94 protein-coding genes and 1 tRNA gene (2 of these 95 only partly in view) are annotated in these 115,343 nt (G+C 61.1%); 41 read left to right on the top strand and 54 right to left on the bottom strand.

Features of this window, described 5'->3' with window-relative positions; genetic code table 11:
• The 6 genes from mdtD to betI form a co-directional block, all read right to left on the bottom strand.
• Positions 1–1,178: the 5' portion of a multidrug transporter subunit MdtD gene (gene mdtD, locus PMI25_RS03890; protein WP_007962657.1), read on the bottom strand. The gene continues 262 nt to the left of window position 1, outside the view; 1,178 of the gene's 1,440 nt are visible here — the first part of the coding sequence; it begins with the start codon at positions 1,176–1,178; its stop codon lies off the left edge, out of view.
• Between the two features lie 201 nt (positions 1,179–1,379).
• The gene (locus tag PMI25_RS03885; protein WP_007962656.1) at positions 1,380–2,717 is read right to left on the bottom strand and encodes a TldD/PmbA family protein; all 1,338 of its coding nucleotides are present in this window, start codon (positions 2,715–2,717) and stop codon (positions 1,380–1,382) included.
• Positions 2,717–4,159, bottom strand: coding sequence for a TldD/PmbA family protein (locus PMI25_RS03880; protein WP_007962653.1), 1,443 nt, complete (start codon positions 4,157–4,159; stop codon positions 2,717–2,719). The genes PMI25_RS03885 and PMI25_RS03880 overlap by 1 nt, the downstream gene beginning before the upstream one ends.
• Positions 4,160–4,442: 283 nt before the next feature.
• A complete protein-coding gene (gene betA / locus PMI25_RS03875) occupies positions 4,443–6,146 on the bottom strand; it encodes a choline dehydrogenase (protein WP_007962651.1) in 1,704 nt (567 codons plus the stop codon).
• 209 nt (positions 6,147–6,355) lie between these two features.
• Positions 6,356–7,828, bottom strand: coding sequence for a betaine-aldehyde dehydrogenase (gene betB, locus PMI25_RS03870; protein WP_007962649.1), 1,473 nt, complete (start codon positions 7,826–7,828; stop codon positions 6,356–6,358).
• Positions 7,829–7,890: 62 nt separating this feature from the next.
• Positions 7,891–8,511, bottom strand: coding sequence for a transcriptional regulator BetI (gene betI, locus PMI25_RS03865; RefSeq protein ID WP_007962648.1), 621 nt, complete (start codon positions 8,509–8,511; stop codon positions 7,891–7,893).
• Between the two features lie 429 nt (positions 8,512–8,940).
• Between betI and betT the strand changes: the two genes are divergently transcribed.
• Entirely contained in the window at positions 8,941–10,938 is a 1,998-nt protein-coding gene (betT, locus tag PMI25_RS03860; RefSeq protein ID WP_007962647.1) for a choline BCCT transporter BetT, read from the top strand.
• A gap of 195 nt (positions 10,939–11,133) precedes the next feature.
• Here the strand turns inward: betT and choV are convergent, their stop codons facing one another.
• The 3 genes from choV to PMI25_RS03845 form a co-directional block, all read right to left on the bottom strand.
• Positions 11,134–12,312: a choline ABC transporter ATP-binding protein gene (gene choV / locus PMI25_RS03855; protein WP_007962646.1), complete on the bottom strand. Its 1,179-nt coding sequence runs from the start codon at positions 12,310–12,312 to the stop codon at positions 11,134–11,136.
• Complete coding sequence (gene choW, locus PMI25_RS03850) at positions 12,309–13,154, bottom strand: choline ABC transporter permease subunit (RefSeq protein WP_007962645.1); 846 nt, start codon at positions 13,152–13,154, stop codon at positions 12,309–12,311. The genes choV and choW overlap by 4 nt, the downstream gene beginning before the upstream one ends.
• A gap of 66 nt (positions 13,155–13,220) precedes the next feature.
• On the bottom strand, positions 13,221–14,168 hold the full coding sequence (locus tag PMI25_RS03845; protein ID WP_007962644.1) for a choline ABC transporter substrate-binding protein: 948 nt from the start codon (positions 14,166–14,168) through the stop codon (positions 13,221–13,223).
• Between the two features lie 436 nt (positions 14,169–14,604).
• Here PMI25_RS03845 and PMI25_RS03840 point away from each other — a divergent pair, with 436 nt between their 5' ends.
• Both PMI25_RS03840 and PMI25_RS03835 read left to right on the top strand, forming a co-directional pair.
• Positions 14,605–15,981, top strand: coding sequence for an L-serine ammonia-lyase (locus PMI25_RS03840; RefSeq protein ID WP_007962642.1), 1,377 nt, complete (start codon positions 14,605–14,607; stop codon positions 15,979–15,981).
• A 523-nt stretch (positions 15,982–16,504) separates the two neighbouring features.
• Positions 16,505–17,608, top strand: coding sequence for a GlxA family transcriptional regulator (locus PMI25_RS03835; protein ID WP_007949927.1), 1,104 nt, complete (start codon positions 16,505–16,507; stop codon positions 17,606–17,608).
• 153 nt (positions 17,609–17,761) lie between these two features.
• On the opposite strand, the gene PMI25_RS03830 is transcribed toward PMI25_RS03835, so the two are convergent.
• The 6 genes from PMI25_RS03830 to PMI25_RS03805 all read right to left on the bottom strand — a co-directional run bounded on the left by PMI25_RS03830 (position 17,762) and on the right by PMI25_RS03805 (position 23,280).
• On the bottom strand, positions 17,762–18,025 hold the full coding sequence (locus PMI25_RS03830) for a hypothetical protein (RefSeq protein ID WP_007962640.1): 264 nt from the start codon (positions 18,023–18,025) through the stop codon (positions 17,762–17,764).
• 398 nt (positions 18,026–18,423) lie between these two features.
• On the bottom strand, positions 18,424–19,584 hold the full coding sequence (locus PMI25_RS03825; protein WP_007962638.1) for a gamma-butyrobetaine dioxygenase: 1,161 nt from the start codon (positions 19,582–19,584) through the stop codon (positions 18,424–18,426).
• A 23-nt stretch (positions 19,585–19,607) separates the two neighbouring features.
• A complete protein-coding gene (locus PMI25_RS03820) occupies positions 19,608–20,084 on the bottom strand; it encodes a thioesterase family protein (protein ID WP_007962636.1) in 477 nt (158 codons plus the stop codon).
• A gap of 179 nt (positions 20,085–20,263) precedes the next feature.
• On the bottom strand, positions 20,264–21,229 hold the full coding sequence (locus PMI25_RS03815; protein ID WP_007962634.1) for an L-carnitine dehydrogenase: 966 nt from the start codon (positions 21,227–21,229) through the stop codon (positions 20,264–20,266).
• A 142-nt stretch (positions 21,230–21,371) separates the two neighbouring features.
• Positions 21,372–22,259, bottom strand: a complete 888-nt coding sequence (locus tag PMI25_RS03810; protein WP_007962632.1) for a 3-keto-5-aminohexanoate cleavage protein — start codon at positions 22,257–22,259, stop codon at positions 21,372–21,374.
• A gap of 76 nt (positions 22,260–22,335) precedes the next feature.
• Complete coding sequence (locus tag PMI25_RS03805) at positions 22,336–23,280, bottom strand: choline ABC transporter substrate-binding protein (RefSeq protein ID WP_007962631.1); 945 nt, start codon at positions 23,278–23,280, stop codon at positions 22,336–22,338.
• Between the two features lie 191 nt (positions 23,281–23,471).
• Here PMI25_RS03805 and PMI25_RS03800 point away from each other — a divergent pair, with 191 nt between their 5' ends.
• Positions 23,472–24,416: a GlxA family transcriptional regulator gene (locus PMI25_RS03800; RefSeq protein ID WP_007962630.1), complete on the top strand. Its 945-nt coding sequence runs from the start codon at positions 23,472–23,474 to the stop codon at positions 24,414–24,416.
• Positions 24,417–24,499: 83 nt separating this feature from the next.
• On the opposite strand, the gene PMI25_RS03795 is transcribed toward PMI25_RS03800, so the two are convergent.
• The 3 genes from PMI25_RS03795 to PMI25_RS03785 all read right to left on the bottom strand — a co-directional run bounded on the left by PMI25_RS03795 (position 24,500) and on the right by PMI25_RS03785 (position 25,773).
• Complete coding sequence (locus PMI25_RS03795) at positions 24,500–24,916, bottom strand: DUF3010 family protein (protein ID WP_007962629.1); 417 nt, start codon at positions 24,914–24,916, stop codon at positions 24,500–24,502.
• Positions 24,917–24,944: 28 nt separating this feature from the next.
• Positions 24,945–25,268 carry a helix-turn-helix domain-containing protein gene (locus PMI25_RS03790; protein ID WP_007962628.1) on the bottom strand — a complete coding sequence of 108 codons (324 nt, stop codon included), beginning with the start codon at positions 25,266–25,268 and terminating at the stop codon, positions 24,945–24,947.
• Between the two features lie 103 nt (positions 25,269–25,371).
• Positions 25,372–25,773, bottom strand: coding sequence for a lysozyme inhibitor LprI family protein (locus PMI25_RS03785; protein ID WP_007962627.1), 402 nt, complete (start codon positions 25,771–25,773; stop codon positions 25,372–25,374).
• Between the two features lie 234 nt (positions 25,774–26,007).
• Between PMI25_RS03785 and PMI25_RS03780 the strand changes: the two genes are divergently transcribed.
• From PMI25_RS03780 to PMI25_RS03735, 10 genes are all read left to right on the top strand, one after another.
• A complete protein-coding gene (locus PMI25_RS03780) occupies positions 26,008–26,985 on the top strand; it encodes a dipeptidase (RefSeq protein WP_007962626.1) in 978 nt (325 codons plus the stop codon).
• Positions 26,986–27,194: 209 nt separating this feature from the next.
• Positions 27,195–27,725 (top strand): DUF5943 domain-containing protein, encoded by a 531-nt coding sequence (locus PMI25_RS03775; protein WP_007926354.1) that lies wholly within the window; start codon positions 27,195–27,197, stop codon positions 27,723–27,725.
• Positions 27,726–27,740: 15 nt separating this feature from the next.
• Complete coding sequence (gene dgcA / locus PMI25_RS03770; protein WP_007962624.1) at positions 27,741–29,801, top strand: dimethylglycine demethylation protein DgcA; 2,061 nt, start codon at positions 27,741–27,743, stop codon at positions 29,799–29,801.
• A 156-nt stretch (positions 29,802–29,957) separates the two neighbouring features.
• Positions 29,958–31,907: a dimethylglycine demethylation protein DgcB gene (gene dgcB, locus PMI25_RS03765; protein WP_007962622.1), complete on the top strand. Its 1,950-nt coding sequence runs from the start codon at positions 29,958–29,960 to the stop codon at positions 31,905–31,907.
• Positions 31,907–33,127 (top strand): electron transfer flavoprotein subunit alpha, encoded by a 1,221-nt coding sequence (gene etfA, locus PMI25_RS03760; protein ID WP_007962621.1) that lies wholly within the window; start codon positions 31,907–31,909, stop codon positions 33,125–33,127. Before dgcB ends, etfA begins: the two co-directional genes overlap by 1 nt.
• 10 nt (positions 33,128–33,137) lie before the next feature.
• Positions 33,138–33,908, top strand: coding sequence for an electron transfer flavoprotein subunit beta (etfB, locus tag PMI25_RS03755; protein ID WP_007962620.1), 771 nt, complete (start codon positions 33,138–33,140; stop codon positions 33,906–33,908).
• 221 nt (positions 33,909–34,129) lie between these two features.
• Positions 34,130–34,696: a GNAT family N-acetyltransferase gene (locus PMI25_RS03750; protein ID WP_007962619.1), complete on the top strand. Its 567-nt coding sequence runs from the start codon at positions 34,130–34,132 to the stop codon at positions 34,694–34,696.
• 956 nt (positions 34,697–35,652) lie between these two features.
• Positions 35,653–39,105, top strand: a complete 3,453-nt coding sequence (locus PMI25_RS03745) for a GMC family oxidoreductase N-terminal domain-containing protein (protein ID WP_007962617.1) — start codon at positions 35,653–35,655, stop codon at positions 39,103–39,105.
• 208 nt (positions 39,106–39,313) lie between these two features.
• Entirely contained in the window at positions 39,314–41,182 is a 1,869-nt protein-coding gene (locus PMI25_RS03740) for a hypothetical protein (RefSeq protein ID WP_007962615.1), read from the top strand.
• 25 nt (positions 41,183–41,207) lie between these two features.
• Positions 41,208–42,452, top strand: a complete 1,245-nt coding sequence (locus PMI25_RS03735) for a metallophosphoesterase family protein (protein ID WP_007962608.1) — start codon at positions 41,208–41,210, stop codon at positions 42,450–42,452.
• A 122-nt stretch (positions 42,453–42,574) separates the two neighbouring features.
• On the opposite strand, the gene gbcA is transcribed toward PMI25_RS03735, so the two are convergent.
• Positions 42,575–43,870, bottom strand: coding sequence for a glycine-betaine demethylase subunit GbcA (gene gbcA, locus PMI25_RS03730; protein WP_007962606.1), 1,296 nt, complete (start codon positions 43,868–43,870; stop codon positions 42,575–42,577).
• Positions 43,871–44,151: 281 nt separating this feature from the next.
• Between gbcA and gbcB the strand changes: the two genes are divergently transcribed.
• A complete protein-coding gene (gbcB, locus tag PMI25_RS03725) occupies positions 44,152–45,252 on the top strand; it encodes a glycine-betaine demethylase subunit GbcB (RefSeq protein ID WP_007962605.1) in 1,101 nt (366 codons plus the stop codon).
• Between the two features lie 120 nt (positions 45,253–45,372).
• Here the strand turns inward: gbcB and PMI25_RS03720 are convergent, their stop codons facing one another.
• Both PMI25_RS03720 and PMI25_RS03715 read right to left on the bottom strand, forming a co-directional pair.
• Complete coding sequence (locus PMI25_RS03720; protein WP_007962604.1) at positions 45,373–46,197, bottom strand: SDR family oxidoreductase; 825 nt, start codon at positions 46,195–46,197, stop codon at positions 45,373–45,375.
• A 279-nt stretch (positions 46,198–46,476) separates the two neighbouring features.
• On the bottom strand, positions 46,477–47,517 hold the full coding sequence (locus PMI25_RS03715) for a threonine aldolase family protein (RefSeq protein ID WP_007962603.1): 1,041 nt from the start codon (positions 47,515–47,517) through the stop codon (positions 46,477–46,479).
• Between the two features lie 126 nt (positions 47,518–47,643).
• On the opposite strand from PMI25_RS03715, the gene PMI25_RS03710 reads away from it, so the two are divergent.
• The 8 genes from PMI25_RS03710 to fdhA all read left to right on the top strand — a co-directional run bounded on the left by PMI25_RS03710 (position 47,644) and on the right by fdhA (position 57,839).
• Positions 47,644–48,354, top strand: coding sequence for a TraX family protein (locus PMI25_RS03710; protein ID WP_007962602.1), 711 nt, complete (start codon positions 47,644–47,646; stop codon positions 48,352–48,354).
• Positions 48,355–48,664: 310 nt separating this feature from the next.
• Complete coding sequence (glyA, locus tag PMI25_RS03705) at positions 48,665–49,918, top strand: serine hydroxymethyltransferase (protein WP_007962601.1); 1,254 nt, start codon at positions 48,665–48,667, stop codon at positions 49,916–49,918.
• 20 nt (positions 49,919–49,938) lie between these two features.
• A complete protein-coding gene (locus PMI25_RS03700; RefSeq protein WP_003206307.1) occupies positions 49,939–51,189 on the top strand; it encodes a sarcosine oxidase subunit beta in 1,251 nt (416 codons plus the stop codon).
• Positions 51,190–51,203: 14 nt separating this feature from the next.
• Positions 51,204–51,533 (top strand): sarcosine oxidase subunit delta, encoded by a 330-nt coding sequence (locus tag PMI25_RS03695; protein WP_007962600.1) that lies wholly within the window; start codon positions 51,204–51,206, stop codon positions 51,531–51,533.
• Positions 51,530–54,547, top strand: coding sequence for a sarcosine oxidase subunit alpha (locus PMI25_RS03690; RefSeq protein WP_007962599.1), 3,018 nt, complete (start codon positions 51,530–51,532; stop codon positions 54,545–54,547). The genes PMI25_RS03695 and PMI25_RS03690 overlap by 4 nt, the downstream gene beginning before the upstream one ends.
• A gap of 180 nt (positions 54,548–54,727) precedes the next feature.
• The gene (locus PMI25_RS03685) at positions 54,728–55,360 is read left to right on the top strand and encodes a sarcosine oxidase subunit gamma (RefSeq protein WP_007962598.1); all 633 of its coding nucleotides are present in this window, start codon (positions 54,728–54,730) and stop codon (positions 55,358–55,360) included.
• 221 nt (positions 55,361–55,581) lie between these two features.
• Entirely contained in the window at positions 55,582–56,439 is an 858-nt protein-coding gene (gene purU, locus PMI25_RS03680) for a formyltetrahydrofolate deformylase (RefSeq protein ID WP_007962596.1), read from the top strand.
• 200 nt (positions 56,440–56,639) lie between these two features.
• Positions 56,640–57,839: a formaldehyde dehydrogenase, glutathione-independent gene (fdhA, locus tag PMI25_RS03675; protein ID WP_007962594.1), complete on the top strand. Its 1,200-nt coding sequence runs from the start codon at positions 56,640–56,642 to the stop codon at positions 57,837–57,839.
• An 80-nt stretch (positions 57,840–57,919) separates the two neighbouring features.
• On the opposite strand, the gene PMI25_RS27685 is transcribed toward fdhA, so the two are convergent.
• The 3 genes from PMI25_RS27685 to PMI25_RS03660 all read right to left on the bottom strand — a co-directional run bounded on the left by PMI25_RS27685 (position 57,920) and on the right by PMI25_RS03660 (position 59,772).
• Positions 57,920–58,306, bottom strand: a complete 387-nt coding sequence (locus PMI25_RS27685) for a hypothetical protein (RefSeq protein WP_007962593.1) — start codon at positions 58,304–58,306, stop codon at positions 57,920–57,922.
• 159 nt (positions 58,307–58,465) lie between these two features.
• The gene (locus PMI25_RS03665) at positions 58,466–59,140 is read right to left on the bottom strand and encodes an anti-sigma factor (protein ID WP_007962591.1); all 675 of its coding nucleotides are present in this window, start codon (positions 59,138–59,140) and stop codon (positions 58,466–58,468) included.
• On the bottom strand, positions 59,137–59,772 hold the full coding sequence (locus PMI25_RS03660; RefSeq protein ID WP_007962590.1) for an RNA polymerase sigma factor: 636 nt from the start codon (positions 59,770–59,772) through the stop codon (positions 59,137–59,139). Before PMI25_RS03660 ends, PMI25_RS03665 begins: the two co-directional genes overlap by 4 nt.
• Positions 59,773–59,920: 148 nt before the next feature.
• Here PMI25_RS03660 and PMI25_RS03655 point away from each other — a divergent pair, with 148 nt between their 5' ends.
• Entirely contained in the window at positions 59,921–60,478 is a 558-nt protein-coding gene (locus PMI25_RS03655) for a DUF2780 domain-containing protein (RefSeq protein ID WP_007962589.1), read from the top strand.
• Between the two features lies 1 nt (position 60,479).
• Here the strand turns inward: PMI25_RS03655 and PMI25_RS03650 are convergent, their stop codons facing one another.
• Positions 60,480–61,367, bottom strand: coding sequence for an acyltransferase (locus PMI25_RS03650; RefSeq protein WP_007962588.1), 888 nt, complete (start codon positions 61,365–61,367; stop codon positions 60,480–60,482).
• Between the two features lie 337 nt (positions 61,368–61,704).
• On the opposite strand from PMI25_RS03650, the gene rloA2 reads away from it, so the two are divergent.
• From rloA2 to creD, 4 genes are all read left to right on the top strand, one after another.
• Complete coding sequence (rloA2, locus tag PMI25_RS03645) at positions 61,705–62,208, top strand: retropepsin-like aspartic peptidase RloA2 (RefSeq protein WP_007962587.1); 504 nt, start codon at positions 61,705–61,707, stop codon at positions 62,206–62,208.
• A 68-nt stretch (positions 62,209–62,276) separates the two neighbouring features.
• A complete protein-coding gene (gene creB, locus PMI25_RS03640) occupies positions 62,277–62,957 on the top strand; it encodes a two-component system response regulator CreB (protein WP_045121973.1) in 681 nt (226 codons plus the stop codon).
• Positions 62,957–64,375 (top strand): two-component system sensor histidine kinase CreC, encoded by a 1,419-nt coding sequence (creC, locus tag PMI25_RS03635; protein ID WP_007962585.1) that lies wholly within the window; start codon positions 62,957–62,959, stop codon positions 64,373–64,375. Before creB ends, creC begins: the two co-directional genes overlap by 1 nt.
• Before the next feature lie 168 nt (positions 64,376–64,543).
• Positions 64,544–65,914 (top strand): cell envelope integrity protein CreD, encoded by a 1,371-nt coding sequence (gene creD / locus PMI25_RS03630; protein WP_007962584.1) that lies wholly within the window; start codon positions 64,544–64,546, stop codon positions 65,912–65,914.
• Between the two features lie 172 nt (positions 65,915–66,086).
• Here the strand turns inward: creD and PMI25_RS03625 are convergent, their stop codons facing one another.
• From PMI25_RS03625 to PMI25_RS03590, 8 genes are all read right to left on the bottom strand, one after another.
• Entirely contained in the window at positions 66,087–66,716 is a 630-nt protein-coding gene (locus tag PMI25_RS03625; protein WP_007962583.1) for a glutathione S-transferase, read from the bottom strand.
• 173 nt (positions 66,717–66,889) lie between these two features.
• Positions 66,890–67,069: a hypothetical protein gene (locus PMI25_RS03620; RefSeq protein WP_007962582.1), complete on the bottom strand. Its 180-nt coding sequence runs from the start codon at positions 67,067–67,069 to the stop codon at positions 66,890–66,892.
• Complete coding sequence (locus PMI25_RS03615; protein ID WP_045121972.1) at positions 67,066–68,190, bottom strand: PepSY-associated TM helix domain-containing protein; 1,125 nt, start codon at positions 68,188–68,190, stop codon at positions 67,066–67,068. Before PMI25_RS03615 ends, PMI25_RS03620 begins: the two co-directional genes overlap by 4 nt.
• 74 nt (positions 68,191–68,264) lie before the next feature.
• Entirely contained in the window at positions 68,265–70,691 is a 2,427-nt protein-coding gene (locus PMI25_RS03610; protein ID WP_007962580.1) for a TonB-dependent siderophore receptor, read from the bottom strand.
• Between the two features lie 248 nt (positions 70,692–70,939).
• Entirely contained in the window at positions 70,940–71,911 is a 972-nt protein-coding gene (locus tag PMI25_RS03605) for a FecR domain-containing protein (protein ID WP_007962579.1), read from the bottom strand.
• Positions 71,908–72,426, bottom strand: a complete 519-nt coding sequence (locus PMI25_RS03600) for an RNA polymerase sigma factor (RefSeq protein ID WP_045121971.1) — start codon at positions 72,424–72,426, stop codon at positions 71,908–71,910. Before PMI25_RS03600 ends, PMI25_RS03605 begins: the two co-directional genes overlap by 4 nt.
• Before the next feature lie 218 nt (positions 72,427–72,644).
• A complete protein-coding gene (locus tag PMI25_RS03595; RefSeq protein WP_007966546.1) occupies positions 72,645–73,352 on the bottom strand; it encodes a 3'-5' exonuclease in 708 nt (235 codons plus the stop codon).
• Positions 73,349–75,283: a putative nucleotidyltransferase substrate binding domain-containing protein gene (locus tag PMI25_RS03590; RefSeq protein WP_007966544.1), complete on the bottom strand. Its 1,935-nt coding sequence runs from the start codon at positions 75,281–75,283 to the stop codon at positions 73,349–73,351. Before PMI25_RS03590 ends, PMI25_RS03595 begins: the two co-directional genes overlap by 4 nt.
• Before the next feature lie 259 nt (positions 75,284–75,542).
• Between PMI25_RS03590 and PMI25_RS03585 the strand changes: the two genes are divergently transcribed.
• The gene (locus tag PMI25_RS03585) at positions 75,543–75,989 is read left to right on the top strand and encodes a response regulator (RefSeq protein WP_007966541.1); all 447 of its coding nucleotides are present in this window, start codon (positions 75,543–75,545) and stop codon (positions 75,987–75,989) included.
• 243 nt (positions 75,990–76,232) lie between these two features.
• On the opposite strand, the gene PMI25_RS03580 is transcribed toward PMI25_RS03585, so the two are convergent.
• The gene (locus PMI25_RS03580; RefSeq protein ID WP_007966539.1) at positions 76,233–78,410 is read right to left on the bottom strand and encodes a malate synthase G; all 2,178 of its coding nucleotides are present in this window, start codon (positions 78,408–78,410) and stop codon (positions 76,233–76,235) included.
• A gap of 606 nt (positions 78,411–79,016) precedes the next feature.
• Between PMI25_RS03580 and PMI25_RS03575 the strand changes: the two genes are divergently transcribed.
• Positions 79,017–79,535 carry a glycine cleavage system protein R gene (locus tag PMI25_RS03575; protein WP_007966538.1) on the top strand — a complete coding sequence of 173 codons (519 nt, stop codon included), beginning with the start codon at positions 79,017–79,019 and terminating at the stop codon, positions 79,533–79,535.
• A 223-nt stretch (positions 79,536–79,758) separates the two neighbouring features.
• On the opposite strand, the gene rarD is transcribed toward PMI25_RS03575, so the two are convergent.
• The 5 genes from rarD to PMI25_RS03550 form a co-directional block, all read right to left on the bottom strand.
• Positions 79,759–80,646 (bottom strand): EamA family transporter RarD, encoded by an 888-nt coding sequence (rarD, locus tag PMI25_RS03570; protein WP_007966537.1) that lies wholly within the window; start codon positions 80,644–80,646, stop codon positions 79,759–79,761.
• A gap of 162 nt (positions 80,647–80,808) precedes the next feature.
• Positions 80,809–81,783, bottom strand: coding sequence for a serine/threonine protein kinase (locus PMI25_RS03565; RefSeq protein ID WP_007966536.1), 975 nt, complete (start codon positions 81,781–81,783; stop codon positions 80,809–80,811).
• 182 nt (positions 81,784–81,965) lie between these two features.
• The gene (locus PMI25_RS03560) at positions 81,966–83,867 is read right to left on the bottom strand and encodes a PhoX family protein (RefSeq protein ID WP_007966534.1); all 1,902 of its coding nucleotides are present in this window, start codon (positions 83,865–83,867) and stop codon (positions 81,966–81,968) included.
• Between the two features lie 70 nt (positions 83,868–83,937).
• Positions 83,938–84,702 carry a TOBE domain-containing protein gene (locus PMI25_RS03555; protein WP_007966533.1) on the bottom strand — a complete coding sequence of 255 codons (765 nt, stop codon included), beginning with the start codon at positions 84,700–84,702 and terminating at the stop codon, positions 83,938–83,940.
• Positions 84,703–84,889: 187 nt separating this feature from the next.
• A complete protein-coding gene (locus PMI25_RS03550; RefSeq protein WP_007966532.1) occupies positions 84,890–85,624 on the bottom strand; it encodes a ComF family protein in 735 nt (244 codons plus the stop codon).
• A 91-nt stretch (positions 85,625–85,715) separates the two neighbouring features.
• Between PMI25_RS03550 and bioB the strand changes: the two genes are divergently transcribed.
• From bioB to PMI25_RS03505, 9 genes are all read left to right on the top strand, one after another.
• Positions 85,716–86,771, top strand: a complete 1,056-nt coding sequence (gene bioB, locus PMI25_RS03545) for a biotin synthase BioB (RefSeq protein WP_007966530.1) — start codon at positions 85,716–85,718, stop codon at positions 86,769–86,771.
• Between the two features lie 172 nt (positions 86,772–86,943).
• On the top strand, positions 86,944–88,122 hold the full coding sequence (gene bioF, locus PMI25_RS03540) for an 8-amino-7-oxononanoate synthase (protein ID WP_007966528.1): 1,179 nt from the start codon (positions 86,944–86,946) through the stop codon (positions 88,120–88,122).
• Complete coding sequence (locus tag PMI25_RS03535) at positions 88,115–88,846, top strand: alpha/beta fold hydrolase (RefSeq protein ID WP_007966525.1); 732 nt, start codon at positions 88,115–88,117, stop codon at positions 88,844–88,846. The genes bioF and PMI25_RS03535 overlap by 8 nt, the downstream gene beginning before the upstream one ends.
• Complete coding sequence (gene bioC, locus PMI25_RS03530) at positions 88,839–89,651, top strand: malonyl-ACP O-methyltransferase BioC (RefSeq protein WP_045121968.1); 813 nt, start codon at positions 88,839–88,841, stop codon at positions 89,649–89,651. The genes PMI25_RS03535 and bioC overlap by 8 nt, the downstream gene beginning before the upstream one ends.
• Positions 89,648–90,328, top strand: a complete 681-nt coding sequence (bioD, locus tag PMI25_RS03525) for a dethiobiotin synthase (protein WP_007966523.1) — start codon at positions 89,648–89,650, stop codon at positions 90,326–90,328. Before bioC ends, bioD begins: the two co-directional genes overlap by 4 nt.
• 108 nt (positions 90,329–90,436) lie before the next feature.
• Complete coding sequence (locus tag PMI25_RS03520; protein ID WP_003228898.1) at positions 90,437–90,733, top strand: hypothetical protein; 297 nt, start codon at positions 90,437–90,439, stop codon at positions 90,731–90,733.
• Between the two features lie 276 nt (positions 90,734–91,009).
• Positions 91,010–92,815, top strand: a complete 1,806-nt coding sequence (locus tag PMI25_RS03515) for a phenylacyl-CoA dehydrogenase (protein WP_007966522.1) — start codon at positions 91,010–91,012, stop codon at positions 92,813–92,815.
• 192 nt (positions 92,816–93,007) lie between these two features.
• The gene (locus tag PMI25_RS03510) at positions 93,008–94,297 is read left to right on the top strand and encodes a GGDEF domain-containing protein (RefSeq protein ID WP_007966521.1); all 1,290 of its coding nucleotides are present in this window, start codon (positions 93,008–93,010) and stop codon (positions 94,295–94,297) included.
• A gap of 189 nt (positions 94,298–94,486) precedes the next feature.
• Positions 94,487–96,265 (top strand): acyl-CoA dehydrogenase C-terminal domain-containing protein, encoded by a 1,779-nt coding sequence (locus tag PMI25_RS03505; RefSeq protein WP_007966520.1) that lies wholly within the window; start codon positions 94,487–94,489, stop codon positions 96,263–96,265.
• Positions 96,266–96,492: 227 nt separating this feature from the next.
• On the opposite strand, the gene PMI25_RS03500 is transcribed toward PMI25_RS03505, so the two are convergent.
• Positions 96,493–97,422 carry a LysR family transcriptional regulator gene (locus tag PMI25_RS03500; protein ID WP_007966519.1) on the bottom strand — a complete coding sequence of 310 codons (930 nt, stop codon included), beginning with the start codon at positions 97,420–97,422 and terminating at the stop codon, positions 96,493–96,495.
• A 169-nt stretch (positions 97,423–97,591) separates the two neighbouring features.
• Between PMI25_RS03500 and PMI25_RS03495 the strand changes: the two genes are divergently transcribed.
• Both PMI25_RS03495 and PMI25_RS27915 read left to right on the top strand, forming a co-directional pair.
• Positions 97,592–98,875, top strand: a complete 1,284-nt coding sequence (locus PMI25_RS03495; RefSeq protein ID WP_007966518.1) for an aspartate aminotransferase family protein — start codon at positions 97,592–97,594, stop codon at positions 98,873–98,875.
• Positions 98,876–99,071: 196 nt separating this feature from the next.
• The gene (locus tag PMI25_RS27915; RefSeq protein ID WP_003228885.1) at positions 99,072–99,230 is read left to right on the top strand and encodes a YqaE/Pmp3 family membrane protein; all 159 of its coding nucleotides are present in this window, start codon (positions 99,072–99,074) and stop codon (positions 99,228–99,230) included.
• 136 nt (positions 99,231–99,366) lie between these two features.
• Here PMI25_RS27915 and PMI25_RS03485 read toward each other — a convergent pair whose 3' ends face one another.
• The 14 genes from PMI25_RS03485 to rpoD form a co-directional block, all read right to left on the bottom strand.
• Complete coding sequence (locus tag PMI25_RS03485) at positions 99,367–101,178, bottom strand: alpha/beta hydrolase family protein (RefSeq protein WP_007966517.1); 1,812 nt, start codon at positions 101,176–101,178, stop codon at positions 99,367–99,369.
• Positions 101,144–102,316, bottom strand: a complete 1,173-nt coding sequence (pqqE, locus tag PMI25_RS03480; RefSeq protein WP_045121967.1) for a pyrroloquinoline quinone biosynthesis protein PqqE — start codon at positions 102,314–102,316, stop codon at positions 101,144–101,146. The genes PMI25_RS03485 and pqqE overlap by 35 nt, the downstream gene beginning before the upstream one ends.
• Positions 102,288–102,563, bottom strand: coding sequence for a pyrroloquinoline quinone biosynthesis peptide chaperone PqqD (gene pqqD, locus PMI25_RS03475; protein WP_007966513.1), 276 nt, complete (start codon positions 102,561–102,563; stop codon positions 102,288–102,290). Before pqqD ends, pqqE begins: the two co-directional genes overlap by 29 nt.
• Positions 102,560–103,312: a pyrroloquinoline-quinone synthase PqqC gene (pqqC, locus tag PMI25_RS03470; RefSeq protein ID WP_007966511.1), complete on the bottom strand. Its 753-nt coding sequence runs from the start codon at positions 103,310–103,312 to the stop codon at positions 102,560–102,562. Before pqqC ends, pqqD begins: the two co-directional genes overlap by 4 nt.
• A 136-nt stretch (positions 103,313–103,448) precedes the next feature.
• Positions 103,449–104,360, bottom strand: a complete 912-nt coding sequence (gene pqqB / locus PMI25_RS03465; protein WP_007966509.1) for a pyrroloquinoline quinone biosynthesis protein PqqB — start codon at positions 104,358–104,360, stop codon at positions 103,449–103,451.
• Positions 104,361–104,441: 81 nt separating this feature from the next.
• Positions 104,442–104,516 (bottom strand): pyrroloquinoline quinone precursor peptide PqqA, encoded by a 75-nt coding sequence (gene pqqA, locus PMI25_RS27910; protein WP_003422658.1) that lies wholly within the window; start codon positions 104,514–104,516, stop codon positions 104,442–104,444.
• Positions 104,517–104,674: 158 nt separating this feature from the next.
• Positions 104,675–107,092: a pyrroloquinoline quinone biosynthesis protein PqqF gene (pqqF, locus tag PMI25_RS03460; RefSeq protein ID WP_007966507.1), complete on the bottom strand. Its 2,418-nt coding sequence runs from the start codon at positions 107,090–107,092 to the stop codon at positions 104,675–104,677.
• A gap of 48 nt (positions 107,093–107,140) precedes the next feature.
• Entirely contained in the window at positions 107,141–107,935 is a 795-nt protein-coding gene (locus PMI25_RS03455) for a carbon-nitrogen hydrolase family protein (protein WP_007966505.1), read from the bottom strand.
• 12 nt (positions 107,936–107,947) lie between these two features.
• Positions 107,948–109,630: a flavin monoamine oxidase family protein gene (locus tag PMI25_RS03450; RefSeq protein ID WP_007966502.1), complete on the bottom strand. Its 1,683-nt coding sequence runs from the start codon at positions 109,628–109,630 to the stop codon at positions 107,948–107,950.
• A 206-nt stretch (positions 109,631–109,836) separates the two neighbouring features.
• The gene (locus tag PMI25_RS03445) at positions 109,837–110,298 is read right to left on the bottom strand and encodes an Lrp/AsnC family transcriptional regulator (RefSeq protein ID WP_007966501.1); all 462 of its coding nucleotides are present in this window, start codon (positions 110,296–110,298) and stop codon (positions 109,837–109,839) included.
• Positions 110,299–110,522: 224 nt separating this feature from the next.
• Positions 110,523–111,047, bottom strand: a complete 525-nt coding sequence (locus PMI25_RS29585) for a PBECR2 nuclease fold domain-containing protein (RefSeq protein WP_238547064.1) — start codon at positions 111,045–111,047, stop codon at positions 110,523–110,525.
• Between the two features lie 3 nt (positions 111,048–111,050).
• Positions 111,051–111,127, bottom strand: a tRNA-Ile gene (locus tag PMI25_RS03435).
• 15 nt (positions 111,128–111,142) lie between these two features.
• Positions 111,143–114,889 carry a bifunctional diguanylate cyclase/phosphodiesterase gene (locus tag PMI25_RS03430; RefSeq protein WP_007966499.1) on the bottom strand — a complete coding sequence of 1,249 codons (3,747 nt, stop codon included), beginning with the start codon at positions 114,887–114,889 and terminating at the stop codon, positions 111,143–111,145.
• A 126-nt stretch (positions 114,890–115,015) separates the two neighbouring features.
• Positions 115,016–115,343 carry the final stretch of an RNA polymerase sigma factor RpoD gene (gene rpoD, locus PMI25_RS03425; RefSeq protein ID WP_007966497.1) on the bottom strand. 1,520 nt of this gene lie beyond the right edge of the window, so only the last 328 of its 1,848 coding nucleotides appear in the window; its start codon lies off the right edge, out of view; the stop codon is at positions 115,016–115,018.

Raw genomic sequence — 115,343 nt, 5'->3', positions numbered from 1 at the left:
CTGGCGCTGGCGTCGTCGAGGTCGATCAGGGTCACGGTGTTCATCGCGGTGAATTGCAACGAGTTGATCGCGCCGAGAACCGCCAGCAGGCACAGCAGCAGCCAATAAGGCGTCTGCTCGCTGACCAGGCCCATGCTCGCCAGCATGATCCCCAGCGCCAGGGTGTTGCCGGTGAGCACGATGCGATAGCCGAGGCGTTCGATCAGCGGTCGCGCCATCCACTTGGCAAACATCGCCGCTGCAGCCAGCGGCAACATGCTCATCCCCGCTTGCGACGGCGAATAACCCAGCGCCACCTGCAGCAACAATGGCACAAGGAACGGCAGGGCGCCGCTGCCCAGGCGGGCGAACAGGTTGCCGATGATCCCCACCGCGAAGGTTCGCGTCTTGAACAACGACGGGGCGAACAGCGGATTTTCGACACGCCCAGCGCGCAGCCAGTACGCCGCCAGACAGGCCAGACCGCCGAACAGCAGCAACATCACTCGCAGATGCGGCAAGTGCAGTTCACCCAGACCTTCCATGGCGATGGTGATCAGGATCATCGCCGCGCCAAACAGCAGGAAACCAAGGCTGTCGAAGCGCGTGCGCTCGCTGCCGCGCAGGTCGGGGATGAATTTCCACACCGCGTAGCAGCCGAGAACACCGACCGGCAGGTTGATCAGGAAGATCCAGTGCCACGTCAGGTATTGCACCATCCAGCCGCCCATGGTCGGGCCGATCAACGGGCCGAGCAGGCCGGGAATGGTGATGAAACCCATGATCCGTACCAGCTCCGAACGCGGGTAAGCGCGCAGCACCACCAGCCGTCCGACCGGCAGCATCAACGCGCCGCCCAGACCCTGAATCACCCGCGCACCCACCAGCATGGTCAAGGTGCTGGATAACGCACAAAGCAGCGAGCCGAAACTGAACAGCAGGATCGCGCCGAAGAAGATCTTCTTGGTGCCGAAGCGGTCGGCGATCCAGCCCGAGGCCGGAATCAGCAAGGCCACAGTGAGCATGTAGGCGATGACCACGCCTTGCATGCGCAACGGGTCTTCGGCCAGATCCCGGGCCATGGCCGGCAGGGCGGTGTTGAGGATGGTCCCGTCGAGGGACTGCATGAAGAACGCAATGGCGACGACCCACGGCAACCAGCGGGCGGTGATGGCGTCGAGAGGCGGGCGTGTGGGCATGGAACCTCGGGTGGGTGGTTGATCCAAATGGCTTGTCGTGAAGAAACCCTGTGGTGAGGGGATTTATCCCCGATGGACTGCGCAGCAGTCCCCTGCATTTGATTTTAAAAGCGGGGCCGCTACGCGACCCATCGGGGATAAATCCCCTCGCCACAGGGTCCACTCCAGCACTTGATCCTTGGGGGTACTGGAGGTTTTCAGTTACAGGGTCAAGGTCAGTCGGCTGACCAGCGCTCCCGGCAGCAACGCCGACGACGTATTGCGCTGGCTGTACGTGCTCGCCGACAGCAGCAACTCACGCTCGGCGGTCAATGCTTCCAGCTGCGAACCCAGCAGGCTGTAGGCGCTGTCGTCGAAGCGCATGGTGCTGACCGGCGCCTGAATCTCGCCGTTCTCGACCCAGAAAGTTGCGAAGCGAGTCATGCCGGTCAGGCGCGCCGCCGGTTGATCCGAGTAGTTCAGGTACCACAGGTTGCTGATGTACAGCCCGGTGCCCAACTGCTTGAGGATCTCTGCCTGTGACAGATCACCGGCCGCCATGTTCAGTGCACTCGGCATTTCACCGCCGCTGGCGCCATTGGCGGTCAGGCCGTATTCGGCGGCACTGCGCGAACCGACCAGTTGCTCACCGGCCTTGCCTTCGACAATCAGCCGCAGATCGCTGCGCGGATAACCCTCGCCGGAGAACGCCGGGCTCAACGAACCGCTGACTTGCTCATCCAGCGAGACCAGCGGACTGAACGTCTGATCGCCGACGTACAGCTTCTGCAGCGGGCTGCTTTTACTGGCAATCGACTGCGCCGAGAAACCGCCCCAGCTGAGCATGCCCATGATTTCTTCCAGCGCGGCCGGCGCCAGGTAGGCGCGGTATTGCCCCGGTGCCAGAGTCCGCAACGGTCGACCGAGAAACGCCAGTTGCTCGCGCGCCTGCTGGAAGCGGCGGGCGAAGCCTTCGCTGCTCCATTCGTGTCCGGCGTAGCTGGCCTTTACTGCTTCGCCATTGTCGTGGAACAGGCTGAAGTCGAAGTTGAAACTGTTGGCCTGATGCCAGCCGAACGCCCCCGAGGAACTGGCGAAACCACGGCTGATCGGGCCGGCGGCATAAAAGCCGACCAGATCCAGACCTTCAGCGGCGGCGCAGATTTCTTCCACCACCTGCTCGGTGTCCGGCAGCGGATGTTCCTGCACGTTGTTGCTCTGCCAACCATTGTGGTTGAGCAGCAGGTACGGATCCTGCGGCAGCAGCGGCAGGGTTTCGCGCAGTTGTTGCAGGCCTTCGGCGAGGCGTTGCAGGTCGGCTTCCTGATCACCGGACAGGGTGATGTGCAGGTCGGCGTGGCGACCGTCATTGATCAGCTTCAGCCCGACGTCGGCTTGCTGCACCTGCCCGGCCTGACGCACCTTGGCGTGGTTGAAACGCACGAACGCCGAGGACTCGGCGGCATAGCTGAGGGTGAATTGTTCCGGCTCGCGGACGCTGTCGCGCAGCCAATTGACCATGACCTTGAAGGCGTCGGACTGACTCTTCGAAATGCTCATCAGGCGTCTCCCCCAAACACATCAACGTTGCTGAATACGCAGGCCGGCGAAGCGTGGCCGACGCGGATCACCTGGTTCGGCTCGCCCTTGCCGCAGTTTGGCGTGCCCAGCACCATCCGGGTGCCGGCATCGCCCACCGCGCGCAGACTCTTCCAGAAGTGCGCGGAAATGCCCCGGTAATTCGGATTTTTCACCACACCCTTGAGTTCACCGTTTTCGATCAACTGACCCCACTCGCAACCGAACTGGAATTTGTTGCGTGCATCGTCAATCGACCACGAACGGTTGGTGCTCATCAGAATGCCGTGCTCGATGGCGCTGATCAGTTGCGGCAGCGACTGATCGCCCGGCTCGATGTTGAGGTTGGCCATGCGGTCGATCGGCGGCCGGTTCCAGCCGCAGGCGCGGCTGTTGGCAACCCCATCGAGGCCTGCGCGGAACTGCGACAGCGCGCCGCCCAGTGGCCGCAACAGCAAGCCTTCGCGAATCAGGAATTGTTTGCTGGCCTTGGTCCCGTCGTCATCGTGGCCGTAGCTGGCCAGCTCTTCGGGAATGTCCGGATCGAAGGTCACGTTGAGCAGCTTCGAACCGTATTGCAGGCTGCCGAAGTCGCTGGTTTTGACGAAACTGGTGCCGGCGTAGTTGCGCTCGTCACCGAGGATACGGTCCAGCTCCAGCGGGTGACCGATCGACTCGTGGATCTGCAGCATCATCTGGTCTGGCATCAGCAACAGGTCGCGCGGGCCTTGCGGGGTGTTTGGCGCGAGCAGCAGTTGCAGGGCCTGATCGGCCACTTTCGGACCGGCGCCGACCAGGCCGCAACGACTGATCACATCGGCGCCACCCTGTTGGCCGAAGTTCTCGCGACCGAGGGAGCGGGTCTGGCTGTCGTTGCCGTCGTAGGCGGTGACGTCGAGGCCCGGATAGACGAAGCGCTGGGCCTGGCGCAATTCGGCGCCGGCGCTGCTCAGGTAGATCTGCTCGACGTGGGTGATGCCGATGCTCGCTTCCCAGTTCACCAGGCGCTCATCCTTTGGCACCGAGGCGGATTCCGCGCCGAGCAGCTCGAAGCATTCGCTCAGGGACGGGAAGGGTTGCTCAAGATTGGGCGAAAAGTAATCAGCGCGATCGCTCGACACTGGCTGATCGCGCAGGTCGAGCAGCGCGTGCGGCTTGAGCCGCCGTGCCTGTTGTTCGGCGCGCTCAAGGGCGGCTTGCAGGCCTTGCTGCGACAGGTCATTGGTCGCCGCGTAAGCCTCGACGCCGTTGACACGTACAGTGAGCATCGCGCCTTCGTCGCGGCTCAGGCTTGGCGGCTCGGCGACGTTCTTGCGCACCGACAGGTACTGGCCGGACTCGCGTACATACCGCAGGGAAAAAAACTCGGCGCCCGTGCGCAAGGCAGCGAAGCGCTGCTTGAGCTGGGGGTGAAAATCGAACATTCGGGAACCTCCTTGTTATGGAGTTGCGGGGCGAAGCGATTCGGCGGGGAGGGGTGAAACGGTTGCGCGAGGTCTAGAGTAGGCCTGCGTGGGGGTAGGATCAAGTGAAGAGGGGGTGTAGGAGGATTTACTGTGCAGCAGGGAGATGGATGCTGATTTGCAGGGCCTCATCGCTGGCAAGCCAGACTCCCACAGGTTTCTCGGTGACCACAATATCTGTGAACGACGCAAAACCCTGTGGGAGCTGGCTTGCCAGCGATTAGCCGTGACGCGGTATCAAGTCTTACTGAGCAACAGGCGTGATATCACGCATCGGCTTGCCTTTCACCGGCGCACCGCCAGCGACGTAGTACGCTGCGGTGCTACGCGGCAGTGGCTTGCGGCCACGGATCTTGTCGGCGATTTTCTCGGCCATCATGATCGTCGGCGCGTTGAGGTTGCCGGTGGTGATGATCGGCATGATCGAAGCGTCGACCACACGCAGGCTCTGCATGCCGTGCACGCGACCTTCGCCATCGACTACGGCCATCTCGTCGGTGCCCATCTTGCACGAGCAGGACGGGTGGAACGCGGTTTCGGCGTGCTCGCGGATGAACTTGTCCAGTTGCTCATCGGTTTGCACTTCGATGCCCGGGCTGATTTCGCGGCCACGGAAGGCGTCCAGTGCAGGCTGTTGCATGATTTCGCGGGTCAGGCGGATGCCGTCACGGAACTCCTGCCAGTCCTGCTCGGTGGCCATGTAGTTGAACAGGATGCTCGGGTGCTGACGCGGATCCTTGGACTTCAACTGGATGCGGCCACGACTCGGCGAACGCATGGAGCCCATGTGAGCCTGGAAGCCGTGCTCTTTCACACCGTTGCTGCCGTTGTAGTTAATCGCTACCGGCAGGAAGTGGTACTGGATGTTCGGCCACTCGAATTCCGGACGCGAACGGATGAAACCGCCGGCTTCGAACTGATTGCTGGCGCCGATGCCGGTGCCGTTGAACAGCCACTCGGCACCGATGGCCGGCTGGTTGTACCAGAGCAGCGACGGGTACAGGGAAACCGGTTGGGTGCAGGCGTATTGCAGGTACAGCTCAAGGTGATCCTGCAGGTTTTCACCGACGCCCGGCAGGTCGTGGACCACCGGGATGTCGAGGCTTTCCAGCAGTTTTGCCGGGCCGACACCGGAGCGCTGCAGAATCTGCGGCGAAGCGATGGCGCCGGAGCACAGCAGGACTTCCTTGCGCGCTTTGGCTTCAACGCGCTCTTCCGCCGAACCGACCAGGTAACGCACGCCGACCGCACGCTTGCCTTCGAACAGGATCTTGTCGGTCAGGGCGTGGGTGACGATGGTCAGGGTCGAACGCTTTTTGGCGACGTCGAGGTAGCCACGGGCGGTGGAAGCACGACGGCCGTTCGGCGTCACGGTGCGGTCCATCGGGCCGAAACCTTCCTGCTGGTAGCCGTTCAAGTCTTCGGTGCGCGGGTAACCGGCCTGCACGCCGGCTTCGACCATGGCGTGGAACAGCGGGTTGTTGCCCGCTTTCGGCGTGGTCACGCTGACCGGGCCGTCGCCACCGTGGTAGTCGTTCGGGCCGATGTCGCGGGTTTCCGCTTTACGGAAGTATGGCAGGCAGTCGAGGTACGACCAGTCTTCCAGGCCCGGCAGTTTCGCCCAGCCGTCGTAGTCCATCGCGTTGCCACGGATGTAGCACATGCCGTTGATCAGCGAGGAACCGCCGAGGCCCTTGCCGCGACCGCATTCCATCCGGCGACCGTCCATGTGTGGCTCCGGATCGGTTTCGTACGCCCAGTTGTAGCGACGACCTTGCAGCGGGAATGCCAGTGCAGCCGGCATTTGCGTGCGGAAGTCGAAACGATAGTCCGGGCCGCCTGCTTCGAGCAGCAGAACGGTGACGCCTTCGTCTTCAGTCAGACGGGTCGCCAGGGTGTTACCGGCCGAGCCGGCACCGATGATGATGTAATCGAATTCTTGGGACATTGAATGCACCCTCTTTAGATGTGGTCAGGTCGCCGAGTGGCCACTTTCTGTGGCGAGGGAGCTTGCTCCCGCTCGACTGCGAAGCAGTCGCAGAACCTGCGACCGTGTTCTGTCTGGATGAACGCGGTGTCTGCAGTTGGGGCCGCTGCGCAGCCCAGCGGGAGCAAGCTCCCTCGCCACAAGGGCCCCAACTTCAGAGTTGCGTCAGATCAGAACACCGAGACGTAATCGCCCAGCTCGACCTGTACCGATTTGATGCGTGTGTAGTTGGTCAGCGAGCTGATGCCGTTTTCACGACCCACGCCCGACTGCTTGTAACCGCCAACCGGCATTTTGGCGTCGGACTCGCCCCAGGCGTTGATCCAGCAGATACCGGCTTCCAGTTGATGGATCACGCGGTGTGCGCGGTTCAGGTCTTTGGTGACGATACCGGCGGCCAGGCCGAAGTCGGTGTCGTTGGCGCGGCGGATCACTTCTTCTTCGGTCTCGTAGGAGAGGATCGCCATCACCGGGCCAAAGATTTCTTCACGGACGATGGTCATGTCGTCGGTGCAGTCGGTGAACACGGTCGGCGCAACGAAGGCGCCTTTGGCGAATTCACCGTCGGTCAGACGCTCGCCGCCGCACAGCACGCGGGCACCTTCTTCTTTACCCTTGGCGATGTAACCGAGCACGCTTTCCATGTGGGCGAAGCTGACCAGCGGGCCGAAGTTGGTGTTTTCGTCTTCCGGGTTGCCGATGCGGATGCGCGCTACGCGCTCGACGATCTTGGCTTCGAAAGCGGCTTTCAGGTGGCTCGGTACGAACACGCGAGTACCGTTGGTGCAAACCTGACCGGAGCTGTAGAAGTTGGCCATCATCGCGGTGTCGGCGGCACGATCGAGGTCGGCGTCGTCGCAGATGATCAGCGGCGACTTGCCGCCCAGTTCCATGGTCACGTCTTTCAGCGACGAGGCCGAAGCGCTGGCCATGACTTTCTTGCCGGTGTCGGTGCCGCCGGTGAACGAGACTTTCTCGATGCGCGGGTGTTCGGTCAGCCAGGTGCCGACTTCACGGCCGCTGCCGGTCAGAACGTTGAACACGCCGTTTGGCAGGCCGGCTTCGGTGTAGATCTCGGCCAGTTTCAGGGTGGTCAGCGAGGTGACTTCGCTTGGCTTGAAGATCATCGCGTTACCGGCGGCCAGGGCCGGTGCGGATTTCCACAGCGCGATCTGGATCGGGTAGTTCCACGCGCCGATACCGGCAACCACGCCCAGCGGCTCGCGACGGGTGTAGACAAAAGACGTGTCGCGCAGCGGAATCTGCTCGCCTTCGATCGCCGGCACCAGGCCTGCGTAGTATTCCAGCACGTCGGCGCCAGTGACGATGTCGACGTATTTGGTTTCGGAGAAGGCTTTACCGGTGTCCAGGGTTTCCAGAGCAGCCAGCTCATCGTTGCGCTCGCGCAGGATGTCGACGGCGCGACGCAGGATGCGCGAACGCTCCATGGCGGTCATCGCGGCCCAGATTTTCTGGCCCTTTTCAGCGCTGACCACGGCGCGCTCGACGTCTTCCTTGGTCGCACGTTGCACTTGGGCGAGGACTTCACCGTTCGCCGGGTTGATGGCTTCGAAAGTGGCATCGCTGCCAGCGTCGGAGTACGCGCCATCGATGTAGAGTTTTTGCAGTTCGAAACGGGCCATAGTGTCCTCGCAAGTGCATTAGTGGTTGGCGTCGACCACCGCGCTGAAACTGCGGTGGCGGTTCAGGTACCGAGCGTTTTCTGTGTGCTCTGGCTCACCTGCTTGGCCAATTGGAAATCCATGTATTCGTAAGCGATCTGTTGCGCCTGCGCCGTGTCGAAAGCGTCTCCCGACAGCGCGCCGCGCAACCACAAGCCGTCGATCAACGCTGCCAGTCCACGCGCGGCGCTGCGCGCCTCTTCGAGCGGCAACACACGGCGGAACTCGCAGCACAGGTTGGAATACAGACGGTGATCGTTGATCCGCTGCAACCTGTGCAAAGACGGCTGGTGCATGCTGGTGGCCCAGAAGGCCAGCCAGGTTTTCATTGCCGGGCCATTGACCTGGCTGGCGTCGAAGTTGCCTTCGATGATCACCTGCAGATGCGCCCGTGGGCTGCTGTCTGCCAGCGCCTGACGGCGCGCGGTGACGCTCTCGCTGAGGGCGGTCATCAGATACCGCATCGTGGCGGCGATCAGGCCATTCTTGTCCTGAAAGTAGTGACTGATGATGCCATTCGAGACACCGGCCAAACGGGCGATCAGCGCAATGCTGGCGTCCCCCATTCCGACCTGATCGACCGCTTGCAACGTGGCTTCGATCAGTTGTTGGCGGCGGATGGGTTGCATACCGACCTTGGGCATCTTGCACATCTCCTTAGGCCTTCCGACGGGCGATAAACGCTTATCGGATTGAGGGCCAGTCTATTTTGTTTTGATTGAACGTTCAATCAACAAAGAATAAGATCTGCGACAAATCGTCGCTGCCTACAGATTATTTCTGCTTGTAAATGGCGATAAAACGACATCCGAAAATGCTTGAAACCTGCGTGGGGCATGGCGCGGTTCGCTGTTCGATGGACGTGTTGAATGGGCAAGACGCTCGGGGCCAGGTTTCGGATGAACGTCCGCACAGCTTTGGCCACGAAAGCGATTCGCAACGCCATTTCGGCAGGTTCGGGCTTTTTTTCGGGGTGTCTTTATATCACCCGCCGGTCGGCTGCCAACTAACCGATTGGTCGGGTTCCGTGTTGCCTTGTGTTCTTCTCTCGCACTGCCTGGAGCATTTGTGCCATGAGTTCTGCCTCTCTTATAAAGACCCCGCCCGAGAAGGTGACGGTCAACGGTTGGGTGTTTTACACCTCTACCGCGTTGATTCTGTTGTTGACCGCCATTCTGATCATCGCCCCGCAAGAGGCCGGCAGATTGTTGGGTATCGCTCAGGCCTGGTTGTCGCGCAGCTTCGGCTGGTACTACATGGTGGTGATCGCCGCCTACCTGGTGTTTGTGGTGGGCCTGGCGTTTTCCTCCTACGGCAAACTCAAACTGGGCAGCAAGGACGACACCCCGGATTTCAGCTACGGCGCCTGGGCGGGGATGCTGTTCTCGTCGGGTATCGGTATTTCGCTGCTGTACTTCGGCGCCTCCGAGCCGCTGGACCACTACTTCAATCCGCCGGAAGGCGCAGCGGCCACCAACATGGCCGCGCGTCAGGCGGTGCAACTGACTTTCCTGCACTGGGGCCTGCACGGCTGGGCGATCTACGCACTGGTCGGTCTGGCCGTGGCGTACTTTGCCTACCGTCATAACCAGCCATTGGCACTGCGTTCGGCGCTGTACCCACTGGTCGGCGAGCGTTGGGTCAAAGGTGCGGCCGGTCATGCGGTGGACGGCTTCGGCATGTTCGTGACCCTGCTGGGTTTGGTGACCAACCTGGGGATCGGCTCGTTGCAGGTGTCCTCGGGCCTGGAAAACCTGTTCGGCATGGAACACAGCAACACCAATCTGCTGATCGTGATCATCGTGATGAGCACCGTGGCGACCATCGCTGCCGTGTCGGGTGTGGAAAACGGCATTCGTCGTCTGTCCAACCTGAACATCGTGCTGTTCAGCGGTCTGCTGATTTTCGTTCTGCTGTTCGGCCCGACTTTGCACTTGCTCAACGGCTTCGTGCAGAACATCGGCGACTACCTCAACGGCGTGGTGCTGAAGACCTTCGACCTGTACGTCTATGAGGGCGACAGCGCCAAGTCCGACCGCTGGCTGGGCCTGTGGACCCTGTTCTACTGGGCGTGGTGGATTTCCTGGGCGCCATTCGTAGGCATGTTCATCGCGCGTATTTCCCGTGGTCGTACCGTGCGTGAACTGGTCGCTGGCGTACTGCTGATTCCGCTGGGCTTCACCCTGGCATGGCTGTCGATCTTCGGTAACTCGGCACTGGATCTGGTGATGAACCAGGGCGCGGTGGAGCTCGGCAAGACGGCGCTGGAACAGCCGTCGATGGCGATCTACCAGTTGCTGGAACACTACCCGGCGTCGAAAGTCGTTATCGGGGTGTCGATCTTTGTTGGTTTCGTGCTGTTCCTGACCCCGGCCGACTCCGGCGCGGTGATGATGGCGAATCTGTCCTGCAAGGGCGGTAACGTTGATGAAGATGCGCCGCACTGGCTGCGGATCTTCTGGTCGGTGGTGATCACGCTGGTGACCATCGGTCTGCTGTTCGCTGGTAACTTCGAAGCCATGCAAACCATGGTGGTGCTGGCCGGTCTGCCGTTCTCGGTGGTGTTGATCTGCTTCATGTTCGGCCTGCACAAGGCGATGCGTCAGGACGTGCAGATCGAACAGGAGCAGGCGCAACTGGCTGAGCGCGGTCGTCGTGGTTTCAGCGAGCGTCTGACGCAGCTGGATCTGCAACCGAGCCAATCGGTGGTGCAGCGCTTCATGGACAAACACGTGACGCCGGCACTGGACGACGCTGCAGCGCAACTGCGGGCACAGGGCCTGGAAGTGCAGACGCTGCTGGGCAAATCCAAGCGCTGTATGGGCGTGCGCGTCGAGATGGAAGAGGGCAACCCTTTCGTCTATGAAGTGAGCCTGGACGGCTACCTGGCGACCCCGACCGAATCGGCCCAGTCCGATGAAGCGCGCCAGCGTTACTACCGCGCCGAGGTGTATCTGCACAACGGCAGCCAGGACTACGACCTGATGGGCTTCACGCAGGATCAGATCACACGCGATGTGCTCGATCAGTTTGAAAGCCATCGGCAACTCCTTGGCCGGGTGTACAGCTAAACCTTGAGTTAATGGTGAAGCTGTTGTGGCGAGGGAGCTTGCTCCCGCTGGGTTGCGAAGCGACCCCAGGAATTTGTGAGTGCTGCGCACTCAAGCGGGAGCAAGCTCCCTCGCCACAGTTGTCCATGTCTCATGTCAATTTCTGTACCAACAAAAACGCGCGATCCTCTCGCGGCGTTTTTGTGTCCGGGCTGCTTACCCCAGGTTCTTGCCCAGCAACGCGTGATACAGCTCGCTGTCGCCAAGAATCCCCACCACATGGTTGTTGTCGTGCAGCACCAGTTTGTTGCCGGTCTGGTAGCGAATCTGCAGCGCGTCGCGCATGCCGATGTTCGAGTCCACCAGGGTCGGCTTGCGCTCAAGGGCTTCCACCGCTTGCCCCGGTGCCCAGTTCTGCAGGTTCAGTACCGAACCGTTCTGCCGTGCGCCTTTGATGGTGTTGCCTTCGGCCAGGTCCAGCCACGAATCGCCACCCGGATCGAGGCACACCGAACCGTTGATGCGTTTGCAGTTGTCCAGCGTGCGCATCAGGCTGCGCCCGCACAGGACGTTGAGCGGGTTGGTGTGGGCCACGAAAGTGCGCACATAGTCGTCCGCGGGGTTGAGCACGATCTCTTCCGGCACGCTGTACTGGATGATCCGGCCGTCCTTCATGATTGCGATGCGGCTGCCCAGTTTCAGCGCTTCGTCGAGGTCGTGACTCACGAACACGATGGTCTTGCTCAGCTTGCGTTGCAGTTCCAGCAGTTCATCCTGCAGACCCTGACGGATCAGCGGGTCGAGTGCCGAGAACGGTTCGTCCATCAACAGAATGTCGGCGTCCATCGCCAGTGCCCGGGCCAGACCGACCCGCTGCTGCATGCCGCCGGAGAGTTCATCGGGCTTCTTGTTGCGCCATTGGGTCAGGCCCACCAGTTCGAGCTTGTCGTCGACCAGCTTGCGTCGTTCCTTTTCCGGTCGGCCCTGCATTTCCAGACCGAAACTGATGTTCTCGCGCACCGTCAGCCACGGCATCAGGGCGAACTTCTGGAACACCATGGCGATGCGTTTGGTGCGCATCATTTTCAGTTCGGCCGGGGTGCAGGAAGCGATATCGATCTGCTTGCCTTCGTGCTCGACGAACAGCTTGCCGCGACTCACGGTGTTGAGGCCGTTGATGCAGCGCAGCAGGCTCGACTTGCCGGAGCCGGACAGGCCCATCAGTACGCAGATCTCGCCCTTGTTGATGTCCAGACTGGCCTTTTCCACGCCGACGATCTGCCCGGTTTTTTTCAGGATCTCGCTGCGGGTCAAACCTTGATCGAGAAGTTTCAGTGCTTCGCGCGGATCCTTGGTGAAGATCACGTCAACGTTATCGAAGCGAATTATGCTCATGCGTCACCCCCTACTTTGGCGTCGGGTTGTTTGCAGATACGGTCGAGCATGATCGCCAGCAGTACGATCGCCAGGCCCGCTTCGAAGCCCAGGGCGATATCAGCAGTGTTCAGTGCGTTGACCACCGGTTTGCCGAGTCCGTCGGCGCCTACCAGTGCCGCGATCACCACCATCGACAGCGACAGCATGATGCACTGGGTGATGCCGGCAGCGATGCTCGGCATGGCGTGAGGCAGTTCGATCCGTGAGAGCAATTGGCGACGCGAGCAGCCGAAGGCTTTGCCGGCGTCCATCAGTTCTTGCGGGACATCGCGGATGCCCAGGTAGGTCAGGCGGATCGGCGCAGCGATGGCGAACACCACCGTGGAGATCAGGCCCGGCACCACACCCAGCCCGAAGAGGGTCAGGGTAGGAATGAGGTAAACGAAGGTCGGTACGGTCTGCATCAGATCGAGTACCGGCCTCATCAAAGTGTAGAACATCGGCTTGTGCGCGGCGACGATGCCCAACGGCACGCCGATGACCACGCAGACCAGGGTCGCGAACATGACCTGGGCGAGGGTTTCCATGGTTTCCTGCCAGTACCCCAGATTGAGGATCAGCAGGAACGAGGCAATCACAAAAACAGTCAGCCCCCATTTGCGCTGGATGAAATGCGCGAGCAGGGCGATGAGGCCGATCAAGACAAAGGGATTGAACCAGGTCAGCGCAAACGTCACGCCGTGGATCATCGTTTCCAGTGTCACGGCGATTGCGTCGAAGGTGCTGGCGCCGTGTTGCGTCAACCATTCGACGAAGCCCGCGATGTACTGGCCTAAAGGGATTTTCTGATCAATCAGCATGGTAGTGAACGTCCGCATGCAAGGAATAAACAGCCCGGGCGAGCGAACTCGCCCGGCGTAAGGCAATTACTGTGCGAGCTTGGCTTTCACGGCTTCCAGGCCAGGTTTACCGTCAATGGTGGTCACGCCAGCGAGCCAGGTATCGAGCACCTGTGGATTCTTTTTCAGCCAGGCCTTGGCGGCCGCTTCAGGCTTCATCTTGTCGTCGAGGATGTTGCCCATCAGCTCGCTTTCCATGTCGACGTTGAACTCCAGGTTTTTCAGCAACTGGCCGACGTTGCTGCATTCGGTGGAGTAGCCCTTGCGGGTGTTGGTCGCCACGGTTGCAGCGCCGAAATCAGGGCCGAAGAAGTCATCGCCGCCGGTCAGGTATTGGATCTTGAAGCGCTTGTTCATCGGGTGCGGCGCCCAGCCGAGGAAGACCACGGCGGTGTCGCGTTTCTGCGCGCGATCAACCTGCGAGAGCATGCCCGCTTCGGACGATTCGACGACCTTGAAACCGGCGTCCTTCAGACCGAAGGCGTTCTTGTCGATCATGCTCTGGATCAGGCGGTTGCCGTCGTTGCCAGGCTCGATGCCGTAGATCTTGCCGTCGAGTTCCTTCTTGAATTTGGCGATGTCGGCGAAGTCATGCAGACCCTTGTCATACAAGGCTTGCGGCACGGCGAGGGTGTACTTGGCGCCCTTGAGGTTGGTGCGCACGGTTTCCACGGTGCCGGCATCGCGGTAGGCCTTGATGTCGTTTTCCATGGTCGGCATCCAGTTGCCGAGGAACACGTCCATGTTCTTGCCGTCGGCCAGCGACTTGTAGGTCACGGGCACGGAAATCATGGTGGTCTTGGTCTTGTAGCCGAGGGCGTCGAGCACCACCGAAGTGGTGGCGGTGGTGGCGGTGATGTCGGTCCAGCCGACATCGGAGAAATTCACGGTACTGCACTGCGCCGGTTCTGCGGCTTGAGCCAGTAACGGCAGACTCAGCATGGCGGCCAACAACAACGACGGGGAACCTTTCATGGATGGACTCCTTGGTGTTTTTTTTGGCAGTGTTCCGACTGTGGACCACCGCACTTATAGGTTGCGGTTGGATGGCGTTCTGGAGACAGCTCTACCACGGCGCCTTGCAATCGAGTCATAACGATCATGTACCAGTGAAAATCTGACGCCTACAGGGTGGGTCGTATCCAGTACAGGGATGGTCGCATCCAGTGTCAGTGACGTCGTTTACAGCTTTTTTCTGCCCCGTTTGGCCATCTGAACCGCATAAAAACGGCGAAAACACGGGAGGAAACCGGCACGGCGTTGGTGGGCATGAGTGCGTCGGTGTCAGACGCCGAGCGACCTGACAAAAGCCTGATGATGCGGGCATTCCGGCGGATCGCAGCTTGAGCGTAGCAGCTCCGCCAGCGGGCGCTTAACGCCCGGGAACGGCATCCTCAGGAGCTCTGCAGCAATGGCTATCAGCGTTTTCGACCTGTTCAAAATCGGCATCGGCCCATCCAGTTCCCACACCGTCGGCCCGATGCGCGCCGCCGCCCTGTTTGTCGAAGCGCTGCGCGACCGGCACCTGCTCGAACAGGTACGGCGTATAGAAGTGCAACTGTTCGGCTCGCTGTCGGCTACCGGTATCGGCCACGGCAGCGACAACGCAGTGATCATGGGCTTGATGGGCGAGTGGCCGGACGCAATCGACCCGTCGCAGATCGGCCCGCGCATTCAGGCGCTGCGTGAAACTCACACGCTGTTATTGGATGGTCGTCTGTCGGTGCCGTTTGTCTGGGCTCGCGACATGCGCCTGATCGACGAAAACCTGCCGTTCCATCCCAACGCCATGACCCTGGTTGCCGAAGGCGATCATGGGGAGATTCATCGCGACACCTACTATTCGGTCGGTGGCGGTTTTGTGGTGGATCAGGCGCAGGCATCCAGCGGGGTGGTCGATCTGGATCGCACCGAATTGCCTTATGACTTTTCCAGCGCGGTGGAACTGCTGCAGCTGTGCCAAAAGAACAACCTGCGCGTCGCCGAACTGATGATGGCCAACGAAAAGGTCTGGCGCAGCGAAGAGGAAATCCGTGCCGGGCTGATGAAGCTGTGGCGGGCGATGCAGGATTGCGTCGAGCAGGGCCTCAAGCACGAAGGCATCCTCCCCGGAGGTTTGAATGTGCGCCGGCGCGCGGCGAAATTGCATCGCAGCCTGCAGGAGTTGAACAAGCCCAACGTGATCGGCTCGACCCTCAGTGCCATGGAGTGGGTCAACCTGTTTGCTCTCGCGGTCAATGAAGAAAACGCCGCGGGCGGGCGCATGGTCACGGCACCGACCAATGGCGCGGCGGGGATCATCCCGGCGGTGTTGCACTACTTTATGAAGTTCAGCGAAGCGGTCACCGACGCCAACGTGGTCGACTACTTTCTGGGCGCGGCGGCGGTGGGCATTCTGTGCAAGAAGAACGCCTCGATCTCCGGTGCCGAAGTCGGCTGCCAGGGCGAAGTGGGTTCGGCCTGCGCGATGGCGGCGGCGGGACTGGCGGAGATCCTCGGCGCGACGCCTGAGCAATTGTGCAACGCGGCGGAAATCGGCCTGGAACATAACCTTGGTCTGACCTGCGATCCGGTCGGCGGCCTGGTGCAGGTGCCGTGCATCGAACGCAATGCGATTGCCGCGGTGAAGGCGATCAACGCGGCGCAGATGGCCCTGCGTGGCGATGGTCAGCACTTCATCTCGCTGGACCGGGTGATCCGTACCATGCGCGATACCGGCGCGGACATGCATGACAAATATAAAGAGACCTCACGGGGTGGTCTGGCGGTTAGCGCCGTAGAGTGCTGAATCAGCAAGACCGAGTTGAATTCTTCGCGAGCAAGCTCGCTCCCACAGGTGAACGCATTCCAAATGTGGGAGCGAGCTTGCTCGCGAATGCGTCAGACCAGTCAAAACTGCTCGCTAACGGAACACACATAACCGCAGGCGCCACCTTTTAGCGCGTCGCAATCAGATAAGAGCCTTTCCCACCCACAGCGCATCCTTCGCGCTGCTTACCGTCCGTCACCCGTGCTTGCGGTGACACTCTGAAACAACCCCGCGCAAGCCTGTTCCCACAAGTGCTACCGATCTGCTCACAGGCAGCGGGGCAGGGCTCTCGACGCCGCTGATGGCACTTCGAAACACCCTGTGTCCGACGTCTTGAATAGACACGTCGCGACGTCGTTTTCAGGAGTTATTGAACAGCCATTCAATTTTAGGCATGGCAATTGCTCTGTCATAACAAAGCCCGTCTCCCACGCGAGAACGCCGGCAATAACAAGAGCCTCCGCCTGAGGCCATCACCCGCTTTGTGTGAGGAGATACCGCGATGACGTCGTTCAACTCCGGGGCCCAACCCCAGAACCGTGCGCCTCAATCCATCGGCTTTCTGCTGCTGGACAATTTCACGCTGATTTCTCTGGCCTCCGCAGTCGAACCCCTGCGCATGGCCAACCAATTGTCCGGTCGTGAGCTGTATCGCTGGAGCACCCTCACCGTCGATGGCGGCCAGGTGTGGGCCAGTGACGGTCTGCAAATCACCCCCGACGCCTCCATGCACAAAGCCCCGCCCCTGGACACCGTGATCGTCTGCGGCGGTATTGGTATTCAACGCACCGTGACCCGTGAACACGTGTCATGGCTGCAAAGCCAGGCGCGTCAGTCCAAGCGTCTCGGTGCGGTGTGCACCGGCAGTTGGGCTTTGGCTTGTGCCGGTCTGCTCGACGGTTTCGATTGCAGCGTGCACTGGGAATGTCTGGCAGCGATGCAGGAAGCGTTTCCGCGCGTGGCCATGAGCACTCGCCTGTTCACCCTCGACCGTAACCGTTTCACCAGCTCCGGCGGCACCGCGCCACTGGACATGATGCTGCACCTGATCAGTCGCGATCACGGCCGTGAGCTGTCCGCCGCGATCTCGGAAATGTTCGTCTACGAACGCATCCGCAACGAGCAGGATCATCAGCGTGTGCCGCTCAAGCATATGCTCGGCACCAACCAGCCGAAGCTGCAGGAAATCGTCGCGCTAATGGAAGCCAATCTGGAAGAGCCGATCGACCTCGACGAACTGGCGGTGTACGTCGCCGTGTCGCGTCGACAGCTGGAGCGGCTGTTCCAGAAATACCTGCACTGCTCGCCGTCGCGCTACTACTTGAAGCTGCGCCTGATCCGCGCGCGGCAGTTGCTCAAGCAAACGCCGATGTCGATCATCGAAGTCGCGTCGGTGTGTGGTTTCGTCTCGACGCCGCACTTCTCCAAGTGCTACCGAGAATACTTCGGCATTCCGCCGCGTGACGAGCGCGTAGGCTCCAACACCACCCAGCAAGTGGCGATGCTGCCGCTGCCGCAGGCGATCGTGATGTCGCCACTGTCGGGGCCGATGTCGGCGTTGAGTCAGGCGCGTAATGAGTCGACGTTTGCCAGCGTAAGGCTGTAGACCGGACCGTTTTTGTGGCGAGGGAGCTTGCTCTCGCTCGGGCGCGAAGCGCTCGTTAAACCTGCGAATGCGTTTTATCTGGAATAGAGCATCTGCCGGTTTGGGGCCGCTTCGCGGCCCAGCGGGAGCAAGCTCCCTCGCCACAGTTACTTGTCAGGCGCTATGGCTTTGCTGGTAATCCGCCAACGCCGGCAACAACTGCTTGTCGATCGCCTGGCGCACTGCAGGCTGGATACTGGCGCCGCTGGTGTACATGTCCTTGACCATCTTGCGCAATTCAAACGCGCGAACATTGTCCAGACCACGCACCGCACACTCACAGGCCTGCTCGGCGGTCGAACCGCTCGGCACTTGAAAACCCAATGCCTTGAGCTGGCCCAACAAGTCTTCCTGATCGATCAAATCGGCATACATCATGGCGCGCTTCCTTCTTCGGCAACGGAGGTCGTGACTCGATTCTGGTGGGCATGTGGAGGCACGGCAAGGGCGATTTGTCGCAGTGGCTGCGACGGCTATGAACAGGTCGTTTTCGGCTAACTGACCGCCCGGGGGAGTGGGCACACTGGACCCAGCTTGCTACACGACGGTTTGGTCACCCTCGACTGGCAGCTCCTCAACAGTACCCTCTGCCCCGATCCTGTCACGGCTTGTATCGGGGCTTTTTTTGGTCTGTGAATAAGAGAAGTCCGAGTTGTTTTTTTGCTGACGCCATCGCTGGCAAGCCAGCTCCCACAGGTTTTGGGTCTGGTCACTTATTTGTCATCGACGCCGAACCCTGTGGGAGCGGGCTTGCCCGCGAAGAACGATGACGCGGTTTACCTTTGCAACACCAGAATCCGCGACAACAACTCATCCCGATCGATGTAGCAGCCCTGGAAATGCCGCGCCCCGGTGGCCGGGTCGAACGCATTGCGCGCATGCAGTGTACGGCGGTTATCGAAGCACCACAGCTCACCCGGATTGAGCCGCTGCATCAGCCTAAACCGTGGCTCGCGGGTCATCGCAATCAAGCGCCGATAGGCGCGATACAGCAGCGGCATCTGCTCCACCGACGTATCGAATGCGCCGCGCAGAAAGTTCGCCATGCGCACCTCCGCAACCCGGCCCAGCGCATCCAGCGCAATGATCGGCGCCAGGCAGCGATAGTCGCTGTGGCGGTCCTTGTTGCGAAACTCCACGGGGATTTCGCACAGCGCCTGAAACAACTCCGGCGCCTCCTGACGCAACGCATCGGCAATCGCAAAACCGTCGACAAAAATGCTCTCGCCACCCTCGGCATCATTCACCAGGCAATGCAGAAATTGCAGCCCCGGTTGCAGCTCGCGAGTCGGCAAGTCGGTGTGCAGCGGCAGGTTGAAAGCGGTGTAGGCGTTGCTGTCGGCATCGGCTTTGGACTGCACGTTGAACAGCACGCCGAAGTTGCTCTCGCGGATGAACGAAATGCGCTGGGCGATCAGCTTCAGTGAACCGGGTTCGGTGGGCACGCCGCGTACTTGCGTCAGGCCGATGTCGCGCACCGCGATCAGCCATTGCAGCAGCGCGTTGTTGTCGTTCATCAGCGCTGAATATTCGAATACCGGTAGCTGCAAATCGCTGCGCCACAGGTAAGCCTTGGGTTTGGCCGCCAGACGTTCGGCGCGGGACTCGTCGTCATAGGCGTGCGCGCGCAGCCAGCCCGGATCGAAGCGACTGCGATGGCCGTCCTGCCAGTCGATCTGCAGACAGCCGTCGCTGTCGATGTGCGCGTTGGCGGGGACGAGATCCGGCGCAGCATCGACGATCTCGAATACCTGTTCGCGGGTGACGTTGTAGACGCACTGTTCGCACGGGCAGTTATCTCGCAACCAGACGTGATGGAACGGGCTGACGCGGCCGTCGGCCCAGGCAAGTGAAACGCGATCCGCCAGGTTCTGCACGCCGCTCAGCGCGCTGATCAACGGATAAGTACGGAAATCGGCAACAGCAGCAGTGTGCATGGCGGCTCCTTGCGTGGGAGGGATTAACGGGCGGGTGGCAGAGCGATGACGCGGCCGATGTAAGCCGGGACGGGCAGATCGACTTGCTCGGCGGCGATGGCTTGCAGGCGGCTCAAGGTGTCCGGGGTGAACGGCGCGGAACGTGGGCCGGCGAGATCGACGTGCAACAGCATCTGCTCGTTACCGGCCAGTTCCTTGTCGTCGCCAGCGAGGTGCAGGCTGTGATAGAGGTGCAGGCGTTTGCTGTCGTGACCGATGATCTGCGTGCGCACCTCGACCTCGGCGTCGAGCTTCACTTCGTGCAGATAATTCAGATGCAGTTCGAGGGTGAACAACGAGTGGCCGCTGGCTTCGCGGTTGTTGCTGTCCATGCCGAGACGGTCCATCAGCGCGTCGGTGGCGTAACTGAAAATCAGCAGGTAGAAGGCGTCGCGCAGGTGGCCGTTGTAGTCGACCCAGTCGAGGATGATGCGGGTTTGGTAGGTGGTGAGGGTGGGCATGGTTGAACTCCATAGATCGCTGGCGTAATGCACATTGTGGCGAGGGAGCTTGCTCCCGCTGGGCTGCGCAGCAGCCCTGAAACCTCTGATCGCGGTGCGTCGGTCAGACAGCATTCGCTGGTTTTACGACCGCTTCGCGGCCGAGCGGGAGCAAGCTCCCTCGCCACAGGGGAAGGCGATTACTCGCTGAAACTCATCCCGTGCTTTTCCTTGGTGGTCTTCACCGCCTCCAGCACCGCCAGCAGGCAGTCATCACGATAGCGCTCCAGCGCCGAAATGCTGTGGCGACCGAGCTGATCGCTGGTGCCATCGACCACATCGTCGATCAGCTTGTCGGTCAGTTCCGGTGCCGGCAGATAAGTCCACGGCAACTGCAACGCTGGGCCGAACTGCGACATGAAGTGACGCATCCCCGCGTCACCGCCGGCCAGCGTATAGGTCAGGAACGTGCCCATGAACGACCAGCGCAGCCCGGCGCCAAAACGGATCGCGTCGTCGATCTCGCCAGTGGTCGCCACGCCGTCGTTGACCAGGTGCAGCGCCTCGCGCCACAGCGCTTCGAGCAGACGGTCAGCGATGAATCCCGGCACTTCCTTGCGCACATGCAGCGGGCGCATGCCGAGGGATTCGTAGACTTTCATCGCCGCTTGCACGGCCTCGGGCGCGGTGTTCTTGCCGCCGACCACTTCCACCAGCGGCAGCAGGTAGACCGGGTTGAACGGGTGACCGACCACGCAGCGTTCAGGGTGGGTCGAGCTCTCGTAGAACTCGCTCGGCAACAGGCCGGAAGTGCTGGATCCGATCAGCGCATTGGGCTTGGCTGCTGCGCTGATTTTGCTGTGCAGATCGAGTTTCAGCTCGAGGCGTTCCGGGGCACTTTCCTGAATGAAATCGGCATCGCGTACGCACTCCTCGATGGTTGCGACAAAACGCAGACGATCCTGCGAAGCACCGGGCGCCAGACCGTTTTTCTCCAGCGCGCCCCAGGCATTCGCCACGCGTTTGCGCAGCGCAGCTTCGGCGCCGGGCGCCGGGTCCCAGGCCACCACGTCGAGGCCATGGGCGAGGGCTCGCGCGACCCAGCCGCTGCCGATGACACCGCTGCCGAGGGCGGCGAAGGTTTTGATGTCGGTGATAAAGCTCATGGTGATTTCCTGAATAGTTCGGCGATCAACTGTGGGAGCGAGCTTGCTCGCGAAGGGGGCAGTACATCCGCAGCATGTTCATCAGCAGAGCCACCGCATTCGCGAGCAAGCTCGCTCCCACATGGTTTTGGTGTGAGTTTGACTAGCCGCGCTGGGTCAGGCCCATCTTCTTGCGGCCTTCAGCCGGGGTCAGCACCCGGGCGCCGAGGCGGCTGAGGATCTCGGTGGCGCGTTCGACCAGTTGGCCGTTGGTCGCCAGCACACCCTTGTCCAGCCACAGGTTGTCTTCCAGGCCGACCCGCACGTTGCCGCCGAGCAGTACCGCTTGCGCGGCCATCGGCATCTGCATGCGGCCGATGCCGAACCCGGCCCACACCGCATCGGCGGGCAGGTTGTCGACCATGGCTTTCATGGTGGTGGTATCGGCCGGCGCGCCCCACGGGATGCCCAGGCACAGCTGGAACAGCGGGTTGTCGAGCAAACCTTCCTTGATCATCTGCTTGGCGAACCACAGGTGGCCGGTGTCGAAAATTTCCAGTTCGGCCTTCACCCCCAGCTCGGTGATGCGCTTGGCGCCGGCGCGCAGTTGCGCCGGGGTCGAGACGTAAATGGTGTCGCCGTCGCCGAAGTTCAGCGTGCCGCAATCGAGGGTGCAGATTTCCGGCAGCAGTTCTTCAACGTGGGCCAAACGAGTCAGCGGGCCGACCAGGTCGGTGTTCGGGCCGAACTCCATCGGGTGCTCGCCGGCACCGATCTCCAGGTCGCCGCCCATGCCGGCGGTGAGGTTGACGATGATGTCGACATCCGCCTCGCGGATGCGCTCCATCACTTCGCGGTACAGCGCCACGTCGCGGCTGAATTTGCCGGTCTGCGGGTCGCGCACATGGCAATGGACGACGGTGGCGCCGGCCTTGGCCGCTTCTACTGCAGCCGCGGCGATCTGTTTTGGGGTGACCGGCACGTGGGGGCTTTTGGCGGTCGTGTCGCCAGCACCGGTGAGTGCGCAGGTGATGATGACGTCGTGGTTCATGGTGCGGTTTCCTTCAGGCGTGATGGGTCTGTCCGCAGCCCTTTTCGGGGCTGCGAAGCGTGTGTTCGGACTTGGGTTATTTACTGGTCAGTTGCAGGTTTTCAGCGGCCGGTTTGCCGTCGAAAGTGGTCACACCGTCAAGCCAGCGCTGCTTGTCTTCGGGGTGATCCTTGAGCCACTGTTTGGCCGACTCGAAGGCATCCTTGTGGTCGAGCAGCGGTTGCATCATCCGGCTCTCGTCTTCGGCGGTGAATGTCAGGTTGCTCAGCAGGCGGCCGACGTTCGGGCACTGCTCGGCGTATTTCGGCGCGGTGACCGTCCACACCGTGGCCATCCCTTCGTTCGGGCCGAGGGCGTCTTCGCTGCCAGTGAGGTAAGTCATCTTAACGTTGACGTTCATCGGGTGCGGCGCCCAGCCGAAGAACACCACGGCCTCCTTGCGGCGTACGGCGCGGTCAACGGCGGCGAGCATTCCGGCTTCGCTGGACTCGACCAGCTGGAATTTGCCGAGGCCGAACTGGTTCTTGGCGATCATCGCCTTGATCTGCGTGTTGGCGCCCGAACCCGGCTCGATGCCGTAGATCTTGCCGCCCAGTTCCTTCTCGAATTTGGCGATGTCGGCGAAGGTTTTCAGGCCCTTGTCCGCCAGATAGGTCGGCACCGCGAGGGTGGCGCGGGCGTCCTTCAAGCTTGGCGCCGGCAGGACCTTGACCTGATTGGCGTCGACGAACGGGGTGATGGTCTGGGTCATCAGCGGGTTCCAGTAACCGAGGAACAGGTCCAAACGCTGATCGCGGATCCCGGCGAAGATGATTTGCTGGGACGCGCTGGTCTGTTTGGTGTTGTAGCCGAGGCCATCGAGCAGCACTTGGGTCATGGCACTGGTGGCGATCACGTCGGTCCAGTTGACCACGCCCATGCGCACGTTCTGGCACGAGGCGGGTTCGGCCGCCATGACGCTGGCGCTCAAGAAGGCGGTACCGCTGAGTGCAAGAACACAGCTGCTGATCAGTCGTTTCATGTCGGGTTCCTCGGCAGGTCGTTATTGTGAGTTCCGGCATCTGGCGTGCCGGTGATGCAAAGTTACGCAGCAACGGCCCCGTGAAAGCGCACTGCGGCGACTGGCATTTGCACTGTAGCGACCTGCGCGCTTGAACGCCGCCGCCAAACGGCGTATCAACGATCCACGCTACCCGCTAACCGAGTGCGCACATGTCCCAGGATTTCTACTTTCTGCTGATGCCGGGGTTTTCCGCCATCGGCTTCATCTCCGCGATCGAACCGTTGCGGGTGGCCAACCGTTTTCGCGGCGAGCTGTACCGCTGGCACGTGCTCAGCGCCGATGGCGGGGCGGTGCTGGCGAGCAATGGCATGTCGGTCAACGCCGACGCGGCGCTGGAGCCGCTGAAGAAAGGCGCGACGTTGCTGGTGGTGGCCGGATTTGAACCGCTGAAGTTCGCCACGCCGACTCTTGAGCACTGGCTGCGCCGGCTGGACAACGAAGGCGTAACCCTCGGCGCCATCGACACCGGCAGTTTCGTCCTCGCCGAAGCCGGCCTGCTCGACGGCCATCGCCTGACCCTGCACTGGGAGGCCATCGACGCGTTCAAGGAATCTTATCCACAGCTCAGCGTGACCCAGGAACTGTTCGAGATCGACCGGCGGCGCATCACCTCGGCGGGTGGCACGGCATCCATCGATTTGATGCTCGACCTGATCGCCCAGGTCCATGGTCCGCAACTGGCGATTCAGGTCAGCGAGCAATTCGTATTGGGGCGGATCCGACCGCGCAAGGACCACCAGCGTATGGAAGTCGCCACGCGCTACGGCATCAGCAACAAGAAACTGGTGCAAGTGATTGGCGAGATGGAACAACACAGCGAACCACCGCTGACCACGCTGCAACTGGCGGAATCGATCAAGGTGACGCGGCGACAGCTGGAGCGCTTGTTTCGGCTGCATCTGAATGACACGCCGAGCAATTTCTACCTGCGCTTGAGGTTGGAAAAGGCCCGACAGTTGCTGCGCCAGACCGATATGAGCGTGCTGGAAGTCAGCATCGCCTGCGGCTTTGAATCACCGTCGTATTTCACCCGCAGCTACCGCGCACGCTTCGCCCGCTGCCCCCGCGAAGACCGGCGTACTGCCCAGGCCTGAAATCAAAAGATCGCAGCCTTCGGCAGCTCCTACAGGAAATGCATTCCAATGTAGGAGCTGCCGAAGGCTGCGATCTTTTGAACTTACTTCTTCACCAACGCCGAACACGCCGCCTTGTAAGCCTCATGCTGATACTTGTTCAACGTCCCCGGCAGCTCAAAGTTGTGCTTCTTGGCCTGCGCATTGATCGTCTGCGGCGACAATAGCGTTACCTCGCACCCATCCAGCAACTGAAACACACCCTCGATCTTGAACGTGGTCGGCCCACCGGCAAACTCGCCCTTCTTGCTGCGCTTCTTGATCGCAATCCGGTCAATGGAATGCTCGCGCACAAACGAAGCGACCTGCGCCGCGAAGCGTTTGACGTTGGCCGCTTCGTCATCATCGTCGAGGGCGATTTTCTTGGTGTTGAGCGCCACATGGCTCAGCGCTGCCCCGTCAAGGGAGGCCACGGCGATGATCGCTTCGCTGCCTTTGATTTCGATGCCGCAGATGTTCATGGGAATTCCTTTGAATGAAGAGGGCAGCTTACAGCTCAAGCTGATTGGCGGTGATACTGAACGCCGCAGCAATTTTCTCGCGGGTTGCCTTGCGTGGCTTCGCTACTGTTTCCTGTTGAGCGAACGCCGGCTGGGAAATTCCCAGACGTTTCGCCACTTCTTCCTGAGTCAGATTCAGGTGTTCGCGCCAGGCACGGATCGGCGTCGCCCCGTCGACCATGCGACTGACCACCTCATGCGGGATCAGATCGGGCTGCAATTTCTGCGCAACGTATTGAGCGTAGGGAATGACTACGAAGGCAGGGTTGCCTTCGGCATCGTTGATGATTTGGATGTCGACAGATTGAGTCATGGCACCGGAAATATAAGTCTTTTATAAGATTTTCGAATCTTTACTTATATTTTCCAGTCGGCCAATCAACAACGTTTGTCGGCATGTTGCCGAACTTCCCGAATCACTCCTGCCCAATCGACTCCAGAAACTCCGACCGTTCGTCACTCATCCGTGCCACACAGTCATTCTGAGCAATCTTGAACGCCTTGCTGCCATCGGTGGCGGGGAAGGCTTCCACGGCGCAATCGGCGTCGCGGGTTTTAAGCCATTGTTGCTGGGCGGTTTTGAGTTTGGCGGTGATGTCCGCCAGTTGCGCGGCGTTTTTGCCGTAGGTGGCCTGCATGCGTTCGTTGAGGCTGGCGTAGTTGTCCTTGAGCAGGTCCTCGGCGGTGCTGCGGCTGTAGGTCGAGCATTCCAGGGTCTGGACGTCGTTTTCCACCGCGTCGCACGGGTTGTTGTCGGTGTCTTCGGCGGCGTGTACGCCGGTCGCAATCAGTGCCAAAGCCAGGAAGATCGATTTCATGGTTGTCGCCGCTCTAATCCAGTGGTGTATCCAAGATGCGCCAGATTCTGGCTCAAGCTGGCGGGCTTGAACAGGTAGCTGATCGGGGCGCCTGGCGACCCTTTGTCGCGGATTGACGCTTTCGGCAATTCCCCTGTCGTTTTTGCACCCGGTCGCCCCGGCACCGAGGCATATGCTGGCCCCAAAGCGCCGGCAGACGATTCGGCGCATGAATCGCCAATAAGGGGACGCCTGATGAGCCCAGCCGAATTACACGCCGACAGCATCGTTATCGACGGTCTGATCATTGCCAAATGGAACCGCGAGCTGTTCGAAGACATGCGCAAGGGCGGTCTGACGGCGGCCAACTGCACCGTGTCGGTGTGGGAAGGCTTTCAGGCGACCGTGAACAATATTGCCGCCAGCCAGAAGCTGATCCGCGAAAACAGCGACCTGGTGATGCCGGTGCGCACCACCGCCGACATCCGTCGCGCCAAGGAGCAGGGCAAGACCGGCATCCTCTTCGGCTTCCAGAATGCCCACGCGTTTGAAGACCAGATCGGCTATGTCGAGGTGTTCAAGCAGCTCGGCGTCGGCATCGTGCAGATGTGCTACAACACCCAGAATCTGGTCGGCACCGGTTGCTACGAACGTGACGGCGGCCTGTCGGGCTTCGGCCGCGAAATCGTCGCCGAGATGAACCGCGTCGGCGTCATGTGCGACCTGTCCCACGTCGGTTCCAAGACGTCCGAAGAAGTCATTCTCGAATCGAAAAAGCCGGTCTGCTATTCCCACTGCCTGCCGTCGGGTCTGAAAGAGCACCCGCGCAACAAGTCCGATGCTGAACTGAAGTTCATTGCCGACCACGGCGGTTTTGTCGGCGTGACCATGTTCGCGCCATTCCTCGCCAAGGGCATCGACTCGACCATCGACGATTACGCCGAAGCCATCGAATACACCATGAACATCGTCGGCGAAGACGCCATCGGCATCGGCACCGACTTCACCCAGGGTCACGGCCAGGACTTCTTTGAATACCTGACCCACGACAAGGGCTACGCCCGTCGTCTGACCAGCTTCGGCAAGATCATCAACCCGCTGGGCATCCGCACGGTCGGCGAGTTCCCGAACCTGACCGAAACCCTGCTCAAGCGCGGCCACTCCGAGCGCGTGGTGCGCAAGATCATGGGCGAGAACTGGGTGAACGTCCTGAAAGACGTCTGGGGCGAATGAATAACTCTGGAGCCTACTCCGCTCGCCGATAGCTGCGTCAGGTCCTCGCGCCAAACTCGCCGTACGTCCCGTACTGTCTCGCTTGTCGCTCCGGTCCTTGCTCTCGACGTGCTCGCTACGGCTCCAAAGTCATTCATACGGCTTGTTTATAAGAGCAGAGCAAAAGCTTTGCTCGGCACCAACCACGAATTTTCTGGAGTTAAGTTTCCATGGCCAAGATCGCCCCGCAATTGCCAATCGAAGTCGACAGCGAAACCGGTGTCTGGACCTCCGACGCCCTGCCGATGCTCTACGTGCCGCGTCATTTCTTCGTCAACAACCACATGGGTATCGAGGAAGTGCTGGGCGCCGACGCCTATGCCGAAATCCTCTACAAGGCCGGCTACAAGTCCGCTTGGCACTGGTGTGAAAAAGAAGCCGAATGCCACGGCCTGGAAGGCGTCGCGGTGTTCGAGCACTACATGAAGCGCCTGTCGCAACGCGGCTGGGGCCTGTTCAAGATTCAGGACATCGATCTCGACAAAGGCACCGCCAGCGTCAAGCTCGAACACTCCGCGTTCGTCTACGTGTACGGCAAGGTCGGGCGCAAGGTCGACTACATGTTCACCGGCTGGTTTGCCGGCGCCATGGACCAGATCCTCGCCGCTCGCGGCAGCAAGATTCGTACGGTTGCCGAGCAAGTCTACGGTGGCTCCGAAGAAGGCCACGACGACGGCCTGTTCACCGTCAAGCCGTTGTAAGTCGAGGAACCCGCCATGGCTTTCGAAGCAATGTTCCAGCCGATCCAGATCGGCAAACTGACCATCCGCAACCGTGTGCTCAGCACCGCGCACGCCGAGGTCTACGCGACTGACGGCGGCATGACCACCGAGCGCTACGTCAAATACTACGAAGAGAAAGCCAAGGGCGGGATCGGCCTGGCGATCTGCGGCGGCTCGTCCGTGGTCGCCATCGACAGTCCGCAGCAATGGTGGAGTTCGGTGAACCTGTCCACCGACCGGATCATTCCGCACTTCCAGAACCTGGCCGACGCCATGCACAAGCACGGCGCCAAGATCATGATCCAGATTACCCACATGGGCCGTCGCTCCCGTTGGGATGGTTTCCACTGGCCGACCCTGATGTCGCCGTCGGGCATCCGTGAACCGGTACACCGCGCCACCTGCAAAACCATCGAGCCGGAAGAAATCTGGCGGGTGATCGGCAACTACGCGCAAGCCGCGCGCCGCGCCAAGGCCGGTGGTCTGGACGGCGTCGAGCTGTCGGCCGTGCACCAGCACATGATCGACCAGTTCTGGAGCCCGCGCGTCAACAAGCGTACCGATGAATGGGGTGGCAGCTTCGAAGGCCGGATGAAGTTCGGCCTGGAAGTGCTGAAAGCCGTGCGCGCCGAGGTCGGTGACGACTTCTGCGTGGGCATGCGCATCTGCGGTGACGAGTTCCATCCGGACGGTTTGTCTCACGAAGACATGAAGCAGATCGCCAAGTATTACGACGACACTGGCATGCTCGATTTCATCGGCGTGGTCGGCTCGGGTTGTGACACCCACAACACCCTGGCCAACGTGATTCCGAACATGAGTTATCCACCGGAGCCGTTCCTGCATCTGGCCGCCGGGATCAAGGAAGTGGTCAAGGTGCCGGTGCTGCACGCGCAGAACATCAAGGATCCGAACCAGGCCACGCGCATTCTTGAAGGCGGTTACGTCGACATGGTCGGCATGACCCGCGCGCACATCGCCGACCCGCACCTGATCGCCAAGATCAAAATGGGCCAGATCGACCAGATCAAGCAGTGCGTCGGCGCCAACTACTGCATCGATCGTCAGTATCAAGGTCTGGACGTGCTGTGCATCCAGAACGCCGCGACCTCCCGTGAATACATGGGCGTGCCGCACATCATCGAGAAGTCCACAGGCGTCAAACGCAAAGTGGTGATCGTTGGTGCCGGCCCGGCCGGGATGGAAGCAGCACGCGTCTCTGCCGAGCGTGGCCACGACGTGACCCTGTTCGAGAAGAAAGAATTCATCGGCGGGCAGATCACTACCGCGTCGAAAGCGCCGCAACGTGACCAGATCGCCGGCATCACCCGCTGGTTCCAGCTGGAACTGGCGCGGCTGAAAGTCGACCTGCGTCTGGGCACTGCGGCAGATGCCGACACCATCATGGACTTGCGTCCGGACGTGGTGGTGCTGGCGGTCGGTGGGCATCCATTCCTTGAGCAGAACGAACACTGGGGCGCTGCCGAAGGGCTGGTGGTCAGCAGCTGGGACGTGCTCGACGGCAAGGTGGCGCCGGGCAAGAACGTGCTGGTCTACGACACCATTTGCGAGTTCACCGGGATGTCGGTGGCCGACTTCCTCGCCGACAAGGGCAGCCAGGTCGAGATTGTCACCGACGACATCAAGCCGGGTGTGGCCATTGGCGGCACCTCATTCCCGACCTACTACCGCAGCATGTACCCCAAAGAAGTGATCATGACCGGCGACATGATGCTGGAGAAGGTCTACCGCGAAGGCGACAAGCTCGTTGCGGTGCTGGAGAACGAATACACCGGCGCTAAAGAGGAGCGGGTGGTCGATCAGGTGGTGGTGGAAAACGGCGTGCGTCCGGACGAGGAAATCTACTACGCGCTCAAAGAGGGTTCGCGCAACAAGGGCCAGATCGACGTGGAAGCGCTGTTCGCGATCCAGCCGCAACCTTCGCTGAGCAGCACCGGTGATGGCTACTTGCTGTTCCGCATCGGCGACTGCGTGGCGCAGCGCAATACCCATGCTGCGATCTATGACGCACTCAGACTGTGTAAAGACTTCTAAAGGCTTGCACACAACCCCGTGGGAGCGAGCTCGCTCGCGAAAGCGGTGGATCAGTCGACATCGATGTTGAATGTCAGTCCGCCTTCGCGAGCAAGCTCGCTCCCACAGGAACACGCCGAACGTGTTTCTCCAGGCTGTACCGGTGGGAGCTTCACCATGTTGAACACCCTTCTTCCAATCCTGTTGTTCGCAGCCCTGGCCCTTGCGGTGCTGGGTGCGTTGCGGCGGGTGGCCATGTGGCGTCGGGGCCGGGCCTCGAAGGTCGATCTGATCGGCGGCCTGTTCGCCATGCCCAAGCGTTACATGGTCGACTTGCACCACGTGGTGGCGCGGGACAAATACATCGCCAACACCCATGTCGCCACGGCCGGTGGTGCGGTGGCGTCGATCGTGCTGGCGATTCTGGTGCACGGTTTCGGCCTGCATAACCGCATCCTCGGCTATGCGCTGCTGTTGATGACGGCGGTGATGTTCGTCGGCGCGCTCTTCGTTTACCGGCGCCGGCTCAACCCTCCGGCACGGTTGTCGAAAGGCCCGTGGATGCGCCTGCCGAAAAGCCTGCTGGCGTTCTCGGCCTCGTTCTTCCTGGTGACCCTGCCGGTGGCCGGAATCCTCCCGGAGAACTTCGGCGGCTGGCTGCTGGCAGCGATTCTCGGGCTCGGCGTTTTGTGGGGCGTGTCGGAACTGTTCTTCGGCATGACCTGGGGCGGGCCGATGAAGCATGCCTTCGCCGGTGCCCTGCACCTGGCCTGGCACCGCCGCGCCGAACGCTTTGGCGGCGGTCGTTCCACCGGTTTGAAACCGCTGGATCTGAATGATCCAAGCGCGCCGCTCGGCGTGGAAAAGCCCAAGGATTTCACCTGGAACCAGTTGCTCGGTTTTGACGCCTGCGTGCAGTGTGGCAAGTGCGAAGCAGCGTGCCCGGCCTTCGCTGCCGGCCAGCCGCTGAACCCGAAGAAGCTGATTCAGGACATGGTCGTCGGTCTCGCTGGTGGCACTGATGCGAAGTTTGCCGGTAGCCCGTATCCCGGCAAGCCCATTGGTGAGCACAGCGGCAATCCGCATCAACCGATCGTCAACGGTCTGGTCGATGCCGAAACCCTGTGGTCGTGCACCACTTGTCGCGCCTGCGTCGAGGAATGCCCGATGATGATCGAGCACGTCGACGCCATCGTCGATATGCGCCGCCACCTGACCCTGGAAAAAGGCGCGACCCCGAACAAGGGTGCCGAAGTTCTGGAAAACCTCATCGCTACCGATAACCCCGGCGGTTTCGCTCCGGGCGGGCGGATGAACTGGGCGGCGGATCTGAACCTCAATCTGCTCAGCGAGAAGAAGTCCACCGACGTGCTGTTCTGGGTCGGCGACGGCGCCTTCGACATGCGCAACCAGCGCACCCTGCGCGCGTTCGTCAAAGTGCTGAAGGCCGCGAAAATCGACTTCGCCGTACTCGGCCTCGAAGAACGTGACAGCGGTGACGTGGCCCGGCGTTTAGGCGACGAAGCGACCTTCCAGCTGCTCGCCAAACGCAATATCCAGACCCTGGCCAAATACAGCTTCAACCGCATCGTCACCTGCGATCCGCACAGCTTCCATGTGCTGAAAAACGAGTACGGCGCGTTCGACGGCAACTACCTGGTGCAGCACCACAGCACCTACATGGCGGAAATCATTCAGGCCGGTGCGCTGAACCTCGGTCAGCACAAAGGCAACAGCGTGACCTACCACGACCCGTGCTACCTCGGTCGCTACAACGGCGAGTACGAGGCACCGCGCGAAGTGCTGCGCGCCCTCGGTATCGAGGTCAAAGAGATGCAACGTTCCGGCTTCCGCTCACGCTGCTGCGGCGGCGGTGGCGGCGCGCCGATCACCGACATTCCCGGCAAGCAGCGGATTCCCGACATGCGCATGGACGACATCCGCGAGACTGGCGCCGAGCTGGTGGCAGTAGGTTGTCCACAGTGCACGGCGATGCTCGAGGGCGTGGTCGAACCGCGTCCGCTGATCAAGGACATCGCCGAACTGGTGGCCGACGCGCTGCTCGAAGACGCCGCGCCGAACAAGCCAGCCGCCCCGGCCAAACGTGAACCTGCGGAGGCCCATTGATGAGCGACATTATCCGCCGCGACCCGCGCGCCGAATGGATTGCGCGTAACCGCTTGCACCCGCTGCACGCGGCGATGCAACCGGCGCAACACAGCTGGATGGGCCCCAATGGCGTCATCCGCAAGAATCCGCACGGCATCGGCTTTGTCGGCCCCAACGGCATCAAGCGTATCGATCGCAGCGGCGCGCAGCAGGGCGGGGCGGTCAAACGTTCGGCTGCTGTGGAAGTGCAATTGCCGCTGCATCAGGTACCGGCCCCGGCGTTCTACATCAGCGTGGTGCCAGACATGGTCGGCGGCCGCCTGAGCAGCCACGACCGCGACTTGCTTGGCCTCGCGCATCAGCTCGCGGGCAAGGACGGTGCGGTATTGGCGGTGGTGTTTGGCGAACATAAGGAAAACGCTTTCGCCACTGCAGGCGTGGATCGCTTGCTAGTGCTCGAAGGCGAAGAATTCAGCGGTTACGCACCGGAGCAACGCGTGCAAGGTTTGCGTGCTGTGGATAACCAGTTCAGTCCACGTCATTGGTTGCTGTCGGACAGTCGCAGCGGTGGCGGCGAACTCGGTCGGCGCTTTGCTGCGGCAATCGGCGAACGCCCAGCGACACGGGTCTGGCAGGTCAAGGATCAGGAATGCATCGGTCGCGCAGGCGCAGGCCTGCAAGATCTGGCGCGACCGGTCGCACGCTTGATTCTCGCCGCAGCCGAATGCGCCGAACCGGTCAGCGATACCCGTCACGAAGTCCTGCCAGTGGAGTTATCCACAACGGTAGCGCGCAGCCTGTCGCGGATCGAGGATCTTGGCGCGGTGGCGGTGGACCCGGCGGCGATACCGATGGCCGAAGCCGAGTTCATTTTCTCCGGCGGCAACGGGGTCAAGGACTGGGTGCTGTTCCACCAGACCGCTGCGGCGCTCGGCGCCACCGAAGGCGCCTCGCGAGTCGCGGTGGACGATGGCTTCATGGCGCGTGATCGGCAGGTCGGCGCGTCCGGCACCTGGGTTACCGCGCGGGTTTACGTGGCCGTGGGGATTTCCGGGGCGATCCAGCACCTGCAAGGCATCGGTGCCTGCGACAAGGTGGTGGCGATCAACCTCGATCCGGGTTGCGACATGATCAAGCGTGCCGACCTGTCGGTGATCGGCGAAAGCGCGGAAATTCTTCAGGCGTTGATCGCGGCGGTAGCGGCTTATCGCAACGAAGCCAAGCGCGATGCGGCTTAAGGAACGGGTTATGAGCACAAAGATCATCAGTCTGGTTTCAATCGGCGCCCACCCCACGTCGGGCCGGCCTCGCCGCGCCGAGCAGGATGCCCGCGCCGTGGAGCTGGGCCTGCAGCTGGCTGGGGATAACCTGCAAGTGCTGCATGCCGGGGACGTTGCGGAACCGGCGCTGCGCGCTTATCTGGGCATGGGCCTGCAGGCGATGCACGTGCTGGAGCAGCCCGCAGGCGCGGATGCGTTGCCAGCGCTGATCGCCTATTTGCGCGATGCCGGTGCCCAAGTCGTGCTGACCGGCAGCCAGGCAGAAACCGGTGAAGGCTCGGGGATGCTGCCGTTTTTGCTGGCCGAAGGTCTGGGCTGGCCGTTGGTGGTCGGGCTGGCGCAGGTCGAGTCGATCAGTGACGGTTCGGCGCTGGTCCTGCAGGCGTTGCCGCGCGGGCAGCGGCGCCGGTTGAAGGTGAAGCTGCCGTTTCTGGCGACTGTGGATAACGCTGCGCCGAAACCTCGGCAGAGTGCTTATGGGCCGGCGCGGCGCGGTGAGCTGAATGCCGAAGACGTGGAAGTGCTGGACGATGAATTGCTGGCTGTCGCCACGTTGCAGCCGGCCAAGCCACGGCCGAAGCGCTTGAAAGTGATCAAGGCCAAAAGTGGTGCTGACCGGATGAAGGCAGCTACGGCCAAGGCCAGTGGTGGTGGTGGGCAGGTGCTTAAAGGCGTCACTCCACAAGCCGGCGCCGAGGCCATCCTCAAACTGCTGATCGAAGAAGGCGTGGTCCGCTGACACCCTTCCAATCCGCTTGTGGGAGCGGGCTTGCTCGCGATAGCAGTGTGTCAGGCGACATTGATGTTGACTGAAACGGCCTCTTCGCGAGCAAGCCCGCTCCCACAAGTGTGTGTTCGGCAAGCTGTCATTTGTTGACATGAAAAATCCCCCGCATTCCTTTGCGATCAGCGTCAGCCACAGGTTAAAACACCCGCTCAACCCCCCGAGGAGTCAAGTGAATGACCGTTGAGTTTCGACCTGCCCGGCGCACGGATGCGCGCGACATTGCGCGTTTGTTTCAGATCTCCTCGGAGGGCGCCTCCGATTACATCTGGAGCCAATTGGCGGAGCCGGGCGAGCCATTGCTGGATGTCGGCGAGCGGCGTTATGCCCGCGACGATGTAGATTTTTCCTGGCAGAACTGTCTGATTGCCGAAGCCGAGGGCCGCGTCATCGGAATGATGCACAGTTATGTCACACGCGAAAATCCTGATCCGACACCCCCCACCGACCCGGTGCTGGCGCCTTACGCCGATATGGAGGTTGCGGACACGCTCTACATCTCCAGCCTGGCGCTGCATGAAGGCTGGCGTAATCAGGGCTTGGGCGTGCAGTTTCTTGAGTATGCTCAGGCGCGTGCAAAGCGCTTGGCGCTCAATGGCTTGAGCCTGATCGACTATGCCGCCAATACCGGCGCAAGAAGGTTTTATGAAAGGCATGGTTTCGCCATCGTCAAAACCTGTCAGGTGACGCCTCACCCGATGATCCGGGTGACGGGTGATGCCTATCTGATGCATCGTGCCTGATGCCCGCGAATAACCTACGGTTTGAGAGCACGTTACCCACAATCCCTGTTGGCGGATCTGTGGGTAACGTGTTCACCCATCCCTGCACCCCACGCCAATCAAGCCCTACAGCCCTCCGATCAAAAAACAGCCAGCCTAAGTCACGGATTTTCAGGGCTTTTTCGGCAGGATAACTTGGCAAGTTGCCCCCAATCTCTGTTGGCGCTTCTGTGGATAAGATGTTCGCTATCCGCTGAAGCCCGTACAAAACGTGGCTTTCAAAGGGTTGATCAAAAAACAGTCAACTCAAGAGTTTCCAAAAGAAATTCCCGCAAAAACTTCGATTTCACACAGCCTCCAATGCTTTTCCACAGCAAGGCCAAAGTTACCCCCGAACTCTGTTGGCGCTTCTGTGGATAACGTGTTCGCCATCCGCTGCAGGCCATTAAAACCGGGGCTTACAAAGATGTGATCAAAAAATAGCCAATGCGTATCGCAAACCGTACTTCTGGATAAGTCACGATTTTTCTTCATAAAGCAGCCGGTTATTTTCCCGGCCATCCACAGTTACCCCCATTTGCTGTGGGTGGCTATGTGGATAACTTGTTCGCCAAACCCTGCAGGCCCCACCGGGCTTAGTCCAAACGGCAATTGATCACATTTCATACAGTTCTAAGGCGCTGCCTTGACTTCGATTCCCCTGCTGTCTTCACTGCAATGGCACAAGGACAGCCGTCACTTATCCACATCTGGTTCTGGGAGAACGCATGATGGATAGCCTCTCGCACCGCCCCCCACCCACTCCACGCAAGCGCACGCTTCGTCGCGCAGCCAATCAGCGCGCGCGCCTGTAGCGCGTCTTCCTGCCAGACCGCTGTGCTGTCGCCGGGCTGACCCGGAGGCCAGGTGCCCGTTCGCCCATTGATTGCAGGCAACCGCAGAGTTGCCCCCATCTGCCTGATTAGAGGATGCACCTCATGACACGGATCGCAACGCCCATCAGCGAGATCAAGGAACACTACGATGTCATCGTTATCGGCTCAGGCTACGGCGGCGGCATTGCTGCCTCGCGCCTGTCCCGTGCGGGCAAACGTGTGTGCCTGCTCGAACGCGGTCGGGAAATCCAGCCCGGCGAATACCCCAATACCATGATCGCCGCTACCGAAGAGCTGCAGGTGCATGACCCGGATGGCCATATCGGCTCGCGCACCGGACTGTTCGACCTGCACGTCAATGCCCAGCAGAACGTCGTGGTCGGTTGCGGCCTCGGCGGTACATCACTGATCAACGCCAACGTTTCCCTGGAGCCGGAACCCGGGGTGTTCGAGGATCCACGCTGGCCGCAAGCGGTACGCGATCATCGCGATACGCTGCTCAAGGACGGTTACGCCCGCGCCCGGGAAATGCTCAAGCCCAATCCGTACCCGAACAGCGCGCCGAACCTGCCCAAGCTCGACGCCAACAAAAAGTCGGCGGACTACCTCAAGCAGGGCGCGCATTTCTACAAGCCACCGATCAACGTGACCTTCGACAAGCTGCCGAACAACCTCAACCACGTCGGCGTCGAACAACTGCCGTGCAACCAGTGCGGCGACTGCGTCTCGGGCTGTAACAACAAGGCCAAGAACACCACGCTGATGAACTATCTGCCGGACGCCTGGAACCATGGCGCGGAGATTTTCTGCCAGGCCGAGGTGCGGCATCTGGAGCGCGACGGCGATGGCTGGATCGTGCACTTCCAGTATCTGGACAGCGGGCGTGAGAAATTCGACGCGCCGACGCTGTTCGTGAAAGCCGACATCGTTGTGGTCTCTGCCGGCACCCTCGGCTCCACCGAGATTCTGCTTCGCTCGCGGGACAAAGGCCTGGTGATGTCCGGCCAGCTCGGCGAGAACATGAGCGGCAACGGTGACATCCTCGGTTTCGGCCACAACTGCGAGCAGACCATCAACGGCATCGGCTTCGGTGCGCATTCGGCCAAGGAGCTGCACCCGGTCGGCCCGTGCATCACCTCGATCATCGACATGCGCACCGAAGGTGACTGGCGCAGCCGCATGGTCATCGAGGAAGGCTCGATCCCCGGCGCCCTCGGTCGGCCGATGGTGCCGGCGATGGCCGGGTTTGCCGAGATGATCGGTGTGGCCACTGACGACAGTTTCAGCGGCAAGCTCGGCTACAAGGAACGCGAAGCCGAAAGTTTCCTGCGCGGCCCGTACTACGGCGCGCTGCACAACATGCAGACCTACCTGATCATGAGTCACGACAGCGGCCAGGGCCGGATGATTCTCGACAACAAGGATCAGTTGCGCATCGACTGGCCGGGTGTCGGCGAGCAGGAAAACTTCAAGCTCGGCAACGAACGCCTGTACCAGAGCACCAAGGCGTTGGGCGGGGTCTGGGTCGAGAATCCGATCTGGACCAGGCTGCTCAAGCACAGCATCGTCTCGGTGCATCCGCTGGGCGGTTGCGTGATGGGCGAAGACGCAGCGCAAGGCGTGGTCAATCACAAAGGCCAGGTGTTCAGCGGCGCGACCGGCACCGATGTCTACGCGAGTCTGTACGTGACCGACGGCGCGGTGATCCCGACCTCACTGGCGGTCAATCCGCTGCTGACCATCTCCGCCGTGAGCGAGCGCAATATGGGTCTGCTCGCCGCCGACCGTGGCTGGCACATCGACTACACGTTGCCCTCGGCACCACGCAAACAGGTGGCGCCTCCGACCCTCGGCGTGCAGTTCACCGAGACCATGAAGGGCTATTTCTCCCGCGCCTTCACCGCCGCGCAAAGCACCGATCTGAAAGTCTACGAGGCGGCGGCCAAACGCGGCGAGGCGGACAACTCGCCAATCGACTTTACCCTGACCATCACCGCCAACGACCTGAACCGGATGATCAAGGAACCGGAACACGCCGCGACCATCGTCGGCACCGTGAACGCCCCGGCACTCTCGCCACAACCGCTGACCGCCAGCAACGGCGTGTTCAACCTGTTCGAGCAATTCGAGCAGCAGGTCGATACGCGGCACATGAAATACGACATGAAACTGACCGCCGAGGACGGCAACGACTATTTCTTCAGCGCCTTCAAAACCGTGCCGGAAGACAACGGCGTGCTGAACATCTGGCACGACACCAGCACTTTGTACGTGACGCTGTATCGCGGGCCGGACAAGTCGGGCGAGGTGATCGGCTCCGGGGTGATGCACATTCATCCGACCGATTTCGCCAAGCAGATGACCACCATGAAAGTGCTCAATGCGCGCAACGAGCGGGAGCGCATCGAAGGCCTGGCGCGGTTCGGCAAGTTCTTCGCCGGGATTCTCTGGGAAAGTTACGGCGGGGTATTCGCCGGTGACAAATACTTCAACCCCGACGCGCCGCCACGCCTGAAGCGGCCGCTGGATGCGCCGACCCCGGCGGTGCATTTCTTCCCCACCGAGGACGGCGTCGAGCTGCGCCTGACTCGTTATCAGGCCGGCAGCAAAGGCCCGGTGATGCTGGTGCATGGCCTGGGCGTCGGCTCGAATATCTTTTCCACCGACACCATCCAGACCAATCTGCTGGAGTACCTGTGCAAGCACGATTACGACGTGTGGCTGCTGGATTTCCGGGTGAGCATTCTGCTGCCGGCGAGCAAGAAGGAATGGAATGGCGACCAGATCGCCCAGTACGACTTCAAGGCTGCCATCGCGCAGATTCAACAAGAGACCCAGGCCAAAGACGTGCAATGCGTGGTGCATTGCTACGGCGCGACCACGTTCTTCATGTCGTTGCTGGCAGGGCTGCAGGGTGTGCGCTCGGTGGTCTGCTCGCAGATTGCCGCTGACACGGTGGTCGCCACGGCCACTGGATTGAAGGCCGGTCTGCACCTGCCGGGGATGCTCGATGCGATCGGTATCAAATCGATGACGGCTTACGCCGACAGCAAGGAGAACTGGTTCAACCGCCTCTACGACAAGGCCCTCAACGGTTACGCGCGGATCGAGGCGCAAGGCTATTGCACCAACCCGGTGTGCCATCGCATCACCTTCATGTACGCCTCGCTGTATCGCCACGACACCCTCAACGAAACCCTGCACGACAACCTGCACGAGCTGTTCGGCGAGTCGAACATCGAGACCTTCGAGCACCTGGCGCTGATCGTGCGCAAAGGGCATCTGGTGGATTTCAAAGGCAACGATGTGTACATGCCGCACTTCGAGCGGCTGACGATGCCGATCTGCTTTATCAGCGGCGCGGAGAACCAGTGCTACCTGCCGGAAAGCACGCTGAAGACCTACCAGCGAGTCTGCGAAGTCCACGGGCCGGAGCGCTACAGCCGGCACGTAGTGCCGGGTTACGGCCACATCGACTGCATGTTCGGCAAGAACGCGGTGGTGGATGTGTATCCGATCATCCTTGAGCACCTGGAGAAAACGGCCCTCGGCTGAGATCGATTACTGATTTCTGTGTTGAGGAGATTCTCTGTGGCGAGGGGATTTATCCCCGATCGGCTGCGCAGCAGTCGTAAAACCTGAGTGCGCGGTGATCCTGACAGATCGCGCTGGCAGGGTTTGGGGCCGCTTCGCGCCCCATCGGGGATAAATCCCCTCACCACAGGGGACATCGCTGGTTGGTGGTCAGAAGGAAATGGATGACATGGATACTTACATCCGCTGGTTTCAACGCTTCATCTGGATCGGCATTGCAATGAACATGGTGTTCGCAATTCCCGCGCTGTTCGCGCCGGGGTTGCTGACATCGGTGGTCGGGCTGCCGCCGCAACTCTCCGACCCATGGCTGGAAAACGCCGGGATGCTGCTGGTGGGCATCAGCGTATTTTACATGCCGTCGGGCTTCAACGCGCCGCGCTATGTGGTGCATTCCTGGCTGTGCGTGCTGACGCGGCTGATCGCCGTGGTGTTCTGGATTTACCTGATCAATACGAGCATTCAGGGTTCGGTGTTCGTGCCGATGCTGATGGGCGATCTGAGCTTCTTCCTGATTCTCGGCATTCTGCTGTACCTCGGCACCACGCCCGCGAACCGGCCCTGGGCACTGCTGTGTGATGGCTGGCGCGAGTGGCGCGCGGCTTGGGCGCGGCAATGGCAGAGTCACGCCTTCAAGGTCGGCACGCTGGTGGTTGTCGCGGTGTTGGGTTTCATCGGTTACGAAACCTGGTATCAGATGCTGCGGGTGGTGCCGGAGCAGGAATACGCCTCCGACGAAGATCACTACAAATACGCCGCCATCGGCCTGGGCATCGAAGCGCGGATCCCGTATTACCTGTTCGCCGTGCTGCCGCAGATGTGCCCGGAAAAACTGCCCAAACCCGGCGGCTGGGAGGTCTTCGGTTTTCTCTACGAGAACGGCAAGGACCTGCCGATCGGCATGGCCAAGCGACAGATCGGCTACCCGACTGTGGAACCGAACTGCGCGCTGTGCCACACCGGTTCCTACCGGGCCAATGCCAGCGACGTCGCGGTCAACGTGCCGAGCGCGCCGGCCAACACCCTGCAACTGCAGGCCTTCCAGTGGTTCGCCTACGATTGTGCCAGCGACCCGAAATTCACCACCGACGCGGTGATGGCGGCGATCAACGGCAAGTTTCAGTTGGGCTTTTTCGAGAAGCTCTACAACCGCTACCTGATTATCCCGATGGCGAAAAGCGCCTTGCTCAAACAGAAACAGGCCTACGCCTGGCAGAAGCTGCGTCCGCAACAAGGCCCGGGCCGCACCGACACCTTCAACCCGACGAAAATGGTGGTGTTCGGCTTCCCGGATGACTCGACCATCGGCACCGTCGACTTGCCGCAAGTGTGGAACCAGAAGCCGCGGGAATCGATGTACCTGCATTGGGACGGCAATAACAACAAGATCCACGAACGCAACTACGCCGCTGCAATGGCGGTGGGTGCGACGCCGGAATCGGTGCTGCCGCCGAGCTTCAACCGAGTGACCAACTGGCTGCTCGGGCACAAGGCGCCGGCGTGGCCGTGGGCACTGGATCAGGCCAAGGTCGCCCAGGGCAAACCGATCTGGGAGGCCAATTGCGCCGGTTGCCACGACTTCGGACGCGCCGACACCGGGCAAGTGACCACCAACATCGATCAGCTCGGCACCGATCCACATCGGCTGGATTCGTTCACCACCGGTCTGGTGACGGCGTTCCACACCTTCAAGAAACCGCCATTCGACTTCGGCGCGTATCGCAAGACCCAGAGCTACAGCAACACGCCGACCGACGGCATCTGGCTGCGCGCGCCGTACCTGCACAACGGTTCGGTGCCGACCCTGTGGGATCTGCTGCAACCACCGGAAAAACGCCCGGTGGTGTTCATCACCGGCTCCGACGTCTACGACCCGGTCAACGTCGGTTTCGTCACCACGGGCGCCCAGGCCAAGGCCTCGGCGGATTTCAAATACGACACCCGACTGGAGGGCAACCACAACAGCGGTCACCTGTATGGCACGACGCTGTCGGACGACGACAAGCGGGCGTTGATCGAATTCATGAAAACCCTGTGAGCCCTTACGGATAGAGGATTACGCCATGTCACTGGTCAGTCATTGGGAACACGAGTACGACAAGGTCAAACTGCGCATTCACGGCCTGTTCACGCGCATGGAAATGGCCTGGATGAAGCTCATCAGCGAGCTGGAGCCGCAGGAGTTTCAGGCGATCATCAAGCTGCTGCAGCGCGGTCACGATCAGGCGCAATACGTGCTGAAAAACGGTGAATTGCCCGGCGACGAACCGGCGGTGCCGTGGGAGTTGTCCCATGGCCTGTCGATCCTGCGCATCGGCAATGCCACACCGTTGCCGCAATCGCCCGATCAACTGGCAACCCGGGTGTTGCAGGACGGCAGCCTGCTCGGCTGTCGCAAGTGGGAATTGCTCGACCTGCTGTGGAGCGAAGCGCTGCTCAAGTGGATCGAGAACCTGCGTCATCATGCGACCTTCGGCACTGATCCGGCGGTGGTGCAGATGGACCGCGACGTGACCCTGGCGATTGCCGGCGACTGGGGCACCGGCCCCTTCGACAGCCATGCGCCGGCGGTTTCAGTCGCCAACCAGATGCAATTGGCGCAGGCGGATTTCACCATCCATCTGGGCGATGTCTACTACGCCGGCAGCCACTCGCAGGAAGATGTCGACATGGCCGGTTGGCCGATGGGCAGCCACGGCTCGTTCACCCTCAACTCCAACCACGAGATGTACAGCGGCGCCCACGGCTATTTCAAGGAACTGGCCAAGCGCTTTCCGGGGCAGCAGGGCACCAGTTATTTCGCCTTGATCAACGACGACTGGCTGGTGGTCGGGCTGGATTCGGCGTATGCCTCGGACGCGATGAACCTGTACATGGACGGCACGCTCAACGAACCGCAGATCACCTGGATGAAAGCCCTGCCGAAACGCAAAAAGATCATGGTGCTCAGTCATCACCAGGGCTTCGATATTTCCGGGCATCACCAGACCGCGCTGTATCAACCGGTGTGCGATGCCCTGGGGCGCGAGCCGGATTATTGGTACTGGGGACATCTGCACAACGGCATCGTTTACGCCAAACAGGGCGGCTTGAATGCGCGCTGCGCCGGGCACGGGGCGATTCCCTATGGCAATGCCAGCGAGCTGAACGGGCATTCGCGGGTGTTGTGGTCGGAGACTCAGGATGCCAATGACCCGGCTTATCCGCTGCGGGTGTTGAATGGCTACGCGAAAATCCGGCTGGTGGGGGAGGATATTTTTGAGGAGTTTATTGGGGAGGATGGATCGGTGAGGTGGTCATCCAAGTGACGCGGTGGCTGGGCAGGCCTCTTCGCGAGCAAGCTCGCTCCCACAGTGGTCGGCGGTGATAACAGAATTTGTGTACACCGCCAGTCCCTGTGGGAGCGAGCTTGCTCGCGAAGCTTTTGCTTTTAGCCTTGGACAGGCACCCCTTTAAGATACGGCGCAGGCTCGGCCCCAAGGTTGTTCAGCATCCGCTCGCTGTACCAGTCCACGAAATTGACCACACCAAACTCATAGGTCTTGGAGTAAGGCCCCGGCTGATAAGCGCTGGAGTTGATCCCGCGCTGGTTCTCTTCAGCCAGACGCCGGTCCTGGTCGTTGGTCGCGTCCCACACCTGGCGCATGCGGTCGACGTCGTAATCCACGCCTTCGACCGCGTCCTTGTGCACCAGCCATTTGGTGGTGACCATGGTTTCCTGGGCGCTGATCGGCCACACGGTGAACACGATGATGTGGTCGCCCATGCAGTGGTTCCACGAGTGCGGCAGGTGCAGGATGCGCATCGAGCCAAGGTCGGGGTTCTTGATCCGGCCCATCAGCTTGGCGCAGCCCTGTTTGCCGTCCAGGGTCATCGACACGGTGCCCTTGAGCAGCGGCATGCGCACGATGCGGTTGCGCAGACCGAAACTGGCGTGGGCGTAAGGGATTTTCTCGGCTTCCCACGCGGCAGCAGACGCGGCGACGTGATCCTTGAACGCCTGATCGGCACGCGGGTCGGTGACGTCGTCCCATTCCAGCAGGGTTTTCAGCAGTTCCGGGTGCGAGGCGTTGCAGTGGTAGCACTCGCGGTTGTTTTCCAGCACCAGTTTCCAGTTGGCCTTTTCCATCAAGGTGGTGGTGATCGCCACCTTGGTGTTCTCCATGTCGTACGGTTCCATGTAGTGGTTGAGCGTCGACAGGAAGTCATCGATGGCCGGCGGGTTTTCCGCCAGGCTGATGAAGATGTAGCCGCCGGCAGTCTTCACGTTCACCGGTTTGAGGCCGTACTGCTTCATGTCGAAGTCGGCGCCCATCTCGGTGCCGGCGAACAGCAGGCGCCCGTCCAGTTCGTAGGTCCACTGGTGGTAGTGGCAGACCAGTTTGGCGACCTTGCCCTTGTCGCTGGTGCACAGGCGCGAGCCACGGTGGCGGCAGACGTTGTGGAACGCGTGGACCACACCGTCGGCGCCACGAATGACGATGATCGGGTTCTTGCCGACCTGCAGGGTCAGGTAGTTGCCCTTGGCCGGGATCTCGCAAGTCATGCCGGCGATCAACCACTCTTTCTGGAAGATCTCCTGCATGTCGATATCGAACAGGCGCTCGTCGCTGTAAAACGGCTGCGGCAGCGAGAAAGTGCGCTCGCGCTCCTGCAGCATCTGTGCGGTGGCCTTGCGTGCGGGTTCCAGCGGATCGCCCAGGCTGATTTTTGCGGTGACGTCCATCGATGTATTCCTCAAGGCCATCTGCGTGGCCGCGAAAGTGGCTGATCAGGGTTGCTACGCAAGGTGTAAAGAATTCGTCTTGGTGTGAGGCGAGTGTGGGGCCGGCGCTGGGCGGAACCTTATCCATGGGCGACATGGCGCAATCTGTTCCCGACGCGCAACCCCCGGTGGTTGGGGGCTGGTCGCGATAAGTATGCCGATGTCGCGGATAGGTAAACGGGCGGTTCACGCTATACGCAGAATCGCCACATGAACGCCGACAGTCGGCCGTGGAGAACAGCATGTCCAACAGCTTCCTGAATCCGGTCACCACCCAGACCTGGGCCAATGGCCGACACATCGTCCGTTGCGTCAAAGTCATCCAGGAAACCTGGGACGTGCGCACCTTCTGTTTCATGGCCGATCAGCCGATCCTGTTCTTCTTCAAGCCCGGGCAATTCGTGACCCTGGAGCTGGAAATCGACGGCCAGCCGATCATGCGTTCGTACACCATTTCCAGTTCGCCGTCGGTACCGTACAGCTTCTCTGTGACCATCAAGCGCGTGCCGGGCGGCAAGGTTTCCAACTGGCTGCACGACACCCTGCATGAAGGGCAGGAGCTGGCGGTGCACGGGCCGGTCGGGCTGTTCAATGCCATCGATTTCCCGAGCCCGAAAGTCCTGTATCTGAGCGGTGGCGTGGGGATCACCCCGTGCATGTCGATGGCGCGCTGGTTTTACGACACCAACGCCAACGTCGACATGACCTTTATCCACAGCGCGCGCTCGCCGAAAGACATCATTTACCACCGCGAGCTGGAACACATGGCGTCGCGGATCGACAACTTCAGCCTGCACCTGATCTGCGAGAAACACGGGCTGGGCGAGCCGTGGGCCGGTTATCGCGGCTATCTGAATCACAAGATGCTCGAACTGATGGTGCCGGACTTCCTCGAGCGCGAAGTGTTCTGCTGCGGCCCGACGCCGTACATGACTGCGGTCAAGCGCCTGCTCGAAGCCGCCGGCTACGACATGTCGCGTTATCACGAGGAATCCTTCGGCGCCACGCCACCGGAAGCCCGTGCCGATGCGGTGGAACAGGCCGAGCAGGCTGCCGAGGCCCCGGAAATCGATGCGGCGGATCTGCATCAGGTCGAGTTCACCGCCTCCGGCAAGAGTATTCGCGTGGCACCGGGCGAGACCGTGCACGCGGCGGCGGCCAAGCTTGGTTTGATGATCCCGAAAGCTTGCGGTATGGGGATCTGCGGTACGTGCAAGGTGATGAAGCTTGGGGGCGAGGTGGAGATGGAGCACAACGGCGGGATTACCGAGGACGACGAGGCGGAAGGGTTTATCCTGTCGTGCTGCAGCGTGCCTAAAGGCGACGTCAGAATCGAATTCTAAAGATCGATGCAAATCCCCTGTGGGAGCGAGCTTGCTCGCGAAGGCGGTGTGTCATTCAACATCTGTGCTGTCTGACACGGCCACTTCGCGAGCAAGCTCGCTCCCACAGGGTTATGCGCTTCAATCGATAAACAGGTCAGGCATCAGCGCGGCGTCGCTGTCCGGCTCGAAACGGTAGTGATCAAATTCAGTCACGCCGTGCTCACGCAAAATTTCTTCGTCGATCAGCAGCCGTCCAGTGATCTGCCGCTGGCGGCTATCCAAGATCACATGCGCCGCATCCGCCATGATCGCCGGCGTGCGTGCATGCTTGAACGACTCGCGACTGCCCAGTTGAAACTCGATCGCCGCCGTGGCAATCATCGTCTGCGGCCACAGCGAATTGACGCTGATCCCGTAACTGGCGAACTCCTCGCTCATGCCCACCGTCAGCATGCTCATGCCGTACTTGGTCACGGTGTAGGGGCTGTATTGGGCGAACCACTTGCTCGCCAGATTCAGCGGCGGTGACAGGTTGAGGATATGTCCGGCGGATTTCTTCAGATAGGGCAGGGCGGCCTGGCTGCACAGCAACACCGCGCGGGTGTTGATCTGGTGCATCAGGTCGAAACGCTTCAGTTCGATGTGTTGCACGCCAGTGAGCTTGATCGCCCCGGCGTTGTTCACCAGCGCATCAATGCCGCCGAAATGCTCGTTGGCCTGGGCCAGCGCACGGCGCACCGCCTCTTCATCACGCACGTCCAGTTGCAGCGCCAATGCCTTGCCGCCAGCGGCCTCGACTTCCTTGGCGACGCTGTGAATGGTGCCGGCCAGTTTCGGATGGGCTTCGGCGCTTTTGGCCGCAATCACGATATTGGCCCCGTCCTTCGCGGCACGCAGCGCAATCTCACGGCCGATGCCACGGCTGGCGCCGGTGATGAACAGGGTTTTGCCTTGTAGCGACATGCCGATGCTCCTGCTTATTGTTATGTGAGCGGAGGGCTCGACAGACAATGTAGACCAAGCAGCTGTCGCGATAAGGGCGGCGAAGTGAACTTGTGGCGAGGGAGCTTGCTCCCGCTCGGCTGCGCAGCAGTCGTAAACCCAGGCAATGCGGTTTGTCTGACGAACCGCCTACTCAGGTTTTGGGGCTGCTACGCAGCCCAGCGGGAGCAAGCTCCCTCGCCACAGGGGATCAACTCATTACCGGAGATCCCCTTATCCAGGCGTTCATTTGCCAAGAAATCAGGCGGACATGACTTCGCGGATGTCGCGGGCCAGTTCGCGCACGCGTTCTTCTTCGGTGTCCCACGAGCACATGAAGCGGGCGCCGCCCTTGCCGATGAAGGTGTAGAAGCGCCAGTTCTTCGCGGTCAGCGCGGCGATGGCCGGTTCCGAGAGTTGCAGGAACACGCCGTTGGCCTGCACCGGGAACATTAGCTCGACGCCCGGAATGTCGCTGACCAGCTCGGCCAGCAGTTGTGCGCAGTGGTTGGCATGGCGAGCGTATTTGAGCCACGCATCGTTTTCGAGGATGCCGACCCACGGCGCCGACAGAAAGCGCATTTTCGACGCCAGTTGCCCGGCCTGTTTGCATCGGTAATCGAAGTCTTCAGCCAGTTTGTGGTTGAAGAACAGGATCGCTTCACCCACCGCCATGCCGTTCTTGGTGCCGCCGAAGCACAGCACGTCGACGCCGGCCTTCCAGGTCAGATCGGCCGGCGAGCAGCCGAGGAACGCGCAGGCGTTGGAGAAACGCGCGCCGTCCATGTGCAGGTGCAGGCCCATTTCCTTGCAGGTGGCGCTGATGGCGCGGACTTCTTCCGGGGTGTAGACGCTGCCGACTTCGGTGGCCTGGGTCAGGGTCACCACGCGCGGTTTGGGGTAGTGGATGTCCTGGCGCTTGAGCGCGACTTCGCGGATCGACTGCGGGGTGATCTTGCCGTTTTCAGTGCCGGCGATCAGCAGTTTCGAGCCGTTGGAGAAAAATTCCGGCGCGCCGCATTCGTCGGTTTCGACGTGGGCGGTTTCCGAGCAGATCACGCTGTGGTAACTCTGACACAGCGACGACAGCGCCAGCGAGTTGGCGGCGGTGCCGTTGAAGGCGAAGAATACTTCGCAGTCGGTTTCGAACAGTTGGCGGAAATGGTCGGACGCGCGTGCGGTCCATTCATCGTCGCCGTAGGCGCGCTGGTGGCCGTGGTTGGCCTGTTCCATGGCGGCCCAGGCTTCGGGGCAGATACCGGAGTAGTTGTCGCTGGCGAATTGTTGGCTCTTGTCGGTCATGGCCGGCTTCCGTGGTCGAGACTCTTGTGAAGGCTCGTGGTCAATGATGATGCGCACTTTACCGAAGATCTTCCGGGGAGCACACGGGATGTCGCTGTCAGAAAATTACCAGTTTGTTGCCCGATTATGCACGTGACTAAACGCGACGGCGCGCTGGATCTGCTCAAGTGGCTGGCGCTGCTGAGCATGCTGCTCGATCACCTGCGATATGTCGGGATCAGCGCCGATTGGCTGTATGTTCCGGGGCGCATGGCGTTCCCGTGGTTCTGTCTGGCGATGGCGGCGAATCTTGCCCGCGCCGGCGCGCAGAAGACCGAGTGGCGCTATCTGGGCTGGTTGTTGCTGTTCAGTCTGGTCAGCGAGATTCCTTACCGCTTGTACATTCCCGATCCCGACACCTTGAACGTGCTGCCCACCCTGGCGCTGGGGTTGCTGGTGGCGCGGGGCTGGCAGGATCGCACGTTGTTGTCGCGGCTTTTGGGCGCAGGCGCCTTGCTGCTGGCGGCGCTGTTTTCACAGTGGCTGATGTTCGGCGTGTTTGGCGTGTTGCTGCCGCTGGCGCTGCTGTGGGTAATCCGTCGCCCCTGGTATTTGGGTCTGCTGCCGGGGCTGGTCTGTCTGGCGTCGAATCAGTGGCAGGTGCTGTATGAGGCGGCGCAATTTGGCAATGTCGTTGCAGTGTTCGGTATCGCGGCGTGTCTGGTTGCGCCATCGCTTGGGTTGTTCTTGTTGCGACATGCGCGACATCTCCAGCCACCGCCGATGCAGCGCTGGGCTTACGCACTCTATCCCCTGCATTTCCTCATTCTCCTGACGCTACGCACGGTATTTGCCTGACACCTGTGGCGAGGGAGCTTGCTCCCGCTGGGCTGCGCAGCAGCCCCAAATCCTCAACATAAGGTCTATCAGGCGCACCGCATGCTGAGGTTTTGCGGCGGCTGCGCCGCCGAGCGGGAGCAAGCTCCCTCGCCACAGAGGGCATTGTGTGCCTGCGCTTTCCCAGCCATGTCGTAAACGCACCTTTGCGTGGCGTCCGCAGGCATCTGGGCTGTCTGCGCCGGCCATACCATCGCATCAAAGGGCACCGCCGCAAGCCGCGTGCCTGACCAAGACGAAATGGCGCACCGACGCCGCCGGGAGAGACGCGATGTTCAGCAAGCAAGACCAGATCCAGGGTTACGACGATGCACTGCTGGCGGCGATGAATGCCGAGGAGCAACGTCAGGAAGATCACATCGAGCTGATCGCGTCGGAAAACTACACCAGCAAACGCGTGATGCAAGCGCAAGGCAGCGGCCTGACCAACAAATACGCCGAAGGTTATCCGGGCAAGCGTTACTACGGCGGCTGCGAGCATGTGGATAAAGTCGAAGCGCTGGCCATCGAGCGCGCCAAGCAACTGTTCGGCGCCGATTACGCCAACGTTCAGCCGCACTCCGGCTCCTCCGCCAACAGCGCGGTGTACCTGGCGCTGATCCAGCCGGGCGACACCATTCTCGGCATGAGCCTGGCCCACGGCGGTCACCTGACCCACGGCGCCAAAGTGTCGTCCTCGGGCAAGCTGTACAACGCGGTGCAGTACGGGATCAACACCGACACCGGGCTGATCGATTACGACGAAGTCGAGCGTCTGGCCGTCGAGTGCAAGCCGAAGATGATCGTTGCCGGGTTCTCTGCTTATTCGAAGACGCTGGACTTCCCGCGTTTCCGCCAGATCGCCGACAAGGTCGGTGCGCTGCTGTTCGTCGACATGGCCCACGTCGCCGGTCTGGTCGCTGCTGGCCTGTACCCGAACCCGCTGCCGTACGCCGATGTGGTCACCACCACTACCCACAAAACCCTGCGCGGTCCGCGGGGCGGGCTGATCCTGGCCAAGTCCAACGAAGAGATCGAGAAGAAGCTCAACGCCGCGGTATTCCCCGGGGCCCAGGGCGGCCCGCTGATGCACGTCATCGCCGGTAAAGCCGTGTGCTTCAAGGAGGCGCTGGAGCCAGGATTCAAGGCCTATCAGCAGCAAGTGATCGACAACGCTCAGGCGATGGCCAGCGTGTTTATCAAACGTGGCTACGATGTAGTGTCCGGCGGCACCGACAACCACCTGTTCCTGGTCAGCCTGATCCGTCAGGGCCTGACCGGCAAAGATGCTGACGCTGCCCTTGGCCGTGCGCACATCACCGTCAACAAGAACGCCGTGCCGAACGACCCGCAGTCGCCGTTCGTGACCTCGGGCCTGCGTATCGGCACCCCGGCCGTCACCACGCGCGGCTTCAAGGTCGCCCAGTGCGAAGTGCTGGCCGGCTGGATCTGCGACATCCTCGACAACCTCGGTGACGCCGACGTTGAAGCGAATGTGGCCAAGAACGTCGCGGCACTGTGCGCCGACTACCCGGTTTATCGCTGAGCGGTTTGGAGTAAATGACTATGCAACGCTATTCGGGCTTCGGCCTCTTCAAACACTCCCTCAGCCACCACGAGAACTGGCAGCGCATGTGGCGCACGCCAACGCCGAAGAAGGTCTACGACGTGGTCATCGTCGGCGGTGGCGGGCACGGTCTGGCGACCGCCTACTACTTGGCAAAAGAGCACGGCATCACCAACGTCGCCGTGGTCGAGAAGGGCTGGCTGGGCGGCGGTAACACCGCGCGCAACACCACCATCGTGCGCTCCAACTACCTGTGGGACGAGTCGGCGCACCTCTACGAACACGCGATGAAATTGTGGGAAGGCCTGTCGCAGGACCTGAACTACAACGTGATGTTCTCCCAGCGTGGCGTTTACAACCTGTGCCACACCCTGCAGGACATCCGTGATTCCGAGCGTCGGGTCAGCGCCAACCGCCTCAACGGCGTCGACGGCGAACTGCTCAACGCCAAGCAAGTGGCCGACGAGATTCCGTACCTCGACTGCTCGAAAAACACTCGCTACCCGGTGATGGGCGCGACTGTTCAGCGTCGTGGTGGCGTCGCTCGTCACGACGCCGTGGCCTGGGGCTTTGCCCGTGCCGCCGACGCCTTGGGCGTGGATCTGATCCAGCAGACCGAAGTGATCGGTTTCCGCAAGGAAAACGGCGTGTGCATCGGCGTTGAAACCAACAAGGGTTTCATCGGCGCCAAGCGTGTCGGTGTGGTCACCGCCGGTAACTCCGGGCACATGGCCAAGCTCGCCGGTTTCCGTCTGCCGATCGAATCCCACCCGCTGCAGGCGCTGGTGTCCGAGCCGATCAAGCCGATTATCGACAGCGTGATCATGTCCAACGCCGTGCACGGTTACATCAGCCAGTCCGACAAGGGCGACCTGGTGATCGGCGCCGGTATCGACGGCTACAACGGCTACGGCCAGCGCGGTTCGTACCCGGTGATCGAGCACACCATCCAGGCCATCGTCGAGATGTTCCCGGTGCTGTCGCGGGTGCGCATGAACCGCCAGTGGGGCGGCATCGTCGACACCACCCCGGACGCCTGCCCGATCATTTCGAAAACCCCGGTACCGAACATGTTCTTCAACTGCGGTTGGGGCACCGGCGGCTTCAAGGCCACACCTGGCTCGGGCAACGTGTTTGCCGCAAGCCTGGCCAAGGGTGAAATGCACCCGTTGGCTGCACCGTTTTCCATCGACCGTTTCCACAACGGCGCACTCATCGACGAACACGGCGCTGCTGCCGTCGCCCACTAACAGGAGAAATTCCCATGTTGCATATCTTCTGTCCTCACTGCGGCGAACTGCGCTCCGAAGAGGAATTCCACGCATCCGGTCAGGCGCACATTCCGCGTCCGCTGGATCCTGCCGCCTGCACCGATGAAGAGTGGGGCGACTACATGTTCTTCCGCGACAACCCGCGTGGTCTGCACCACGAACTGTGGGATCACGTCGCCGGTTGCCGCCAGTACTTCAACGTCACCCGCGACACCGTGACCTACGAGATTCTCGAAACCTACAAGATCGGCACCAAGCCGCAATTCACCGACAAGGCTGATACGGCGAAAACAGCCACGACGGCGCTGGGAGAGAAGGTATGAGCCAGACCAATCGCCTGTCCAACGGTGGACGGATCGACCGCAACAAAGTGCTGAGCTTTACCTTCAACGGTCAGAGCTACAAAGGCTTCGAGGGCGACTCGCTGGCCTCGGCACTGATCGCCAACGGCGTCGACATCATCGGTCGCAGCTTCAAGTATTCGCGTCCACGCGGGATCTTCGCCGCCGGTGCCGAAGAGCCGAACGCCGTGCTGCAGATCGGTGCCACCGAAGCCACGCAGATTCCCAACGTGCGCGCCACGCAACAGGCGTTGTACCAAGGCCTGGTCGCCACCAGCACCAACGGTTGGCCGAGCGTCAATAACGACATGATGGGGATTCTCGGCAAGGTCGGCGGCAAGCTGATGCCGCCGGGTTTCTACTACAAAACCTTCATGTACCCGCAATCGTTCTGGATGACCTACGAGAAGTACATTCGCAAGGCTGCCGGTCTGGGCCGTTCGCCGACCGAAGTCGATCCGGACACCTACGACTACATGAACCAGCACTGCGACGTGCTGATCGTCGGCGCCGGCCCTGCCGGTCTCGCCGCTGCCCTGGCGGCTGCGCGCAGTGGTGCGCGGGTGATCCTCGCTGATGAGCAGGAAGAGTTCGGCGGCAGCCTGCTCGATTCCCGCGAAAGCCTCGACGGCAAACCGGCGATGGAGTGGGTGGCCAGCGTTATCGCTGAATTGAAAAACACCCCGGACGTGTTGCTGTTGCCGCGCGCCACGGTCAACGGCTACCACGACCACAACTTCCTGACCATTCACGAACGCCTCACCGATCACCTCGGTGACCGCGCGCCTATCGGTCAGGTGCGTCAGCGCATCCACCGGGTTCGCGCCAAGCGTGTGGTGCTGGCGACCGGCGCCCACGAGCGTCCATTGGTCTACGGCAACAACGACGTGCCGGGCAACATGCTCGCCGGTGCGGTCTCGACTTACGTGCGCCGTTACGGCGTGGCACCGGGCAAAAAACTGGTCCTGACCACCAACAACGATCACGCCTATCGCGTGGCGCTGGACTGGCTCGACGCCAGCCTGCAAGTGGTGGCCATCGCCGATGCACGGAGCAATCCGCGTGGTGCGCTGGTGGAAGAAGCCCGCGCCAAAGGCATTCGCATCCTCACCGGCAGCGCCGTGATCGAGGCCCGTGGCAGCAAGCGCGTCACCGCTGCCCGCGTCGCCGCGATTGACGTCAAAGCGCACACCGTGACCAGCCCGGGCGAATGGCTCGACTGCGACGTGATCGCCAGTTCCGGCGGTTACAGCCCGGTGGTGCACCTGGCTTCGCACCTCGGTGGCAAGCCGATCTGGCGCGAAGACATCCTCGGTTTCGTACCGGGCGAAGCACCGCAGAAGCGTGTGTGCGTCGGCGGCATCAACGGCGTTTACGGCCTCGGAGATTCGCTGGCCGATGGTTTCGAAGGTGGCGCACGCGCTGCCAGTGAAGCCGGTTTCGCGGTGGTCGAAGGCACGCTGCCAAAAGCGCTGAGCCGTCTTGAAGAAGCGACCCTGGCGCTGTTCCAGGTGCCGCACGAGAAGGGCACTGCGCGGGCGCCGAAGCAATTCGTCGACCTGCAGAACGACGTCACCGCTGCCGCCATCGAACTGGCGACCCGCGAAGGTTTCGAGTCGGTCGAACACGTCAAACGCTACACCGCGCTGGGTTTCGGCACCGATCAGGGCAAGCTCGGCAACGTCAATGGTCTGGCGATTGCCGCGCGTTCGCTGAATGTGACCATCCCGCAGATGGGCACCACGATGTTCCGCCCCAACTACACGCCGGTAACGTTCGGCGCGGTAGCGGGTCGTCACTGTGGGCACATTTTCGAACCGGTGCGCTACACCGCTCTGCATCAATGGCACCTGAAAAACGGCGCCGAGTTCGAAGATGTCGGCCAGTGGAAACGTCCATGGTACTTCCCGAAAAACGGTGAAGACATGCATGCGGCGGTGAAGCGCGAATGCAAAGCCGTGCGCGACAGCGTCGGCCTGCTCGACGCCTCGACCCTGGGTAAGATCGACATTCAAGGTCCGGATGCCCGCGAGTTCCTCAACCGCGTATACACCAACGCCTGGACCAAGCTCGACGTGGGTAAGGCCCGTTACGGTCTGATGTGCAAAGAGGACGGCATGGTCTTCGACGACGGGGTGACGGCGTGTCTGGCCGACAACCATTTCGTCATGACCACCACCACCGGCGGCGCAGCCCGCGTGCTGCAGTGGCTGGAGCTCTACCACCAGACCGAATGGCCAGAGATGAAGGTCTACTTCACTTCGGTCACCGACCACTGGGCGACCATGACCCTGTCCGGGCCGAACAGCCGCAAGCTGCTCAGCGCCGTGACCGACATCGACCTGAGCAACGAAGCCTTCCCGTTCATGACCTGGAAAGAAGGTCTGGTCGGCGGTGTGCCGGCGCGGGTGTTCCGCATCTCGTTCACCGGTGAGCTGTCGTACGAAGTCAACGTGCAGGCCGACTACGCGATGGGCGTGCTGGAGAAAATTGTCGAGGCCGGCAAGCAGTACAACCTGACGCCGTACGGCACTGAAACCATGCACGTCCTGCGGGCGGAGAAGGGTTTCATCATCGTCGGTCAGGACACCGACGGCTCGATGACCCCGGACGACCTGAACATGGGCTGGTGCGTCGGTCGCACCAAACCGTTCTCTTGGATCGGCCAGCGCGGCATGAATCGTGAAGACTGCGTGAAGGATCAGCGTAAACAACTGGTGGGCCTGAAGCCGATCGATCCGAACGTGTGGCTGCCGGAAGGTGCGCAACTGGTGTTCAACACCAAGCAGGCGATCCCGATGACCATGGTCGGCCACGTGACCTCCAGCTACGCGCACAACTCCCTCGGTTATTCGTTTGCCATGGGTGTGGTCAAGGGCGGTCTCAAGCGCATGGGCGAGCGGGTGTTCGCACCGCTGGCCGATGGCAGCGTGATCGAGGCGGAGATTGTCTCTTCGGTGTTCTTCGATCCGAAGGGGGATCGGCAGAACATCTGACGGCTTCGAACCCTGTGGTGTGGCGGATATCGCCTTCGCGAGCAAGCTCGCTCCCACAGGTTTCGGGTTGTTAATGGAATTTGTGTCAGGCATCAGTCCACTGTGGGAGCGAGCTTGCTCGCGAAGGCGGCAGTACAGCCACCACAAGGACCGGACCAACAGAATTGAGATAGGTGCTTTATGACCACAGCCAATGTGTACCAACAACGCCCGACCACCGGGGCCAAGGCCGAGTCGTCGCTGCACCATGCCGACCTCGCCAGCCTGGCCGGCAAGGGTCGCAAGAACGCCGGCGTCATCGTGCGTGAAAAGAAACTTCTCGGTCACCTGACCCTTCGTGGCGATGGCCATGACGCCGCGTTCGCTGCCGGTGTGCACAAGGCCCTCGGCATCGAATTGCCCGGCGCCCTGAGCGTGATCGTCAAAGGCGAAACCAGCCTGCAATGGATGGGCCCGGACGAGTGGCTGCTGATCGTGCCAAGCGGTGAAGAATTCGCCGCCGAGCAGAAGCTGCGCGAAGCGCTGGGCGATCTGCACATCGCGATCGTCAACGTCAGCGGCGGCCAGCAAGTGCTCGAACTGAGCGGGCCGAACGTGCGTCAGGTGCTGATGAAATCCACCAGCTACGACGTGCACCCGAACAACTTCCCGGTGGGCAAAGCGGTGGGCACGGTGTTCGCCAAGTCGCAGCTGATGATTCGCCACACCGCCGAAGACACCTGGGAACTGCTGATCCGCCGCAGCTTCTCGGATTACTGGTGGTTGTGGTTGCAGGATGCGTCGGCCGAGTACGGCCTGAGCGTGCAGGCGTAACGCTTAGTGGTTGCCGCGATTGCTTCTTGTGGCGAGGGAGCTTGCTCCCGCTCGGCTGCGAAGCAGTCGCAAAAACCTGCGAGCGCATTCTTTCTGGAAGAACGCGGTTGCTGATTTTGGGGTCGCTTCGCAACCCAGCGGGAGCAAGCTCCCTCGCCACAGAACTCACTCGCCACAGAGTTCACTCTGCTCACAGCTGTTGAAACAGGAGTCACCGCACCATGAGCCGCGCCCCAGACACATGGATTCTGACCGCCGATTGCCCCAGCGTGCTCGGCACGGTGGACGCGGTGACGCGTTTTCTGTTCGAGCAGGGTTGCTACGTCACCGAGCACCACTCGTTCGATGACCGGCTCTCGGGTCGTTTCTTCATTCGCGTGGAATTCCGTCAGCCCGACGGCTTCGACGAGCAGTCCTTCCGCGCCGGCCTCGCCGAGCGTGGAGCGGCGTTCGGCATGGTCTTCGAACTGACCGCGCCGAACTACCGGCCGAAAGTGGTGATCATGGTCTCCAAGGCCGATCACTGCCTCAACGATTTGCTTTACCGCCAGCGCATCGGCCAGTTGTCGATGGACGTGGCGGCGGTGGTCTCCAACCACCCGGACCTCAAGCCGCTGGCCGACTGGCACCAGATTCCCTACTACCATTTCCCCCTCGACCCCAACGACAAGCCGGCGCAGGAGCGACAGGTGTGGCAGGTGATCGAAGCGTCCGGCGCCGAACTGGTGATCCTCGCCCGCTATATGCAGGTGCTGTCGCCGGAGCTGTGCCGCAAGCTCGATGGCAAGGCGATCAACATTCATCACTCGCTGCTGCCGGGGTTCAAGGGCGCCAAGCCGTATCACCAGGCCTACAACAAGGGCGTGAAGCTGGTCGGCGCCACGGCGCATTACATCAACAACGACCTCGACGAAGGGCCGATCATCGCCCAGGGCGTCGAGGCGGTGGATCACAGTCATTACCCGGAGGATCTGATTGCCAAGGGGCGGGATATCGAAGGCCTGACCCTGGCCCGAGCCGTGGGTTATCACATCGAAAGAAGGGTGTTTTTGAACGCCAACAGAACCGTGGTTCTTTAGATCGCCATCGCTGGCAAGCCAGCTCCCACAGGGATTTGTGCCGTACACAATTTTTGAGTTCCACCCGAAACCTGTGGGAGCTGGCTTGCCAGCGATGAGGCCATAACAGGCAACACAACAATCAGCATCTGTACCCGAGCACTTAACGCGCTGCCTGCCTGGGCAACGCGGTTCCATAAAAACAACAGCGAGGTGAAAGCATGTCTGGCAATCGTGGTGTGGTGTATCTCGGCGCTGGCAAGGTCGAAGTACAGAAAATCGACTATCCGAAAATGCAGGATCCGCGCGGCAGGAAGATCGAGCACGGGGTGATTCTGCGTGTGGTGTCCACCAACATTTGTGGCTCCGACCAGCACATGGTGCGCGGCCGGACCACGGCGCAGACCGGTCTGGTGCTGGGCCACGAAATCACCGGCGAAGTGATCGAAAAGGGTTCCGACGTCGAGAACCTGAAGATCGGCGACCTGGTCTCCGTACCGTTCAACGTGGCTTGCGGGCGCTGCCGTTCCTGCAAGGAGCAACACACCGGCGTCTGCCTGACCGTCAACCCGGCCCGTGCCGGCGGTGCTTACGGTTACGTCGACATGGGCGACTGGACCGGCGGCCAGGCCGAATACGTGCTGGTGCCGTACGCCGACTTCAACCTGCTGAAACTGCCGGATCGTGACAAGGCCATGGAGAAAATCCGCGACCTGACCTGCCTCTCCGACATCCTCCCTACCGGCTATCACGGCGCGGTGACGGCGGGTGTTGGCCCGGGCAGCACCGTGTACATCGCAGGCGCCGGCCCGGTTGGTCTGGCCGCTGCAGCCTCGGCGCGTTTGCTGGGCGCAGCGGTGGTGATCATCGGCGACGTCAACACCATCCGCCTGGCGCACGCCAAGGCCCAGGGTTTTGAAGTGGTCGACCTGTCCAAGGACACGCCGCTGCACGAACAGATCGCCGCACTGCTGGGCGAGCCGGAAGTGGATTGCGCGGTGGACTGCGTGGGCTTCGAAGCGCGCGGCCACGGCCATGACGGGGTGAAATCCGAAGCCCCGGCCACCGTACTCAACTCGCTGATGGGCGTGGTGCGCGTGGCGGGCAAGATCGGTATTCCGGGCCTGTACGTGACCGAAGATCCGGGTGCCGTGGACGCCGCCGCAAAAATGGGCAGCCTGAGCATCCGCTTCGGTCTGGGCTGGGCCAAATCCCACAGCTTCCACACCGGCCAGACCCCGGTAATGAAGTACAACCGCCAACTGATGCAAGCGATCATGTGGGACCGCATCAACATCGCCGAAGTGGTCGGCGTGCAAGTCATCAGCCTCGACCAGGCGCCGGAAGGTTACGGCGAGTTCGATGCGGGTGTGCCGAAGAAGTTTGTGATTGATCCGCATCGGTTGTTCAGTGCGGCGTAAGTTGTAACCACGAAAAAAGGGCGGCCGGTCAGGTCGCCCTTTTTCGTGAAATTGCCTTGTGCTGTCATCGAAACGTTCGACTAGTTGAAAGCGCACTTTTGAACGTCACCGTCCTTCGTTGCGCATTCATCGTTTTTCCAGTCTGGTCCAGTCAGATTGATCGGCGATCCTTTTTTCAAGACCAGTGACGCTCCAATTTCCGATCCTTTGCTTTCGTATTGGCAGATGACTCTGGCCGCATTAGTAGTCGTTTCTTTTGCTCGTGCGGCTGTGAAGGGGAGTGCCTGGACATCGCTTTCACTGGCGCTGCCGGGATCAACATCAACTTCAACCGTGCCATAGGGACTCGTTGCTTCAAATTTACCGTCGCTCAGTTTTTTGAATGACTTGGCCTCCAGGCAATTTGCATAGACAGTGCTGCTGAGCGTCAGGGCGATGACTGAACCGGCAATCAGATATTTGAGCATGGGTCGTACTCCGTTACAGGGTTGGAGGACACATGTTCAGATACTTTCGTTTTTGAAGGTACTGTCAGATCTGACAGTCAATAAGCCTGTTTTGGAATAAAGGATGCGTTGGCAATTACTCTTGGGCAGAGAACATGCCTTGTCCGATCCCGATCTCATTCACAGCGCGGCCAACGCCCCTTGATAAAGGACCGGCCCCGTCGGCTGCCCGGTCGGCGATCCACCCTTCGGTTCAAGACTTACCGCCAGCGCAATCGGCTGGCCGATCAAGGCTTTCTGCGCCGCGCTCAACTCGACCTTACCTTTGCCTCCCGCAGGAATCACCCCCAGCGAAATCGGCTTGCCATCAGCCGGGATCGCCCACAATTCCAGACTGCGATCTGGCCCGACTGCGGCCAATGTCAGCGGCTCGACTTGTAGATAATCCGCATGCGCCTCGACCTTCAGCGCCGGTTGCGCGTCGGCGCTCAGCAGAGTGGCGCGGTAGCGGGCGTCGTCGCGGTTGTACAGCGAGCCGAGGAACACCAGCACCACGATCGAGCAAAGTGCGGCGGTGACCCGCAGCCAGTTCCAGAACGGGCGTTTTCCCGGGACGTGCAGCACTTGCGGCTCGATGCGTGCGGTGATGCCTTGCCACACCCGATCCGGCACCGGTTGCTCCGGCAATGTATCGGTCAGGCTGGCGAGACTCTCCTGCCACTGCGCCAACTCGGTTCGCAGTGCTGCGTCATCCAGCAGCAATTGCTCAAAGCGCCGACGCGCCGCCGCCGACATCAATCCGATGGCGTAATCGGCAGCGAGGGCGCGGCGCAGGGCCGGGGTCTGGTAGTTCATGATTCGAGGCACCTGCGCAGACGTTCCATGCCGCGACGAATCCACGACTTCACCGAACCCAGCGGTGCGGCCAGGTGTTCGGCGAGTTCCGCGCAGGACAGGCCCTGAAAGTAAGCGACGCTGATCGACTGGCGCTGCATGCCGTCGAGGGTGTCGAGGCAGCGGTGCAGCGCACTGGCTTCGCGGCTGCGGTTCAACAGGTCATGGGCCGAAGGACTTTCGTCCGCCAGGGCGTCCTGTTCGACATCGGTCAGCGGTCGGTCGCGATGCTTGCGTAACTGGTCGATGGCCTGATGGCGGGTAATGTTGATCATCCAGGTCAGCGGCGCCGACAAATGGGCTTCGTAACGCGAGGCGTTGTTCCAGATGCGCACGAAGCTTTCCTGCAGCACTTCTTCGGCCAGATCCGCCCGACCCATGAAGCGCAGGGCGATGCCGTGCAGGCGCGGGCCGACGCTGCGATAGAGGGTTTCGAAGGCGCCTCGGTCGCCCAGTGCGCACTGGGCCAACAGATGCCTGAGCTGATCGGTGTCGACGATGGAAATGACAGGCCTCCAGGCAATGCACGGGCGACGAAGGCGGGCCCCGGGTTGTTCACAGGCTAGTTCAGCGACAGCGCTTGTGCCATTCATCTCGGGTTATCCACGGTTTCACGTTTTATATACGTGGCTATGCTGAAAATGGATGCGCCGGCGAGGAACATGCTGGCTGAAACCAGGTCAAACCGGCAGTTTTGCCGCCCATTGAGGGGCGGTCACCACAGCGCAAGAGGATGTCTGAATGAAGATTTCACGCGGTATTGCCTTGGCTTCACTGATGACCCTTGCAGCGAGCCCGGTGTTTGCCGGCTTCAGTCTGGACGATGTGACCAAAGCAGCTTCGAGCATGCAGGGTGGCAACGCAGCCACCGCCGCCGCGCCGACCTCGGAAACCGCCGGTTTGCTGCAAGCCGTGACCGGTCTCGGCGTGACGCCGCAGCAGGCGGTTGGTGGCACCAGTGCCATGCTTGGCCTGGCCAAGAACCAGTTGAGCAGCACCGATTATTCGCAGTTGGCCAAAGAAGTGCCGGGCATCGACAAATTGTCGGGCGGCAGCGGCAACCTGGCGGCGTTGAGTGGTTTGCTGGGTTCGTCGGGCAAGTCGGCCGGGCTGGAAAACGCACTGGGCAACGTCAAAAATACCAGTGACCTGAACAACGCCTTCGGCGCCTTGGGCATGGACAGTGGCATGGTCGGCCAGTTTGCCCCGGTGCTGCTCAAGTACCTGGGTGACCAAGGCGTCGGCGGCCCGATTCTGCAGAGCCTGGGCAGCATTTGGGGCGCCGGCACCGGTAGCTGATTCAGCTGCGCTCGCCGCGCAGTTCGCTGATGCGCTGATCCTTCTCGGTCCAGAGCTGGTTGACCCAGTTCTGGACCTGCTGGCGAAACAGCGGATCGTTCTCGTAATCGCCCTGCGCCAGTGCCGGGTCGAGTTCGCGGGTCTGGATGTCGACGATCACTCGCGGCACGCTGCCGCTGATCAGATCCCAGAACCCCGGAATCTTTTCCTGTGGATAAACCACGGTCACATCGAGCAGCGCATCGAGTTGTTCGCCCATTGCCGCCAGAACAAACGCCACGCCGCCCGCCTTGGGTTTGAGCAGATGCTTGAAGGGTGACTGCTGCTGCGCGCTTTTCGCCGCCGTGTAGCGGGTGCCTTCCAGATAATTCACCACCGTCACCGGCTGGCGCTTGAACAGCTCGCAGGCCTGTTTGGTGATCTCCAGATCCTTGCCCGCCAGTTCCGGGTGCTTGGCCAGGAACGCTTTGCTGTAGCGCTTCATGAACGGGTAATCCAGCGCCCACCACGCCAGACCGAGGAATGGCACCCAGATCAGTTCTTTCTTGAGGAAGAACTTGAAGAACGGCGTGCGCCGGTTGAGGGTCTGGATCAGTGCCGGAATATCGACCCACGACTGGTGGTTGCTGATCACCAGATACGAGGTGTCACCGCGCAGGTCTGCGCCGCCGCGAATGTCCCATTGGGTGGGGATGCATAGCTGAAAGATCAGCTTGTCGATCTCGGCCCAGGTCTCGGCAATCCACATCACCGCCCACGAGGCGTAGTCGCGCCAGCGCCCCGGCGCAATCAGTTTGAGCAGGGCAAAGACCAGCAACGGCCCGATCAGGATCAGGGTGTTGAGCAACAGCAGCAGGGTGACGAAACAGCCGGTGAGCAGGCGGCGCATAAGCAACTCTATGAAGGCGGATGGGCGCGCCATGATAAGTGGCTTCGGGTGAGAGGCCAAATCGGTGGTGACGAATGTTTCACTTTTGCTCCGTTATTCTTTGAATGATTACACAGCATCCTGTGGCGAGGGAGCTTGCTCCCGCTGGGGTGCGAAGCGGCCCCAAATCCATTCACCTCGGTGTGTCAGGCGAAACCTGCAGGCTGGTTCACGCCGACTGCGTCTTCGAGCGGGAGCAAGCTCCCTCGCCACAAAGGTCGGCGGCGAACCAACTATCGTGTTTTTTCGCGGTCTAGAATTCGGCGTTGAGCCCTCATTTTCCAAGGAAGCCCCTTACGTGAAATCCCTCCTTGCACTGTTTGCCCTCGTCGCCCTGCCAGTCATGGCCGCCGAGCCGACCCTGTACGGGCGTTATGAATACATCGCGCTGCCGGAAATCGGTGGTGAGGTGCTCAAGGCCAAGATGGACACCGGCGCACTGACCGCCTCGCTGTCGGCCAAGGACATCGAGACCTTCACCCGCGACGGCGAGAACTGGGTGCGTTTCCGCCTCGGCACCAAGGACGCCAGCAACAAGGTCTACGAACACAAGGTCGCGCGGATCAGCAAGATCAAGAGTCGCTCGGATGAAGAGGACGAGGGCGACAGCACCGAAGTCGCCAAGCGTCCGGTGGTCGATCTGGAACTGTGCCTGGGCAACGTCAAGCGTACCGTTGAGGTCAACCTGACCGACCGCAGCAACTTCAACTACCCGCTGCTGATCGGTGCCAAGGCCTTGCGCGAGTTTGGCGCAGCGGTGAACCCGGCGCGGCGTTTCACCGCCGACAAGCCGGACTGCTAAGTGGTCTCATTGACGTAAGGTCAGGCTTGGGGCACCGTTCGCGCACTTAACCCATGGGCTCGGACGCCATGCCTCATATCCTGATTGTCGAAGACGAAGCGGCGATTGCCGACACGCTGATTTTTGCCCTGCAGGGCGAGGGGTTCGCCACCACGTGGCTGAGCCTCGGCGCAGCGGCGCTGGAGTTTCAACGGCAGACCCCGGCTGACTTGATCATTCTCGATATCGGCCTGCCGGACATCAGCGGTTTCGAAACCTGCAAACAGCTGCGGCGCTTCAGTGAAGTGCCGGTGCTGTTCCTCAGCGCCCGGAACGCCGAGATCGACCGGGTGGTGGGGCTGGAGATCGGCGCCGACGATTACGTGGTCAAGCCGTTCAGCCCACGGGAAGTCGCCGCGCGGGTACGGGCGATTCTCAAACGCGTGGCGCCGCGACCTGTGGTTGAAGCCTCCTCGGCACTGTTTCGCATCGATGCCGAGCGTGTGCTGATCACCTACCGCGGCCAGCCATTGAGCCTGACCCGCCACGAATTCCGTCTGCTGCAATGCCTGCTTGAACAACCGCAACGGGTGTTCAGCCGCGAGCAATTGCTCGATGCGCTGGGGGTTGCCGCCGACGCCGGCTACGAGCGTAGCATCGACAGCCATATCAAAAGCCTGCGCGCCAAATTGCGCCTGGTGCGCGCCGATGCCGAGCCGATCCAGACCCATCGCGGCCTCGGCTACAGCTACAGCCCGGGGCACAGCTGATGTCGCTGGGGCTGCGGATTTTTCTGGTGTATGTGCTGTTTGTCGGCCTGACCGGTTACTTCGTGCTCAACACGGTGATGGAAGAAATCCGCCCCGGTGTGCGCCAGTCCACCGAAGAAACCCTGGTCGACACCGCGAACCTGATGGCGGAGATCCTGCGTGATGATTTCAAGGCCGGGACGCTCAGCGAGAACCGCTGGCCCGAATTGCTGCGCGCCTACGGTGAGCGCCAGCCACAGGCGACCATTTGGGGCTTGCCGAAAAACCAGGTCAACCACCGCATCTACGTCACCGACGCCAAAGGCATCGTGGTACTGGATTCCAGCGGGGTGGCGGTCGGGCAGGATTACTCGCGCTGGAACGACGTCTACCTGACCCTGCGCGGCGAATACGGTGCGCGCTCGACCCGCAGCGATCCGAATGATTCGGCGTCGTCGGTGATGCACGTCGGCGCGCCGATCCGTGATAACGGCAAAATCATCGGCGTGGTCACCGTGGCCAAACCCAACAGTTCATTGCAGCCTTATGTCGACCGCACCGAGCGGCGCTTGCTGTTTTACGGCGCGGGGTTGATCGGCCTCGGTCTGCTGTTCGGCGCTGTGCTGTCGTGGTGGCTGAGCCGCGCGCTGCACCGTTTGACCGGGTACGCCAAAGCGGTGAGTGAGGGGCGCCGGGTCGAAGTGCCGCATTACCGTGGCGGTGAGCTGGAACAACTGGCGACGGCGGTGGAGCAGATGCGCACTCAACTGGAAGGCAAGGCCTACGTCGAGCGCTATGTGCACACTCTGACCCATGAACTGAAGAGTCCGCTGGCGGCGATTCGCGGTGCGGCGGAATTGCTGCAGGATGAGATGCCAGCGATTCAGCGCCTGCGCTTTGTCGGCAACATCGACAGTGAAAGTGCGCGGATGCAGCAGTTGATCGAGCGCCTGTTGAATCTGGCGCAAGTCGAGCAGCGGCAGGGTCTTGAGGAACGCGTGGCGGTGCCGCTGGCGGCGTTGGTCGATGAATTATTGCGCGCGCAGGCAGCGCGAATCGAAGGCCGGCGGCTCACGGTTGAGCAGACCATTGCGCCGGATCTGATGCTGATCGGCGAGCCGTTTCTGCTGCGCCAGGCGCTGGGCAATCTGCTGGACAATGCACTGGATTTCACCCCGATCGCCGGGTTGCTGCGTTTCAGTGCCGAACGCGTGGGGGAGCAGGTCGAGTTGCGCTTGTTCAACGAAGCGGCCGCGATTCCCGAGTACGCCTTGCCGCGCTTGAGTGAACGGTTTTACTCGCTGCCGCGCCCCGACAGTGGGCGCAAGAGCACCGGGTTGGGGCTGAACTTCGTAGAAGAGGTGGTGAAGTTGCATGGTGGGTCGATGCAGATTCGCAATGTCGAGGGCGGTGTGGAAGTGATATTGCGCCTGCCTTGAGAACTTAAAAGATCGCAGCCTTCGGCAGCTCCTACAGGGGAACGCAATCCCTGTAGGAGCTGCCGAAGGCTGCGATCTTTTGATCTTTCCACACAAACTCCACAATCGCCCCATATTCCCCCCACACAGCCTGACCAGACTCTGCCTCATCCAAACAGGGAGAGTCCCATGAACAAGAATCTGACCATAAAGCTCGGGGCGATTGCCCTGTTGATCCTGCTGTTGCTGATCCCGCTGTTGATGATTGACGGCATCATCGATGACCGCCAGCAACGGCGCGACGGCGTACTCGAAGACATCGCCCGCAGTTCCAGCTACAGCCAGCAACTGAGCGGGCCGGTGATGGTGGTGCCGTACCGCAAGGTGGTGCGTACCTGGAAGACCAACGAGAAAACCAGTCAGCGCTATGAAGAGCTCGGCGAAGAGCGCGGTCGGCTGTACTTTCTGCCGGAGCGCTTCGAGCTCGACGGCCAGGTGCAGACCGAGTTGCGCAAGCGCGGTATTTACGAAGCGCGACTGTTCCATGCCGACAATCGCATCAATGGGCATTTCTCGTTGCCGGCGCAGTTGGGGATCAAGGAAGACTTCGCCGATTACCAGTTTGATGCGCCGTTTCTGGCGGTGGGCATCAGCGACATCCGCGGCATCGAAAACGCGCTGAAACTGGAACTCGACGGCCAGCGCCTGGACTTCGTGCCCGGCACCCAGGTGGGCTGGCTCGGCGAAGGCGTGCGGGTCACGCTGCCGGCGCTGGATACCCGCAAAACCACGGAACTGACCTTCGGTTTCGACCTGCGCCTGCAAGGCACCGGTTCGTTGCAGGTGTTGCCGGTGGGCAAAAGTAGTCACGTCAGCCTTGCCGCCAACTGGCCGCACCCCAGCTTTGTCGGCAACTTCCTGCCGGGCAAACGCGAGATCAGTGATCAGGGTTTCAACGCTGATTGGCAGACCACGTTCTTCTCCACCAACCTGCAAGAAGCCATGAGCCGTTGCGTGACGGGCAATGAATGCGAGGGGTTCAGCGGGCGCAGTTTTGGCGTGAGTTTCATCGATCCGGTGGACCAGTACCTGAAGAGTGATCGGGCGATCAAATATGCGCTGTTGTTCATCGTCCTGACCTTCGCCGGTTTCTTCCTGTTCGAAGTGCTCAAGAGTCTGGCGGTGCATCCGGTGCAATACGCATTGGTCGGGGTGGCGCTGGCGTTCTTTTACCTGTTGCTGCTGTCGTTGTCGGAGCACATCGGCTTTGCCCTGGCGTATCTGCTGTCGGCCAGTGACTGTGTGTTGTTGATCGGGTTTTATGTGTGTCACGTGCTGCACAGCGTGCGCCACGGCCTGAGTTTTTCTGCGGGATTGGCGGCGTTGTATGGCCTGCTGTATGGCCTGCTGAGCGCCGAGGATTACGCGTTGCTGATGGGTTCGCTGCTGTTGTTCAGTCTGCTCGGGGTGTTCATGGTGCTGACGCGCAAACTCGACTGGTACGGGATCGGGCAGAAACCGGCCAGGCCGCTGGAGTTTGATGTGGGGGCGATGCGATGAGCGGGTTGCGCGAGGATCAGCGACAGGTCGAGGTTTTGCTGACGCTGATTGTTGCAGCACTGCCGCCGGAACCGAGGTGGTGCCATCGCGAGCAAGCCCGCTCCCACAGGTGTACGCATTCCAATGTGGGAGTGAGCTTGCTCGCGAAGAGGCCGGAACAGGCGCCGCAGCCTTAAGGCTTGGGCAAGGTGGCGACCATGGACGCTCGCTGGCTCACCTCGAAATACCAGCTGGCCAGTTGCGGGTTGGCGCTGCGCCAGTCCAGATCCGGATGACGCAGATCGATGTAACCCAACGCACAAGCGACGCTGATCGCTGCCACATCGAAATGGCTGGTCAGCTCGGCGATGGCGTCACTTTCCAGATAGGCCAGGGCGCGGCGGATCTTCTCGCGTTGGGCATCGAGCCATTCGTCCCAGTGCTTTTCCGGGGCGCGCAGCACCAGTTCGTAACGCACCATCACCGAGGCGTCCATGATCCCGTCGGCCAGCGAGGCCAGGGTCAGACGGCGCCAGCGGGCCGCGCCTTCGCGGGGGATCAGCGGATTGCCGACGTGCTGCTGGTCGAGGTATTCGAGGATCACGCGGCTGTCATGGATCACGCTGCCGTCGGCCAGGCGCAGGGCTGGGATCTTGCCCAGCGGGTTGTCGGCGTTGAGCGCAGCGTCCGGGCTGACCGGGCTGAGCACGCAGTCTTGCAGGGCGACGCGATCCTGCTGGCCGGTCTCGTGCAACAGCACCATTACTTTGCGCACGAACGGGGAGAGCGTGTTGTGAAACAGGGTCATGCTGGGGGCGGACATGGGCAGGGTCTCGGTCAGGACAGTGAGCGAGGAGCATAGCGTGTTACTCGGCTTGCTCAAGCCCTGCACAGCCCCTTGTAGGAGTGAGCCTGCTCGCGATCGCGGCAGGTCAGTCGACGATGAAGTTGAATGGGAGTGCTCTATCGCGAGCAGGCTCACTCCTACAGTGATCTTTAGCTTCGCGACAGCAAGCCTCTTATGGCCAGAAACGCCGGGACGCCCAGCCCGACCCAGCTCAACGCATCCCAGACTCCATCGCCCAACAACGCCGAAAACAACCCCGCCGCACTCAGCAGTGCGATCACCAGCGGCGTGCTGAAGACCTTCCAGAAATTGCTCTGACGCGGCTTCATGCAGCAACCTCCGCCGTCACCGGTTTCGCCGCTTTACGCCGCACCACCCACAGATAGACGCCGCTGCCGAGGACGATGATGGTCAGCACATCAAGGGTCGTCCAGAGGATTTTCATTGGCATGCCGCCGTAGTCACCGAAATGCAGCGGCTGCGACATGCCCATGGCGTCCATGTACCACGGGCGCTCGGCCACAGCGGTGACCTGCAGGGTGCTGGCGTCGATCAGTACCGGCGTCAGCAGGTGCGAGGTCAGGTGGGTGCCGCCCTTCATGAACACCGCGTAGTGATGCTCGCTGGAAAAGCGCGTGCCGGGGAAGGCGATGAAGTCCGGGTTCATCCCCGGCGCCACGTCCCGGGCGATGTCGAGTAGGCGGGTGGCCGGGGCCAGTCGGGTCAGGGGCGGGGCATCGCGGTAGGGCGCGACCATGGCGGTCAGCGTGTCATTGCGCCACGCGGCGATGATCAGGTCGGCGCAGGCGCTGATCACCCCGGTGACACCGACCACCAGCGCCCAGGTCAGGGTGACGACGCCGATCAGGTTGTGCAGGTCGAGCCAACGCAAGCGGGTGGACTTGTCCTGACGCACGGTGCCGAACGGCAAGCGACGCATGAACGGCAGGTACAGCACCGTGCCCGAGATGATCGCGACCACGAACAGCAAACCCATGAACGCCAGCAGCAACTTGCCGGGCAATCCGGCGAACATGTCCACATGCAGGCGCAGGATGAACAGCATCAGCCCGCCATTGGCCGACGGGGTTTCCAGCGCTTCACCGGTGCGCGCATCGAGCATGAAGGTGTGCGACGAGTTCGGTTCGGTGCCGGCGGTCTTCGCCATGATTGTGAGCACAGCATTGGGTTCGTCGTCCTCGAAACCGAAGTACTGCACCACTTCGCCGGGACGATGTTGTTCGGCGGCCTCGACCAGTTGCGCCAGGTTCAGGCGCGGCGTGTCGGCGGGCATCTCGCGCACTTGCGGGGCATCGCCGAGCAGGTGCTCGATCTCGTGATGGAAGATCAGCGGCAGGCCGGTCAATGCCAGCAACAGCAAAAACACGGTGCAGATCAGGCTGGTCCAGGTGTGGATGAACGACCAGCGGCGGATTGTTTTACTTTTCATTTCATGACCTTCAAAAACACCGAAGCCGTCCATGAAGGACGGCTTGGTGACAGGACCTGTTTCAGCTCACGCGGTTACCACTTGTAGGTGGCGCTGGCGACGACGCTGCGCTGGTCGCCGTAGTAGCAGTAGAAGCCGTCGCAGGTGGAGATGTAATCCTTGTCGAACAGGTTGGTGGCGTTGACCGCGACCGATGCACCTTTGAGGCTGTTGTCGAGACGGCCGAGGTCGTAATGCACCGAGGCGTCGAACACCGTGTAAGCATTGGCTTTGCCCAGCCAGGTGTTGCCCTGATCGCCATAGGTGTTGCCGGTGTAACGCACGCCACCGCCGATACCGAAGCCGTCGAGCACACCGCTGTGCCAGGTGTAATCAGTCCACAGCGAGGCCTGCTGGTTTGGCATCAGTTGCAGGCGGTTGCCTTTGTAGTCGCCTTTCTGCACTTCGGACTTGGCCAGGGTGTAGGCGGCAATCACTTTCAGGTTATCGGTGACGTCCGAGGTCGCCTCCAGTTCCAGGCCTTTGACTTTCACTTCGCCGGTCTGGCTGGTGATCGGGGTGTTGCCGACGGTGGTGGTGACCGCGACGTTTTTCTGTGTCAGGTCATACACGGCGGCGGTCAGCAGGGTCTTGCTGCCCGGTGGCTGGTACTTGACGCCCATTTCCCATTGCTTGCCTTCGGTCGGTTTCAGCGAACCGGTGGAGGAGGCGTCGGCGCCGGTGGTTGGCTGGAAGGATTCGGCGTAGGAAATGTACGGGACGAAACCCGAGTCGAACACGTAGCTGAGCGCTGCGTTACCGCTGAAGTTCTTGTCGCGCTGGGTGTTGGTCGCATCGGCCTTGTTGAAGAATTTGGTGCCGGTGTGGACCCAGTCTTCACGACCGCCCAGCGTCAGGCGCCATTGGTCGAGGGCCATCTGATCCTGCACGTAGAGGCCGGTCTGGTAGGTCTTCTGGTCGTAGTCGTAATACGCCGTCGAGCGATCCGGACGAACGATCGGCTGGCCGTAGATCGGGTTCAGCACGTTGGTTTTCAGGCCGTCACCGTAGATCGACAGGTAGTTGGTGTTACTGCGCTGGTGATCCAGCCCCAACAGTACGGTGTGGCGAATGTCACCGGTGGCGAAGTCGGCCTGGAAGTTGTTGTCCACTGCGAATTGGCTGATGTCTTCGTCAACGCTGGTGCTGGTGCGCCCGACGTTACCTTGATCGTCCACCATGGTGTACGGGTAAGAGCCGACGGTCAGGGCCTGGAACGACAGGTCCGACTTGGTGTAACGCAGGTTCTGCTTGAACTGCCAGACATCGTTCAGCCGGTGTTCGAAGGCATAGCCGAGCGCGTAGTAAGTGCGGTCGTAGTATTCCCAATCCGGGTCGCCGAGATTTTTGTGGTGCGAGACGCTACCGAACGGCATGTCGATCTTGGTGCCCTGCACCGGCAGAAACTGGCTGGTAATGCCGGTATCGTCGCGGGTGAACTGGCTCAGCAAGGTGAATCTGGTGTCGTCGTCAATGTTCCAGGTCAGGCTCGGCGCGATGTTGTAGCGCTTGTTATCGATGTGGTCGATCTGCGTGCCGCTGTCACGCACCACGCCGCTGATGCCGTAGAGGAACTGGCCGGCATCGTCGATTTTGCCGGTGCTGGCGAAGTTGATCTGACGATGATTGTCGCTGCCGTACTGCAGTTGGATTTCGCTGCTGGCGTCGCTGCTCGGGCGCCGGCTGACCATGTCCAGCAGGCCGCCCGGCGGGGTCTGGCCGTAGACGGAAGAGGCCGGACCGCGCAGCAGGGCGAGACGGTCGAGGTTCCAGGTTTCCTGTTTCGGGTTGGCGTACACGCCTTTGGGCAGCGGCAAGCCGTCGAGGAACTGGGTCGGCTCGAAACCGCGCACGCGCAGCCAGTCGGCGCGGGTGTCGCTGCCGTAGCTGCTGGCGGTGATGCCCGGCATGTAGCGCACGGCGTCATCAAGGCTGTGCACGCTGCGGTCGTCCATTTGCTGGCGGGTCGCGACCGAGATCGAGCGCGGTGCTTCGACCAGCGCAGTGTCGGTCTTGGTGCCGGCGGCAGTGCGGGTGGCGGTGTAGCCTTCAACCGGGCCCCAGGCGCTTTCGTAGTTTTCCACGCCAATCACGGCGGTTTCCGGCAGTGCCAGTGTCCCCTCCGGCACCGCAACCAGGGTGTAGGTGCCAGTGTTGCTTTGTTCCAGTTGCAGACCAGTGCCACGCAGGGCGGCACGCAGCGCGCCGGCGGCATCGTATTGGCCGTTGACCGGTGCCGACGTCTTGCCCGCCGCCAGCGAGGGATTGAGCGACAGCGCGAGGCCGCCCTGGCTGGCGATCTGGTTCAGGGTGGTCGACAGCGGAGCGGCCGGCAGGTTGTAGGCGCGTACGCTGGAGGCCTGCTCAGCGGCGAGCAACGGGTGGCTGATCAGCGGGGTGCTGAGGGCGATGGCGACAGCCAGCAGACTGGGGCGCAACAAGGTGTCTAGCGAACGGGACATGCGAAGGCTCCTGAATGGAAATATTTCTCAATTGCCTGTGTGCCGGACGAGAATTGAAAAGTGATAGGGCTGGATGAAAATAATTTCGATTAACTGAAAAGTGACCGAGACCCTGTGGCGAGGGAGCTTGCTCCCGCTGGAGCGCGAAGCGGTCCCTGCTGTCTTTCAGATAAATCGCATTGACTGGTTTGACGACTGCTGCGCAGCGGAGCGGGAGCAAGCTCCCTCGCCACAGAGGTCGGTCGCCCTCAAGGCTTGGTATCAGCCTTCGCCACCGTGACCCAATACGGCGTGTGCTGCTCGATCTGCACCGGCAGGGTCGGCAGCAGCGCACTCAGGGCCTTGTCGGTGTCGTGCAGCGGGAAGCTGCCGGTGATGCGCAAGTCGGCAACCTCCGGGGCGACGCCCAGATAGCCACGGCGGTAGCGCCCGAGTTCGTGCACCAGATCACCGAGCCGTGCGTTATCGACTACCAGCATGCCGCGGGTCCAGGCATCGGCGCCGGGCGTGAGTGCGGCGACCGCGTCGAGGCCGTCGTTGCGAATCAGCACTTGCTGGCCTTCGCGCAGAATCTGCTCTTGAGGATGACTTTGCGGATGCGCCGCCACCGCCGATTGCAGGACGCTCAGGCGCGTACCCTCATCTTCACGCTTGACCAGAAACCGTGTGCCCAGCGCGCGCATGCTGCCTTCGCGGGTTTCGACGATAAAGGGCCGCGCATCGCCGTGACCGGTCTCGACCATGATCTCGCCCTCCTGCAACACGATCAGGCGCTGGCTGGCATCGAAACGCACATCCACCGCGCTGTGGGTGTTGAGGTTGAGCACGGTGCCATCGGTCAGCCGTACCGTGCGCTGCTCGCCGGTGGCGGTGCGTTGATCGGCCAGCCAGTAATCCAGCGGCAGGTACCGATCACCGGCAAACAGCGCCAGACCGACCACCGCCACCACGCTGGCCAGTCCGCTGCCGAGCTTGCGCACTCTGCGGCGAATGCCCTCGCGTGATTGCAGCAACGCAGCGCGGGCCGGGCCGTTGGCGACACTGAAGCGCTGATCGAGCATGCCCAACTGACGCCAAGCGCGGGCATGTTCTTCATTGGCTGCGTGCCATTTGGCGAACTCTTCGCGCTCCAGCGCACTGCTGGAATCCAGCGACAATTGCCAGGCAATCGCCGCGTCCAGCACCTGGGCCGAAACCGGTTTGGAGCTGGCCGGGCTCATGTCGGCTCACCGTAGAGGGCGATGTAGCACTGGCGAATGCCCTGAGCCAGGTATTGCCGCACACGCGGCACCGAGACGCCGAGCTTCGCGGCGATTTCGGCATGGCCGAGGCCGTCGAGGCGGTTATACAGGAAAGCGGCGCGGGCCTTGGTCGACAATTTGCCGAGCAGGCGGTCGATGGCCTTGAGGTCTTCGAGGATCAATTGCTGTTCTTCCACCGAAGGCTGTTCGCCTTCGGGGATCAGCATCAATTCGGCGAGATAGGCCTGCTCCAGCGCGGCGCGGCGGAAATAGTCGAACAGCAGGCCCTTGGCAATCGCCACCAGAAACGCCCGCGGTTCGCGCGGCGTCAGCAATTGTTCGCGACCGAGCAGGCGCACGAAGGTGTCCTGGCTCAGGTCTTCGGCGCGCTGTGGGCACGCCACGTTGCGCCGCAACCAGCTCAGCAGCCAACCGCGATGGTCGCGATACAACGCACCGACGAGTTCACTGTGAGGGCTTGGGACTGACGACACCAGACGCACCGATTGGGAAATGTTAACCAACGAGAATTGTTCGCGATTCTCGCAGAGGTGGGAATGGTTAGCAATTGGCCACTGGTCAGATGACCCGTTTGGATAGCCCCTGTAGGAGCTGCCGAAGGCTGCGATCTTTTGATCTCGCTTTTAAAAACAAGATCAAAGGATCGCAGCCTTCGGCAGCTCCTACAGAGGGATGTGGTTCGGCTGTAAATCTAGAAGGAAGGCGCCTGCTGCCGACGCTTCCACTGACTCAAGCGCTGCTGCAGATTCAGCGGACTATGAATCTGCTGCTGTCGCGCGCGGCTGAACAAAATCAACGCCAGCTCTGCCGTAGCCAGCGCATCGGCACTCGCGTTGTGCCGCTCGAACACCTCAAGCCTGAACCAGTTGATCCACTCATCCAGCCCGGCCTCGCGAATATTCGCCTGCGGGCACAACAGCGGCGCCATGTCCGCGACATCCAGAAACACATTCTGCAGCTTGTAACTCAGGTGTTCTTTCAATGCCCGTCCGAGCATGTGCTGATCGAAGGGCGCATGAAACGCCAGCACCGGGCTGTTGCCGATGAATTCCATCAACTCCAGCAGCGCCTCCGCCGGGTCGCTGCCGGCAGCAATCGCATTCGGCCCCAGGCCATGAATCAACACGCTCGGGCTGAGCTTCAGCTCCCGACATTGCAGGGTGCGCTCGAACTGCTGACTGAAGTCGATCGCGCCGTCTTCGATCACCACCGCACCGATCGACAGCACGCGGTCCTTGTTCAGATTCAGCCCGGTGGTTTCCAGATCGAGCACCACCCAGCGCTGCTCGCGCAGGCTGCACTCTTTCAGTTCGCTGATCGCCGGCAGCTCCGCCAGACGCTGTTGCAGGTCGGCCGACAGCAGAGGGCTGGCCGGGCGCAGCCACGAAAACAGGCTCATAGCTGATACCGCAAGGCCAGGCTGCTCTGCAGGCGCTGGGCCTGGCGCAGGGATTCACGCAGGATGCGCCGGTCCAGATGATTGAGGCTGTCGGGGTCGACGCGGTTCGACCAAGGCAGATTCTCGCGAGTCTGGATCTGGTGTTGTTGCATGCGCGTCTGCTGGATGAAGTGGTAAGCCTCTTCATACGCCGCGCCGTCGAGCCGTTCGATGACCTCTTTTTCGACCAGCTGACGCAAGCGTTCAAGGGTGTTGTTGGTTTCGATGCCATGGGCCAGTGCCAACAAGCGTGCGCCGTCGACGAAAGGCGTCAGGCCCTGGACCTTGAGGTCGAGGGTGGCTTTTTCGCCGTTTTTGCGCGCCAGCACAAACTCGCGAAAGCGTCCCACGGGCGGACGATTGCGCAGGGCGTTTTCTGCCAGCATGCGCTGGAATAAACGGTTGTCGCCGACCTGATCGAGAATCCCGCGGCGCAGTTGCGCACAGCCTTTCTCGTCACCCCAGACCACCCGCAGGTCGAAATAGATGCTCGAACCGAGCAGGTTCTCCGGCGTCGCCTCGCGAATGAACGCTGCAAAGCGCCGCGCCCATTCCGCCCGCGACAGGCACAGTTCCGGGTTACCGGCCATGATGTTGCCCTTGCACAGGCTGAACCCGCACTGCGCCAGGCTCTGATTGATCTGCTGGGCGATCGGCAGCAGCTTGCCGCGAATTTCTGCCGCGTGCGCCGCGTCCCGTGCTTCGAACAGAATGCCGTTGTCCTGATCGGTGTGCAGCGTCTGCTCGCGCCGGCCCTCGCTGCCGAAGCACAGCCAGCTGAACGGTACGCCGGGGTCGCCTTTTTCGGCGAGGGTCAGTTCGATCACTCGGCACACGGTGTGGTCGTTGAGCAGGGTGATGATGTGGGTGATCTGGGTCGAAGACGCACCGTGGGCGAGCATGCGTTCCACCAGTTGGCCGATCTCGCCGCGCAGGCTCACCAGTTGCTCGATGCGCTGGGCACTGCGGATGGTCCGGGCCAGATGCACCAGATCGACCCTTTGCAGCGAGAACAGATCACGCTCGGACACCACACCGCAAAGACGTTGATCCTTGACCAGACAGACGTGGGCGATGTGCCGCTCGGTCATGGCAATCGCCGCGTCGAAGGCGCTGTGATCGGGCGACAGAAAGAACGGCGAACAGGTCATGTGGCGCTCGATGGTTTCGCTGAAATCACCGCTGCTGTTGGCGACCACCTCGCGCAGGTCACGCAGGGTGAAAATCCCCAGCGGCGCCTTGTGTTCATCCACCGCGACGATGCTGCCGACCTGTTGCTCGTGCATCAGCTTCACCGCTTCACGCAGTGGCGTGTCGGGGCTGCAAGTCACCGGATGGCGCATCGCCAATTCGCCGAGGCGGGTGTTCAGCGAGTACTGGGTGCCGAGGGTTTCCACGGCTTTCTGCTGGACTTGCTGGTTGACCTGATCGAGCAGGCTGCTGACCCCGCGCAAAGCGAAATCGCGGAAGCTGTTGGACAGGGCGAACAGCTTGATGAACGCCGGTTTGTTCAGTTGCAAGCAGAAGGTGTCTTCGCTGGCCAGATGCTCGGTACGGGTCGCCCGTTCGCCAATCAGCGCAGCCAGCGGGAAGCATTCGCCGGTGGTGATCTCGAAGGTGGTTTCGGTGCCAGGCCGGGTGATGTGCTGGCGTTCGCCGACCACCCGGCCCTGTTTGACGATGTAGAAATATTCGACCGGCCCGTCGGCGGGTTTGATGATGCTTTCGCCCTGGCCGTAAAAACGCAGCTGACATTGTTCCACCAGAAAAGCCAGGTGGGCATGTTCCATCTGATTGAAGGGCGGGAAGCGCTGGAGGAATTGCAGAGTGCCCTGAATGTTCTGCAATACCGCGGTTTTCCCTGCCTGGGTGAAGGCGTCCGCTTTACTCATAACCATTACCGCAGTCTTTTTCGAATTGTTGTTGTCGGATCGTTGCAGCCATGGTCGGCCCCTGCGCGCGGGGTGCCCATTGGACGTAAGTCTAGGTTTGGGCTGCCGTTCGGCACATTTAGGAAGTGCCCTACAAAAACAGTCGGAAATTCCTCCGCCAGCCACTTGGAAAAAAATCCGACGAAGTGCACATTGAAGCTCTGCTTAGCGATGTCTGACGACTGTGCCAGGTGACTGAATTGAAAACGTAGAGATTGCCATGTCCGACCACGATATTTTGAGCGACGCCGAGCGTGAAGCGCTCAGCGCTGTAATGCTCGAACCCGATTTGCCGCCGCAGCGTGTGCTGATCGTCGATGACGACAAGGACGCCCGGGAGCTGTTGTCGGAGATTCTCGCGTTGGATGGCATTCACTGCATGACCGCGGCCAGTGGCGAAACCGCACTGAAGATGCTCGCGGAAAAACCCTCGATAGGCCTGGTGATCACTGATCTGCGCATGGGCAACGTCGGTGGGCTGGACTTGATCCGTCAGGTACGCGAGTCGGTACGGGCAGCGATGCCGATCATCATTGTTTCCGGCGATGCCGATGTAAAAGACGCCATTGCGGCGATGCACCTGAGCGTGGTGGATTTCCTGCTCAAGCCGATTGATACGGCGAAATTGCTGGGGCTGGTCAAACACGAATTGGGCATTGATCCGTAATCGTGTTTAACCGCTACCCTTGTTGCGAGGGAGCTTGCTCCCGCTGGGCTGCGAAGCGGCCCCAAACCCTGCATCCACATTAATCCTGACACATCGCATTCGCTAAAATTACGACGGCTGCGCCGCCGAGCGGGAGCAAGCTCCCTCGCCACAGGGGATTACTGCCTGCTTGGGATCTCAATCCAAACAAAAAAGCCCTGATCGCAAGATCAGGGCTTTTTCATGTCCGGCAGTCAGCGCAGGTTACAGGCCGTTGGCCTTCTTGAACTCGCGACGACGACGGTGCAGCACCGGCTCGGTGTAGCCGTTCGGCTGTTTGGTGCCTTCGATCACCAGTTCGACCGCCGCCTGGAAGGCGATGTTGCTGTCGAAGTTCGGTGCCAGCGGACGGTACAGCGGGTCGTTGGCGTTCTGCCGGTCAACCACCGGCGCCATGCGCTTGAGGCTTTCCATCACTTGCGCTTCGGTAACGATACCGTGGCGCAGCCAGTTGGCGATGTGCTGGCTGGAGATCCGCAGCGTTGCGCGGTCTTCCATCAGGCCGACGTCATTGATGTCCGGCACTTTCGAACAACCGACACCCTGGTCGATCCAGCGCACCACGTAACCGAGAATGCCCTGGGCGTTGTTGTCCAGTTCGTTCTTGATCTGCTCCGGGGTCCAGCTTGGGTTGACCGCCAGCGGGATGGTCAGAATGTCGTCCACCGAAGCGCGGGCACGCTTGGCCAGTTCGGCCTGACGGGCGAACACGTCGACCTTGTGGTAGTGCAACGCGTGCAGCGCAGCAGCGGTCGGCGACGGTACCCAGGCGGTGTTGGCGCCGGCCAGCGGGTGAGCGATTTTCTGTTCGAGCATCGCCGCCATCAGGTCGGGCATCGCCCACATGCCTTTACCGATTTGTGCACGACCTTGCAGGCCGGTGCTCAGACCGATATCGACGTTCCAGTTCTCGTAGGCGCCGATCCACTTTTCGGCCTTCATGTCGGCCTTGCGCACCATCGGCCCGGCTTCCATGGAGGTGTGGATCTCATCGCCCGTGCGGTCAAGGAAACCGGTGTTGATGAACACCACGCGCTCGCTGGCCGCCTTGATACAGGCCTTGAGGTTGACCGTGGTGCGGCGCTCCTCGTCCATGATCCCGACTTTCAGCGTGTTGCGTTTCAGGCCCAACACGTCTTCGATGCGACCGAACAGCTCGTTGGTGAACGCCGCTTCTTCCGGGCCGTGCATTTTCGGTTTAACGATGTAGACCGAGCCGGTACGCGTATTGCGACGCGAGGTGTTGCCATTGAGGTTGTGCATCGCTGCCAGGCAAGTGACCAGACCGTCGAGGATGCCTTCCGGCACTTCGTTGCCGTTCTTGTCGAGGATCGCGTCGATGGTCATCAGGTGGCCGACGTTGCGCACGAACAACAGCGAACGGCCGTGCAGGGTCACTTCACCGCCGTTCGGTGCGGTGTAGGTGCGATCCGGGTTCATGGTGCGGGTGAAGGTCTGGCCGCCCTTGGCGACTTCTTCGGACAGGTCGCCCTTCATCAGGCCGAGCCAGTTGCGGTAGATCACCACTTTGTCGTCGGCATCGACGGCGGCCACGGAGTCTTCGCAGTCCATGATGGTGGTCAGGGCTGCTTCCATCAGAACGTCTTTGACGCCGGCAGCATCGGTCTGGCCGACCGGGGTGCTGGCGTCGATCTGGATTTCGAAGTGCAGACCGTTGTGTTTCAGCAGCACGGCAATCGGCGCGTTGGCATCGCCCTGGAAGCCGATCAGCTGTGCATCGTCACGCAGGCCGGTGTTGCTGCCGCCCTTGAGGGAGACCAGCAGTTTGCCGTCAGCGATCTTGTAACCGGTGGAGTCGACGTGGGAGCCGGCCGCCAGTGGCGCCGCTTCGTCGAGGAAGGCACGGGCGAAGGCGATGACCTTGTCGCCACGCACTTTGTTGTAGCCTTTGCCTTTTTCCGCGCCACCGTCTTCGCTGATGGCGTCGGTGCCGTAGAGGGCGTCGTACAGCGAACCCCAGCGGGCGTTCGAAGCATTGAGGGCGAAGCGGGCGTTCATCACCGGGACCACGAGTTGCGGGCCGGCGGTACGGGCGATTTCATCATCGACGTTTTGCGTCGTTGCCTGGAAATCAGCCGCTTCTGGCAGCAGATAACCGATTTCCTGCAGGAAGGCTTTGTAGGCCACGGCGTCGTGCGCCTGGCCGGCATGTTCCTGGTGCCAGGCATCAAGACGAGCCTGGAAGTCATCGCGTTTGGCGAGTAGGGCTTTGTTCTTCGGCGCCAGGTCGTGAATGACCTTGTCGGCACCTTCCCAGAATTTTTCGGCGGTGAGGCCGGTACCGGGAATGGCTTCGTTGTTCACGAAGTCGAACAGGACTTTGGCGACCTGCAGGCCACCGACTTGAACGTGTTCAGTCATTGCTTGCCTCACTCTGCTCAGCTATTTCGCTTTTCAGCTCTTCAATTTAACAATGAAGCCTCTGGCCATTTAAACCACAAACCTTCCGACCAGTACATGCCATTGCTGGCGGCTGGGCTGGGACCAATCAACGGCTTGGGGGCCTTGCTGACGGGGCTTTCAAGGTTGCGAACGTGCCTTGGGCAGACATCGATCCAGCGTTATGTAGTGCGCGCCGAGGCATACTACATGATGCGTTGCGCTTGTGAAAATCAGACTAATAACGTCGTTCTGCGACCTCATGACGCATTGCGGTCACGTCGCGGAACGGGATGTTCTCAAAAAACCATCGGATTGTTCCAGCTAAATATAAAAAGTTGTACACATAAATTATGTGCGGCTTCCATTCAGCTTCGATGAGCCTGCATTTGTGGCGAGGGAGCTTGCTCCCGCTCGGGTGCGAAGCACCCGCAAAAGATATGACTGACTGAAGAGGGCGTCCTGCGGCCGCCAGCGGGAGCAAGCTCCCTCGCCACAGGTGTTGTTCACTTGAGCATGGCGGCTGAATGTCGACGCTTGCCTATACTTGCCTTTCTATAACAAAAGTCATGACAAGAGGGCGGTGCCATGGACCATCTCGTACTCACTGTGTTTGCGCCGGACAAGCCCGGGCAGGTCGAGCGCATCGCCCAATGCATCGCCGAGCACGGCGGCAACTGGCTGGAAAGCCGCATGTCGCGGATGGCCGGGCAGTTCGCGGGGATTCTGCGGGTGGGTGTACCGGCGGAGGCTTACGACGAATTAGTCGATTCCCTACAGGCACTGTCGGCACAAGGCATTCGCGTACTGATTGCCGAGAGTGGCATTGAGCAGTCCTGCACCTGGAAACCGATTGCCATGGAACTGGTGGGCAATGACCGCCCGGGCATCGTGCGCGACATCACCCGTTTGCTCAGTGAGCAGGGGGTGAACCTCGAACGCCTGGTGACCGAAGTGCGCCCGGCGCCGATGAGCAGCGAGCCGTTGTTCCACGCCGAAGCGATTCTGGCAGTGCCGCTGACCCTGTCGCTGGATGTGCTGCAATCGCGCCTGGAAACTCTGGCCGATGACCTGATGGTCGAACTGGTGCTACGCACAGACGTTTAACCGCTGTCCGGGTTATCCAGTTTTTACATGCACCTGCCTGTGGATAACCTGTAGAGACCGGGCGCAACGCCACGCTGGCCGTGGCTTTCCGGAAGTTGATCAAAAAACCGCCAGCATTCAGTGACTTGCGCACAAACGGCGGGGATCACGCTGTGGATAACCTTGGGAAGGAACGTTGCAGACCACGAGAACCGTGGCCTGCGAAGCTTTGTGCGTTTTTTGATCAGCTGCGCCGGCGCAAGCTGATCACCGCATCGACGCTGTAAACGGCCAGACCGGCCCAGATGAAGATGAACGCGATCAGCGTGCTCGACGACAAGTGCTCACCAAACAGCAGCACCGCCTGCAGCAGCACCAGGGTTGGCGCGGTGTACTGGAGGAAACCGATGGTGGTGTAGGGCAGGTGACGGGTGGCAGCGTTGAAACAGACCAGCGGGATGAGCGTCACAGGACCCGCCGCGACCAGCCACCAGGCTTGGGAAGTGGTCCAGAATTCCGGTTGTGCGCTGGTTGCGGTCTGGTTGAACAGCAGCCAGGCCACGGCAATCGGTACCAGCATCCAGGTTTCCACCACCAGCCCCGGCAAGGCCTTGACCGGCGCCTGTTTGCGGATCAAGCCGTAAAAACCGAAGGTCATCGCCAGCACCAGCGAGACCCACGGCAGACTGCCGACCTGCCACACCTGCTGCGCCACGCCGATGGCCGCCAGCCCCACGGCGACCCACTGCATGCGCCGCAGGCGTTCGCCGAGAATCAACATTCCCAGCAACACGTTGACCAGCGGGTTGATGTAGTAACCGAGGCTCGCTTCGAGCATGCGCCCGTTGTTCACCGACCACACGTAGGTCAGCCAGTTGGCCGCGATCAGGGTGCCGCTCAGGGCCAGAATCGCCAGACGCCTGGGGTTGTCGAGCAACTCGCGCAACCAGCCCGGATGCTTCCACACCATCAGCAGCAAGGCGCCGAACAGCGCCGACCACAACACGCGGTGAATGATGATCTCGACAGCGGGGACTTCGGCGATGGCCTTGAAGTAAATCGGGAACAGGCCCCAGATGATGTAGGCACTCAGGCCCAGAATGTACCCGCGACGCGGGTTGGCGGCTTGCATGCAGAATCCTTGCTTAGGCAGCTGACAAAGCAGGGATTGTAAGGAGGTTGTATAGATGTGTCGTGCCAGAAAGCAAAAAGATCGCAGCCTGCGGCAGCTCCTACAGGGGGAACGCATTCCCATGTAGGAGCTGCCGCAGGCTGCGATCTTTTGATCTTTAAATCAGAACAACTTCAAAGGTTCTTCGTTGAGCGCCGACAGCTGTTCGCGTAGCGCCAACACCTGATCCCCCCAATACCGCTCCGTACCAAACCACGGAAAGCTGTGCGGGAACGCCGGGTCATCCCAGCGCCGCGCCAGCCAGGCGCTGTAATGCATCAGGCGCAGGGCGCGCAGCGGTTCGATCAGCGCCAGTTCGCGCGGGTCGAAATCATGGAATTCGTTGTAGCCATCCATCAGCTCCGAGAGCTGGCCGAGGCAATCCTGACGGTCGCCCGCCAGCATCATCCAGATGTCCTGCACCGCCGGGCCCATGCGGCAGTCGTCGAGGTCGACGATGTGGAACATCTCGTCGCGGCACATCATGTTGCCGGGATGGCAGTCGCCGTGCATGCGGATGTTCTGGTGCGGGGTGTTGGCGTAGGCATCTTCCACGCGCTTGAGCAGATCGCGGGCGACGGACTCGTAGGCCGGCAGCAGGCTCTTGGGAATGAAGTTGCCTTCGAGCAAGGTGTTCAGCGAGGCGTGGCCGAAGTTCTGCACGGCGAGCGCTTCGCGGTGTGCGAACGGCTTGGTGGCGCCAACGGCGTGGATGCGCCCGAGCAACTGGCCGAGGCGATACAGCTGATCAAGATTGCCCGGCTCCGGCGCCCGCCCGCCACGACGCGGAAACAGGGTGAAACGGAAACCGGCGTGCTCGTGCAGGGTCTGACCGTTGTGGATCAGCGGCGCCACCACGGGAATCTCGACGTCGGCCAGTTCGAAGGTGAACTGGTGTTCTTCGAGGATGGCTTCGTTGGTCCAGCGTTGCGGACGGTAGAACTTGGCGATCAGCGGTTCGGAGTCTTCGATGCCGACCTGGTAGACGCGGTTTTCGTAGCTGTTGAGCGCCAGAATGCGCGCGTCACTCAGGAAGCCAATGCTTTCGACGGCATCGAGCACGAGATCGGGTGTGAGGGTTTCAAACGGGTGGGCCATGCTGACTCCTGCGCGCAGCAGGCTGCCGCGTCCGGCCCAGCATGGTAGCGCAGATGGCAGCGGGGGAGGTGGCTGGTGTCTGGGAGGACGCTATCGCTGGCAAGCCAGCTCCCACAAAGTCTTGCACTATTTTCAAATTAGCGCAGAACCTGTGGGAGCTGGCTTGCCAGCGATTAGGCCTGTCAGGCGCCGACTATTCCGCCATCCTCCCGGGTAATCGCCATCACCGAGGAGCGCGGCTTGCCGTTCGGCAGATGCTCGGGGAAGGTCGAGCCGCCGTTTTCGCCCGGATGCTGAATCCCGACAAACAGGGTTTTCTGATCCGGCGAGAAGCTGATCCCGGTGACTTCGCAACCAATCGGCCCGACCATGAAGCGGCGAATCTCGCCGGTCTTCGGATCGGCACAGAGCATCTGGTTGTTGCCCATCCCGGCAAAGTCTCCGGCGTTGCTCGAATCGCCATCGGTGAGAATCCACAAGCGCCCGGCCTTGTCGAAGCCCAAACCGTCCGGGCTGTTGAACATGTTCTGCGGGGTGATGTTCGACGAGCCACCTTTCGGCGTACCGGCGTGCACGCCCGGGTTGCCGGCGACCACAAACAGATCCCAGGCAAACGTCTTCGACGCGTGATCGTCGCGGTCGGTGCGCCAGCGTAGGATCTGCCCGTAGACGTTCTTCTCGCGCGGGTTCGGCCCGCCCACCGGCTGCCCGTCTTCGCCGCGCTTGGCGTTGTTGGTCAGGGTGCAATAAACCTGGCCGTCCTTCGGGCTGACCACGATCCATTCCGGGCGATCCATACGCGTGGCGCCGACCACACTGGCGGCGAGGCGGGCGTGGATCAGCACTTCGGCCTGATCGGCGAAACCGCTGCTGGCGTCGATGCCGTTCTTGCCGTGAGTTAGTTCGATCCACTGGCCCTGGCCTTTCGGGTGATCTGGATTGCTGTCACCGTTATCGAACTTCGCCACGTACAGGGTGCCGTGGTCGAGGATGTCGCGGTTGGCTTTCGCATTGCGATGGTTGATGCGGTCGCGGCTGACGAACTTGTAGATGAACTCGCCGCGTTCGTCGTCGCCCATGTAGACCACGGCGCGACCGTCATCGGTCTCGGCCAGTGCGGCGTTTTCATGCTTGAAGCGACCCAGCGCGGTACGTTTGACCGGGGTCGATTGCGGATCGAACGGATCGATCTCGACCACCCAGCCGTGACGGTTGAGTTCGTTGGGGTTCTTGGCCATGTCGAAGCGCGGGTCGAACGGGTGCCAGTTGATCTCACGGCTGGCGGCTGACACGCCGTAGCGCTTCTGCGCCGGGTCGAACTGCTGCTGGGCGTTGCTGCTGCCAAAGCAATCGGTGAAGTTTTCTTCGCAGGTCAGGTAGGTGCCCCACGGCGTCTTGCCGTTGGCGCAGTTCTGAAAGGTGCCGAGGACCTTCTTGCCGTGCTTGTCGGCGGCCGTCTTCATCAGCTCATGACCGGCTGCCGGGCCACTGATGCGCAGCGGCGAGTTGCCGTGGATGCGGCGGTTGTAGCGCGAGCCCTGGACGAACTGCCATTGGCCGTTCCTGCGCTGCACTTCGATCACCGACACACCTTCGCAGGCCAGCGCCTTGCGCACGTCTTCGGCCGACTGCGGCATGCCGCCGTGCGGGTAGAGGTAGCGGTAGTTGGTGTATTCGTTGTTGATCGCCATCAACGCGCGGTTTCGGTCGTCGGGGAATTCGAACAGGCTCATGCCGTCGTTGTTGTCGCCGAACTGCACTTCCTGTGCGGCGGCGGTGCCATTGCCGCTCGGGTCGAACGCCGGGCCGTTCTTGTGCAATGGTTGACCCCAACTGATCAGCACCGAGGACTTGTAGCCCTTGGGCAAACTGATGACATCGGTGGTCGCGGCGGGAATGCTCTCGAAACCGAGCAGGCGGCTGTTGCCGGCGCTGATGCCGGTGGCCAGCGCGCTGCGGCTCAGCAGGTTACCACCGAGAAACATGGCGGCGCCGCACAGCGCGCCGGCGCTGATGAAACCGCGACGGCTGAGGCCGACCATCTTTTCCAGGTCAGTCGATTGGTTTTCTTCTAATAGGCTCACATCAGGCTCCCTGCTTGGTTTTGGCAGCCACCTTAATGAGCGTCGATTACGCTTTCGTTGCAGCGCCTGATTACAGCGGCGTGCCGATCAGCACATTGGACGGCGAGAACTGCACCTGCACCGGTTGCTCGACACGAAGCCCGCGGGTGCGAAGTTGCAGCGGCTCCGCCAGAGCGCAGAGCGTCTGGCCGTTGGGCAGGGTGATGCGCACTTCGCTGGGGCCGTCCTCGGCATCGAGAATGGCTTCGATGGTGCCGCTCAGAAGATTGTGTCCAGATGTTGCAGTTTGCTCCGGGGCTAATAATTCAAGCCAGCCAGCCTTGATCAAGGCCACGACTTCGGTGCCCGGTTGCAGTTCCAGGTGCACGGTGCTGTCATGGGTGATCTGCGCGTTTATCCACAGGCCTTCGGCCAGTTCGAGGCGGATCAGGTCATTGCGGCCCTGGCCCTCGATCGCCACAACTTTGCCGTGCAGCTGGTTGCGCGCGCTGGTACGCAGCATCAATCGCCCGAGCAGATCAAGGTCGCTGGCATCTTCGGCGGCTTCCAGCACCTGCGCCTGCAAGGCCTGCAGCTTTTGATACAGACGCAGCACCCGCTCACCTTCGCTGGACAGTTTGGCACCACCGCCGCCCTTGCCACCGACGGCGCGCTCCACCAGTGGCTTTTGCGCCAAGTTGTTCAGCTCGTCGATCGCATCCCATGCCGCTTTGTAACTCAGCCCGGCGCTTTTCGCCGCGCGGGTGATCGAGCCCTGTTCGGCAATGTGTTGCAGCAGGGCGATGCGCTGAGGACGGCGGACGATGTGCTGGGAGAGCAGGCTGGGCAGGGACATGGATGGGTGCTTTTTTGCTGTGGCGGTGGAGAGTGAAGTTGGCGGCTTGCGACGCATCAGTCAAGCCAAACACAGTGCCCTTGTAGGAGTGAGCCTGCTCGCGATGGCGGTGGAACAGTCAGCATCAATGTTGGCCGTGATTGCGCTATCGCGAGCAGGCTCATTCCTACAAGGGATTGTGTCGGTTTCAATTTCCGGGTTTTGGCGTGCGCGCCAGGCAATACACGTCAACTCGCGCCGCCCCTGCATCCCGCAGCAGTCGCGCCAGTGCCTGGGCCGTGGCTCCGGTAGTCAGCACGTCATCGATCAATGCGAAGTGCCGACCTTTCACTTCAATGCCGGGCGCCAGGGCGAAGGCGTGACGCAAATTGCGTTTGCGCGCCTTGGCGTCGAGGTCCTGCTGGGCACTGGTGTCGTGGATCCGCCGCAAAGCATGTTCCTCAAACGGCAGATCCAGCTGTTGGCTCAACCAGCGCCCCAGCATCGCCGCTTGATTGAAGCCGCGTTTGCGCAAGCGTTTGTTCGCCAACGGCACCGGCAACAACACGTCGGGTTGCGGCAAACCTTCATCGAAGCGATGTTGCAGGTATTGTCCGGCAACGTCGGCGAGCAAGTGACCAAACGGCCATTTCGCGTTGTGTTTAAAACGCGTAATCAGACTGTCCACCGGGAAGTCATAACGCCAGGGCACCACCACCTGTTCGAACGCCGGCGGCTCTAGCAGGCATTCGCCGCAGGTCAGGCCGGCGGCCGGCATAGGCAAAGCGCAAGTCTGGCAATGGTCGCCAAGCCAGGGCAGATCGGTTTCGCAGGCGACGCAAATTGGCATTTCTGCTTCTGCAGGTTCATCGCACAGCAAGCATGTCTGTACGTTTTTTAAACAGATGTAAACCTGTTGTTCGTCTCGTGGTTGACAGCGCATGGCTCTTCCTTAAATATGCCGAACATCCGTGTCGCGCCTGTGGGTATTCCGTTCCCGCAGCCGCCAGCCAAGCATAACCAAGGAACTGCCCATGAGCGCCAGCACCTCTGCCACCCTGCGTCACGACTGGTCTTTAGCCGAAGTCAAAGCCCTCTTCGTACAGCCATTCAACGACTTGCTGTTCCAGGCGCAGACGGTGCACCGCGCACATTTCAACGCCAACCGCGTGCAGGTTTCCACGCTGCTGTCGATCAAGACCGGCGCCTGCCCGGAAGACTGCAAGTACTGCCCGCAGTCCGGTCACTACAACACCGGCCTGGAAAAAGAGAAGCTGATGGAAGTGCAGAAGGTCCTCGAAGAGGCTGCCCGCGCCAAAGCCATCGGCTCGACCCGTTTCTGCATGGGCGCTGCGTGGAAGCACCCGTCGGCCAAAGACATGCCGTACGTGCTGAAAATGGTCGAAGGCGTGAAAGCCATGGGCCTGGAAACCTGCATGACCCTCGGTCGTCTCGATCAGGAACAGACCGAAGCGCTGGCCAAGGCTGGCCTCGATTACTACAACCACAACCTCGACACCTCGCCTGAGTTCTACGGCAGCATCATCACCACCCGCACCTACAGCGAGCGCCTGCAGACCTTGGCCTATGTGCGTGAATCGGGGATGAAGATCTGCTCCGGCGGCATTCTCGGCATGGGCGAGTCGCTGGACGACCGCGCCAACCTGCTGATTCAACTGGCCAACCTGCCGGAGCATCCGGAGTCGGTGCCGATCAACATGCTGGTGAAAGTGGCCGGCACGCCGCTGGAAAACGCCGAAGACATCGACCCGTTCGACTTCATCCGCATGCTCGCTGTCGCGCGCATCCTTATGCCGCAATCCCACGTGCGCCTGTCCGCCGGCCGCGAAGCGATGAACGAACAGATGCAGGCCCTGGCGTTCTTCGCCGGTGCCAACTCGATTTTCTACGGTGACAAACTGCTGACCACCGCCAACCCGCAGGCCGACAAGGACATGCAACTGTTCGCGCGCCTGGGCATTCAGCCGGAAGCGCGCGAAGAGCATGCCGATGAGGTGCATCAGGCTGCGATCGAGCAGGCGTTGGTGGAGCAGAAGAGCAGCGCGCAGTTCTATAACGCTGCGGTGTAAAAGCCTGCGCGGATACCTCTGAATGAATGCAACCCCCCTGTGGGAGCGAGCTTGCTCGCGAAAGCGTTGCTTCAGTCGACATTGATGTCGGAAGTGCAGGCCTCTTCGCGAGCAAGCTCGCTCCCACAAGGATTGCGTTCAATTTGATATTTGTAATCTCACCGAGGCCTGCATGTCTTTCGATCTCACCGCACGCCTTGCTGCCCGCCGTGCCGAAAACCTCTATCGCCAGCGGCCGCTGCTCGAGTCCCCGCAGGGGCCTGAAGTGGTGGTTGACGGGCAGCCGTTGCTGGCGTTCTGCAACAACGACTATCTGGGCCTGGCCAATCACCCGCAAGTGATCGAAGCCTGGCGCGCCGGTGCCGAGCGCTGGGGCGTCGGTGGCGGAGCGTCGCATCTGGTGATCGGCCACAGCGGCCCACATCACGCGCTGGAAGAAGCCCTCGCCGATCTCACTGGCCGGCCGCGTGCGCTGTTGTTTACCACTGGCTACATGGCCAACCTCGGCGCGGTCACGGCGCTGGTCGGGCAGGGCGATACGGTGCTGGAGGACCGGCTCAATCACGCCTCGTTGCTGGATGCAGGCCTGCTGTCCGGCGCGCGTTTCAATCGTTACCTGCACAACGACGCCGACAGCCTGGCCAAGCGTCTTGAGAAGGCCACCGGCAATACGCTGGTGGTCACCGATGGTGTGTTCAGCATGGATGGTGATCTTGCTGACTTGCCGGCGCTGGCGCGCGAGGCCAAGGCCAAAGGCGCGTGGCTGATGGTCGATGATGCCCATGGCTTCGGCCCGCTCGGCGCCACTGGCGGCGGGATCGTCGAGCATTTCGGCTTGAGTCAGGACGATGTGCCGGTGCTGGTCGGCACTCTCGGCAAGGCGTTCGGCACGGCGGGTGCTTTCGTCGCCGGCAGTGAAGAGCTGATCGAAAGTCTGATCCAGTTCGCCCGGCCCTACATCTACACCACCAGCCAGCCGCCGGCGCTGGCCTGTGCGACGCTGAAAAGTGTGGAATTGCTGCGCAGCGAACACTGGCGTCGTGAACATTTGCAGACGCTGATCCGCCAGTTCCGCCACGGCGCCGAGCAGATCGGTCTGCATTTGATGGACAGCTTCACGCCGATCCAGCCGATCCTGATCGGCGACGCCGGTCGAGCCGTGCGCCTGTCGCAGCTGCTGCGCGAACGCGGTTTGATGGTCACGGCAATCCGTCCGCCTACCGTCCCGGCGGGCAGTGCACGCCTGCGGGTGACCCTGACCGCCGCCCACAGCGAAGCGCAGGTGCAGCTATTGTTGGAAGGACTGGCCGATTGTTTCGCCCAACTGTCGTCGGAGCCAAGCCATGCGTGATTGCCTGATTCTGCTGCCCGGCTGGGGCCTCGGTATTTCGCCGCTGGAGCCTCTGGCCGCGGCGTTGCGGGGGCTCGATGAACATCTGCATGTCGAGATCGAACCGTTGCCGAAACTTGATTCCAGCGACTTGCAGGACTGGCTCGACGAACTCGATGAACGTATCGCTCAGGACGTGTGGCTGGGCGGCTGGTCGCTGGGCGGCATGCTTGCCTCTGAATTGGCGGCACGGCGCGGCGAGCGTTGTTGCGGGCTGCTGACACTGGCGAGCAATCCGTCCTTCGTTGCTCACGAACAGTGGCCGAGTGCGATGCCCGGCGAGACGTTCGATGCGTTTCTCGCCGGCTGCCAGGTAGATCCGCGGATAACCCTCAAGCGTTTCTCGCTGTTGTGTGCCCAGGGTGCACAAGACCCGCGCGGCTTGTCGCGGCTGATGCTCGGCGGTGCGCCGAATGCGGCGCCCGAGACCTTGATGGCCGGGCTGGAATTGCTCGCACAACTCGATACCCGTGAAGCGTTGCAGGCGTTTCGCGGCCCGCAGTTGCACCTGTTCGCCGGGCAGGACGGCCTGGTGCCGGCGGAAGCGGCGGGGGCGTTGTTTGCGCTGTTGCCGGATATCGAAATTGGTCTGATCGAACAGGCCAGCCATGCATTTCTTCTGGAGGACCCCCATGGCGTGGCGGGTGCGATCCAGGCTTTTCTACACGAGTGCGGTGATGACTGATTTGTCTTTTGTTGCGCTGCCTGGCGGCTTGCCTGACAAGCGCCAGGTGGCGGCCTCGTTCTCGCGCGCAGCGGCCAGCTATGACAGCGTTGCCGAGTTGCAGCGCGACGTCGGTTCACAGTTGCTGCAGCGTTTGCCGGCGGATTTTGTGCCGTCGCGTTGGCTGGATCTGGGCTGCGGCACCGGTTACTTCACTCGCGCACTGGCCGAGCGATTTGCCGAGGGTCAGGGGCTGGCGCTGGATATCGCCGAGGGCATGCTCAACCACGCACGGCCATTGGGCGGTGCGCGGCATTTCATCGCCGGTGATGCCGAACGCCTGCCGCTGCGGGACGCGACCTGTGACCTGATCTTCTCCAGCCTCGCCGTGCAGTGGTGCGCGGACTTCGAATCGGTGCTCAGTGAAGCACTGCGCGTACTGAAACCCGGCGGGATTTTCGCGTTTGCTAGTCTTTGTGTCGGGACGTTGTACGAACTGCGCGACAGCTGGCGTCAGGTCGATGGGCTGGTGCACGTCAATCGCTTCCGCGAGTTCGCCCGGTATGAGCAGTTGTGTGCGGCCAGCGGCTTGCGGGCACTGAGTCTGCAGAATCAGGCGCACGTGCTGCACTACTCGGATGTGCGCAGTCTGACCCACGAACTCAAGGCACTCGGCGCGCACAATCTCAACCCCGGTCGGCCAGGTGGCTTGACCGGACGCGAGCGGATTCTTGGGTTGGTCGAGGCTTACGAGCAGTTCCGTCAGGCACATGGATTGCCGGCGACTTACCAGGTGGTCTACGCCGTGTTGGAGAAACCGTTATGAGTGCAGCCTATTTCATCACCGGGACTGACACCGATGTCGGCAAGACCACCGTGGCTGCGGGTTTGCTGCATGCTGCGCGCTCGGCCGGGCTGAGCACGGCGGCAGGGAAACCGGTGGCGTCGGGTTGCGAGGTAACGCCCAAGGGTTTGCGCAACGCCGACGCGCTGGCGCTGTTGGCCGAATGTTCGGTGCCGCTGACTTATCAACAGGTCAATCCGGTAGCTTTCGAGCCAGCCATCGCGCCGCATCTGGCAGCGCGTGAGGCCGGTGTCGCGTTGACGGTGCAATCGCTGCTGGCGCCGATGCGCGAAATTCTGGCGCTCAATGCCGATTTCACCTTGATCGAAGGCGCGGGGGGCTGGCGGGTGCCGCTGGCGGATCAGGACAATCTGTCGGATCTGGCCATCGCGCTGAAGCTGCCGGTGATTCTGGTGGTGGGCGTGCGGCTGGGCTGTATCAGTCATGCCTTGCTGACGGCAGAGGCGATCGCGCGTGATGGCCTGCAACTGGCCGGTTGGGTGGCGAATATTATCGATCCGAAGACCTCGCGGCTGGAAGAAAATCTGGCGACGCTGGCCGAACGGCTGCCGGCGCCTTGTCTGGGGCGCGTGCCGAAACTCAAGGCGCTCAGTGCCGAAGCGGTGGCAGCCCACTTGCAACTCGATCTGCTGGATTAATGCTTTTGGCTATGACAGGGCACTGTGCCATCAGTATTTTTGACGGGTGTTTTTCTGGCGCCTCTGCTTCAATGGCAACCATTGATCCTTCCCAAGGATGAGAACTCCATGGAAATCTCCGGTAACACAGCTTTTTATGCGGGTTTGAGCACCATTCAGACTGGGCAGAACCGTGTCGATCAGGCGGCCAGCCAGATCGCCAACAACACCATCGAGCGTTCTGTCACCAGCCAGTCTTCCGAGGCGCAGGTTGATCGTCTGCGTGGTATCGACCGCAGCCAGCAGATGGATCCGGGCAGTGCGATGGCCGAGATGGCTCAAGGCAAGTTTCAGGTGGAGCTGGGCACCAAGGTCGCCAAGGCTTCCGATGAAATGCTCGGTACGATCATCGATACGTTTGCCTGACTTTTCACCCTCATTGTTTGCCGAACGCCGCGCCCTGTCGCGGCGTTTTTCGTTGTAAGTCCTTCTCCCTCACCTAATCTTTTTCTATCGCCCATGCCGCTTCGCGGTTCATGACAGTTTGCTGTGTCCGTGATTTGAAAGAGCCGATGACGAACGGCAAAAGATCGACGCTTGACAAGATTTAGGCGTAAACGTATGTTTCAAACAACTGTTTGACCGTCACAACAAATCAACACGGTCGTTCATTCCCGGTTACATCAGCAGAGGTTTATCGCTATGCCTGACTACAAGGCCCCCTTGCGTGATATTCGCTTCGTTCGTGACGAATTGCTCGGTTACGAAGCGCACTATCAGAGCCTTCCAGCTTGCTCCGAAGCAACGCCGGACATGGTTGACGCCATTCTCGAAGAAGGCGCCAAGTTTTGTGAGCAGGTACTGGCACCGCTGAACCGCGTGGGCGACCTCGAAGGCTGCACCTGGAGCGAGTCCGGTGTGAAAACCCCGACTGGTTTCAAAGAGGCCTACAAGCAATTCGTCGAAGGCGGCTGGCCAAGCCTGGCCCATGACGTCGAGCACGGCGGTCAAGGCCTGCCGGAGTCGCTGGGTCTGGCTGTGAGTGAAATGGTCGGTGAAGCCAACTGGTCGTGGGGCATGTACCCAGGCCTGTCGCACGGCGCGATGAACACCATCTCCGAGCACGGCACCCCTGAGCAGCAAGAAGCCTATCTGACCAAACTGGTCTCCGGCGAGTGGACCGGCACCATGTGCCTGACCGAACCGCACTGCGGCACCGACCTGGGCATGCTGCGCACCAAGGCCGAACCTCAGGCCGACGGTTCCTACAAAGTCTCCGGCACCAAGATCTTCATCTCGGCCGGTGAACACGACATGGCCGACAACATCGTCCACATCGTACTGGCCCGCCTGCCGGACGCTCCGGCTGGCACCAAAGGCATTTCCCTGTTCATCGTTCCAAAATTCCTGCCGAACGCCGATGGCACCCTCGGTGCGCGCAACGCAGTGAGCTGCGGTTCGCTGGAACACAAGATGGGCATCCACGGCAACGCCACTTGCGTGATGAACTTCGACGGCGCCACCGGTTTCCTGATCGGCCCGGCGAACAAAGGCCTGAACTGCATGTTCACCTTCATGAACACCGCACGTCTGGGCACTGCGCTGCAAGGTCTGGCCCACGCCGAGATCGGCTTCCAGGGTGGCCTGAAATACGCTCGTGATCGCCTGCAAATGCGCTCCCTGACTGGCCCGAAAGCGCCGGACAAAGCCGCTGACCCGATCATCGTGCACCCTGACGTACGCCGCATGCTGTTGACCATGAAGGCATTCGCCGAAGGCAACCGTGCGATGGTGTACTTCACCGCCAAACAGGTCGACATCGTCAAATACGGCGTCGACGAAGAAGAGAAGAAGAAGGCCGACGCACTGCTGGCCTTCATGACGCCGATCGCCAAAGCGTTCATGACCGAAGTCGGTTTCGAATCCGCCAACCACGGCGTGCAGATCTACGGCGGCCACGGCTTCATCGCCGAGTGGGGCATGGAGCAGAACGTTCGCGACAGCCGCATCTCGATGCTGTACGAAGGTACCACCGGTATTCAGGCACTCGACCTGCTGGGCCGCAAAGTGCTGATGACTCAAGGCGAGGCCCTGAAAGGCTTCACCAAGATCGTCCACAAGTTCTGCCAGAACAACGAAGGCAACGAAGCCGTCAAAGAGTTCGTTGCACCGCTGGCTGCACTGAACAAAGAGTGGGGCGAGCTGACCATGAAGGTCGGTATGGCAGCCATGAAAGATCGCGAAGAAGTCGGCGCGGCCTCTGTGGACTACCTGATGTACTCCGGTTACGCCTGCCTGGCCTACTTCTGGGCTGACATGGCGCGTCTGGCTGCTGAAAAACTGGCTGCCGGCACCACCGACGAGGCCTTCTACACCGCCAAGCTGCAAACCGCGCGCTTCTACTTCCAGCGCATCCTGCCACGTACCCGTACCCACGTGGCCACCATGCTGTCGGGCGCCAACAACCTGATGGACATGAAAGAAGAAGACTTCGCACTGGGCTACTAAGCCTTAACGTGGTCTGACGAAAACCGCTGCTCCCTTGGGGGCAGCGGTTTTTTTGTTTCCGAATCGCTCAGAAACCCGGGTTTTCTGCCGTTAAAGAGACTGCGTGTGATCTGGATCACATTGTGTGTGCTTAACTGGCCACATTGCAGGCACAATGCCATCTCTTTGATATGACGGGTCGGAGCTTTACCCTTGCCGCGTTCTTCCGCTGTACGTTTCAGTCATTTTCTACCTTCACTGCTGTTGTTGCTCGCGGGGTTGGCGGCTGCGTACGTCAAAGACCTCAACGTGTTCTTCACTTCGCTATTCAATGTGCTGCCGACTCTGGTGCTGCTGTTGGGCGGCGCCTACTGTGCGGTTTACCGACGTCAGCGCGAGCTGTTTCTGATGCTCACGGTGTACATCGCCTACTTTCTGCTCGACACCCAGACCGACTATTACCGCGACAACGGCAAAGTCCGCGAGGACGCCGCCGTGGTGTTCCACCTTGTTTGTCTGCTGTTACCGCTGCTGTTCGGGCTGTTCGCCGCGTGGCAGGAACGTACCCATTTGTTCCAGGACATGGTCGCGCGCTTCGCCGTGTTGCTGGCCTTTGGCAGTGTTGCTTTGGGGCTTGAACAAAGTTATCCGCAGGCGCTGCTGTTGTGGCTCTCGGAAATTCGCTGGCCGGCGCTGCACGGCGCCTGGATGAGCCTGATCCAGCTGTCCTATCCGGTATTTCTCTCGGCATTCCTGCTGTTGGCCTGGCAATACTGGCGCAACCCGCGCCCGCTGCATGCAGCACAACTGGTCGGCCTGCTCGGGGTGTTCTGGATGCTGCCGAAAACCTTCATCCTGCCGTTCACCCTGAACATCATGTGCAGCCAGGTGATGCTGATGATTGCCGCTGCCGTGGCGCACGAGGCCTATCAAATGGCCTTCCGCGATGAACTCACCGGTCTGCCGGGCCGTCGCGCGCTCAATGAACGGATGCAGCGCCTGGGGCGCAACTATGTGCTGGCGATGAGCGACGTCGATCACTTCAAGAAATTCAATGACACCCACGGTCATGACGTCGGTGACCAAGTACTGCGACTGGTCGCCAGCAAGCTGTCAAAAATCAGCGGTGGCGGTAGGGCGTATCGCTATGGTGGTGAGGAATTTGCCTTGGTGTTTGCAGGCAAAACCCTCGAAGAGTGCATGCCGCACCTTGAAGTGATCCGTGAGTCGATTGCCTCCTACAACATCCAGTTGCGCAATCAGGAGAACCGCCCGCAGGACGACCAGCAAGGGCGCCAGCGCCGTAGCGGCAGTGGCGCTTCCAGTGTGTCGGTCACGGTCAGTATTGGCGTCGCCGAACGCGTTGAGCAGCGCACCCCGGAAGAAGTTCTCAAGTCCGCCGACCAGGCGTTGTACAGCGCCAAGGGCGCCGGGCGTAACTGCGTCATGGCGTTCGGACAGAACCGTCGCGGCGCGGTGCGGATGGACAGCGCCGCTGGCTGAATCAAGCCACGCTTCATCACTCAAAAGCCCGCTGATTGCGGGCTTTATTTTATCGCTGAATGCCGATGACCAAAAATAACAAATCAGTCACCGGTTGACCCTATGTGTCGCAAAAGTTGTTGAGGTACACTCGGCCTCAACGAAAACACTCTTCCACGAATCACCTGTTTAGATCTTGCGAGGTTTGCTATGGCTGACTACAAAGCGCCGCTGCGCGATATGCGCTTCGTCCTCAATGAAGTATTCGAAGTCGCCAAACTCTGGGCCGAACTGCCGGCGTTGGCCGAGACTGTCGACGCAGAAACCGTAGAAGCCATTCTCGAAGAAGCCGGCAAGGTCACCAGCAAAAGCATCGCCCCCCTGAGCCGCGCAGCCGATGAAGAAGGCTGCCACTGGAAGGACGGTGCCGTCAGCACCCCGGCCGGTTTCCCACAGGCCTATCAGACTTACGCCGAAGGCGGCTGGGTCGGTGTCGGTGGCGATCCGGCCTACGGCGGCATGGGCATGCCCAAGGCTGTTTCGGCTCAAGTAGAAGAGATGGTCAACTCCGCCAGCCTGTCGTTCGGCCTGTACCCGATGCTGACCGCCGGCGCCTGCCTGTCGATCAACGCCCACGCCAGCGAAGAACTGAAAGCCGCGTACCTGCCGAACATGTACGCCGGCATTTGGGCCGGTTCGATGTGCCTGACCGAGCCGCACGCCGGCACCGACCTGGGCATTATCCGCACCAAGGCCGAACCGCAGGCCGACGGTTCCTACAAGGTCAGCGGCACCAAGATTTTCATCACCGGCGGTGAGCACGACCTGACCGAGAACATCATTCACCTGGTGCTGGCGAAACTGCCGGACGCACCGGCTGGTCCGAAAGGCATTTCGCTGTTTCTGGTGCCGAAGTTCATGGTCAATGCCGATGGCAGCCTGGGCGCGCGCAATCCGGCCAACTGCGGTTCGATCGAACACAAGATGGGCATCCAGGCGTCCGCGACCTGCGTGATGAACTTCGATGAAGCTGTGGGCTATCTGGTCGGGGAGCCGAACAAGGGCCTGGCGGCGATGTTCACCATGATGAACTACGAGCGTCTGGGCGTCGGCATTCAAGGCCTGGCCAGCGGCGAGCGTTCCTATCAGAACGCTGTCGAATATGCGCGCGATCGTCTGCAAAGCCGTTCGCCGACCGGCGCGCAGAACAAGGACAAGGTTGCTGACCCGATCATCGTCCACCCCGACGTGCGTCGCATGCTGCTGACCATGAAAGCCTCGAACGAGGGCGGTCGCGCCTTCTCCACTTACGTGGCGATGCAACTCGACACCGCCAAGTTCAGCGAAGACGCGACCACCCGCAAGCGCGCAGAAGATCTGGTCGCGCTGCTGACCCCGGTGGCGAAGGCATTCCTCACCGACCTGGGCCTGGAAACCACCGTCCACGGCCAGCAGATTTTCGGCGGCCACGGCTACATCCGCGAGTGGGGCCAGGAGCAGCTGGTGCGTGATGTGCGCATCACCCAGATCTACGAAGGCACCAACGGCATTCAGGCGCTGGACCTGGTCGGGCGCAAGATCGTCGGCAGCGGTGGCGCGTTCTACAAGCTGTTCGCAGACGAGATCCGCCACTTCACCGCGACCGCCGGCGCTGAGCTGGGCGAATTCACCAAGCCGCTGAACGATGCCGTCAGCATCCTCGACGAGCTGACGGCGTGGCTGCTGGATCGGGCGAAAACCAATCCGAACGAAATCGGCGCAGCCTCGGTCGAATATTTGCAAGCGTTCGGCTACACCGCTTATGCCTACATGTGGGCACTGATGGCGAAAGCCGCGCTGGGCAAAGAAGCGCAGGACGATTTCTACGCCAGCAAGCTGGGCACCGCACGCTTCTATTTCGCCCGACTGCTGCCGCGTATCCACTCGTTGAGCGCGTCGGTGAAGGCGGGTAGCGAGTCGCTGTTCCTGCTGAATGCTGAGCAGTTCTGATGATGTAACGTCATGTAAGCATTCTCTTACATGACGTGCTGCTGTTCTCCCATAGGCGTGGATTGGATCCACAGCTAATCTACAACTCATGGACGTCGCGCAGGAAGCGCAAAGCAACAACACGGACACGTAGGATTCTGCCAGGATGGCGGAGTGAAATGGATGTCAGGGAAACAGTCTGCAAAGCCCCGCTTCGGCGGGGTTTTCTTTTGCCTGCAGAAAAGTTTTCAGGCCAGCGGATCCAGTGGCGGCGTGGCTTTAAGCAGTTTGTCCTCACGCTGAATCACTTCTTCCAGCAATGTGCGCAGCAACGCCAAAGACGCCTGTTGACGCTGCACGTCGCGGCATACCAGTCCAACCTTCAGCGGCACCCGTGGTTCGCTCAACGGCTTCCACAGCAGATCCTGCTCGTCGTATTCCCTCTGTGAGCGCCCGGGCAGCACCGTCGCCAGTCTGGTGTGCGGCAGACTGTCGAGAATCCCCAGCATATTGTTCAGCTCGGCCTGCACCTGCGGGCGCCGACCCAGGCTTGTGAGCTGCGCCTGCCAGATCTGCCGGATCTGAAACTCTTCGCCCAGCAGCAACATCGGCAATTCCGCAGCCTGCCGCATCGAGACTTTCTTGAATTCACGCAGCGGATGATCCGCCGGGATGACCAGCGTCAGCTCATCTTCATACAGCATCACGCCATGCAGCCCCGGTTGGCGCGGCGGCAGGTAGCTGATGCCGATGTCCAGCGAGCCGTTGAGCAAACGGCGCTCGATCTCCAGGCCCGTCAGTTCATAGATCTGCACCACAAGATGCGGCTGCGCCTTGCGCACCCGTTCGAGCATTTGCGGCACGAGGCTGGTGTGCACGGTTTGCAGTACGCCGATCGCCAGCGTGCGCAAGGCCTGCCCCTTGAAGTTGCCCAGCGCTTCCCGCGCCCGCTGCAAACCGTCGAGCAGCGGCAGGGCGTGGTTGTACAGCGTGTGCGCGGCGAGGGTCGGTAGGAGACGCTTGCTGCTGCGCTCGAACAGCGTGACGTCGAGGTTCTGTTCGAGCTGGCGAATCTGCTGCGACAGCGCCGGTTGCGAGATCGACAGGCGTTCGGCAGCGCGGCCGACATGGCCCTCTTCGTAGACCGCGACGAAATAACGCAGTTGTTTGAAATCCATAAGTAATGCTTATCGAAAATGCTGGTAAATCGAAATGGCCCGAAGCCGTCAGTGAGCCTAGTCTAACCGCAATCACAAGGCTTGCAGGGCCAGAGAGCGCGATGAATAGCGTTTGCTTCGATAGGATTTGCATAGGCGGTTCAAAAAACCTCAAACGAGGTTTTTTTCAATGAATCTGTTCAGTCTGCGGCGTCAGGCGCCGAGTCTCGATGACCTCGCTTTCGAGGCCGGTCCACCTCAGGCAGGCGACAGCCTGAATGCCGAGCGACTGATGCCCAGCGTTGAACGCCCGCAACAGGTGTTCGTGCGCGGCCAGGGCTCCTGGTTGTGGGACAGCAATGACCGCGCCTACCTCGACTTTTCCCAGGCCGGCGGCGCCAACAGCCTCGGCCATAGCCCCTCGGCACTGGTCAAAGCCATCGCCAGCCAGGCTCAGGCGTTGATCAATCCCGGGTTCAATCTGCACAACCGCGGCATGCTCAGCCTTGCCGAACGCCTGTGCGCCAGCACCACCAGCGATCAGGCTTACCTGCTCAACAGCGGCAGCGAAGCCTGCGAGGCAGCGATCAAACTGGCGCGCAAGTGGGGCCAGCTGCATCGTGGCGGCGCGTCGCGGATCATTGTTGCCAGACAAGGCTGTCACGGCCGTAGTCTGGCGACGATTTCCGCGTCGGACAGTTGCAACCTGCACAACCGCTTTGCACCGTTGCTGCCCGGTTTCGATCTGGTGCCATTCAATGACTTGCCAGCGTTACATGCCGCCGTCGATGCGCAAACCGTGGCAATCATGCTCGAACCGATCCAGAGCGATGCCGGAGTGATTCCTGCTACCGAGCATTACCTCAAGGGTGTCGAACGGCTGTGCCGCGAGCTGGGCATTCTGCTGATCCTCGACGAAGTGCAGACCGGTATCGGCCGCTGCGGCAGTTTGCTCGCCGAGCAATCCTACGGTGTGCGCGCCGATATTGTCGTACTCGGCAAGGGCCTCGGTGGTGGTGTGCCGCTGGCAGCGCTGTTGGCCCGAGGCAAGGCCTGCTGCTTTGATGCGGGTGAACTGGGCGGCACTCATCATGGCAACGCACTGATGACCGCGGCCGGTCTGGTGGTGCTCGATAGCGTGCAGGACCGCAGCTTCCTCGAACAGATCAAAGACAACGGTCAGCACCTGCGCGAAGGTCTGGCTCGATTGGCACATCGCTACGGCCATGGCGAATTGCGCGGGCGAGGGCTGTTCTGGGGGCTGAGCCTGTCAGAGGATTGCGCCGATGCCGTGGTCAGTGCCGCCCTGCAGGAAGGACTGCTGCTCAACGCGCCGCAAGCCGACTGCCTGCGTTTCACCCCGGCACTCAGCGTCAGCAAGGCCAATATCGACGAAATGCTCCTGCGCCTGGCTCGCGCCTTCTCGCGAGTGCGTACCGCGCAACTGCAATGCCGCAAAGGGATTGCCGTCTGAGCTGAAGTTTCCTGCCCTATTTCAAGAACCGTCTCGCGGTATAACGCACGCCTCACGCCTGATTCTTTTGGCGTGGGGCGTTTTTTTATGCCCGATGGTGGCGATCAAACGGCGTTTGCGGTGAACCCTGACGAACGGCGCAGGTCGATTAGCTTGTATGGCTCATGTGAGCCAACCCCCATTCAGGAGCTGACCCATGGACTTCATTCGTATCATCATCGCCATTCTGTTGCCGCCACTGGGTGTGTTTCTGCAGGTCGGATTTGGCGGGGCGTTCTGGCTGAATATTCTGCTGACGCTGTGCGGTTATATCCCGGGGATCGTGCATGCGGTGTACATCATCGCCAAGCGCTGAGTATTGCCCAGTCAGATAAAAAGCTATCGCGAGCAGGCTCACTCCTACAGGAGATTTGTGTTGTGAACACGGTCAACTGTAGGAGTGAGCCTGCTCGCGATAGGGGCACCGCTATTTTGAAATGTAAATGCGATGCTCAGTCCGCCAACCCCATCACCCGCCGATAAAACTTCCATTCCTGCTCCAGCGCATGCGCCTGATTCACCGCCCGGCGAAAGCCATGGCGCTCTTCAGGGTAGTAATGCGCCTCGACCGGGATGCCATTGCGCTCCAGTGCCGTGACCATGTCGCGGGTCTGTTGCGGCACCACCACCGCATCCAGCTCACCCTGAAAGAAAATCACCGGCACCCGGATGTTGCTCGCATGCAGTAGCGGCGTGCGGGCGGCGTAGCGCTCGGTGTCCTGCTCAGGATCACCGATCAGCCAGTCCAGATAATCACCTTCAAACTTGTGCGTCGCCCGGGCAAGTGTCACCGGGTCGCTGACGCCGTACAAACTGGCGCCCGCGCGGAACACTTGCTGAAACGCCAATGCGCATAAGGTGGTGTAACCGCCGGCGCTGCCGCCACGGATAAACGCGCGTTCGCCATCGATCAGGCCTTGTTCGGCCAGATACGCCACCACCGCGCAGGCGTCCTCGACATCGACCTCGCCCCAACTCAGATGCAGCGCCTGACGATACTCGCGGCCATAACCGCTGCTGCCGCGATAATTGAGGTCGGCGACAGCGAAGCCGCGTTGCGTCCAGTACTGGATGCGCGGGTCGAGCATCGGGTAGCAAGCCGAGGTCGGGCCGCCGTGGATGAACACCACCAGTGGTGGCTTGGCTTCGTCGTTCATCGCCGGATAAAAGAAACCGTGGGCCTCACCGCTGCCACTCGGGTAGCGCAAGGTCTGTGGGCGGCTGATGCGCTCCGCCGGCAGAGGTGCAACACCACCGGCCAGCACTTGCACCGAGCGGGTCGTGCGTTCGATGGCAATCACCGTCGAAGGGCTGATCGGCGAGGCGGCGATGCAATAGATGAATTGCGAATCCAGTGCCAGATGCCGGAAGCGGCTGTAGTCGCCGGTGAAGTCTTCGCCGTCTAGCGCCAGTCGACCAAAACCGCCCTCGCTCCAGCTCGCCAGAAATGAATCGCCCACCGGCGTCCAGGTGCAGCCACCCATTTGCCACGGTGCGGGCGCGTGGTCGGCCTCGGCACTTGGCAGTCGCTGCAAGCCGTCGGACGTTTCGCCCCATGGCTGCCAGAAGCCGCCGCGATCGGTCAGGCAATACAGGCGACCTTGGGCATCGAACCGTGGTTGTTGGATCGACTCTTCACGGTCATCACCTGCGACACAGCAAGGTGCAGAATATCCACGTTCGGCCGCACGTTCGGCCACCATCAATCGTGTCGACGTCCATGGCTGATGCGGCCGGCTCCACTCGATCCAGACCAGTCGCGAACCGTCCGGACTGAGGGTCGGTGCAGCATAGAAATCCGCACCTTCCGCCAGTAGACGACGTGTGCCGTCAGCCAGGTTGATCGCCACCAGCCGATGCTGGTCACTTAGCTCCTCAACCGCCAACACCTGCCCGTCGGCAAAGTGCAGATCGCCATAACGACATTCACCAGCAGTCAGCGCTTGGGGCGCGCCATCCAGCGTCTGCCGATACAACTGCTGATCCGCCTCATTGACGAAAACCACCCCGTCCGGCGTCAGACAAAACGCGCCACCGCCATATTCGTACACCCGGCTACGCACGCTGAAGCCATCCGACGTCAGACATTTCGCCGCGCCGTCTCGCCAGTGCCAGATCCGGCACGCAGCATCTTCGGGGCGATATTCATTCCAGAACAAACCGTGGGCACCGAGTTGCAGTTCGGCGAAATCCATGCCGGCGGCGACGGCCTGGGCGGCGCTGAAAGACTCAGCCTTTGGCGATGAGACGCGAGTTTCGTTCATTACGGAAGGCCAGTTGTTCGATGGTCTGAGTGGCGGTCTCGGCTTCTTCGCGGGCTTTGAGAATCACGCCGTGATGTTCGGACTTGCTGCACACCGGGTCGGCATTGCTCGCGTCACCTGTGAGCATGAATGCCTGACAGCGGCAGCCGCCGAAGTCCTGTTCCTTCTCGTCGCACGAGCGGCACGGTTCGGGCATCCAGTCGTAACCGCGAAAGCGGTTGAAGCCGAAGGAGTCGTACCAGATGTGCTGCATGCTGTGGTCGCGCACGTTGGGAAATTGTACCGGCAGCTGTCGGGCACCATGACAGGGCAGGGCAGTGCCGTCCGGAGTCACCGTCAGAAAGATGCTGCCCCAGCCATTCATGCAGGCTTTCGGACGTTCTTCGTAGTAATCCGGGGTGACGAAAATCAACTTGCACGGATGCCCTTCGGCTTCCAGTTTGGCGCGGTATTCGTTGGTGATGCGTTCGGCACGCACCAGTTGTTCTTTGGTCGGCAACAGGCCGACACGGTTGAGCTGCGCCCAGCCGTAGAACTGGCAGGTGGCAAGTTCGACGAAGTCCGCTTCGAGCGCAATGCACAGCTCAATGATGCGGTCGATCTTGTCGATGTTGTGCCGATGGGTGACGAAGTTCAGCACCATCGGATAACCGTGGGCCTTCACCGCGCGGGCCATTTCCAGTTTCTGCGCGAAAGCCTTTTTCGAGCCGGCGAGCAGGTTGTTCACTTGCTCGTCACTGGCCTGGAAACTGATCTGGATGTGATCGAGACCAGCCTTCTTGAAGTCGCTGATCTTCTGCTCGGTCAGACCGATGCCGGAAGTGATCAGGTTGGTGTAGAAACCCAATTGCCGCGCTTCACGGATCAGCTCGGCGAGGTCCTGACGCACCAGTGGCTCGCCACCGGAAAACCCCAGTTGCGCCGCGCCCATCTCCCGCGCCTCGCGGAACACCTTGATCCACTGCTCGGTGCTCAGCTCTTTGCCCTGCTCGGCGAAATCCAGCGGATTGGAGCAGTACGGACATTGCAGCGGGCAGCGGTAGGTCAGCTCGGCGAGCAGCCACAGCGGCAGGCCGACTTCAGGTTTCGGCGGTACTTGCACCGATGCCTCAGGCAAGTTCGATCCAGTGCTGCGCACGGGCAACCTCCATGAATTGCTCGATGTCGTCACCGAGCTCGGGCACGCCGGGGAACTGCTCGTCGAGTGTGGCGATGATCGCCGCGACATCGCGTTCACCGTCGATCAAACCGCCGATCAGCGCAGCGCTGTCGTTGAGCTTGATCATGCCCTCGGGGTAGAGCAGCACGTGACCTTTTTGCGCCGGTTCGTACTGGAAACGGTAGCCGGGGCGCCAGGTCGGGATCTTGCTGCGATCAAAACTCATAGGGTGATTCCTTTGTGCCAGACCCGCTGCTCGGTGACGCTGTGATACGGCGGGCGGTTCAGTTCGTAAGCCATGCTCATGGCATCGAGCATGCTCCAAAGAATGTCCAGTTTGAACTGGAGAATTTCCAGCATGCGCTCCTGACCCTCACGGGTCTTGTAGTGCTGGAGTGTAATCGCCAGACCATGCTCGACATCGCGCCGCGCCTGTCCGAGGCGGGTGCGGAAATATTCGTAGCCGGCCGGGTCGATCCACGGGTAATGCTGCGGCCAGCTGTCGAGGCGCGACTGGTGGATCTGCGGCGCGAACAGTTCGGTCAACGAGCTGCTGGCGGCTTCCTGCCAACTGGCGCGGCGGGCGAAGTTGACGTAGGCATCGACGGCGAAACGCACGCCGGGCAGCACCAGTTCCTGGGAGCGCAGTTGATCCGGGTCGAGGCCGACCGCCTGACCGAGACGCAGCCAGGCTTCAATCCCGCCGTCTTCACCGGGGGCGCCGTCGTGGTCGAGCAGGCGTTGAATCCATTCGCGACGGATCTCGCGATCCGGGCAATTGGCGAGGATCGCCGCGTCTTTCAGGGGGATGTTCACCTGATAGTAGAAGCGGTTGGCGACCCAGCCCTGAATCTGCTCGCGGGTGGCTCGGCCTTCATACATCGCCACGTGGTAGGGGTGGTAGATGTGGTAGTAGGCGCCTTTGGCGCGCAGGGCGGCTTCGAATTCGCTGGGGGACAGCGGGGTGTCGGTCATTGCGGTTCTCCGGGGAACAACCGTTGGAATCCTGGGTGTCTGTTCAGACGTCTTCGCGAGCAAGCTCGCTCCCACAGGGTTTGTGAACGCCACAGATCCAATGTGGGAGCGAGCTTGCTCGCGAAGAGGCCGGTCGCTACAGCACAATACTCATGCCGTCATAAGCCACTTCAACATTACGCCGCGCCAGCTCCGCACGCTCAGCTGAGTCTTCATCGAGAATCGGGTTGGTGTTGTTGATGTGGATAAGCACTTTGCGCTGCTCGGGAAGCTGCTCCAGCACTTCGAGCATGCCGCCGGGGCCGTTCTGCGCCAGGTGGCCCATCTCGCGACCGGTGCGGGTGCCGACGCCACGGCGCTGCATTTCATCGTCATCCCACATTGTGCCGTCCACCAGCAGGCAATCGCTGCCGGCCATGATTTCCAGCAGCGGCGCGTCGACCTTGCCCAGCCCCGGCGCGTAGAACAGTTTGCCGCCCGTGTTGAGGTCTTCGACGATCAGGCCGATGTTGTCGCCCGGGTGCGGGTCGAAACGGTGCGGCGAATACGGTGGCGCGGCGCTGCGCAACGGCAGCGGGGTGAAGCGCAGGTTCGGGCAGGCTGCAACGGTGAAGCTCTGGTCGAGCTCGATGCGGTTCCAGTTCAGTCCGCCGTTCCAGTGGGTCAGCATCTTGAACAGCGGGAAACCGGTGCTCAGATCTTCGTGAACCATGTCCGTGCACCAGACCTGATGCGGGCAGCCTTCGCGCAGACTGAGCAGGCCGGTGGTGTGGTCGATCTGGCTGTCCATCAGGATGATCGCGCTGATGCCGGTGTCGCGCAGGGCTCGGCCCGGTTGCATCGGGGCGAAGCTCTGCAGTTGCGCGCGGATGTCCGGCGAAGCGTTGCACAGCACCCAGTTCACGCCGTCGTCGGAAATCGCGATGGACGATTGGGTGCGGGCCTTGGCATTCAGGCTGCCGTCGCGAAAGCCTGCGCAATTGACGCAGTTGCAGTTCCACTGCGGAAATCCGCCACCGGCGGCCGAACCCAGAATCTGGACGAACATGAACGCTCCCATCTTTCAACGCTGAAAATAAAACGCCCCGGCGAGCCGAGGCGTTGCACTGCAAGTCTGCGTAGGCAGAACTCAGCGGCTGGCGAAGTACATGGTGACTTCGAAGCCGATACGCAGGTCGGTGTAGGCCGGTTTTGTCCAGGACATAAGGTGACTCCTCATTGGGTGGGTGGGATAGCGCTGTCCATAGTTATAGTCCACGGCAGCGCAGGGATGTTCCAAATAGTTAGGCTGCTATGTTACTCAAAATTTCAACGGTATTGCCCGTGAATCTTTGAGAAAGCTCCTTGCAGCCTGGGTAATGATCAATTTGTCGCTTGCCACGGGGCGCCGGGTGACAGTTCGCTGGCCAGGCAGAGCCAGCCGCCCTCGGCGTTGAGCAAGCGCTGAGCTGCCGCCAGCAATGCCGAGCGTTCCAGTTGACTGATGGCTGTGTGCAGTTGCTCCAGATAATCCGACGAGTGGCCAGCGAGGTTGGCGTGCCACAGCAACTCTGCGGCGTCTCTGTCGGACAGATTGCTTTGCTCGAACTGCTCCGCGAGTGAACGGCGTTGCTGGTTGAAGCGTTCTTCCTCGAGGTTTTCGATCAGCGCAGGAATGCTCTCGAGGAACTGCCGGATATGGGCAAGCAGTTCGGCGGGCGCAGTGTCCGGCGACTGCACGCCAAACAGCAATCCAGTCTGGCCGTGCATCTGCCGCAAGGCGCTGAACACCGCATAACCCAATTGCAATTCGACTCGCAGGCGCTGATAGAACGGGGTCTGGCACAGCTGCGCGAGCAGGCGCCAGGCCGCTTCGTCATCTATTTTGTGGCTGGCGGTCGGGCAGAACAACAGCAACGCATGCTCGCTGGAGGCGGTGTCGATGTGGCTCCACAGGTGTTGCTTGGTGATCGTGGGCGCTGCCGGCAATTGATTGTCCGGGATACCGGGGATGCGGCTCAGGGCCAGGCCCAAGGCCGATTGCGTCTGTGCGCTGAGGCCCAGGGCCAGTCCGTCCCAGCGTGAAGTTGTCCACAGCCCTTTTGCATCGTCCGATTCGATGGCCGGTGTCAGGCAATGCTCAGGCAATGCCTTGAGCAACTGACGGATCGGAATCAACGGTGCTTTTGGCTCTGTGCGCGGGGAATCGGCGTCAACCTGCGTCAAACATTTCAGCGCATGCTCCAGGACACCGGGCATCGGTTCCTGTAGCCCGGTGAGTTTCAGCAGCCATTGCGTGCCGCTGACATCGAGCGACAGCTCGACGCCCGCCTGCCGCGCATCTTCCCGGGTTTCCCGCAGGCTGCGTTGCAGCTTGCCCTGCAGATCGGTGCTGGCAGCCGCTTCCGTCTGCCAACGCAGGTAAATCGCGCCGTGATCACTGTTATCCGGCAGCGCCTGACTGAATTGCATCGGTGAACGCTCACGTCGCCCCCGCGAGCGATCTTGAGCGAACGTACGCAAACCACGATGGGCACTGGTCTGGCCCCGGATCAGGCCGGCGTTGGCCAGCGGTTCGCTGGAGCGCAGGAAAGGGTTGGCGGCCGGCAGATGCCAATGGTCACTGAAGTTATCCACAACGCCGATGTCGCGCAGGATCTGTTTGAGCGCAACGACGCCGTTTTCCGACAGACCGTTTTCCCGTTGTTCACTGTCGAGCCGCGCCAGTTCCAGGGCGCCGCTGATTTGCTGCTGACGCTCAAGCAGCTTGGTGTATTCCTTGCGCAACGCTGCCCAGTCCTGTTGCGCGGCAAAGAAGCTCAACCAGTCCAGAAACTGTTCACGAATGGCGCTGAAGGATTCGGCGGGGGCGGTGAATTGCAGATGCAGCAGCGCTTGCCCGGCGAACTGATACAGCGGCACGGCTTTCAAACCGTCCGCGAGGCGTTGTTGCTGCAAATGGGAGAGCAAACCGCCGGGCTTGGTACTGTTCAGCCAATGGCAGAGAAACGCCAGCGCTTCGACGGACGATTCGGGCAGTGCTTCGAAAGTGAACAACAGATGGCTGCTTCGCTCGCCGACCTGTTGATAACTGTTCACCGCCAAAGGCAGGGTCGCTGCCTGCTCTACTTTATCCCCAACCGGCAGCGCGGCGGCGAACTGCTGCACCAGTACGTGCAATTCCTCAATGCTCTGCGGCCCGACCAGGCTCAGCGTCATTTGCCCGGTACGATAAAACCGCTGATGGAAATCCTTCAGCGCCTGTTGAAACGCTAGTAACTCAACCTTCAGGCTATCGCGATTCCCCGCATGAAACCCGCGCAGCGGATGTGTGGCCGGCAATCCCTCGTACAGCGCCAGTTCCTGCTGCGCCGTCGGATCTTGCGACCACGCGACAAATTCTGCGTCCAGCACTTCGCGTTCGCGCAACTGATCGTGCGAATTCATACGCGGACGGGCGAGCATGTCTGACAGACGCTCAAGCCCGGCGCTGAAGGCCGAGGTCGGCAATTCGAAGAAGAAGTCTGTGGTGCGTTCACGAGTGCTAGCGTTTACTTGCCCACCGTGACTTTGCACGTAGGCCATCAGCGCCTGATCGGTAGGAAACCGCTCAGTGCCGAGAAACAGCAGATGCTCAAGAAAATGCGCCAGTCCCGGCCACTCCAGTGGCACATCATGGCTACCGGCAGCCACCCGCAACGCAGCGGCGCTGTGCTTCAAGCCGGGCACCTGACGCAGGGTCACGCGCAAGCCGTTGGCCAGGGTTTCAGTGTGGGGGCGGGGGTGAGTCAGCGCAGGCATGGGCACTTCCAGAACAGTGAAGTGCCAATGCTAGCGGATTGCGTGGGGTCAGCGCTTGCTCAGTGCGTCGTAAAGCTCGGGACGGCGGTCACTGAGGTAGCGATTGGCGGCGCGGGAGTCGAGCATCAACTGGCGATCCAGCTCACCGACAATCAACGCTTCATCGAGTCCGGCCTGAGCGATACGGCTGCCGTCCGGCGCGGCGATGCTGCTTTGTCCGCAATAGTGAATCTCGCCTTCATGCCCGCAGTAGTTGGCGTACGCCACGTAGCACTGGTTTTCGAAGGCACGGGAACGCACGGTGACGTCAGCGACGAAATCGAACGGAATCATGTTTGCCGTCGGCACCAGAATCAGCTCGGCACCGGCCAGCGCCAGACGCCGCGCGTTCTCGGGAAACTCCAAGTCGTAGCAGATCAGGAAACCGAGCTTCCAGCCGTTGAGTTCAACAACCGGAAAATCATCTTCGCCGGGGCTGAACATTGACCGATCCAGGTCGCCGAACAGGTGGGTCTTGCGGTAATTGCACAGGCGCTCGCCGCGCGCGTCGATCAACTGCACGGCGTTGTAGATCTGCCCGTCGGCCGTGCGCTCGGGGTACCCGTAAGCAATTGCCAGCCCGGCGACTTTGGCGATTCGACCGATCTGCTGCGCCCATTCACCGTTGTAGACCTCGGCCAGCGTACTGACTGCCTCGGCGCCGATGTTGTAGCCGGTCAGGAACATCTCCGGCAGCACCAGCAGGTCAGCACCCTTGGCCTCCATTGCCAGTTGCTGCAGGCGATGCAGGTTGGCGGGGGGTTCCAGGGGCAGCGGTGGACATTGGTAAAGGGCTACACGCATCGGGGATTCCTCTTACTCGGGCAGGGCGATAGGGCCGATGTCTTTGAACACATCACCCGGGCCCGGGTTCTCTTTATGTGTCGAACCGCCGAAGTGTTTCATGATGCCCCACACCGCGTTGAGTGAAGTTTGCACCGCGCCTTCGACCCACGCCGGGGTCCACGACACGTCGTCACCGGCGATGAAAATCCCCCGCTGCTCCGCCGGCATGTCGTCCTGCATGAAGTGCGCGTACATGCGCTGGTTGTAGCGATAGTGGCCGGGCAGGGCGCCTTTGAATGCACCGAGGAAGTACGGGTCGGCTTCCCATGACACGGTGATCGGATCGCCGATGATCCGCGCGGCGATATCGACTTTCGGATAGATCTTCTTCAGCGCGTTCAACGCCAGCTCTACGCGTTTTTCCACCGGGTGCGGCAGCATCTTCAGCGCGTCGCTCATCCACGAATACGACAGACAGATCACGCCGGGCTTGTCGTCACCGTTGTCGAAGAGGTAAGTGCCACGGGTCAGGCGATCGGTGAGGGTCATGCTCATCAGGTCGCGGCCGGTTTGCGGGTCCTTGTCCTTCCAGAAAGGCCGGTCGACCATCACGAAGGTCTTCGACGACTGCATGTAGCGCGTGCGATCCAGCGCCATCCACATCTTCTGCGAGAACAGGGTTTCGTCGCATTCGATCTGGGTGGTCAGCAGCCAGCTTTGGCAGGTGGTCAGCACGGCGGCGTATTCGCGGGTGTCACCGTTGTTGTCGGTGACGGCGAAACGGCCGTCTGGGGCGTGAGCTATTTTCTTCACGCCGGACCGCGGCGCGCCACGGTGCAGGGATTTCAGGCTGGTGCCTTCAGGCCAGTGCACGCAGCGCTCCGGCACATGGCGCCAGATGCCTTGCGGCACTTGCTCCACACCGCCAACCACCAGGTGCTGGTGATCGTCGCAATTGGTCATCACCACGCGGAAGATTTCCAGCATCGAATTGGGAAAGTCCGAGTCCCAGCCGCCCGTGCCGAAACCGACCTGACCGAACACTTCGCGGTGATGGAACGACAGCTTGGCGAAGGCCTTGGACGTGGCAACGAAGTCGTAGAAGGTGCGGTCGTCCCACAGTGGCACGAGTCTGTTCCACAGCTCCTTGAGGCGTGGCACATCGCGGTCGCGGATGGCTTGCTGGATATCGGCGAACTGCGAGCCGGCCTCCAGTGCATCCGCCCAGGCGTCAGCCACTTCCTGAAACAGCGCAGGAAGATCCTTCAGGCTTTGTGCGTAATGGGTTTTGCCTTCCAGATCGATCACGGTGCTGCCGGAGGCCGGTGTCAGCGGGTTCGGGAACGGTTTGGTCTCAAGGCCAAGTTTGTCCACGTAGTGATAGAACGCCGTGGAGGACACCGGGAAACGCATGCCGCCCAGTTCTGCGACGATGCCGTCGGTGCCGTTGAACGCTTGCGAGCGCAGACGCCCACCCAGCTTCGAGGCCTCGTACACCACCGGTTTCAAGCCGAGCTTCATCAGTTCGTAAGCGGCCACCAGGCCAGCAATGCCGGCGCCGACAATCGCCACTTCAGCGCCGTGGTGGTGTTCAGGAATGCTGCCGAGACCGGCCGGGTGTTCGATCCAGTCGTCGAAGGCGAACGGAAAGTCCGGGCCGAAAATGGTGACTGGTTTCTTGCCGTCTGCAGGATGGCGATTGTTCTTGTTCATGGCTGACCTTGCTGGCGACCCGACGCAGGATGCGCGTCTGAGTATAGGAAAAGATGCCAGCCATTCTAGGGAGCGTAGAACACGTTAATAAGACGCAAAGTGTCGTCGTTTTGCCGGTTAACTGATCAATTTGACGATCGCTGACTGCACACCGACCAAATGTGGGAGCGAGCCTGCTCGCGAAGAGGCCCTTGCAGCCAACAAATTCAGACCGGCTGCCCCCGATCAATCTTGCTGCTCAAAATGATCGAGGTCGTCGTCTTCTCCACCCCATCCACACTGCCAATCTGATCCAGCAACTGATCCAGCTGTTCCGGTGAGTCGGTACGCAACCACGCCACATAATCAAACTCACCACTCACTGCACACAACTGCTGCACCTGCGCCATGGCGCTCAACCGACGCAGCACTTCCTTGCCGGAACGCGGCTGCACCTTGATCCCGACATACGCCTGCAACCCGCCATCGACCACGCGCTGCCCCAGACGCACGCCATAACCGGTGATCACCTTGGCCTTTTCCAGCCGCGCCAGACGTGAGGTGACGGTGGTACGCGCGATGCCCAGTTGCCGGGCAAGCATGGCCACGCTTTCGCGGGCGTTGATCTGCAGGGCGGCGATCAGTTGGCGATCGATTTCGTCGAGGGCGGGGGGGCGGGTGTCTGGCAACGGTTGGCTCCATGACTGTCGAGGGCGGATGGGTTTGCATGTTACAGGCACTATCAGCGACACGCTGCTGGCGATGACTGAGCACTTCACTTGTGCTTCGACGCATTGGTTGCGCCAAAGCAAACCATCAAATATTTGGTTTGACTTGCCGGTTTTATTTATCAAGAATGCCAACAAGAGCGCGAAATCTGCTGCCTTGCAGGGCATTAGCGGACGTAGGTACCTCAGCGATGCTGCAACATCGGTGCAAGGTGAGACCTCTTCATCCCATTTCCTGAGGATGCAAATATCAGGATTCGAATATCAAGGGCAGCCAACTGGCTGCCCTTTTCTTTGTCTTGAAGAATGTACCGCTTGTACAAAAGATCGCCTTGGCGGTGCTTGTTCATTGCTCTTGACGGAGCGTGCATGAAATTCCAGAGGACGTGCCCGTTACGCACATCGACTACGACGAGCATGTCGTTTTTTGCTTCATAGGCGTTGATGAATGCCAATCGGAAACCGCCATTATCGTAGAGGACTTTCCATACTTCGAATGGTCCCGTGAGCGTATCGATGGCATGTTGAACATAGCGTTCTCGGGAGTCGGGACGTTTCTCGACGATGTGGGCCAGTTTGTCACGCGTGAGAAAACATAGCTTCGGAACATTCCTGCAGCCTTCGGGGAAGTCTTCCGAACATTGCGCTCGCAAAGATTGTCCCCTCAACCGATCGCCCAAGAAAAAGCCGCGCAATTGCGCGGCTTTCAAATGTGGTGGGCCCACACGGACTTGAACCGTGGACCAAAGGATTATGAGTCCTCTGCTCTAACCAACTGAGCTATAGGCCCTCAGTAGGCCGCGGATTATAGCGACGGTTTGGCGGCTGTGCTATCCGAATAATCCGATACGGTTACACGAAGAAACGTTGCGGCGAATGCTTCCGGGGGCAGCGGCAGGCTGACGATGTAGCCCTGGATCTGTTCGCAACCTTCGGCGGCGAGGAATTGTTGCTGGGCCTGGGTTTCAACACCCTCGGCAATCACGGTGAATTGCATGCTCCGGCCAAGGGCAATGATTGCCCGCACAATCGCCGCGTCGTGGGGGTCATCGGGCAATCCACGGACAAATGACTGGTCGATCTTGAGGATGTCCAGCGGCAGGCGTTTCAGGTAACTGAGCGAAGAATAACCAGTGCCGAAGTCGTCGATCGCCAGTTGCACACCCAGGTGTTTGAGCTGGTGCAACACCGCCAAGGCCTCTTCGGCCTGGCTCATGATGAAGTTTTCGGTAATTTCCAGTTGCAGTAAATCCGGCTGCAGGCGGTTGTCCCTGAGCAGTTGTTCGATGCGCCCGAGCAGATTCGGCTGGCGCAGTTGCGCACCGGCGAGGTTGACCGAGAGCGGTCCGAGGCTGTCGTAGATCTGGCTCCATTCGAACATCTGCCGGCAGGCGGTTTCGAGCACCCAGTCACCGATCTGCAAAATCATGCCGTTCTCTTCGGCCAGTGGGATGAAGTGTTCTGGCGGCACTTCGCCGAAGGTCGGGTGACGCCAGCGAATCAGCGCTTCGGCGCCGACCAGCCGATGGTCGTCGAGGCTGATTTTCGGTTGGTAGTAGAGGAACAACTCCTCGCGCTCGATGGCGCGACGCAGTTCGTGTTCCAGTGCCACGCGTTCGCTGGCCTGGGCGGTGAGGTCGCGGGTGTAGCTTTCGACGCGGTTACGGCCCTTGGCCTTGGAGCGGTACATCGCCGCGTCGGCGTTTTTCACCAGCGTGGCGACGTCGCAGCCGTCGCGGGGATACAGACTGGTGCCGATGCTGGCGCTGATGAAAAACTCGTGCTCACCGGCCTGAAACGGTGCGCCAAAGCAGTTGAGCAGTTTGAATGCGATGTTGTCGGCATCGCTGGCTTGTTGCAGACCCGGCAGCAGGATGATGAACTCATCACCGCCCAATCGTGCGACGGTGTCGATGTCGCGCAATTGCTCCTTCAGGCGTACGGCAATGCCCTTGAGCAGCAGGTCGCCGACCGGGTGGCCGAGGCTGTCGTTGATGTGTTTGAAACGGTCGAGATCGAGGAACAGCACCGCGCCCTGACCACCGTTTTCCTGCTGACTGTTCAGCGCGGTGAGCAGGCGGCTTTCAAACAGGGTGCGATTCGGCAGACCGGTGAGCGGGTCGTGGTGCGCTTGATAATCGAGCTTGGCCTGCGCGTGTTTGAGGCTGGAGATATCGGCAAACACCGCGACGAAGTGGGTGATGAACTTGTCGCGGTTGCGCACGGCGCTGATGGTCAGCCAGCTGGGGTACAACTCGCCGTTCTTACGCCGGTTGGAAATCTCTCCCTGCCAGTGTCCTTCGGCGGTCAACTGGTGCCACATCGCCGCATAAAAAGCGCTGTCGTGCAGGCCCGAGGCGAGCAGGCGCGGGGTATGGCCGAGGGCTTCGCTTTCGCTGTAGCCGGTGATTTCGCTGAATGCGCGGTTGACCGCGCTGATGTGCTGCTGGGTATCGGTGATCAACACGCCTTCGGCGGTGCTTTCGAATACGGTGGCGGCCTGTTGCAGTTTTTCCTGCATCAGGTGGCGCTCGGTGATGTCCCGGGCAATGGTCAACATGCAGTCTTCTTCGCCGATCGGCAGCGGACGGCTGGACACTTCGCACAGACGGATTTGCCCGTCGCTGCGGCGGATATGGCAGGTGAAATCGCGCACGAAGCCGTCGCGGTGCAGCAGGTCGAGCATCTGCTTGCGTTCGTTGAGGTTGACCCAGATCCCCAGATCCAACGCCGAGCGATCCACCGACATCGCGCTGTTGAACCCGGTGATGCGGCTGAAGCCCTCGTTGACTTCCAGCAGCAAGCCATCGCTCTGACGCGACAGCAGCAAGCCGTCCGGCGAGGCGTGAAAGGCCTTGGCGAACTTCTCTTCGGAGGTTTGCAGTTGCTGCTGGGTTTCCTTGAGCTGGGTGATGTCGCGCACGACCACCACCAGCGCCGGAGTGGTGTCGAGGTCGAAGGGCTCGGCGGAGATCAGACCGGTGAACACCTGGCCGTTGTTGCGGCGAAAGGGCATCTCCAGGTTGCGAATACTGCCGGCCTGCAAACGTTGCAACAGCCCCGGCCCGACCCCGGGAATGCCCCAGATGTTGAGTTCGGTGGCGGTCTGGCCGACGACTTCTTCGGCTTTCAGGCCGATTTGCTCTTCAAAGGCTTCGTTGACCTCCAGCAGGCAGCCGTCGGACAGTCGCGCGATTACCAGGATATCCGGGCATTGCTGGAACACCGAGGCGAACTTCTGTTCCGACAGTCGAAGTGCTTCTTCAGTGCGCTTGGTTTCGCTGATGTCGATCATCAGCCCGCGCATCACGGGCTCATGGCCATGTTCAATCAGGCTGACGATGTCGCGCACCCACAGGCAGCGTCCGTCAGCGGTGATCACTCGATAGTCGAGAGCGTGGTCGCGCCCGTCGCGTACCGCTTCATCGCAAATGGCTTGGGCGCGGGTCAGGTCGGCGGGGTGGATGATGTTGCGCCAGAACCCCGGAATCAGCCAGTGCGCCTGTGGATAACCAAGCAGGTCTTCGGCATGGGGCGACACATAGCTGTAGGTGAAGTCGCTCATGCGCGCTTCCCAGGCAATGGCCGAAAGGCTCTCCACCAGCCCGCGGTAGTGGTATTCGCTGCTGCGCAGCTCCTGTTCGAGGTCGACGCGCCGGGCGATTTCCGAACTCAGACGACGATTGATGCGAATGACCACCGCCAGGATGATCACCAGCAGTAACAGGCCCGGCAGACCGTAGATCAGCAGGTCCGACCAGAATGTCCGATGGTCCAGAACATTGCCGACCCAGTGCTCCTGAATGCTGCTGATTTCCTCGGGACTCATGTCCGCCAGGACTTTGTCGAGAATGCCCACCAGCATTTTGTTGTCGCGGGGTACGCCCATGGCCAACTGATAGCGATACGGGGTTTCGCCGCTCACGTATAAACCGTCGAGCTTGAGCTGACGCAGGCTCCAGACGCTGGAGGCGAGATCACCAACCACGGCATCGACCTCATCGGTCGCCAGCGCTTGCAGGGCCGAGCTGACATTGGGCATGGCCACCAGGTTCAGGTCTGGATGCTGAGTGCGCAGCAACTCATGCGGGGCATAGTTCTCCACGACAGCAATCTTCAGGCCATACAGATCGTCCAGCTTGCGCGGTTGCGCGCCGCCGATGTGGGCAAGGATCACGATCGGGAAATCGAGGTAGGGGCGGGTAAACGACAGATAGTTCTGGCGCTCCGGCGTGGACATGATCCCCGGCAGCAGGTCGATCTTGCCGGTTTTCACCTGGGCCAGCACTTCGGTCCAGCTCGATGGCTCGATCGGATTGAGTTTGATCGCCAGGCGCTGGCGAATCACGTCGATGTAATCAGCGGCCAGCCCCTGATAGCGATTCTGTTCATCGCGGAACTCGAACGGCGGCCACGACGCATCGACACCCAGGCGCAAGTCGGGGTGAGCCGCGAGCCAGCTACGTTCTTCATCGGTCAGAGTCAGCGCGTTAGCCGTTGCGGTCCAGATCATCAGTGACAGCAAGAAAAGCACGGGCGCCAGTCTGGGCATAACCGTCTCGTTAGGGCACGGGATTCATTGCTTCGAGTGTAGACGGGGTATGCAGGGGAGGGGCTGCGCGAGGAATTTAATCTGCCACATAAACAAAACCCCCGGCCTGGGCCGGGGGTTCTGGTATCACTCGTCGAGGAAGGAGCGCAGATGCTCGCTTCGCGTCGGGTGGCGCAGCTTGCGCAGCGCCTTGGCTTCGATCTGACGGATCCGCTCACGCGTTACGTCAAACTGTTTGCCCACTTCTTCGAGTGTGTGGTCGGTGTTCATGTCGATACCGAAACGCATGCGCAGTACCTTGGCTTCACGGGCAGTGAGGCCGGACAACACTTCGCGAGTCGCTTCTTTCAGGCTCTCAACGGTTGCAACATCGATTGGCGACTGCATGGTGGAGTCTTCGATGAAGTCGCCCAGATGGGAGTCTTCGTCATCACCGATCGGGGTTTCCATGGAG

Source organism: Pseudomonas sp. GM30 (genome assembly GCF_000282275.2).
Lineage (GTDB): Bacteria > Pseudomonadota > Gammaproteobacteria > Pseudomonadales > Pseudomonadaceae > Aquipseudomonas.
Note: the sequence above shows the minus strand (reverse complement) of the source record. Positions and strands in the feature narration are given on the sequence as shown.

Bases quoted from the DNA above. Each gene is read 5' to 3' on its own strand.
- PMI25_RS03790 (WP_007962628.1), bottom strand. From the start codon at position 25,268: ATGACTCAATCTGTCGACATCCAAATCATCAACGATGCCGAAGGCAAC.
- PMI25_RS03495 (WP_007966518.1), top strand. From the start codon at position 97,592: ATGAATCTGTTCAGTCTGCGGCGTCAGGCGCCGAGTCTCGATGACCTC.
- PMI25_RS03665 (WP_007962591.1), bottom strand. From the start codon at position 59,140: ATGAACTACCAGACCCCGGCCCTGCGCCGCGCCCTCGCTGCCGATTAC.
- PMI25_RS03565 (WP_007966536.1), bottom strand. From the start codon at position 81,783: ATGGCCCACCCGTTTGAAACCCTCACACCCGATCTCGTGCTCGATGCC.
- betB (WP_007962649.1), bottom strand. From the start codon at position 7,828: ATGGCCCGTTTCGAACTGCAAAAACTCTACATCGATGGCGCGTACTCC.
- PMI25_RS03775 (WP_007926354.1), top strand. From the start codon at position 27,195: ATGGCCAAGATCGCCCCGCAATTGCCAATCGAAGTCGACAGCGAAACC.
- PMI25_RS03690 (WP_007962599.1), top strand. From the start codon at position 51,530: ATGAGCCAGACCAATCGCCTGTCCAACGGTGGACGGATCGACCGCAAC.
- creB (WP_045121973.1), top strand. From the start codon at position 62,277: ATGCCTCATATCCTGATTGTCGAAGACGAAGCGGCGATTGCCGACACG.
- PMI25_RS03735 (WP_007962608.1), top strand. From the start codon at position 41,208: ATGTCACTGGTCAGTCATTGGGAACACGAGTACGACAAGGTCAAACTG.
- bioB (WP_007966530.1), top strand. From the start codon at position 85,716: ATGAGCGCCAGCACCTCTGCCACCCTGCGTCACGACTGGTCTTTAGCC.
- PMI25_RS03810 (WP_007962632.1), bottom strand. From the start codon at position 22,259: ATGAACCACGACGTCATCATCACCTGCGCACTCACCGGTGCTGGCGAC.
- PMI25_RS03785 (WP_007962627.1), bottom strand. From the start codon at position 25,773: ATGAAATCGATCTTCCTGGCTTTGGCACTGATTGCGACCGGCGTACAC.
- PMI25_RS03880 (WP_007962653.1), bottom strand. From the start codon at position 4,159: ATGTTCGATTTTCACCCCCAGCTCAAGCAGCGCTTCGCTGCCTTGCGC.
- creD (WP_007962584.1), top strand. From the start codon at position 64,544: ATGAACAAGAATCTGACCATAAAGCTCGGGGCGATTGCCCTGTTGATC.
- PMI25_RS03585 (WP_007966541.1), top strand. From the start codon at position 75,543: ATGTCCGACCACGATATTTTGAGCGACGCCGAGCGTGAAGCGCTCAGC.
- betT (WP_007962647.1), top strand. From the start codon at position 8,941: ATGAGTTCTGCCTCTCTTATAAAGACCCCGCCCGAGAAGGTGACGGTC.
- PMI25_RS03825 (WP_007962638.1), bottom strand. From the start codon at position 19,584: ATGCACACTGCTGCTGTTGCCGATTTCCGTACTTATCCGTTGATCAGC.
- PMI25_RS03500 (WP_007966519.1), bottom strand. From the start codon at position 97,422: ATGGATTTCAAACAACTGCGTTATTTCGTCGCGGTCTACGAAGAGGGC.
- PMI25_RS03550 (WP_007966532.1), bottom strand. From the start codon at position 85,624: ATGCGCTGTCAACCACGAGACGAACAACAGGTTTACATCTGTTTAAAA.
- PMI25_RS03655 (WP_007962589.1), top strand. From the start codon at position 59,921: ATGAAGATTTCACGCGGTATTGCCTTGGCTTCACTGATGACCCTTGCA.
- PMI25_RS03685 (WP_007962598.1), top strand. From the start codon at position 54,728: ATGACCACAGCCAATGTGTACCAACAACGCCCGACCACCGGGGCCAAG.
- PMI25_RS03520 (WP_003228898.1), top strand. From the start codon at position 90,437: ATGGAAATCTCCGGTAACACAGCTTTTTATGCGGGTTTGAGCACCATT.
- PMI25_RS03575 (WP_007966538.1), top strand. From the start codon at position 79,017: ATGGACCATCTCGTACTCACTGTGTTTGCGCCGGACAAGCCCGGGCAG.
- dgcB (WP_007962622.1), top strand. From the start codon at position 29,958: ATGTTGAACACCCTTCTTCCAATCCTGTTGTTCGCAGCCCTGGCCCTT.
- bioC (WP_045121968.1), top strand. From the start codon at position 88,839: ATGACTGATTTGTCTTTTGTTGCGCTGCCTGGCGGCTTGCCTGACAAG.
- PMI25_RS03660 (WP_007962590.1), bottom strand. From the start codon at position 59,772: ATGAATGGCACAAGCGCTGTCGCTGAACTAGCCTGTGAACAACCCGGG.
- PMI25_RS03505 (WP_007966520.1), top strand. From the start codon at position 94,487: ATGGCTGACTACAAAGCGCCGCTGCGCGATATGCGCTTCGTCCTCAAT.
- dgcA (WP_007962624.1), top strand. From the start codon at position 27,741: ATGGCTTTCGAAGCAATGTTCCAGCCGATCCAGATCGGCAAACTGACC.
- PMI25_RS03840 (WP_007962642.1), top strand. From the start codon at position 14,605: ATGGCTATCAGCGTTTTCGACCTGTTCAAAATCGGCATCGGCCCATCC.
- choV (WP_007962646.1), bottom strand. From the start codon at position 12,312: ATGAGCATAATTCGCTTCGATAACGTTGACGTGATCTTCACCAAGGAT.
- PMI25_RS03580 (WP_007966539.1), bottom strand. From the start codon at position 78,410: ATGACTGAACACGTTCAAGTCGGTGGCCTGCAGGTCGCCAAAGTCCTG.
- bioD (WP_007966523.1), top strand. From the start codon at position 89,648: ATGAGTGCAGCCTATTTCATCACCGGGACTGACACCGATGTCGGCAAG.
- creC (WP_007962585.1), top strand. From the start codon at position 62,957: ATGTCGCTGGGGCTGCGGATTTTTCTGGTGTATGTGCTGTTTGTCGGC.
- PMI25_RS03820 (WP_007962636.1), bottom strand. From the start codon at position 20,084: ATGCCCACCCTCACCACCTACCAAACCCGCATCATCCTCGACTGGGTC.
- bioF (WP_007966528.1), top strand. From the start codon at position 86,944: ATGTCTTTCGATCTCACCGCACGCCTTGCTGCCCGCCGTGCCGAAAAC.
- PMI25_RS03780 (WP_007962626.1), top strand. From the start codon at position 26,008: ATGAGCCCAGCCGAATTACACGCCGACAGCATCGTTATCGACGGTCTG.
- PMI25_RS03750 (WP_007962619.1), top strand. From the start codon at position 34,130: ATGACCGTTGAGTTTCGACCTGCCCGGCGCACGGATGCGCGCGACATT.
- PMI25_RS03455 (WP_007966505.1), bottom strand. From the start codon at position 107,935: ATGCGTGTAGCCCTTTACCAATGTCCACCGCTGCCCCTGGAACCCCCC.
- PMI25_RS03745 (WP_007962617.1), top strand. From the start codon at position 35,653: ATGACACGGATCGCAACGCCCATCAGCGAGATCAAGGAACACTACGAT.
- pqqD (WP_007966513.1), bottom strand. From the start codon at position 102,563: ATGAGTTTTGATCGCAGCAAGATCCCGACCTGGCGCCCCGGCTACCGT.
- PMI25_RS03535 (WP_007966525.1), top strand. From the start codon at position 88,115: ATGCGTGATTGCCTGATTCTGCTGCCCGGCTGGGGCCTCGGTATTTCG.
- PMI25_RS03450 (WP_007966502.1), bottom strand. From the start codon at position 109,630: ATGAACAAGAACAATCGCCATCCTGCAGACGGCAAGAAACCAGTCACC.
- PMI25_RS03800 (WP_007962630.1), top strand. From the start codon at position 23,472: ATGTCCCAGGATTTCTACTTTCTGCTGATGCCGGGGTTTTCCGCCATC.
- PMI25_RS03650 (WP_007962588.1), bottom strand. From the start codon at position 61,367: ATGCGCCGCCTGCTCACCGGCTGTTTCGTCACCCTGCTGCTGTTGCTC.
- PMI25_RS03595 (WP_007966546.1), bottom strand. From the start codon at position 73,352: ATGAGCCTGTTTTCGTGGCTGCGCCCGGCCAGCCCTCTGCTGTCGGCC.
- PMI25_RS03830 (WP_007962640.1), bottom strand. From the start codon at position 18,025: ATGATGTATGCCGATTTGATCGATCAGGAAGACTTGTTGGGCCAGCTC.
- PMI25_RS03615 (WP_045121972.1), bottom strand. From the start codon at position 68,190: ATGAAAAGTAAAACAATCCGCCGCTGGTCGTTCATCCACACCTGGACC.
- gbcB (WP_007962605.1), top strand. From the start codon at position 44,152: ATGTCCAACAGCTTCCTGAATCCGGTCACCACCCAGACCTGGGCCAAT.
- pqqF (WP_007966507.1), bottom strand. From the start codon at position 107,092: ATGCCTGCGCTGACTCACCCCCGCCCCCACACTGAAACCCTGGCCAAC.
- etfB (WP_007962620.1), top strand. From the start codon at position 33,138: ATGAGCACAAAGATCATCAGTCTGGTTTCAATCGGCGCCCACCCCACG.
- fdhA (WP_007962594.1), top strand. From the start codon at position 56,640: ATGTCTGGCAATCGTGGTGTGGTGTATCTCGGCGCTGGCAAGGTCGAA.
- PMI25_RS03710 (WP_007962602.1), top strand. From the start codon at position 47,644: ATGCACGTGACTAAACGCGACGGCGCGCTGGATCTGCTCAAGTGGCTG.
- PMI25_RS03625 (WP_007962583.1), bottom strand. From the start codon at position 66,716: ATGTCCGCCCCCAGCATGACCCTGTTTCACAACACGCTCTCCCCGTTC.
- PMI25_RS03555 (WP_007966533.1), bottom strand. From the start codon at position 84,702: ATGTCCCTGCCCAGCCTGCTCTCCCAGCACATCGTCCGCCGTCCTCAG.
- betI (WP_007962648.1), bottom strand. From the start codon at position 8,511: ATGCCCAAGGTCGGTATGCAACCCATCCGCCGCCAACAACTGATCGAA.
- pqqB (WP_007966509.1), bottom strand. From the start codon at position 104,360: ATGTTCGTCCAGATTCTGGGTTCGGCCGCCGGTGGCGGATTTCCGCAG.
- PMI25_RS03610 (WP_007962580.1), bottom strand. From the start codon at position 70,691: ATGTCCCGTTCGCTAGACACCTTGTTGCGCCCCAGTCTGCTGGCTGTC.
- PMI25_RS03885 (WP_007962656.1), bottom strand. From the start codon at position 2,717: ATGAGCATTTCGAAGAGTCAGTCCGACGCCTTCAAGGTCATGGTCAAT.
- PMI25_RS03515 (WP_007966522.1), top strand. From the start codon at position 91,010: ATGCCTGACTACAAGGCCCCCTTGCGTGATATTCGCTTCGTTCGTGAC.
- betA (WP_007962651.1), bottom strand. From the start codon at position 6,146: ATGTCCCAAGAATTCGATTACATCATCATCGGTGCCGGCTCGGCCGGT.
- gbcA (WP_007962606.1), bottom strand. From the start codon at position 43,870: ATGGACGTCACCGCAAAAATCAGCCTGGGCGATCCGCTGGAACCCGCA.
- PMI25_RS03835 (WP_007949927.1), top strand. From the start codon at position 16,505: ATGACGTCGTTCAACTCCGGGGCCCAACCCCAGAACCGTGCGCCTCAA.
- PMI25_RS27915 (WP_003228885.1), top strand. From the start codon at position 99,072: ATGGACTTCATTCGTATCATCATCGCCATTCTGTTGCCGCCACTGGGT.
- PMI25_RS03805 (WP_007962631.1), bottom strand. From the start codon at position 23,280: ATGAAACGACTGATCAGCAGCTGTGTTCTTGCACTCAGCGGTACCGCC.
- PMI25_RS03720 (WP_007962604.1), bottom strand. From the start codon at position 46,197: ATGTCGCTACAAGGCAAAACCCTGTTCATCACCGGCGCCAGCCGTGGC.
- rarD (WP_007966537.1), bottom strand. From the start codon at position 80,646: ATGCAAGCCGCCAACCCGCGTCGCGGGTACATTCTGGGCCTGAGTGCC.
- PMI25_RS03700 (WP_003206307.1), top strand. From the start codon at position 49,939: ATGCAACGCTATTCGGGCTTCGGCCTCTTCAAACACTCCCTCAGCCAC.
- pqqC (WP_007966511.1), bottom strand. From the start codon at position 103,312: ATGACCGACACCCCGCTGTCCCCCAGCGAATTCGAAGCCGCCCTGCGC.
- PMI25_RS27685 (WP_007962593.1), bottom strand. From the start codon at position 58,306: ATGCTCAAATATCTGATTGCCGGTTCAGTCATCGCCCTGACGCTCAGC.
- PMI25_RS03695 (WP_007962600.1), top strand. From the start codon at position 51,204: ATGTTGCATATCTTCTGTCCTCACTGCGGCGAACTGCGCTCCGAAGAG.
- PMI25_RS03590 (WP_007966544.1), bottom strand. From the start codon at position 75,283: ATGAGTAAAGCGGACGCCTTCACCCAGGCAGGGAAAACCGCGGTATTG.
- PMI25_RS03715 (WP_007962603.1), bottom strand. From the start codon at position 47,517: ATGACCGACAAGAGCCAACAATTCGCCAGCGACAACTACTCCGGTATC.
- PMI25_RS03485 (WP_007966517.1), bottom strand. From the start codon at position 101,178: ATGAACGAAACTCGCGTCTCATCGCCAAAGGCTGAGTCTTTCAGCGCC.
- PMI25_RS03605 (WP_007962579.1), bottom strand. From the start codon at position 71,911: ATGAGCCCGGCCAGCTCCAAACCGGTTTCGGCCCAGGTGCTGGACGCG.
- PMI25_RS03430 (WP_007966499.1), bottom strand. From the start codon at position 114,889: ATGCCCAGACTGGCGCCCGTGCTTTTCTTGCTGTCACTGATGATCTGG.
- PMI25_RS03740 (WP_007962615.1), top strand. From the start codon at position 39,314: ATGGATACTTACATCCGCTGGTTTCAACGCTTCATCTGGATCGGCATT.
- PMI25_RS03795 (WP_007962629.1), bottom strand. From the start codon at position 24,916: ATGAACATCTGCGGCATCGAAATCAAAGGCAGCGAAGCGATCATCGCC.
- choW (WP_007962645.1), bottom strand. From the start codon at position 13,154: ATGCTGATTGATCAGAAAATCCCTTTAGGCCAGTACATCGCGGGCTTC.
- PMI25_RS03845 (WP_007962644.1), bottom strand. From the start codon at position 14,168: ATGAAAGGTTCCCCGTCGTTGTTGTTGGCCGCCATGCTGAGTCTGCCG.
- purU (WP_007962596.1), top strand. From the start codon at position 55,582: ATGAGCCGCGCCCCAGACACATGGATTCTGACCGCCGATTGCCCCAGC.
- PMI25_RS03815 (WP_007962634.1), bottom strand. From the start codon at position 21,229: ATGAGCTTTATCACCGACATCAAAACCTTCGCCGCCCTCGGCAGCGGT.
- etfA (WP_007962621.1), top strand. From the start codon at position 31,907: ATGAGCGACATTATCCGCCGCGACCCGCGCGCCGAATGGATTGCGCGT.
- glyA (WP_007962601.1), top strand. From the start codon at position 48,665: ATGTTCAGCAAGCAAGACCAGATCCAGGGTTACGACGATGCACTGCTG.
- PMI25_RS03620 (WP_007962582.1), bottom strand. From the start codon at position 67,069: ATGAAGCCGCGTCAGAGCAATTTCTGGAAGGTCTTCAGCACGCCGCTG.